This is a genomic window from Gemmatimonadales bacterium, from assembly GCA_035502185.1.
Classification (GTDB): Bacteria; Gemmatimonadota; Gemmatimonadetes; order Gemmatimonadales; family JACORV01; genus Fen-1245.
Window position 1 is genome coordinate 1 of sequence record DATJUT010000101.1, and the last position, 115,343, is coordinate 115,343.

99 protein-coding genes (1 of these 99 running past the window's edge) are annotated in these 115,343 nt (G+C 72.6%); 44 read left to right on the plus strand and 55 right to left on the minus strand.

Annotated elements, in window-relative coordinates; all coding sequences use genetic code 11:
- Together VMF70_13025 and VMF70_13030 are read right to left on the minus strand one after the other, a co-directional pair.
- Positions 1–1,321: pyruvate formate lyase family protein (locus tag VMF70_13025; GenBank protein HTT68940.1), on the minus strand; the 1,321-nt coding region annotated here is incomplete at its 3' end.
- Positions 1,321–2,217 (minus strand): glycyl-radical enzyme activating protein, encoded by an 897-nt coding sequence (locus VMF70_13030; protein ID HTT68941.1) that lies wholly within the window; start codon positions 2,215–2,217, stop codon positions 1,321–1,323. The genes VMF70_13030 and VMF70_13025, both read right to left, overlap by 1 nt.
- Positions 2,218–2,445: 228 nt before the next feature.
- On the opposite strand from VMF70_13030, the gene VMF70_13035 reads away from it, so the two are divergent.
- The 6 genes from VMF70_13035 (at position 2,446) to VMF70_13060 (ending at position 7,608) form a co-directional block, all read left to right on the plus strand.
- Positions 2,446–3,276, plus strand: coding sequence for a DMT family transporter (locus tag VMF70_13035; GenBank protein ID HTT68942.1), 831 nt, complete (start codon positions 2,446–2,448; stop codon positions 3,274–3,276).
- The gene (locus VMF70_13040) at positions 3,273–3,962 is read left to right on the plus strand and encodes an HAD family hydrolase (protein HTT68943.1); all 690 of its coding nucleotides are present in this window, start codon (positions 3,273–3,275) and stop codon (positions 3,960–3,962) included. Before VMF70_13035 ends, VMF70_13040 begins: the two co-directional genes overlap by 4 nt.
- The gene (locus tag VMF70_13045; protein HTT68944.1) at positions 3,959–4,570 is read left to right on the plus strand and encodes a class IV adenylate cyclase; all 612 of its coding nucleotides are present in this window, start codon (positions 3,959–3,961) and stop codon (positions 4,568–4,570) included. The genes VMF70_13040 and VMF70_13045 overlap by 4 nt, the downstream gene beginning before the upstream one ends.
- Before the next feature lie 52 nt (positions 4,571–4,622).
- Entirely contained in the window at positions 4,623–5,003 is a 381-nt protein-coding gene (acpS, locus tag VMF70_13050) for a holo-ACP synthase (GenBank protein HTT68945.1), read from the plus strand.
- Positions 5,004–5,060: 57 nt separating this feature from the next.
- Entirely contained in the window at positions 5,061–6,917 is a 1,857-nt protein-coding gene (locus VMF70_13055) for a cytochrome c/FTR1 family iron permease (GenBank protein ID HTT68946.1), read from the plus strand.
- Positions 6,918–7,239: 322 nt separating this feature from the next.
- Entirely contained in the window at positions 7,240–7,608 is a 369-nt protein-coding gene (locus VMF70_13060) for a hypothetical protein (protein ID HTT68947.1), read from the plus strand.
- 50 nt (positions 7,609–7,658) lie between these two features.
- Here the strand turns inward: VMF70_13060 and VMF70_13065 are convergent, their stop codons facing one another.
- The 17 genes from VMF70_13065 to VMF70_13145 form a co-directional block, all read right to left on the minus strand.
- Complete coding sequence (locus VMF70_13065; protein ID HTT68948.1) at positions 7,659–8,492, minus strand: prolipoprotein diacylglyceryl transferase; 834 nt, start codon at positions 8,490–8,492, stop codon at positions 7,659–7,661.
- Positions 8,489–9,520 (minus strand): tRNA (adenosine(37)-N6)-threonylcarbamoyltransferase complex transferase subunit TsaD, encoded by a 1,032-nt coding sequence (gene tsaD / locus VMF70_13070; protein ID HTT68949.1) that lies wholly within the window; start codon positions 9,518–9,520, stop codon positions 8,489–8,491. The genes VMF70_13065 and tsaD overlap by 4 nt, the downstream gene beginning before the upstream one ends.
- Positions 9,517–10,173, minus strand: a complete 657-nt coding sequence (locus VMF70_13075; GenBank protein HTT68950.1) for a CdaR family protein — start codon at positions 10,171–10,173, stop codon at positions 9,517–9,519. The genes tsaD and VMF70_13075 overlap by 4 nt, the downstream gene beginning before the upstream one ends.
- Before the next feature lies 1 nt (position 10,174).
- Positions 10,175–10,708 carry a TlpA disulfide reductase family protein gene (locus VMF70_13080; protein HTT68951.1) on the minus strand — a complete coding sequence of 178 codons (534 nt, stop codon included), beginning with the start codon at positions 10,706–10,708 and terminating at the stop codon, positions 10,175–10,177.
- Positions 10,705–11,391: a ribulose-phosphate 3-epimerase gene (gene rpe / locus VMF70_13085; GenBank protein ID HTT68952.1), complete on the minus strand. Its 687-nt coding sequence runs from the start codon at positions 11,389–11,391 to the stop codon at positions 10,705–10,707. Before rpe ends, VMF70_13080 begins: the two co-directional genes overlap by 4 nt.
- Positions 11,388–11,882, minus strand: coding sequence for a PASTA domain-containing protein (locus tag VMF70_13090; GenBank protein ID HTT68953.1), 495 nt, complete (start codon positions 11,880–11,882; stop codon positions 11,388–11,390). The genes rpe and VMF70_13090 overlap by 4 nt, the downstream gene beginning before the upstream one ends.
- Positions 11,883–11,983: 101 nt before the next feature.
- Positions 11,984–12,787: a thiazole synthase gene (locus tag VMF70_13095; protein ID HTT68954.1), complete on the minus strand. Its 804-nt coding sequence runs from the start codon at positions 12,785–12,787 to the stop codon at positions 11,984–11,986.
- Positions 12,788–12,808: 21 nt separating this feature from the next.
- Positions 12,809–13,639, minus strand: coding sequence for a sulfur carrier protein ThiS (gene thiS / locus VMF70_13100; protein HTT68955.1), 831 nt, complete (start codon positions 13,637–13,639; stop codon positions 12,809–12,811).
- On the minus strand, positions 13,636–14,559 hold the full coding sequence (gene fmt / locus VMF70_13105) for a methionyl-tRNA formyltransferase (GenBank protein ID HTT68956.1): 924 nt from the start codon (positions 14,557–14,559) through the stop codon (positions 13,636–13,638). The genes thiS and fmt overlap by 4 nt, the downstream gene beginning before the upstream one ends.
- A gap of 6 nt (positions 14,560–14,565) precedes the next feature.
- A complete protein-coding gene (def, locus tag VMF70_13110; GenBank protein ID HTT68957.1) occupies positions 14,566–15,105 on the minus strand; it encodes a peptide deformylase in 540 nt (179 codons plus the stop codon).
- Positions 15,102–15,437, minus strand: a complete 336-nt coding sequence (gene yajC / locus VMF70_13115; GenBank protein HTT68958.1) for a preprotein translocase subunit YajC — start codon at positions 15,435–15,437, stop codon at positions 15,102–15,104. The genes def and yajC overlap by 4 nt, the downstream gene beginning before the upstream one ends.
- Positions 15,434–16,567 carry a tRNA guanosine(34) transglycosylase Tgt gene (gene tgt / locus VMF70_13120; protein HTT68959.1) on the minus strand — a complete coding sequence of 378 codons (1,134 nt, stop codon included), beginning with the start codon at positions 16,565–16,567 and terminating at the stop codon, positions 15,434–15,436. Before tgt ends, yajC begins: the two co-directional genes overlap by 4 nt.
- 213 nt (positions 16,568–16,780) lie before the next feature.
- The gene (gene queA / locus VMF70_13125; GenBank protein HTT68960.1) at positions 16,781–17,875 is read right to left on the minus strand and encodes a tRNA preQ1(34) S-adenosylmethionine ribosyltransferase-isomerase QueA; all 1,095 of its coding nucleotides are present in this window, start codon (positions 17,873–17,875) and stop codon (positions 16,781–16,783) included.
- Complete coding sequence (ruvB, locus tag VMF70_13130; protein ID HTT68961.1) at positions 17,835–18,866, minus strand: Holliday junction branch migration DNA helicase RuvB; 1,032 nt, start codon at positions 18,864–18,866, stop codon at positions 17,835–17,837. Before ruvB ends, queA begins: the two co-directional genes overlap by 41 nt.
- Positions 18,863–19,456 carry a Holliday junction branch migration protein RuvA gene (gene ruvA, locus VMF70_13135; GenBank protein ID HTT68962.1) on the minus strand — a complete coding sequence of 198 codons (594 nt, stop codon included), beginning with the start codon at positions 19,454–19,456 and terminating at the stop codon, positions 18,863–18,865. The genes ruvB and ruvA overlap by 4 nt, the downstream gene beginning before the upstream one ends.
- Complete coding sequence (gene ruvC / locus VMF70_13140) at positions 19,453–19,947, minus strand: crossover junction endodeoxyribonuclease RuvC (GenBank protein HTT68963.1); 495 nt, start codon at positions 19,945–19,947, stop codon at positions 19,453–19,455. Before ruvC ends, ruvA begins: the two co-directional genes overlap by 4 nt.
- A gap of 2 nt (positions 19,948–19,949) precedes the next feature.
- A complete protein-coding gene (locus VMF70_13145) occupies positions 19,950–20,693 on the minus strand; it encodes a YebC/PmpR family DNA-binding transcriptional regulator (protein ID HTT68964.1) in 744 nt (247 codons plus the stop codon).
- Between the two features lie 94 nt (positions 20,694–20,787).
- On the opposite strand from VMF70_13145, the gene VMF70_13150 reads away from it, so the two are divergent.
- Positions 20,788–21,219: a hypothetical protein gene (locus VMF70_13150; protein ID HTT68965.1), complete on the plus strand. Its 432-nt coding sequence runs from the start codon at positions 20,788–20,790 to the stop codon at positions 21,217–21,219.
- On the opposite strand, the gene VMF70_13155 is transcribed toward VMF70_13150, so the two are convergent.
- On the minus strand, positions 21,216–22,085 hold the full coding sequence (locus VMF70_13155) for a DnaB-like helicase C-terminal domain-containing protein (GenBank protein HTT68966.1): 870 nt from the start codon (positions 22,083–22,085) through the stop codon (positions 21,216–21,218). The genes VMF70_13150 and VMF70_13155 overlap by 4 nt on opposite strands.
- 7 nt (positions 22,086–22,092) lie before the next feature.
- Positions 22,093–22,479 carry a hypothetical protein gene (locus VMF70_13160; protein HTT68967.1) on the minus strand — a complete coding sequence of 129 codons (387 nt, stop codon included), beginning with the start codon at positions 22,477–22,479 and terminating at the stop codon, positions 22,093–22,095.
- Between the two features lie 66 nt (positions 22,480–22,545).
- On the opposite strand from VMF70_13160, the gene VMF70_13165 reads away from it, so the two are divergent.
- From VMF70_13165 to VMF70_13180, 4 genes are read left to right on the plus strand one after another with little or no spacing between them, the layout of a single operon-like run.
- The gene (locus VMF70_13165; protein HTT68968.1) at positions 22,546–24,117 is read left to right on the plus strand and encodes a response regulator; all 1,572 of its coding nucleotides are present in this window, start codon (positions 22,546–22,548) and stop codon (positions 24,115–24,117) included.
- A 1-nt stretch (position 24,118) separates the two neighbouring features.
- Complete coding sequence (locus VMF70_13170; GenBank protein ID HTT68969.1) at positions 24,119–25,954, plus strand: ABC transporter ATP-binding protein; 1,836 nt, start codon at positions 24,119–24,121, stop codon at positions 25,952–25,954.
- Positions 25,926–27,077, plus strand: coding sequence for a glycosyltransferase family 4 protein (locus VMF70_13175; GenBank protein ID HTT68970.1), 1,152 nt, complete (start codon positions 25,926–25,928; stop codon positions 27,075–27,077). Before VMF70_13170 ends, VMF70_13175 begins: the two co-directional genes overlap by 29 nt.
- A complete protein-coding gene (locus VMF70_13180) occupies positions 27,074–27,976 on the plus strand; it encodes a lysophospholipid acyltransferase family protein (protein HTT68971.1) in 903 nt (300 codons plus the stop codon). The genes VMF70_13175 and VMF70_13180 overlap by 4 nt, the downstream gene beginning before the upstream one ends.
- Here VMF70_13180 and VMF70_13185 read toward each other — a convergent pair.
- Entirely contained in the window at positions 27,897–29,009 is a 1,113-nt protein-coding gene (locus VMF70_13185; protein ID HTT68972.1) for a patatin-like phospholipase family protein, read from the minus strand. The two genes, VMF70_13180 and VMF70_13185, sit on opposite strands and share 80 nt — an antisense overlap.
- 69 nt (positions 29,010–29,078) lie before the next feature.
- On the opposite strand from VMF70_13185, the gene VMF70_13190 reads away from it, so the two are divergent.
- Entirely contained in the window at positions 29,079–30,263 is a 1,185-nt protein-coding gene (locus VMF70_13190; GenBank protein HTT68973.1) for an aminotransferase class V-fold PLP-dependent enzyme, read from the plus strand.
- 50 nt (positions 30,264–30,313) lie between these two features.
- On the opposite strand, the gene tyrS is transcribed toward VMF70_13190, so the two are convergent.
- Positions 30,314–31,531 carry a tyrosine--tRNA ligase gene (gene tyrS, locus VMF70_13195; protein HTT68974.1) on the minus strand — a complete coding sequence of 406 codons (1,218 nt, stop codon included), beginning with the start codon at positions 31,529–31,531 and terminating at the stop codon, positions 30,314–30,316.
- A 67-nt stretch (positions 31,532–31,598) separates the two neighbouring features.
- Between tyrS and VMF70_13200 the strand changes: the two genes are divergently transcribed.
- From VMF70_13200 to VMF70_13230, 7 genes are all read left to right on the plus strand, one after another.
- Complete coding sequence (locus tag VMF70_13200; GenBank protein ID HTT68975.1) at positions 31,599–33,782, plus strand: PBP1A family penicillin-binding protein; 2,184 nt, start codon at positions 31,599–31,601, stop codon at positions 33,780–33,782.
- Positions 33,783–33,792: 10 nt separating this feature from the next.
- Positions 33,793–35,139 (plus strand): amidohydrolase family protein, encoded by a 1,347-nt coding sequence (locus VMF70_13205; protein ID HTT68976.1) that lies wholly within the window; start codon positions 33,793–33,795, stop codon positions 35,137–35,139.
- 13 nt (positions 35,140–35,152) lie between these two features.
- Entirely contained in the window at positions 35,153–35,608 is a 456-nt protein-coding gene (locus VMF70_13210) for a hypothetical protein (protein ID HTT68977.1), read from the plus strand.
- Between the two features lie 74 nt (positions 35,609–35,682).
- Positions 35,683–36,912 (plus strand): argininosuccinate synthase, encoded by a 1,230-nt coding sequence (locus tag VMF70_13215; protein ID HTT68978.1) that lies wholly within the window; start codon positions 35,683–35,685, stop codon positions 36,910–36,912.
- Complete coding sequence (locus VMF70_13220) at positions 36,909–37,754, plus strand: sugar nucleotide-binding protein (protein ID HTT68979.1); 846 nt, start codon at positions 36,909–36,911, stop codon at positions 37,752–37,754. Before VMF70_13215 ends, VMF70_13220 begins: the two co-directional genes overlap by 4 nt.
- On the plus strand, positions 37,747–39,129 hold the full coding sequence (argH, locus tag VMF70_13225) for an argininosuccinate lyase (protein ID HTT68980.1): 1,383 nt from the start codon (positions 37,747–37,749) through the stop codon (positions 39,127–39,129). Before VMF70_13220 ends, argH begins: the two co-directional genes overlap by 8 nt.
- Positions 39,130–39,329: 200 nt before the next feature.
- Complete coding sequence (locus VMF70_13230; GenBank protein ID HTT68981.1) at positions 39,330–39,881, plus strand: HNH endonuclease; 552 nt, start codon at positions 39,330–39,332, stop codon at positions 39,879–39,881.
- A gap of 91 nt (positions 39,882–39,972) precedes the next feature.
- Here VMF70_13230 and VMF70_13235 read toward each other — a convergent pair whose 3' ends face one another.
- The 3 genes from VMF70_13235 to VMF70_13245 form a co-directional block, all read right to left on the minus strand.
- Positions 39,973–40,698: a universal stress protein gene (locus tag VMF70_13235; GenBank protein ID HTT68982.1), complete on the minus strand. Its 726-nt coding sequence runs from the start codon at positions 40,696–40,698 to the stop codon at positions 39,973–39,975.
- 159 nt (positions 40,699–40,857) lie between these two features.
- Positions 40,858–42,306, minus strand: a complete 1,449-nt coding sequence (locus VMF70_13240) for a sigma-54 dependent transcriptional regulator (protein HTT68983.1) — start codon at positions 42,304–42,306, stop codon at positions 40,858–40,860.
- Entirely contained in the window at positions 42,299–43,381 is a 1,083-nt protein-coding gene (locus VMF70_13245; GenBank protein HTT68984.1) for an ATP-binding protein, read from the minus strand. The genes VMF70_13240 and VMF70_13245 overlap by 8 nt, the downstream gene beginning before the upstream one ends.
- Positions 43,382–43,740: 359 nt before the next feature.
- On the opposite strand from VMF70_13245, the gene VMF70_13250 reads away from it, so the two are divergent.
- The 5 genes from VMF70_13250 to VMF70_13270 are packed head-to-tail and all read left to right on the plus strand — an operon-like array spanning position 43,741 to position 47,821.
- The gene (locus VMF70_13250) at positions 43,741–44,073 is read left to right on the plus strand and encodes a cytochrome c (GenBank protein ID HTT68985.1); all 333 of its coding nucleotides are present in this window, start codon (positions 43,741–43,743) and stop codon (positions 44,071–44,073) included.
- A gap of 32 nt (positions 44,074–44,105) precedes the next feature.
- Positions 44,106–44,930, plus strand: a complete 825-nt coding sequence (locus tag VMF70_13255) for a multiheme c-type cytochrome (GenBank protein ID HTT68986.1) — start codon at positions 44,106–44,108, stop codon at positions 44,928–44,930.
- A complete protein-coding gene (locus tag VMF70_13260) occupies positions 44,927–45,928 on the plus strand; it encodes a DOMON domain-containing protein (protein HTT68987.1) in 1,002 nt (333 codons plus the stop codon). Before VMF70_13255 ends, VMF70_13260 begins: the two co-directional genes overlap by 4 nt.
- Positions 45,929–45,976: 48 nt before the next feature.
- Positions 45,977–46,549, plus strand: a complete 573-nt coding sequence (locus VMF70_13265; protein ID HTT68988.1) for a Rieske 2Fe-2S domain-containing protein — start codon at positions 45,977–45,979, stop codon at positions 46,547–46,549.
- Between the two features lie 15 nt (positions 46,550–46,564).
- Positions 46,565–47,821 carry a cytochrome bc complex cytochrome b subunit gene (locus VMF70_13270; GenBank protein HTT68989.1) on the plus strand — a complete coding sequence of 419 codons (1,257 nt, stop codon included), beginning with the start codon at positions 46,565–46,567 and terminating at the stop codon, positions 47,819–47,821.
- A 165-nt stretch (positions 47,822–47,986) separates the two neighbouring features.
- Here VMF70_13270 and VMF70_13275 read toward each other — a convergent pair whose 3' ends face one another.
- The 4 genes from VMF70_13275 to VMF70_13290 form a co-directional block, all read right to left on the minus strand.
- Positions 47,987–49,429: a hypothetical protein gene (locus VMF70_13275; protein HTT68990.1), complete on the minus strand. Its 1,443-nt coding sequence runs from the start codon at positions 49,427–49,429 to the stop codon at positions 47,987–47,989.
- A complete protein-coding gene (locus tag VMF70_13280; protein HTT68991.1) occupies positions 49,426–50,826 on the minus strand; it encodes a hypothetical protein in 1,401 nt (466 codons plus the stop codon). The genes VMF70_13275 and VMF70_13280 overlap by 4 nt, the downstream gene beginning before the upstream one ends.
- 2 nt (positions 50,827–50,828) lie before the next feature.
- Positions 50,829–52,487: a hypothetical protein gene (locus VMF70_13285; protein HTT68992.1), complete on the minus strand. Its 1,659-nt coding sequence runs from the start codon at positions 52,485–52,487 to the stop codon at positions 50,829–50,831.
- Positions 52,488–52,622: 135 nt separating this feature from the next.
- Positions 52,623–54,122 (minus strand): cytochrome c3 family protein, encoded by a 1,500-nt coding sequence (locus VMF70_13290; GenBank protein ID HTT68993.1) that lies wholly within the window; start codon positions 54,120–54,122, stop codon positions 52,623–52,625.
- Between the two features lie 496 nt (positions 54,123–54,618).
- On the opposite strand from VMF70_13290, the gene VMF70_13295 reads away from it, so the two are divergent.
- Entirely contained in the window at positions 54,619–55,140 is a 522-nt protein-coding gene (locus VMF70_13295; GenBank protein ID HTT68994.1) for a hypothetical protein, read from the plus strand.
- Between the two features lies 1 nt (position 55,141).
- On the opposite strand, the gene VMF70_13300 is transcribed toward VMF70_13295, so the two are convergent.
- Entirely contained in the window at positions 55,142–55,819 is a 678-nt protein-coding gene (locus VMF70_13300; protein ID HTT68995.1) for a type 1 glutamine amidotransferase, read from the minus strand.
- Between the two features lie 99 nt (positions 55,820–55,918).
- Between VMF70_13300 and VMF70_13305 the strand changes: the two genes are divergently transcribed.
- The 3 genes from VMF70_13305 to VMF70_13315 all read left to right on the plus strand — a co-directional run bounded on the left by VMF70_13305 (position 55,919) and on the right by VMF70_13315 (position 57,673).
- Positions 55,919–56,776: a serine/threonine-protein kinase gene (locus VMF70_13305; GenBank protein ID HTT68996.1), complete on the plus strand. Its 858-nt coding sequence runs from the start codon at positions 55,919–55,921 to the stop codon at positions 56,774–56,776.
- Positions 56,777–56,841: 65 nt separating this feature from the next.
- Positions 56,842–57,249 (plus strand): aspartate 1-decarboxylase, encoded by a 408-nt coding sequence (gene panD / locus VMF70_13310; GenBank protein ID HTT68997.1) that lies wholly within the window; start codon positions 56,842–56,844, stop codon positions 57,247–57,249.
- Between the two features lie 19 nt (positions 57,250–57,268).
- Positions 57,269–57,673: a CYCXC family (seleno)protein gene (locus VMF70_13315; protein HTT68998.1), complete on the plus strand. Its 405-nt coding sequence runs from the start codon at positions 57,269–57,271 to the stop codon at positions 57,671–57,673.
- Here the strand turns inward: VMF70_13315 and VMF70_13320 are convergent.
- The 4 genes from VMF70_13320 to VMF70_13335 all read right to left on the minus strand — a co-directional run bounded on the left by VMF70_13320 (position 57,670) and on the right by VMF70_13335 (position 62,889).
- Positions 57,670–58,338, minus strand: coding sequence for a hypothetical protein (locus tag VMF70_13320; GenBank protein HTT68999.1), 669 nt, complete (start codon positions 58,336–58,338; stop codon positions 57,670–57,672). The genes VMF70_13315 and VMF70_13320 overlap by 4 nt on opposite strands.
- 4 nt (positions 58,339–58,342) lie before the next feature.
- On the minus strand, positions 58,343–60,118 hold the full coding sequence (locus tag VMF70_13325) for a hypothetical protein (GenBank protein HTT69000.1): 1,776 nt from the start codon (positions 60,116–60,118) through the stop codon (positions 58,343–58,345).
- Positions 60,119–60,280: 162 nt separating this feature from the next.
- Positions 60,281–61,657, minus strand: coding sequence for a sigma-54 dependent transcriptional regulator (locus VMF70_13330; GenBank protein ID HTT69001.1), 1,377 nt, complete (start codon positions 61,655–61,657; stop codon positions 60,281–60,283).
- Positions 61,654–62,889, minus strand: a complete 1,236-nt coding sequence (locus VMF70_13335) for a HAMP domain-containing sensor histidine kinase (protein HTT69002.1) — start codon at positions 62,887–62,889, stop codon at positions 61,654–61,656. The genes VMF70_13330 and VMF70_13335 overlap by 4 nt, the downstream gene beginning before the upstream one ends.
- A 278-nt stretch (positions 62,890–63,167) precedes the next feature.
- Here VMF70_13335 and VMF70_13340 point away from each other — a divergent pair, with 278 nt between their 5' ends.
- Genes VMF70_13340 through VMF70_13350 form a run of 3 tightly spaced genes read left to right on the plus strand, consistent with a single transcriptional unit; the run spans position 63,168 to position 66,939 of the window.
- Positions 63,168–64,760: an AMP-binding protein gene (locus VMF70_13340; GenBank protein ID HTT69003.1), complete on the plus strand. Its 1,593-nt coding sequence runs from the start codon at positions 63,168–63,170 to the stop codon at positions 64,758–64,760.
- A gap of 8 nt (positions 64,761–64,768) precedes the next feature.
- Positions 64,769–66,352, plus strand: coding sequence for an NYN domain-containing protein (locus VMF70_13345; protein HTT69004.1), 1,584 nt, complete (start codon positions 64,769–64,771; stop codon positions 66,350–66,352).
- On the plus strand, positions 66,349–66,939 hold the full coding sequence (locus VMF70_13350) for a DNA-3-methyladenine glycosylase (GenBank protein ID HTT69005.1): 591 nt from the start codon (positions 66,349–66,351) through the stop codon (positions 66,937–66,939). Before VMF70_13345 ends, VMF70_13350 begins: the two co-directional genes overlap by 4 nt.
- 82 nt (positions 66,940–67,021) lie before the next feature.
- On the opposite strand, the gene VMF70_13355 is transcribed toward VMF70_13350, so the two are convergent.
- The 5 genes from VMF70_13355 to fdhF all read right to left on the minus strand — a co-directional run bounded on the left by VMF70_13355 (position 67,022) and on the right by fdhF (position 73,806).
- The gene (locus tag VMF70_13355) at positions 67,022–67,660 is read right to left on the minus strand and encodes a hypothetical protein (protein HTT69006.1); all 639 of its coding nucleotides are present in this window, start codon (positions 67,658–67,660) and stop codon (positions 67,022–67,024) included.
- Between the two features lie 131 nt (positions 67,661–67,791).
- Positions 67,792–68,997, minus strand: coding sequence for a glycine C-acetyltransferase (locus tag VMF70_13360; GenBank protein ID HTT69007.1), 1,206 nt, complete (start codon positions 68,995–68,997; stop codon positions 67,792–67,794).
- Positions 68,998–69,004: 7 nt separating this feature from the next.
- Positions 69,005–70,036, minus strand: coding sequence for an L-threonine 3-dehydrogenase (gene tdh / locus VMF70_13365; GenBank protein HTT69008.1), 1,032 nt, complete (start codon positions 70,034–70,036; stop codon positions 69,005–69,007).
- A 24-nt stretch (positions 70,037–70,060) separates the two neighbouring features.
- Positions 70,061–70,852: an SDR family oxidoreductase gene (locus VMF70_13370; protein ID HTT69009.1), complete on the minus strand. Its 792-nt coding sequence runs from the start codon at positions 70,850–70,852 to the stop codon at positions 70,061–70,063.
- Positions 70,853–70,854: 2 nt separating this feature from the next.
- Positions 70,855–73,806, minus strand: coding sequence for a formate dehydrogenase subunit alpha (fdhF, locus tag VMF70_13375; protein ID HTT69010.1), 2,952 nt, complete (start codon positions 73,804–73,806; stop codon positions 70,855–70,857).
- A 438-nt stretch (positions 73,807–74,244) separates the two neighbouring features.
- Between fdhF and VMF70_13380 the strand changes: the two genes are divergently transcribed.
- Positions 74,245–76,011, plus strand: a complete 1,767-nt coding sequence (locus tag VMF70_13380; GenBank protein ID HTT69011.1) for an FHA domain-containing protein — start codon at positions 74,245–74,247, stop codon at positions 76,009–76,011.
- 67 nt (positions 76,012–76,078) lie between these two features.
- Here VMF70_13380 and VMF70_13385 read toward each other — a convergent pair whose 3' ends face one another.
- The 3 genes from VMF70_13385 to VMF70_13395 all read right to left on the minus strand — a co-directional run bounded on the left by VMF70_13385 (position 76,079) and on the right by VMF70_13395 (position 78,114).
- Entirely contained in the window at positions 76,079–76,228 is a 150-nt protein-coding gene (locus VMF70_13385; GenBank protein HTT69012.1) for a hypothetical protein, read from the minus strand.
- A gap of 153 nt (positions 76,229–76,381) precedes the next feature.
- Positions 76,382–77,230 carry a hypothetical protein gene (locus VMF70_13390; GenBank protein HTT69013.1) on the minus strand — a complete coding sequence of 283 codons (849 nt, stop codon included), beginning with the start codon at positions 77,228–77,230 and terminating at the stop codon, positions 76,382–76,384.
- A 5-nt stretch (positions 77,231–77,235) separates the two neighbouring features.
- Positions 77,236–78,114 carry a cation diffusion facilitator family transporter gene (locus VMF70_13395; GenBank protein HTT69014.1) on the minus strand — a complete coding sequence of 293 codons (879 nt, stop codon included), beginning with the start codon at positions 78,112–78,114 and terminating at the stop codon, positions 77,236–77,238.
- Between the two features lie 94 nt (positions 78,115–78,208).
- Between VMF70_13395 and VMF70_13400 the strand changes: the two genes are divergently transcribed.
- Together VMF70_13400 and VMF70_13405 are read left to right on the plus strand one after the other, a co-directional pair.
- Positions 78,209–79,024 (plus strand): PHP domain-containing protein, encoded by an 816-nt coding sequence (locus VMF70_13400; protein ID HTT69015.1) that lies wholly within the window; start codon positions 78,209–78,211, stop codon positions 79,022–79,024.
- A gap of 33 nt (positions 79,025–79,057) precedes the next feature.
- Complete coding sequence (locus VMF70_13405; GenBank protein HTT69016.1) at positions 79,058–80,638, plus strand: alpha/beta fold hydrolase; 1,581 nt, start codon at positions 79,058–79,060, stop codon at positions 80,636–80,638.
- A gap of 43 nt (positions 80,639–80,681) precedes the next feature.
- Here the strand turns inward: VMF70_13405 and VMF70_13410 are convergent, their stop codons facing one another.
- From VMF70_13410 to rho, 5 genes are read right to left on the minus strand one after another with little or no spacing between them, the layout of a single operon-like run.
- The gene (locus tag VMF70_13410; GenBank protein ID HTT69017.1) at positions 80,682–81,851 is read right to left on the minus strand and encodes a class I SAM-dependent rRNA methyltransferase; all 1,170 of its coding nucleotides are present in this window, start codon (positions 81,849–81,851) and stop codon (positions 80,682–80,684) included.
- On the minus strand, positions 81,848–82,480 hold the full coding sequence (gene thiE, locus VMF70_13415; protein HTT69018.1) for a thiamine phosphate synthase: 633 nt from the start codon (positions 82,478–82,480) through the stop codon (positions 81,848–81,850). The genes VMF70_13410 and thiE overlap by 4 nt, the downstream gene beginning before the upstream one ends.
- Entirely contained in the window at positions 82,477–83,679 is a 1,203-nt protein-coding gene (gene mltG / locus VMF70_13420) for an endolytic transglycosylase MltG (protein ID HTT69019.1), read from the minus strand. The genes thiE and mltG overlap by 4 nt, the downstream gene beginning before the upstream one ends.
- A complete protein-coding gene (gene ruvX, locus VMF70_13425) occupies positions 83,676–84,110 on the minus strand; it encodes a Holliday junction resolvase RuvX (GenBank protein HTT69020.1) in 435 nt (144 codons plus the stop codon). Before ruvX ends, mltG begins: the two co-directional genes overlap by 4 nt.
- A gap of 59 nt (positions 84,111–84,169) precedes the next feature.
- Entirely contained in the window at positions 84,170–85,420 is a 1,251-nt protein-coding gene (rho, locus tag VMF70_13430; protein ID HTT69021.1) for a transcription termination factor Rho, read from the minus strand.
- Between the two features lie 343 nt (positions 85,421–85,763).
- Here rho and VMF70_13435 point away from each other — a divergent pair, with 343 nt between their 5' ends.
- From VMF70_13435 to VMF70_13450, 4 genes are read left to right on the plus strand one after another with little or no spacing between them, the layout of a single operon-like run.
- Positions 85,764–86,051, plus strand: a complete 288-nt coding sequence (locus tag VMF70_13435) for a hypothetical protein (GenBank protein ID HTT69022.1) — start codon at positions 85,764–85,766, stop codon at positions 86,049–86,051.
- Positions 86,052–86,059: 8 nt separating this feature from the next.
- On the plus strand, positions 86,060–86,260 hold the full coding sequence (locus VMF70_13440; protein HTT69023.1) for a histidine kinase dimerization/phospho-acceptor domain-containing protein: 201 nt from the start codon (positions 86,060–86,062) through the stop codon (positions 86,258–86,260).
- Between the two features lie 39 nt (positions 86,261–86,299).
- The gene (lon, locus tag VMF70_13445; GenBank protein HTT69024.1) at positions 86,300–88,738 is read left to right on the plus strand and encodes an endopeptidase La; all 2,439 of its coding nucleotides are present in this window, start codon (positions 86,300–86,302) and stop codon (positions 88,736–88,738) included.
- Positions 88,739–88,772: 34 nt separating this feature from the next.
- Positions 88,773–90,266, plus strand: a complete 1,494-nt coding sequence (locus VMF70_13450) for an amino acid permease (protein ID HTT69025.1) — start codon at positions 88,773–88,775, stop codon at positions 90,264–90,266.
- A 54-nt stretch (positions 90,267–90,320) separates the two neighbouring features.
- On the opposite strand, the gene VMF70_13455 is transcribed toward VMF70_13450, so the two are convergent.
- The 3 genes from VMF70_13455 to VMF70_13465 form a co-directional block, all read right to left on the minus strand.
- Positions 90,321–91,868 carry a DHA2 family efflux MFS transporter permease subunit gene (locus VMF70_13455; GenBank protein HTT69026.1) on the minus strand — a complete coding sequence of 516 codons (1,548 nt, stop codon included), beginning with the start codon at positions 91,866–91,868 and terminating at the stop codon, positions 90,321–90,323.
- 188 nt (positions 91,869–92,056) lie between these two features.
- The gene (locus tag VMF70_13460) at positions 92,057–94,501 is read right to left on the minus strand and encodes a TIM-barrel domain-containing protein (protein HTT69027.1); all 2,445 of its coding nucleotides are present in this window, start codon (positions 94,499–94,501) and stop codon (positions 92,057–92,059) included.
- A gap of 92 nt (positions 94,502–94,593) precedes the next feature.
- The gene (locus VMF70_13465) at positions 94,594–95,670 is read right to left on the minus strand and encodes a carboxypeptidase-like regulatory domain-containing protein (protein ID HTT69028.1); all 1,077 of its coding nucleotides are present in this window, start codon (positions 95,668–95,670) and stop codon (positions 94,594–94,596) included.
- Positions 95,671–96,069: 399 nt separating this feature from the next.
- On the opposite strand from VMF70_13465, the gene VMF70_13470 reads away from it, so the two are divergent.
- Entirely contained in the window at positions 96,070–97,284 is a 1,215-nt protein-coding gene (locus VMF70_13470) for a hypothetical protein (protein HTT69029.1), read from the plus strand.
- A gap of 26 nt (positions 97,285–97,310) precedes the next feature.
- Here the strand turns inward: VMF70_13470 and VMF70_13475 are convergent, their stop codons facing one another.
- A complete protein-coding gene (locus VMF70_13475; protein HTT69030.1) occupies positions 97,311–98,879 on the minus strand; it encodes a S41 family peptidase in 1,569 nt (522 codons plus the stop codon).
- Positions 98,880–99,069: 190 nt separating this feature from the next.
- Here VMF70_13475 and VMF70_13480 point away from each other — a divergent pair, with 190 nt between their 5' ends.
- On the plus strand, positions 99,070–102,066 hold the full coding sequence (locus VMF70_13480; protein ID HTT69031.1) for a hypothetical protein: 2,997 nt from the start codon (positions 99,070–99,072) through the stop codon (positions 102,064–102,066).
- Between the two features lie 60 nt (positions 102,067–102,126).
- Here the strand turns inward: VMF70_13480 and VMF70_13485 are convergent, their stop codons facing one another.
- Positions 102,127–104,397 (minus strand): TonB-dependent receptor, encoded by a 2,271-nt coding sequence (locus VMF70_13485; GenBank protein HTT69032.1) that lies wholly within the window; start codon positions 104,395–104,397, stop codon positions 102,127–102,129.
- Positions 104,398–104,633: 236 nt separating this feature from the next.
- Between VMF70_13485 and VMF70_13490 the strand changes: the two genes are divergently transcribed.
- Positions 104,634–106,547 carry a 4-alpha-glucanotransferase gene (locus VMF70_13490; GenBank protein ID HTT69033.1) on the plus strand — a complete coding sequence of 638 codons (1,914 nt, stop codon included), beginning with the start codon at positions 104,634–104,636 and terminating at the stop codon, positions 106,545–106,547.
- Between the two features lie 111 nt (positions 106,548–106,658).
- Positions 106,659–109,250, plus strand: coding sequence for a protein kinase (locus VMF70_13495; GenBank protein ID HTT69034.1), 2,592 nt, complete (start codon positions 106,659–106,661; stop codon positions 109,248–109,250).
- 72 nt (positions 109,251–109,322) lie between these two features.
- On the opposite strand, the gene VMF70_13500 is transcribed toward VMF70_13495, so the two are convergent.
- Positions 109,323–109,946, minus strand: a complete 624-nt coding sequence (locus tag VMF70_13500) for a DUF2911 domain-containing protein (protein HTT69035.1) — start codon at positions 109,944–109,946, stop codon at positions 109,323–109,325.
- A 280-nt stretch (positions 109,947–110,226) separates the two neighbouring features.
- Between VMF70_13500 and VMF70_13505 the strand changes: the two genes are divergently transcribed.
- Positions 110,227–111,789, plus strand: a complete 1,563-nt coding sequence (locus VMF70_13505) for an MFS transporter (GenBank protein HTT69036.1) — start codon at positions 110,227–110,229, stop codon at positions 111,787–111,789.
- A gap of 70 nt (positions 111,790–111,859) precedes the next feature.
- A complete protein-coding gene (locus VMF70_13510) occupies positions 111,860–113,854 on the plus strand; it encodes an alpha-amylase family glycosyl hydrolase (GenBank protein HTT69037.1) in 1,995 nt (664 codons plus the stop codon).
- A 53-nt stretch (positions 113,855–113,907) separates the two neighbouring features.
- Here the strand turns inward: VMF70_13510 and VMF70_13515 are convergent, their stop codons facing one another.
- Positions 113,908–115,343, minus strand: partial view of a BTAD domain-containing putative transcriptional regulator gene (locus tag VMF70_13515; GenBank protein ID HTT69038.1) — the 3' portion only. It continues 1,081 nt past the right edge of the window; the window shows 1,436 of its 2,517 coding nt (coding positions 1,082–2,517); the start codon falls outside the window, past its right edge; its stop codon occupies positions 113,908–113,910.

The following is a 115,343-nucleotide window of genomic DNA, read 5'->3' on the forward strand; positions in this document are numbered from 1 at the left end:
TGTAGTTCTCCTTGCCGAACGCGCCCACCTCCACGCAGCCGCTCGAGCCCCCGTTGCGCGCGTCCTCGACGCGCTTTCCCTGCCGCACCAGCTCCCGGACGATGAGATCGTGGTTGAAGACCGACGGCTGGCCGAAGCCGGTCGCGATGATGCGCGCCGCGCGCTCGAGGAACGCGTCGGGGCTCGCGGCGCACACCTGGACGGAGGCGCTCGGCTGGAGAAGGCGCATCTCCTCGACCACGTCGAGCATCAGCATCGTCAGGTCCGACACGCCGTCGCCGCCGTCGGGCCGCGTGCCGCCGAGGTTCACCTGCGCGAAGTCGGTGTAGGTCCCGCTCTCCTCCGCGGTGACGCCCACCTTGGGCGGGGCGGGCTGGTTGTTGAATTTGATCCACAGGCACTGCAGCAGCTCCTCCGCGCGCTCCCGCGTCAGGGAGCCGTCGGCGAGCCCGCGCCGGTAGAAGGGGAGCAGGTGCTGGTCGAGCCGGCCGGGGCTGAAGGCGTCCCAGGTGTTGAGCTCGATGGTGACGCCGAGGTGGACGAACCAGTACGCCTGGATCGCTTCCCAGAAATCCCGCGGGGCGTGCCCGGGCACGCGGGTGCAGACCTCGGCGATCCGCAGCAGCTCGGCCCGGCGGCCGGGCTCGCGCTCGGCGGCGGCGAGGTCGCGCGCGCGCTCCGCGTGGCGCGCGGCGAAGCGGACGACGGCTTCCGCCGCGACGAGCATCGCCTGCAGCTCGGCGCGCCGCGCGGGCACGTCGGCGCCGGACGCCGGGAGCGCCACGAGCGCGGCCCGGATGTCGGCGCCGACGTCGAGCAGCCCGCGCCGGTAGATCTTGCCGTCGAGCACCGTGTGCCCGGGCGCGCGCTGTTCCATGAATTCGGTGAACACGCCGGCCTGGTACGCGGCCTTCCACTCGGGCGTCATCGCGTCGAACAACGCCTCGCGGATCGAGCGTCCCCGCCAGAACGGGATGATCGCGTCCGCGTACTCGGCCCGCACCTCGGCGCTCACGGCGAAGGGGATCTTGTCGCGCCCGTCGAGCAGGTCGAGGTCCTCGAGGCTGTGGCAGCACAGCTCCGGGTAGGTGGGCGTGGCCTTGGGCGCCGGTCCCTTCTCGCCGACGATGAGCTCGCCGTCGCCGATCCAGATGGTCCGGTGCTCCATCAGGTGGCGGAGCAGCTTCGCGCGCTGCAGCGGGACCGGCTCGTCGCCGGCGCCGTCGCGGTAGAACGCCGTGACCAGGCGCGCGCGCTCGGAGGAGATGGCGGGAATGGCGTCGAGGCTCTGGCGCCGGAGGCGGGCAACGCGCTCGGTCATCATCGGGTACCGTCCCTGACGACGGGCAGGCCCGCCGCGGCCATGGTGGCGACGATCTCGTCCATCCGGCGGCGGGTCGGGGCGTCGGTGTGCGGCAGCCGGTACGTCCGGTCCAGCCGCTGGTACTTGCCCACGCCGACATTATGGTAGGGAAGGAGGTCCACCGCCGGAGGATGTGCCAGCGCGGCGGCGATGGCGCACAACGCGTCGATGTTCTCCGCGTCGTCCGTGATGCCCGGCACCACGGGGACGCGCAGCGTGATCCGGTGGCCGAGCCGCGAGAGCGCGCGGAGGTTGGCGAGGATGCGCGCGTTGCCCACGCCCGTGTACCGGCGATGCCGCGCGGGATCGGCCAGCTTGAGGTCGTAGAGGAACAGGTCCACGTCCGCCCGCAGGCGATCCAGCCGGCTCCACGGCGCGTGGCCACAGGTGTCGAGCGCCGTGTGCAGGCCGCGGCGCTTCGCCTCGCGCAGCAGCGCCGCGGCGAACGCCGCCTGCCGCAGCGGCTCGCCCCCCGAGAGCGTCACGCCGCCGCCGGAATCCTCGTAGAACGGGCGGTCCCGCTCCGCCGCGGCCACGACCTGATCCACGGTCATCGGGCGTCCCGCGACCTCGCGCGCCTCGGCCCAGCACGCCTGCGTGCAGGTGCCGCAGGCCTCGCACTTCGACCGGTCGGTCAGCGGCGCGCCGTCCACCCACGCGATCGCGCCGTGCGGGCACGCCGCCACGCAGGCGCCGCAGCGGATGCAGCGGTCCCCGCGCAGCACCACCTCGGGCCCGGCGGCCTGGCTCTCCGGATTGTGGCACCACCAGCACGACAGGGCGCATCCCTTGAGGAACACGGTGGTCCGGATGCCGGGCCCGTCGTGGATCGAGTAGCGTCGGATGTCGAACACGGTGCCGGTGATCAGGGGCCCTCCCGGTCGGCCGCCCGCCAGGGCGTGCAAACCACGGGCCGCGCCATCGAAAGGCCGCCGCGGACGGCGATTGGCCGGGGGTGGGGGAGCCGTTAGGTTCGATGCCTCATGGGTGCCGCTCCGTTTCCCGCCGCGCCGGCCGAAGGGGCCGCCTCCACGGCCGCCTCCCGCCGCGGTCTCACGGGAACCGACGGCCTGCTAGTCGTCATGACCCTGATCTGGGGCGTCAACTACATCGTCATCAAGGCGGCGTTCGAGGTGCTCTCGCCGCTCTCCTTCAACGCCGTCCGGTTCGTGGTCGCCGCCGTCGCGATCGCCGGGTTCGCGTGGGCGTCCGGCGCGCGGCGGCCCCCGGCGCGGCAGCTCGTGCGCCTGAGCCTGCTCGGCGTCCTGGGCAACACGCTCTATCAACTGTGCTACATCGAGGGCATGGCCCGGACCCGCGCCGGAAACGCCGCGCTCATCATGGCCGCGGTCCCGGTGCTCACCGCGGTCGCCAGCCAGCTGCTGGGGCAGGAGCGCCTCCGGTGGAAGGACGTCGCGGGGCTCGCCCTCTCGACCGCCGGCATCGGCGCCCTGGTGGTGGGCAGCGGCGCCGCCGTCGGGCTTCGGGGGACCCTGGCCGGAGACCTGCTGATGCTCCTCGCCGTGGTCTTCTGGACGGGGTACACGATCCTGGCCAAGCCGCTGGTGGACACGCTCGGGCCGACGGTGACGACGGCGTGGACGATGGGGCTCGGCGCCATTCCTCTGCTGGTGATCTGCGCGCCGTCCGCGCTGGCGCAGCGATGGGGCGCCGTGACGCCGGCGGCGTGGATCGGGACGGTCTTCTCCTCGCTCGGGGCGCTCGTCCTGGCCTACCTCATCTGGTATCGGGGCGTCGCCCGCCTCGGCGCCACGCGCACCGCCTTCTACTCCAACTTCACGCCCGTCGTCACGCTGGCCGCGGCGTGGCCGCTCCTGGGCGAGGTCCCGACCGGCTGGCAGGTGCTCGGGGCGGCGGGCATCTTCGGCTCGCTGGCGCTGGTCCGCTCGTGAAGGCCGTCCTGTTCGACCTCGACGGGACCCTGCTGTGGACCGACGGCGCGGGGCGGCGCGCCATCCACCGGGCCCTGCTCGAGGTGCTCGGCATCGCGCACCCCGCGGCGGGTTTCCGTTTCGACGGCCGCACCGACCCGGAGATCGTGCGCCTGCTGGCCGCGGCGGCGGGGCGGGACCACGGCGACGACGTGGTCGACGCGGTGCTCGGGGCCTACGTCCGGCTGCTGGAGGTGGAGCTGAGCCGGCCCGGACAGAGGACCACGATCTACCCCGGCGTGCTCGACCTCATCGCGGCCCTCGAGCGGCGGCACGACTGCGTGGTGGGGCTGCTGACCGGCAACGTGCTCGAGGGTGCACGCTTGAAGTTGCGCTCGGCGGGGATGGACATCGGCCGCTTCCGCGTGGGCGCCTACGGGTCGGACCACGGGGACCGCGCTGCGCTGCCGGCCATCGCCCAGCGCAGGGTGCGGGAAGTCCTCGGCGTGGACGTCGCCGGCGCGGACGTCGTGATCCTCGGCGACACGCCCGCCGACGTGGCCTGCGGCCGCGGGATCGGGGCGCGGGCCATCGCGGTGGCGACGGGCTCGTACACCGTGCCCGACTTGATCGCGGCAGGCGCGTACACCGCCTTCGCCGACTTCTCCGACACCGACGCCGTCGTCGGCGCGACGTTCGCGCCGTGAACGGGCGGGAGATCGAGCTCAAGGCGGTGGTGGACGACCCGGCGGCGCTCGAGCCCCGGCTCGAGGCGGGCGGCGCCCGGCGCGGGTTCCGGGGGCGGATGAGCGACCGGCGGTACGACGTGCCCTCGCGCGCGCTCGAGGCGCGCGACGAGCTGCTGCGCCTGCGCAGCTTCGGGGCGGCGGCCGGCGGCGCGCCGCGGCCCGCCGAGCTCACGTGGAAGGGGCCGACGAGCCGGGAGGGCGGCTACAAGGCGCGCGAGGAGCTGCAGTGCACGGTCGGCGACGCGGCGCCGGTCGAGGCGATCCTGGCGCGGCTGGGCTTCGCCGTCACCGACGCCATCGACCGGTGCGTGGCGTTCTACGACCTCGACGGGGCCGCGCTGCGGATCGAGTGGTATCCCCGGATGGACGTGCTGCTCGAGGTGGAGGGCTCGCCCGCCACGATCGAAGCGGCCGTGGCGGCGTGCGGCGTGCCGCGCTCGGCGTTCTCGGCCGACCGGTTGACGGACTTCGCGGCGCGCTACCGGCAGCGGACCGGCGTTGCGCCGGCGCTCAACCTGGCGGCGCTGGGCGGCGAGCCGCCGGCGTGGCCCGCGTGGGGAGGTTGACGGTGTTCACCGAGGCGCGGAGCGCGGCTGGGGGCCGCAGGATGGGACGACCATGAGCGTGCTGGGAGTCGGCATCGACCTGGTGCCGTCGTCGCGGCTGGACGAGATCCTGTCGCGGCACGGCGAGCGCGCGATGCAGCGGCTCTTCACGGCCGCCGAGCGCGCGCGGGCGTCGGAGTACGCGCACGCCTCGCTCCACCTCGCGGCCCGCGTCGCGGCCAAGGAGGCGGCGTACAAGGCGCTCTCGGGCGACGGTCGCGCCAACGGCGTCGGCTGGCAGGACATCGAGGTGCGCCGCTTCGCCGACGGCCGCCCGGGCCTGGTCTTCCACGGCGCCGCCGAGCGCCGCATGGCCGAGCTGGGCGCCACACGCTGTCACCTCTCGCTCACGCACGCGGGCGGCGTGGCCGCGGCGGTCGTCGTGCTCGAGTAGCGGCGGGTTGCCGCGGGCGCGAGGCGCCGCTACGTTGCGGCATCCTCTAGCCTGAGATTGAGTTTCATCGGTATGGGCGTGCCGGCCCTGGCCTTCGTCGTCGTCACCGCACTCTCCCGAGTCGCTTCTCTTCCGGCCGAACCGCTCTCGCCCGAGGCGCGCGACGCCGCGCGCCGCGTGGCGGCCACCGTGCATCTCGCGGCGCAGGAGTACGCGCTGGCGTGGCAGGGCGGAGCCTTCACGCAGCCCGAGGAGGCCGACGAGGCGAAGCTGTTCGTCGGCGAGGCGCTCCGCGCGGCGCGCGCGCTTCCGGCGGACCTCGCGGCGCCGGCGGTTCGCGACCTCGACGATCTGCAGCGGTTGCTGGCCGCCCGGTCGCCGGCCGACTCGGTCGCGCAGCGGGCGGCGGCGCTCGAGCGGCGGATCGACGCGGCCGTGGGTGCCGTGCTCGACGAACGCCCGGCCCGCGAGCCGTCGCTCGCCGGGGGGTCGCGCATCTACGCGACCAGGTGCGCGATGTGCCACGGCGTGGCCGGCCGGGGCGACGGCCCCGCGGGAGCCGGCCTCAAGCCGCCGCCGGCCGACCTGACGTTCCGCAGCGGCGTCGCTCCCGTCGTTCCGCTCGATTACTACCGCAGGCTGACCTACGGCGTCCCCGGCACGGCCATGGCCGCGTTCGGGCCGGTGCTCTCGCGCGAGCAGCGCTGGGACGCCATCGCCTACGTGCTGAGCCTGTCGGACACGGCCGCGCCGCACACGTCGGGCGGCGACGTCGTGACCTTCGCGACCGTGCGCGCTCTGCTCGCCGGCGCGGTGGGTCAGGGGCGCCGCGAGGACCGGGCGGCCTCGGCCTCGCGGGTGCTCGACGCGTATCTCGCCTTCGAAGGCGTCGAGGCAAAGGTGCGGATCGCCGACGCTGGCCTCGCTTCGCGCGCGGAGCGGCGTTTCGCCGCCCTGCGCGAGGCGGTGCAGGTGGGCGCGCCCGACGTCGCACCGGACTACGGCGCGCTCACCCGCACCGTGGATTCCGCCGAGTCGGTCCTTGGCGAGAGTCACACGAGCTGGGGTTTCCTCGCCGAGAGCTTCCTGCTCATTCTGCGCGAGGGCTTCGAGGCCATCCTCATCGTGGCCGCCATCATGGCGGTGGTGCTGCGCAGCGGCTCGACGCGGCAGCGGCGGTCGGTGCGCTGGGGCGTCGGCCTCGCCCTGCTCGCCAGCCTCGCCACCGCCGGATTGCTGGAGTGGCTCCTCGCGGGCGGGGCGGCGCAGCGCGAAGCGCTCGAAGGCGGCGTCATGCTGGTCGCGGCCTGCGTGCTCTTCTACGTCTCCTACTGGCTGGTGTCGAAGGTCGAAGTGGCCGTGTGGCAGCGGTTCCTGCGCGAGAAGGTCGAGGCCGCCACCGCCAGCGGCCGCAGCCTCGCCCTGGCCTCGGTCGCGTTCCTGGCCGTCTATCGGGAAGGCTTCGAGACGGTGCTTTTCTACAAGGCGCTGTACGTGAGCGGCGGCGCTGGCGGCGCCGCGCCCATCACGCTCGGCCTGGCGACCGGCGCCGTCGTGCTCGTCGCCGTCTACGTCGGCATCGAGCGGTTCGGCCTCCGGATCCCGCTGCGGCCGTTCTTCGCCGTGACGGGCGCCACGCTGTTCTTCATGGCGTTCGTGTTCGCGGGAACCGGCGTGAAGGAGATGCAGGAGGGCGGCTACGTTCCTTCGACGCTGGTGCCGGGCGCGCCACGCAGCGACTTCTTCGGCATCTACCCCACCGTGCAGTCGCTCGCCGTCCAGGGCGTGATCGCGCTGAGCCTGATCGTGGCGGTGGTCTGGTGGTTTGTGCGGCGCCGCGCGCAGCGCGTGGCGGATCAGGATGCGCCCGATCCCGCCCGCGCACCGGAAACGCCCCACCCGAAAACACGATAGCCTGCCATCTGGCAGGCTATCATGGACGCCGAGGCGACGCCCCCCTCAGGAACTCCATCGCCACCGGCTGCATCTACGCCCTTCTCTAGTGGCAATGGCCGTGCCCGGCTGGATGATTAGCCGCAAGTATCTATTTCCATTGATGTTGCGATCATGGCAACGGTCTACACGAGCACCAACTGTCAAGGAAGCAACTGTCAACTATCTTGACATATGTCAAGAACTTAAACAGTACGCTCGAGCTTCGAGACGGGCACGGCGGCCACTTGTCCGGACTTGCACCGGTCGCCATTGTAGCCGTGAGCGGATCGGGGGGCGGGTCATGGCGATCACATACGAAGTTGACGCCTCCTTGGGGGTCGTGTTCGCTCGGTGGACCGGCGTCATCACCGCCCAGGACGTCTCCACCTACATGACGGTCCTGATGAACGACGAGAAGGCGCGCGCGTGCGGGCGGTCACTCGCGGACATTCGGGAGGCCGAGTTTCGCACCGCCGGCGCGGCGTTGAGCGACCTGGTGCGGACAGCGGTCCAACCCGTCCTGACGGGTTGGACGGCGGCGATTCTGACAAGCTCACCAGCCGCGTACGGCCTCGCCCGACAGTTCCAGGCGCTCACCGAAGGCTTCATGCGTACGGCGGTCTTTACCGACGAAGCCAGCGCGCGCGAGTGGATCATACCGGCGCGATAGGCACCTCCGGCGATTCCGATTCCCATTGAGCCTGACCGACGACCACCGCGTTACTGCGGTCCCGTCACGAGCGTCGGCTGCGGACCTTCGGTCTCGGGCCGCGCGAGGCGCCACATGAGCAGCAGCCCGATCATGAGGAGCCCGGCGCTCAGCAGCTGCGCGACGGTGATGGCTCCGAGAATGCGGTCGTCCTTGGCGCGGAAGATCTCGACGGTGATGCGCTCGAGGCTGGACAGCACGAGATAGACGGCGAACAGCCAGCCCGCGGCGTGCCGGTGCTCGCGGCGGCGCCACAGCAGCCAGAAGACGACGAAGCTGAGGGCGATTTCGTAGAGCTGCGTGGGATGCACCGTCAGCACCTGGTCGGGCATGACGCCCTTGGGGAGCGCCGCGTGGAACTGCTCGCTCAGGATGCGCGCGGTCGTGGGTGGCGAGCCCTCGGGAAAGGCGACCGCCCAGGGAAGCCGCGAGGGCAGTCCGTAGTCGTCGTTGACCATGAAGCAGCCCACGCGGCCGAGCATGTAGCCGACCACGAGCGAGGGCGAGACGGCGTCGAGGCAGGAGCGGATGGGAAGCCGCTTGAGCCACATGTACGCGAAGACCGCCCCGGCGCCGCCGATCAGGCCGCCGTACCACACCAGCCCGCCACGGGAAAAGGCGGCCGCGATCCGGCCGACCGAGATGGCGAAGTAGAGCTTGGAGCCGACGAGGCCTCCCACGACGGCGATGACGACGGTGTCCCAGGCGACAGCCGGATCCAGGGATCGCCGCTGCAGCTCGCGGCCGTAGATCCAGCCGGCCACCAGGAATCCCAGCATCATCATGATGCCGTAGCCGGTGAGGGTGAAACGGCCGAGGTGAATGAGGAGCGGGTAGACGGTCATGCGCGCACCAGGCCTGGAAAGGGGAGCCGCGCGGCCGCGTCCACCGGGCGTCCGGCCTCGGCGGCGCGGAACAGCCCCACGCGGGCGATCATCGCGGCATTGTCGGTGGAGAGTCGGGGCGAGGGCACGTGCAGCGTGGCGCCCCGGGTGAGGAGCGCGGCAGCCATGGCGTCGCGCAGCGCGCGGTTGCACGCCACGCCGCCGCCGAGGACGACGCGCTGCCGCCCGCAGTGGTCCACCGCCCGCAGCGTCTTGGTCACGAGCACCTCGAGCACGGCGTCCTGGAAGCCGCGCGCGAGGTGGGGGCGGTCGGCCGCCGGGTCGGCCGAAGCCTTCACGGCGTGGATCAGCGCCGTCTTCAGTCCGCTCATCGACAGGTCGAAGTAGTCGGGCTCGCCCGGCCGCTGCCGGGCGTTGAGCATGGGCCGCGGGAAGTGGTAGCGCGACGGATCGCCGGACCGGGCCGCTCGCTCGACGGCGGGCCCGCCGGGGTAGCCGAGCTCGAGCAGGGAGCCCACCTTGTCGAACGCCTCACCCACGGCGTCGTCCCGCGTTTCGCCGAGGAGGCGGTAGTCGCCCCAGCTCGGCACGTCGAGCAGGAGCGAGTGCCCGCCGGAGACGATGAGGCCGATGAACGGTGGAACCGCGGCGGGATCGTCGAGGGCGGTCCCGAAGAGGTGCGCCTCGAGGTGGTGCACGCCCACCAGCGGCCGGCCGGCCGCGAGGCTGAGCCCCTTGGCGTAGCTCACGCCCACCAGCAGCGCGCCGATCAGCCCGGGCCCCTCGGTGACGGCGACGAGATCCACGTCGTCGAGGTCGAGGCGCGCTTCCTCGAGCGCGTGCGCGACCACGGGCCCGATCGCGACCAGGTGGGCGCGCGAGGCCAGCTCGGGCACGACGCCGTGATACACGCCGTGCACGTCCTGGGAGAGGATGACGCAGCTGGCGACCCGCGCGGCGGCCCCGCCGCCGGTGACGACCGCCGCGGAGGTCTCGTCGCACGACGTCTCGATGCCGAGGACCTTCACGTCTTCTTGGTCTTGCCGGACAGGGTGACGGAGGTGGGGAAGATGCGGAGCACCGCGTGGCCGGTGGTGTCGAGCGGCACCGTCCGTTCGAACGTGCCGGTCACGTCCTTGAGCTGCAGCGTCTGGGTGGCGATCGAGTCGAGCGCACCGAGCAGGGTGCGCGCGCCGGCGACCTGCACGGAGGCGGGCGCGACGGTCACGGGCCCGTCGAGGGTGTAGCCGGCCTCGGGCTCCACGACCGCGCGCACGGCGACGGGCACGCTGCGCTGGGCGCGGCGGTCGAGCACGACCTCGATCTCGCGGGGCAGCACCTCCTGCACGGTCACCTTGACGTTGCGCGGCAGCTCGACGTCGGCGGGCGAGATCACCAGCCGGTGGCGCGTGCCTTCGGCCGATTCGGGGATGGCGGCGCGGATCACGAGCGGCGCGGAGGCCAGCTTCAGGAACTCGCCGCGCGGTCCCGCGATGAGCGCCTGGATGGGAGGCAGCGGCTCCGCGAGCGCGGCGGTCGGGGCGATGGTGAGGTCGAGCTGGATGTCCTCGAGATGGGTGGCCGGCTCCTCCAGCGCGATCACCACCCACAGGATCACCGAGAGCGCGAGCGCCGCCAGCTTCAGCGGCCAGTGGCGGACGATCGCCTCCCGGAGCGACACCCTAGCCTTGCTGCGCCAGCAGGCGGCGAACGAGGTCCTTGTTCACGGTGGCGTCCCAGTCGGTCGCGCCGATGACCTTCTTCTCGATCCGGCCCGAGCGGTTGATGATGAAGCTCTCGGGCACCCCCGTGGTCTGGTAGATCTCCTTGATCTGCCCGGACTGGTCGTGGAGAATGCCGAAGGTGAGGCCCAGGTCCCGGGCGTACTGGCGCACCACGTCGGGGCCGCTCTCGTCGATGCTGACCGCGACGATCTTGAGTCCCTGCGGGCCCATCTCCTTCTGGAGCTGCTCGAGCGAGGGCATCTCGACCTTGCACGGCTCGCACCAGGTGGCCCAGATGTTGAGCAACACGACCTGGCCCCGGTAGTCGGCGAGCGTCACCCGGTGGTTGGTCGCCAGGTCGGTCGCCGCGAAGCTCGGCGCGGCGGAGCCCACCTCGACCGGAAAGATCTCGGGCTTGAGCTTGAGGCCCAGGACGAGCCCTGCGCCCAGCACCAGGACGACCACTCCCACCGCGATCCACTGGGCTCTCATCGCTTGACCGTCCTCCCGCTCGCGCCGGCTTCCGCCAGGCGCCGCAGCTCCCGCACCTCGGCGGCGGCGTCGGCCACGGTGAATATCGCGTTTCCCGCCACGAAGGTATCGGCTCCGGCCGCCGCGAGGTGGTGGATGGTCTCGCGGGCCACGCCGCCGTCCACCTCCAGCAGGGCGCGGCTCTCGCGCTCGGCGAGGAGCGAGCGCGCCCGGCGCACCTTGTCGATCGCGGGATCCCAGAACGCCTGCCCGCCGAAGCCCGGGTTCACCGTCATCACCAGCAGCAGGTCCAGCTCGTCGACGATCTCCTCGATCGCGCCCAGCGGGGTGGCGGGGTTCAGGGCCACGCCCGGGCGCATGCCGTGCCGGCGGATCTCCGCCAGGTGCCGCTGGAGGTGCGCGGTGGCCTCCACGTGGATCGTCAGGAACGTGGCGCCGGCCTCGGCGAACGGCGCGATGTACGCCTCGGGATGCTCGACCATCAGGTGGCAGTCGAGCGGCGCGTCGGTGAAGCGCCGCAGCGCGGCCACGATCGGCGCGCCCCAGGTCAGGTTCGGGACGAAGTGTCCGTCCATCACGTCCACGTGGATCTGGTCGGCGCCGCCGGCCAGCACCCGCTCGACCTCGTCCATCAGGTGCGCGAGGTCGGCGCTCAGGATGCTCGGCGCGATGCGTACGGTCACTTGGCTCCCTTCGCGATCTGGAGCACCACGTTGCTGCCGGCGCCCAGGCTGTCGCCGCCGGCCGGGAAGGTGCCGGCGGCGACGCCCGCGGGCAGCGGGCCCGGCACCGTGTCGACGCGACCGACCGCGAACCCGGCCGCCGCCAGGAGCCGGCGAGCCAGCTCGGGATCGAGCCCGCGCACGTCCGGCACGATGCGCCGCGGGGCTCCCTGGCTCACCGTCAGCGCGACGACGGAGCCGCGCGGGGCCGCGACGCCGGGCGACGGGTCCTGCCACGTCACCAGCCCGGCGGCGTAGGCCGGGTGGGGCACCCGGTCGGCGATCTCGAGGCGGAAGCCCTGCCGCTGGAGGGCCCGCTGAGCCTCGTCCTCCGGGGCGCCGATCACGCGCGGCACCCGGCGCTCGTTCGGCAGGAGCGGGGCCGGAAAAATCAGCACGGCCGCCACAAGATAGCCCGCGAGCGCGGTGAGGGCGACACCGCCGGCGAGCATCGCGGCGCGGCGCGCCCATCCGGGCCGGCCCCGGCCCTCCGGGGGTTGGCCGGGTGCGACCACCGGCGGCGACGCCGGGCGCCAGCGCGCGAAGAGCCCGTCTACGAGAGCATCCCCGTGCTGGGACTCGATGGAACCGCCACCTCCCGCCGCGGCATCCGGCCGGCCAGGAGCGCGGCGCGGCCGGCCTCCGTCGCCAGCCGCATCGCGTGCGCCATCGCGACGGGATCGCGCGCCTCGGCGATCGCGGTGTTCATGAGCAGGCCGTCCACGCCCTGCTCCATCGTCACGCAGGCGTCCGACGCGGTGCCCACCCCGGCGTCCACGATCACCGGCACTGCCAGGCGCGCCTTGATGGTGCGCACCGAGAACGGGTTGAGCAGCCCGAGCCCCGAACCGATCGGCGAGGCGAGGGGCATCACGGCCGCGCAGCCGGCGTCCTCGAGGCGGAGCGCGGTCACCAGGTCCTCGTTGGTGTACGCCATCACCTTGAAGCCTTCCTTGGCCAGCGTGCGCGCCGCCTCGAGCAGTCCGGCCACGTCCGGCAGCAGCGTCTTCTGGTCGCCGATCACTTCCAGCTTGATGAACTCGTTGAAGCCCGCTTCGCGGGCCAGCCGCGCGTAGCGCATCGCGTCCTCGGCCGTGAAGCACCCGGCGGTGTTGGCGAGGAGGAAGAAGCGCGTCGGGTCGAGGTGGTGGAGGATGCCGTCTTCCTTGGACCGGTCGAGGCTGATGCGGCGCACGGCCACCGTGACCACCTCGGCGCCCGACGCCTCGAGCGCGCGGATCATGGTCGCGTTGTCCTGGTACTTGCCGGTGCCGACCAGCAGCCGGGACCGGAAGCTCCGGCCGCCGACCACCAGGGGCGTGTCCTGGAACGCAGGGGCCATCACCGTCGTCGTCATCGTCGCACGCTCATCGGGCGCTCAGCCGCCGCCCACGAAGTGAACCAGCTCGACCGCGTCGCCCGCCGAGAGCCGCGCGGACTCCAGCCCGTCACGGCGGACGATGCGGCGATTGTGCTCGACCACCACCGCGCGGGGGTCGAGATCCAGCTGCGCCAGCAGTCCGCGCAGCGTTGTACCCGCCGGCACCAGCCGCGATTCCCCGTTCACCGTCACGGGGAGGGTGGCGGCCGCGGGCAGGGCCTCGAGGAACGCCCGCGCGGCGGCACCCGGCTCGCCGCTCTCCCACAGCGCCCGCACCGCGGCCACGCCCCACGCCCCGGCCTCGAGCGCCGCGCGGGCGTTCCCGGGCTCGAGGCCGCCGATCGCGAGCACCTGCAGGCCGGTCGCGGCGGCCGCGCGCACGAGCCCCGGCCCGGCGGCGGGCTCGCCCGGGTGACTGGCCGTCGCGAACAACGGTCCCGCGACGAGGAAGTCGGCCCCTTCCGCACCGGCCGCCCGCAGCTCGGCGATGTCGTGCACGGACCGGCCCACCGGCAGGCCCGGCGCGACCCGCCGCACCTCGGACACCGTGAGGCCGCCGCGGCCCAGCTGCACGGCCCGGGCGCCGGCGGCGCGCGCGACATCGGCTCGCCCGTTCACCACCAGCCAGCTGCCATGCGGCGTCAGCGCGGCGCCCACGGCGCGCGCCAGGTCGAGCAGGGCCGCGCCGCCGAGGATCCGGGTCCTCAGGTGCACGGCCAGCTCGGGGCCCGCCGCCGCAGCCAGCTCGGCCGCCCGTGCGGCCAGGCCGCCGCGGGCGACCACGCGGTCGTCGGTCACCGCGTGCAGGCGGGGGAGCTGCGGGATCACGACAGCCGGTCCCCCACCGCGATGCCGCGACCGTTCACGAACGCCCGCGCGGCCATCCGCGCGCGACCCGCCGGCTGCACCTCCGCCACCACGACGGCATCCGTCCCGCAGGCGACCCGCAGCGCGTCGCCGACCGCGAGCACGCGGCCCGGCTCGCCGCTCTCCGGCACGACGCCGGCGCCGAACAGCTTCAGGTCGCGCGACCGGCACGAGGTCCAGGCACCCGGCCGCGGATCGAAGGCGCGGATCTTCCGGGCCACCAGCTGGGCCGGGCAGGTCCAGTCCAACCGCTCCTCCTCGCGGGTGATCTTCGGCGCCAGCGTGGCCCCGGCGTGCTCCTGTGGTCGCGGCTCGAGGCCCGTCTCCTCCATCAGGGTGAGGGCCTCGATGAGCGCCTCGGCCCCCAGCTCCGCCAGACGCGCCGACAGCTCTCCGCCGGTCTCGTCCGGCGCGACCGGGGTCGCGACCTGGTGGAGGATCGGCCCCGTGTCCATCCCGGCGTCCATCTGCATGATCGTGATCCCGGTCTCGGTGCGGCCCTCCAGGATCGCGCGCTGGATGGGCGCGGCGCCGCGCAGCGCGGGCAGCAGGGAGGCGTGGACGTTCACCGAGCCGAGGCGCGGGACGTCGAGCAGCGCCTGGGGCAGGATGTGGCCGTAGGCGACCACGATGGCGAGGTCAGGCGCCAGGGCGCGGGCCGCCTCCAGGAATTCCGGCGTCGCGGGCCGCTCCGGCTGGAGCACGGGGAGATCCTCGGCCGCGGCGGCGACCTTCACCGCCGAGGGGTGCGCCGCGGAGCGGTGCCGGCCGGTGGGCTTGTCGGGCCGCGTCACCGCTGCGGCCACGTCGAAGCCCTCGCCGACGAGGGCCTTGAGCGATGGGACCGCGAATTCGGGCGTTCCGTAGAAGAGAACCCGCACGGTTGCCTACAGCTTGCTGGCGCCCTCCGGTACGACGTCCTTGAGATGGCCCTCGGCACCCTGCCGCGACTTCTTCCAGTCCGCGAGCAGGCGGCGCCGCTTCAGCGGCCCGATCCGGTCGAGGAACAGGATGCCGTCCAGGTGATCGATCTCGTGCTGGATCGCGCGGGCGAGATACCCCCGGGCCTCGATGCGCTGGCGCGTCCCAGTCTCGTCCAGCGTCTCCACCACCAGCCGCTCCGCCCGCTCGACGTCGGCGTAGATGTCGGGGATCGACAGGCACCCCTCCTCGCCGACCTGCCTGCCCGCGCTCTCGACGATGACCGGGTTGATGAGCGGAAACTCGCCCTCGTTCTCGACCGACACGACCGCCACGCGGCGGGCGACCCCGATCTGGTTGGACGCGAGCCCCACGCCCTTCGCCGCCCGCATCGTCTCGAACAGGTCGGCCACCAGGGCGCGCACGCCCTCGTCCACGCCCGCGACCTCGTGGGCGCGCTGCCGCAGCACCGGCGACCCGAGCAGGTGCAGCTGCCTGAGGCTCACGTCGTGGACGCCTCTTCCGCGGTGCGGGTGACGACCCGCGCGATCGCCTTCCGCTCGATCACCAGCTTCGCCTCGCCGCTCTTGACCGTGATCCGGTCGTCCTTGACGTGCACGACCTCGCCCACGACGCCGCCCGAGGTCACGATCTCGTCGCCACGCTTGACCTGCTTGAGCAGTTCCTCGTGCCGCTTCTGCTGCTGCCGCTGCGGGCGGATCAGGATGAAGTAGAAGATCGCGATGAAGGCCACGATCTGGAGCACGAATACCGAGATCGCGCCGCCCCCCTGCTGGCCGGACGGTGCGAGCATCGCGAACACCGGATGAACGATCACGCCTGCTCCCTGCTCCTGTAGCGGGCGAGCCACGCGCGGCTCCACCCATCGAAGGTCCCGGCCAGGATCGCGTCCCGGGCGCGCGCGGCGAGCCGGATCAGGAACCGCACGTTGTGCAGCGACAGCAGCCTCAACCCCAGCAGCTCGTCCGCGGCGAACAGGTGACGCAGATAGCCGCGCGAGAAGGTCACGCAGGTCTCGCAGTCGCACGCCGGGTCGAGCGGCGCCGGGTCCTCGCGGTGGCGCGCGTTGCGGATGTTGACCGGGCCGTCGTCGGTGAAGGCGGCGCCGTTCCGCCCCATCCGCGTCGGCGCCACGCAGTCCGCGAGGTCCATGCCCCGCGCGATCGCCGAGACGAAATCCTCGGGAAAGCCGACCCCCATAAGATAACGGGGAAGCGCGGGCGGGAGCACGGGCTCGAGCTCCTCCAGGACCCCGTCCATCAGCGGCTTGGGCTCCCCGACCGACAGGCCGCCGACGGCCACGGCCCGCCAGGAGCCGGCGTCGAGCACGCCCGCCAGCGCCGCGCGGCGGAGGTCGGCGAAGGTGCCGCCCTGGACGATCGGCACCAGCGTCTGGCGCTCCGGGGCGTCGCGCGCCAGCTCGGCGAACCGCGCCGCGGCCCGCCCCAGCCAGCGCAGCGTCCGGGCCGCGGCGTCCTCGGCCGCCTCCCGTCCGCTCGGCCCCGGAACGACGTGGTCGAAGGCCATCGCCACGTCCGCGCCGAGGGCCCACTGGATCTCGACCGCACGCTCCGGCGAGAGGTGGCGGCGTGCGCCGTCCACGTGACTCTGGAACTCCACGCCCTCCTCGGCGACCCGGCGCCGGCCCTCCAGCGAGAACACCTGGAAGCCGCCGGAGTCGGTGAGCAGGGGATGGGGCCAGCCCATGAAGCGGTGCAGCCCGCCGAGGGCGGCGACCACGGCCTCGCCGGGGCGCACGTGGAGATGGTAGGTGTTGGCCAGCACCAGGCTCGCCCCGCAGGCCTCGAGGTCGCGCGGCGACAGCGTGCGCACCGTGCCCTGGGTGCCCACGGGCATGAAGCAGGGGGTCTGGACGACGCCGTGCGGGAGGCGCCATTGCCCGGCTCGGGCCGCACCGTCGGTGGCCTGTAGATCGAATTCGAACACGCACCCTCGAGAGAATCAGTGGATAGACCGACGGCAATCAGAGCAGTTGCCGGACGGCAAGCTGACAGTGGTGACCAGACTGAAGTCGCCCAGACCCAGAACAGGCTCCCGACCGCCGTCTTCCGAGTCACTGGTCTGGCATCCGAAGAACTGCACAACTGGGAACCACTCCCACCTTGCCGTCTGGCAACTGCCCTGATCACTGCCTTTCCGTCACAGAACCAGCATCGCGTCGCCATAGCTGTAGAACCGGTATCTCTCTTTGATCGCCTCGGCGTACGCCGCCAGGACCCTCTCTCTCCCGGCGAAGGCGCAGACCAGCATCAGCAGCGTGGACCGCGGCAGATGGAAGTTCGTGAGCAGCCGGTCCACGACCGCGAACCGGTGACCCGGCCGGATGAACAGCGACGTCCAGCCCGCCGCCGGCTTCACCCCGCCCGCGCCGTCGGTGCCCGCCTCGAGCACCCGGGTGACCGTGGTGCCCACGGCCCAGACCGCGCGGCCCGCGCGGCGCGCGGCCGCGACGGCCCGCGCCGTCGCCTCGGGAAGCACGTAGGCCTCCGGGTCCAGCCGGTGGTGCTCGGCTTCGGCAACCGACACGGGCCGGAAGGTGCCGGGGCCCACGTGCAGCGTCAGCCGCGCCACGGCGGCCCCCCGCCGCTCCAGCCGCTCGAGCACCGCGGGCGTGAAGTGCAGCCCTGCCGTGGGCGCCGCCACCGAGCCCGGCTCGGTGGCGTAGACGGTCTGGTAGCGCTCCCGGTCCGCTTCCGCCGGCGCGCGCCTGATATAAGGAGGAAGGGGAACCTGCCCCCGCCGGGCGACGACCGCCGCGTCCCCCCCGGGCCCTGCCAGGCGCACGCGCCGCTGGCCGTCGGGCAGGGTGGCCAGGACCTCCACCGCGTCCTCGCCGCCAAGGGCGAGCTGGGAGCCCGCGCGGATGCGGGCGCCGGGCCGGACCAGGGCCCGCCACGCGCCGTCCGTCTCGCGGGCCACGAGCAGCACTTCGGCGGCGCCGCCGCCCGACCGGCGCGCCGGCAGCCGGGCGGGGATCACGCGCGAGTCGTTGAGGACGACCAGGTCACCGGGGGCCACCAGATCGGGGAAGTCGGCGAACCGCCGGTGGCTCACCGTGCCGCTGCGGCGCTCGAGCACGAGGAGCCGGCTGGCGTCGCGCTCCGCCAGCGGGGCCTGCGCGATCAGCTCCGGGGGCAGGCCGTAGTCGAAGGCCGCTGTTCTCAGCGTGGCCGCCGGCGGTCCACCGCGGCCCTCACGAACCGAAGAGCGAGTTCTGGCCCTCCGGCGCGGCAAAGCCGAAGTGCCGGTAGGCGGTGGGCGTCGCGACGCGGCCGCGGGGGGTGCGCTGGAGGAACCCCTGCTGGATCAGGTACGGCTCGTAGACCTCCTCCAGCGTGCCGGCGTCCTCGCCCACCGCCACCGCGAGCGTGCCCAGGCCGACGGGCCCGCCCTCGAACTTCTCGATGATGGTCTTCAGGAGCCGCGCGTCCATGTCGTCGAGGCCGAACTCGTCCACGTCGAGCCGCGCGAGCGCCTGCCGGGCGGTCTCCCGGTCCACGCGGCCCTCGGCGCGCACGGCCGCGTAGTCGCGCACCCGCCGGAGCAGGCGGTTGGCGACCCGGGGCGTGCCGCGGCTGCGCTTGGCGATCTCGTCGGCGCCGCCGCCGTCGGTCTCGACGGCGAGGATGCCGGCCGAGCGCTTCACGATCTGCGCCAGGTCCTCGGGCGGGTAGAAGTTGAGCCGCTCGACCATGCCGAACCGGGCGCGCATCGGCGGCGTCAGGAGTCCGTAGCGCGTGGTGGCGCCGATGAGGGTGAACGGCTCGAGCGCCATCGGGATGGTCTCGGCGTGCGGGCCGTCGCCCACGCGCACGTCCACCCGCCAATCCTCCATCGCGGGATAGAGGAATTCCTCGAGCGTGGGTCGCATCCGGTGGATCTCGTCGATGAACAGGATGTCGCCGCGCCTCAGCCCGGTGAGCAGGCCGACGAGGTCGCCGGGGCGCTCGAGCACCGGGCCCGAGGAGGTGCGGATGCTGACGCCCATCTCCTTGGCGAGCAGGATGGCGAGGGTGGTCTTGCCCAGGCCCGGCGGGCCGAAGAACAGCGCGTGGTCGAGCGGCTCGCCGCGGCCGCGGGCCGCGTCGATCGCGATCTGGAGATTCTCCTTCACCTTGGCCTGGCCGACGAACTCGTCGAGCCGCGAGGGCCGCAGCGAGGCCTCGGCGCTGCGCTCCTCGGGCAGCACGTCGGGGGTGGTGATCTCCGAGCGCCCGGGGGTCATCGCCGGCCGCCGGCGAGGAAGCCGAGCGCGGCCTTGAGCAGCGCCGCAGTGTCGCGCCGCCCGTCCTGCGCCAGCGCGCGGCGCACCGCGTCGTCGGCCTCGGGCGCGCTGTAGCCGAGGCGGATCAGGGCCTGGGTCGCGGCGTCGGTGGCCGAGCTGGTCGGCGCCGCCGGCTCCGCGGCGAGGTCTCCGGTCTTGTCGGCCAGCTCGAGGATGAGCCGCTCGGCGGTCTTCTTGCCGACGCCGGGCACCGCGACCAGCGTGGCGACGTCCCGCTCGCGGATGCCGCGGACCAGCCGCTCGCTCGAGTACTGGGACAGCATGGCCAGCGCCAGCCGCGGGCCGATCCCGCTCGCCTGCAGCAGGCGCTGGAACACCCGTCGCTCCTCGGCGGTGGTGAAGCCGTACAGCGACTGGCCGTCCTCGCGCACGACCAGCGACGTGTGCAGCTCGACCGGCTGGCCGAGGTTGGGCAGGTCGGCGAGCGCGCGGGTGGTGACGAAGCACTCGTAGCCCACCCCGCTGGTGGTGCGCACCACCACGCGGTCCGCCTCCTTGACGGCGAGCGTGCCGGCGAGCAGGGCGATCATCCGACCGCGGCGCGCCGGAAGGGGCGCGCCCCCCGCATGCAGTGGGTGAGGGCCACCGCCACGCCGTCGGCCGCGTCGTCGGGCGTCGGCGGCGTCCGCAGGTGCAGCCGGCGCGCCGTCATCACCTGGACCTGGACCTTGGTCGCCGTCCCGGTGCCGACCACCGTCTTCTTCACCATCGTCGGGGCGTACTCCCGCACGGGCACGGCCGCCTTGGCCGCGGCCAGGAGCGCGGCGCCGCGCGCGTGTCCCAGCACCAGGGCCGTGTGCGGGTTCTTGGCGACGAACACGCTCTCCACGGCGATGGCGCCGGGCCGGTGGCGGGCGATGATCTCGGAGACGGCGTCGAAGATCTGCGACAGGCGCTGCTCCAGCGGCGAGGAGGCGGCGGTGCGGACGACCCCGCACTCGACCAGGCGGATCACGCCGGGCGCCTCCAGCTCGACCACGCCGTACCCGGTGGCCGCGGCGCCCGGATCCAGCCCGAGCACGATCACACCTCGGCCAGCGCCTCGAGGTCGACGTCGAAGTTGGAGGAGACCCGGGCCACGTCGTCGTGCTCTTCCAGCTCCCCCATCAGCTTGACCAGCTTCTCGGCGTCGCGCCCCTCGACCCGCACCGTGGAGTGCGGAATCATCGCGATCTCGGCCGATTCCCACGCGATGCCGTGCTTCTTCAGCGACTCCTGGACGGCGTGGAAGTCGTGAGGCTGGGTGGTGACGACGAAGTGGTCCCCTTCCTTCACCACGTCGAGGGCGCCCGCCTCGAGGGCAGCCTCGATGGTCGCGTCCTCGTCGTACTTGGCGGCCGGGACGTAGAACTCCCCGCGCTTCTCGAACAGGTGGGCGACGGAGCCGGTGGTGCCGAGCTTGCCGTCGAAGCGGGTGAAGAGGTGGCGGATGTCGGCGACCGTCCGCTTGGCGTTGTCGGTCGTGACCTCGATGAAGATGGCCGCCCCGCCGGGGCCGTACCCCTCGTACGTCACTTCCTCGTACTGCACGCCCTCGAGCTGGCCGGTGCCCTTCTTGATCGCGCGCTCGATGTTGTCGGACGGCATGTTGGCGACGCGGGCGGCGTCGATGGCCGTCCGGAGCCGCGCGTTGCCCGCGGGGTCGCCGCCGCCCTGGCGAGCGGCGACGGTGATTTCCTTGATCAGCTTGGTGAATTGAGCGCCGCGCCTGGCGTCAGTTACGGCCTTCTTGCGCTTGATCTTCTTCCATACATTGTGGCCGGCCACTGGAGCCTCCGCGGATACGGCTAATGTAGTCCGCGCTCGGAGGTGCAGCAACGACGCCTTGACCGCTCCGGCGGCGGCTCCGATACTTCGCGCCATGCACGCCCGCCGGGTCGCATTCCTCGTCGTCACCGCCGCCGCCGCTGCCTGCGGCAGGCACGAAGCCAAGCCCGCCAGCGCCGCGCCCAACCCCCGGTTCCTCGCGGACGTGCCGCGGGTCCCGCGCTCGTTCCCCCGCGACAGCAGCATCACGGCGGAGGTGGAACAGCGCGCGTTCGTGGCGCCGTTCACGCTGGACTCGGTGGCGAGCTTCTATCGCGCGGTGCTGCCGGCGGCCGGGTGGCAGATCGAGGGCGGGACGAGCGACACGGGCCAGATCACGGTGTACGCCCAGCGCCGGGGACAGCCCCTGTGGGTGCTGGTCCGGCACGTCGGGCTCGGCCCGAGGATCTCCGAGTACACGCTCACCTCGGCGGCCGCCTCCGCTCCGACGGCCGGGCCGAGGGAGGCAACCGCGCCGGGCCGCTAGCGGTCCGGCTCGAGCATGTCCTCGAAGCGCATCCAGTCGCGGTAGAAATAGAGGTCCACGAAGCCGGTCGCACCGTGGCGGTTCTTGGCCACGATCAGCTCGGTCGCCCCCTCGACGCCTCGCGTCACCTGGTACATCTCCTCGCGGTACAGTCCGAGCACGACGTCGGCGTGGTACTTCACCGCGCCGAGCGCGCCGAAGTCGTCGAGCGAGGGTCGCGGGTCGCGGCGCTTGGGGTTGAGCCGCGGCAGCTGGGCGACGAGCAGCAATGCGACGTTGGCCTCGAGCGCGATCTCCTTGAGCAGGCGGACCGCGGTGGCGTCCTGCTCGGCGCGCTCCACGTCGGCGCGGGTGGGCGGGAGCAGCTGCAGGAAGTCGACGGCCGCGAAGGGCGTGTGGAGCGCGCGCAGCCGGTCGGCCACCTCCTCGAAGCTCCGGGCCGCCATGGGGCGGTACACCAGCGGCCGGTTCCGCAGCCGCACCGCGGCGGCCCCCAGGGCCGCCCGCGCCTCGTCGGAGACGGTGCCGCGGCGGATGTCGTCGAGTCGGGTCCGCGCCTCGATGGCGAGCGCGCGCTCCCACAGCCGGTCCTCGTCCATCTCGCCGGAGATCACGGCGGCGGTCTCGCCGCGCTCGGCGATCCGCAGCGCGACCGCCAGCGCGAACGACGACTTGCCGACGCCCACGTCGCCGCCCAGCACGACCAGGTCGCCCTGGCGCAGGCCGCCGCCCAGGATCCGGTCGACGCTCGGAAAGCCGGTGGCGACCGTGTCGCTGCTGGCCGCGCCGCCGAGGCGCGCGTCCACCCGGCCGACCACGTCGGTGACCGGGTTGGAGCGCCGCGGGATGTCGGGCGGGGTCTTCACGGATCCGCTACGCCTGCCGCGCGCCGGGGCGCGCGGCGCGCGCCGCGGCCTGGACGGCGTCGGCGGCGGTCCGTCCCAGGCACTCGGCGGCGGGGGAGGCCAGGGATGCGAGGACCGTGGCGGCCACGGCGGCGCGGGGCGCGCCGAGGTCGGCGATCGCCGCTACCAGCGAGCGGCGCAGCGGGGCCGGGGCGTTGAGGCTCCGGATGCGCGCGGCGAGCGCCCGCAGCCGGTCGGCGTGCCGGGCGGGCGGGGGCGCGGGCGGGGCGGCGGCCAGCGCGGCGCGCACGACGAGCCACAGGGCGAACACGCCGTCGCGCTGCGGCCCGCGCACGGTGTCGGCGAGGAGCTTGGCGAACGTGTCGTCGGTGGTCGCGAGGGCGGGATGGCTCATGGCGCGCGGGCGAGCGGGGTCGCGCGCAATGTAGCGCCACGCCCGGGGAGCGGCTAGGTTGCCCCGATGGCCTCGCGCCCCAAGAGCATCCTGTGGGTGGACGACGAGATCGAGGGCCTCGAGTCGCATCGCCGGTTCCTCGCCGACCAGGGATACGAGGTCGCAGCCGCCACCCACGGCGACGACGCACTCGAGCTGCTGCGCCGCCAGGCGTACGGCCTGGTGCTGGTGGACGAGCAGATGCCGGGGCGCCGGGGACTCGAGCTGTGCCACGCCATCCGGGAGCTCGATCCCGCGGTGCCGGTCGTGATGGTCACCAAGTCCGAGGACCCCGCGGTGCTCCGCGAGGCGATCGGGATGGCGGTGGACGACTACCTCGTCAAGCCGCTGCACCCGCGCCAGATCCTCTCCGTCGTGACCCGGTTGCTCGAGGGTGACCGGATCCGCCAGCAGCACCTGTCGCGCGAGTTCGTCACGCGGTTCCGCGAGCTGGAGGCGCGCCGCGGCACCGCGCTCGGCTGGCGGGAATGGATCGACGTGTGGCGCGAGCTGATGCAGTGGGAGCTCAAGCTCGCCGAGGCGGCGGAGCCCGGCCTGGCGCAGGCGCTGCAGGCGCTGATGGGCGGACTGCGGCGCGACTTCGCCGGCTTCATCGCGCGGAACTACCCGCGCTGGATCGCGCAGCCCGACGCGGACCGGCCCGCACTCTCGCCCGACGTCGTCGAGGAGATGGTCCTGCCGGTGCTGCGCGAGCACGGCCGGGTGCTGTTCGTCGTGGTGGACTGCCTGCGGCTGGACCAGTGGGAGGCGCTGCTGCCGCAGGTGACGCCGCTGTTCGACGTCGAGACGAGCCACTACTTCAGCATCCTGCCGAGCGCGACGCCGTATAGCCGCAACGCGATCTTCGCGGGGCTGCTCCCGCGGGACATCGCCGCCCAGCATCCCGCCTGGTGGACCGAGCACGAGGAGGACAGCCTCAATGCGCACGAGCACGACCTGCTGGCCCGGCAGCTGGAGCGGGTGACCGGCCGGCCCGTGCCGTGCCGCTACGAGAAGCTGTTCGGCACCGGCGAGGGGGAGGACGTGCAGCGACGGCTGCCCGCGATGCTCGCGCAGGACGGCGTCACGGCGATGGTGTTCAACTTCGTCGACCAGCTGACCCACGGACGCTCCGAGAACGCCATCCTGTACGAGGTGGCGCGCGACGCGGCGGCGCTGCGGGCGCTCACCTGCGCCTGGTTCGAGCGCTCGCCGCTGCGGGCGGCGCTGGTCGAGGCCGAGCGGCGGCACGTGCCGGTGGTGCTGACGACCGACCACGGCTCGATCCACTGCCTCAGCCCCGCCACGGTGTACGCCAAGCGCGACGCCACCAACAACCTCCGCTTCAAGTTCGGCGAGGACCTCCGCCCCGAGGATCCCGAGTCGGCCATCTCCGTCGAGAATCCGGTGACCTACGGCCTGCCCGCGCGAGGACTCGGGGTCCGCTGCGTCATCGCCACCGAGGACCGCTTCTTCGTCTACCCGACCAAGCTGCGCGAGTACCAGGCCCGCTATCGCGGCGCGTTCCTGCACGGCGGCGTCTCGCCGGAGGAGATGATCCTGCCCGTCGCCCTGCTCCAGCCGCGATCCGCCCGCTAGCGTGGGCCGTTACCCGGAGCTGTTCCGGTTCGTCCGGCCCTACCTGGCCGTGGTCGTCGCCGCGCTGGTGGCGACGGTCATCGGCACCCTGTTCGACGGCTTCACCTTCGCGCTCGTCATCCCGTTCCTCCGGGTCGTGTTCCACGCGTCGTCGCTCCTGCCCCCGGAGGGGGCGAACCAGGTCGAGCGGCTGCTGCACGACGTGGTGGGCCCGCTGCTCCCCAACGACAACGTCCAGGTCGCGCTGCGCAACGTCATCATCGTCATTCTGGCGGCGATGGTGGCCAAGAACCTGCTGGTGTACTTCTCCCGCGTCAGCATCGCCACGGTGCAGGAGAAGGTGGTGCGCGACATGCGCATCCGGCTGTACGCGCACCTGCAGGGGATGGGCCTCGTCTACTACCAGCAGACCCGGGGCGGTCAGCTGCTGAGCCGGATGCTGGCGGACGCCGAGGCCGTCAAGCCGATCGTCGGCAACGAGGCGCTCAACTTCGTGCAGTCGATCGCCACGCTCGCGGTGTACGTGGTGATGCTGATCGCGCTGTCGTGGCGGCTCACCATCCTGTCGCTGGTCCTGGCACCGGTGCTCATCCTGGGGCTGCGGCCGCTGGTGCGGCGGCTGCACCGCGGGTACCTCCGCACCCTCGACGACCGCGGCGACCTGACGTCGCTGATGCAGGAAACGGTGTCGGGCGTGCGGCTGGTGAAGTCGTACGCGGCCGAGCCCTACGAGCGGCGCCGGTTCTACGACGCCGCCAACCGCTACGCGCGGGGCGTGATCCGCATGCAGCGCCTGGCGACCCTCGGCGCGCCGATCAGCGAGACCTTCGGCGCCCTCGTCACGGTGGTGCTGCTGTGGGTGGGCGCGCGCATGGCCACGGGCCCGACGGCGTCGATCAGCCCCGAGAGCTTCATCATGTTCCTGTTCGTGGCGCTGCGCCTGCTGGTGCCGCTCAAGTTCCTGTCGAACTGGCCGGCCCAGTTCCAGAACGCCCTCGCGTCGGGCGAGCGGGTTCTCCAGGTGCTCGACGAGCCGGCGACCGAGGCGCAGGCGTCGGGGACCGTCGAGGTGCGCGCGTTCCGCGAGGCCATCATCTTCCGTGACGTGTCGTTCAGCTACGACGGCCAGGCACGGGTGCTCCAGGATCTCTCGCTGGTGGCGCGCCAGGGCGACGTCGTGGCGATCGTGGGCGCGAGCGGGGCCGGGAAGAGCACCCTGGTGGACCTGCTGCCGCGCTTCTACGAGCCCACCGCGGGCGGCATCAGCCTGGACGGGCGCGACCTGCGGGAGATCACGCTGCCCTCGCTCCGCAGCCTGATGGGGATCGTCAGCCAGGAGACGGTGCTGTTCAACGACACCGTGAAGGCGAACATCGCCTACGGGTCGCTCGACCGGTTCGACGCGGCCGCCATCGAGGGCGCCGCCCGGGCGGCGAACGCCCACGGGTTCATCGCCGCGCTGCCGCAGGGCTACGACACGATGCTCGGGGAGCGGGGCACCCGGCTCTCGGGGGGAGAGCGCCAGCGCATCGCGATCGCCCGCGCCCTGCTGCGTGACCCGCCGATCCTGATCCTCGACGAAGCGACGAGCGCGCTGGACTCGGAGGCCGAGCACCTGGTCCAGGAGGCCATCGACCGCCTGCTGGAGGGCCGCACGGTGTTCGTGATCGCGCATCGCCTGTCCACGGTCCAGCACGCCACGCAGATCCTGGTGCTCGACCATGGCCGGGTCGTCGAGCGCGGCCGCCACGAGGAGCTGCTCGCCGTCGGCGGGGTCTACCGCCGGCTTCACAACCTGCAGTTCGGTGGTGAATCCCGTCCGGCCCTCGTGGACTGATCGCGCCCCCGGCGTCGATCCCCGTCGGGGCGCCGCCGGGGCCGAGGCGCTCACCATCCTGCACCTGACCCATCAGGGCGACGGGGCCGGCTCGACCATCTCGATCGCGGCGCTGGCCGCCGCTCAGCGGGACGCGGGGCACCGGGTGATCGTGGGCTGCCGGCCCGAGAGCCTGCTGGCGGCGACCGCGCACGACACGGGGCTCGAGGTGGTGCCGCTGGCCTTCGAGCGTCCGGCGCGGTTGGCACTCGAGATCGCCGGCGTGGCGCGGCAGGCCGCTGCGGACGTGGTGAACTCCCACGCGGCGCGCGATCGCGCCGCCTGCCGCCTGGCGCGGCTCGCGGGCCGCCTGCCGGCCGCGTGCGTGATGACCCGGCGCCAGATGCCGCGGTCACTCCCGCTGTCCGTGATGCTCAACGGCTTCGTCGCCGACCGCACCATCGCGGTGAGCCGCGCCGTGGCGCGCGCACTGGTCCGGCGGGGCGCGCCGCCGTGGCGGGTGAGCGTGGTGCCCAACGGCGTGGACCTCGCGCGGATCGACCGTGACGTGCCCGGCGGCGCGATCGAAACCGCGCGCGTGCTGGCGGGATGGCGTCCGTGGCGGCCCACCGTCGGCGTGGTGGCGCGGCGCAAGGACCACGCGGTGCTGCTGCGGGCGCTGCCCGCGCTCGAGCGGCCGATCACCCTGACGCTGGTGGGCGTGGCGCCGGACCCGGAGATCCTGGCCCTCGCCGCGGCCGCACCGCAGCACGAGGTGCGCTGCGTGCCGTTCCGTCCCGACGTCCTCGCCTTCTACCGGCTGTTCGACGTCGTGGTCCTTCCCTCGCGCCGCGAAGGCCTGTCGCAGGCGCTGCTGGAGGCGATGGCCCTGGGGTTGCCGGTGGTGGCGTCGCGGGCCGGCGGCAACGTCGACCTCGTCAGCCACGGGGAGGACGGGTGGCTGGTGCCGTCGCGCGACAGCCTGGCCTTCGCCGGCGCCCTGTCGCGCCTGCTCGGCGACGCCGGGCTGCGCGCGCGCCTTGGCGCCCGCGCCCGCCAGACAGCCCGGGGGCGGTACGCGCTGGCGCGGACCGCCGCCGCGACCGAGGCGGCCTACCGGGTCGCGCTGGCGCAGCGGCGATGAGGCGGCGCAGCGACTTTCCGGCCTACCTGCTGATGCGCGCGGCGCTCGGGCTCGTCGGTCCGCTGCCGCGGGCCGCCGCGCTCGCGACCGGTGCCGCGCTCGGCCGGCTGGCCCGCACCCCGCTGGGTCTGAGGCGGGAGGTCGCCGACCGCAACATCGCCGCGGCCTTCCCGGCGCTGTCGGCGGCCGAGCGGGAGACCATGGCGCGCCGGATGTACGCGCACTTCGGGCGGGTGGCCATGGACTCGCTGCGGCTCACGGCCGGCGGCGCGCGCGCCGTCGTGCCCCTGATGCAGAGCTTCGAGGGCGAGGACGTGCTGCGGTCGGCGATCGCCCGCGGTCGCGGGCTCATCATGCTCACCGGCCATCTCGGCAACTGGGAGGCGGGCGCCGCCTGCGTCGCGGCCAAGGGGTTGCCGTTCGCCGCGGTGGTCAAGCCGCCGTCGAATCCCTGGGTGGCCGCGTACGTCGAGCGGTCGCGGCGCCGCGCCGGGGTCGAGCCGATCCCGATGCCCGAGGCGCGATCCGCGGTCCTGGGGGCGCTCGCGGCGGGGAAGGTGGTCGGCCTGGTCGCCGACCAGGGCGCGATGCGCAGCCCGGTCTGGGTCCCGTTCTTCGGCAAGCCCACGCAGACGCCGGTGGGCCCCGGCCTGTTCGCGGCCAGGAGCGGCGCGCCGGTGATGTTCGGAAGCACGACGGCGGTGCCGGGCGGCGGCTACCGCACCGTGGTCGAGATGCTCGACGAGCGTCCGGGGGGAGACGTGGAGGAGATGGTGGTCCGGATCGCGACGATGTTCCGCCGGCGACTCGAGGCGGCCGTCAGGCTCGCGCCCGAGCAGTACCTGTGGACCCACCGCCTGTGGGACCGCCAGCCGCCTCCCGCATCGGGTGGGCCGTGATGGCGTAGGTCGGGCAGTGGCAGACGACGCCGCCGCTGATGGGCGACCACTCCTGCGGGGCCGACGGGCCGACGGCCTTCCCGCTCGCGTCCATGCGGAAGGTCCCCGGAGGTCCGAGCGCCACGCACGCCCCGCACCCGATGCAGCGCTCGCGATCGACCGCGACCTCCACCAGCCGCCTGGGGAAGATGCCGCCCGTGGCGCGGCGCACCGCCTCGGCCTGGTCGAGGGCGGCGGCGGTGGCGCGATGCCCCTCGTCGATCAGCTCGCGGTTGTGGGCGAACGAGAACATCGGGACGTGCTCGACCCGCGGCTGCACGAGCAGCATCGGGGGGCTGGTCCAGTGGGCCAGCCGCAGCTCCAGCATGTGGTGGAAGACGATCTCGGAGCCGCGGGCCACCACCGAGGCGAAGCCGGACTCCTGCACCTCGGCGCGCAGCACGCCCGAGGAGCCCACGTCCACCGCGACGATGCCCTCCACGTCCTGCGCGGCCGCGACCGCGACCGGCAGGTTGTCCACCAGCGCGCCGTCCACCAGGAAACGGTCGTGGATCTCGCGGGGCGGGAAGAAGCCGGGCAGTGCGCACGAGGCGAACACCGCGTCCGCCACGGAGACGTCGCGGAGGCCGGGCAGCCCCCAGTACAGCGCCGTGCCGCTGTTCACGTCCACCGAGGCGACGATCAGGCGCCGGGGCAGCTCGTCGAACGTCGCGTCGCCGAGGATGCCGCGCACCAGGTCCTCGAGCGGCTCGCCCTTGTAGATGCCGGGCGCCCGGAGGCGCCGCGCCGCCATCTCGCTGCGCGCGATGGCGAACACGTCGCGGCGCTGCATGCTGAGGGCGACCGCCTCGAGCTCGGCGACGGTGAAGTCGGAGGCCCACGCCGCGCCGACCAGCGCCCCGATGCTGTTGCCGACCACCACGTCGGGCGTCCACTCCCGCTCGGCGAGCGCCCGGAGCACGCCGACGTGGGCGAGTCCCTTGGTCCCGCCGCCGCCCAGGACGAGCGCGAAGCGCCAGCCGGCCGCCGTCATCGCCGCTTGCCGCGTCCGCTCATGAGGGGTTAACGTAGCCGCCGCACCCATGCCAGCGCCACTTTCGCGATGACCGACATCGCGCCCGCGCCTCGGCTCGGCGAGCTCGTGCGCGAGCTCCGGAACCGCGAGTTCCCGTGGACCGCCGAGACCATCTACCTGGCGGCCGCCTCGGTCGGTCCGCTGCCCGAGCGCGCGCGGCTCGCGATCGAGGCGTTCAACGCCAAGCGCACCGCGCCCCACCTGCTGCCGGACCGCGAGCTGAACGCGGTGGCCGCCGCGGCCCGCAGCGCGGCCGCGCAGCTGGTGCACGCCGAGCCCGAGGAGATCGCGCTCGTCCCGAACACGTCCACGGGCCTCCAGGCCGCGGCCGGCGCGCTTCCGCTCGGCGCCGGCGACGTCGTGCTGGTGAGCGATCGCGAGTTCCCGGCGAACGTGTATCCCTGGCTGGCCCGGCGCCGGAACGGCGTGATCGTGGAGCGGGTGCCCGTGACGCCGGAGGGATTCCCCGACGAGGACCGGCTGGTCGAGCGCGTGGCGGACCCGCGCGTCAAGGTGCTCGCGGTCTCCGCCGTGCAGTTCTCCAACGGGTACCGGGCCGACCTGGCCCGCCTGGGCGCCGCCTGCCGGGCGGGCGGAGCCTGGCTGGTGGTGGATGCCATCCAGGCGCTCGGCGCCGTGCCGGTGGACGTGCGCGCGGTACCGGTGGACCTGATGGCCTGCGGTGGGCAGAAGTGGCTGCTGGGGCCCTGGGGCTCGGGGTTCTGCTACGTGCGCCGCGACCTGGTGGGCCGGTTGGTGCCGCCGATGTCCGGATGGATGTCCTATCGGGGCATGGAGGACTATTCCAACCTGCTGAGCTACGACGAGCGCCTGGTGGACGACGCGCGGCGGTTCGAGGCGGCGGGACCCGCGACCCAGGACCAGCTGGGCCTGACGGCCTCCATCGGGCTGCTGCTCGAGCTGGGCGTGGAGGCGATCGCGGTCTATCTCCGCTGGCTGGGGGAGCCGGTGCTGGCATGGGCGGCCAGCCGCGGCGTCCGGATCAGCTCGCCGACCGACCCGCGCCACCGCTCCCAGATCGTGTGCCTGGCGCCTCCCGACGCCCGGGAGGCGCACCGCCGCCTGCGGCAGGCCGGGGTCGTCTCGTCGCTGCGCGAGGGCGCGATCCGGCTGGCCCCGCACTGCTACAACACGATCGAGGAGATGGAGAAGGTGGTGGAGGTGCTGGAGGGGATGATGCGGGAGCGATGAAGCGTGAGAGGTGAGGGGTGAGACGTGAGAGGTTCAGGTGAGCGGTGAGATCACTTCTCACCGTCACCGATCACCACGTCCGCGAACTTCAGCTTGCCGTACTTGACCACGTACGACCCCGCCTCCAGCACCCGGTTCGCGTCCTCGACCTTCGCGCCGTCGAGCTGTACGCCGCCCTGGGCCGCCATCCGGCGGGCCTCGCCGAGGGAAGCCGCGAAGCCGATGTCCTTGAGCACCTGGGCCAGCGATGCCGGACCGTGTGCGAAGTGCGGCCGCTCGGCCGGCGCCTGCTTGGCCTTGAACAGCCGGTCGAAGTGCGCCGCCGCCTGCACGGCCGCTGCGGCGCCGTGGAACTGCGTCACGACGTCGGCCGCGAGCCACCGCTTGGCGGCATACGGCTCCGCGCGGCAGCGCGCCAGCGCCGCGGCCAGATCGCCCGTCGAGCCCGCGGTGGAGACCAGGGTCGTCCACTCCTCGAGCAGCGTGTCCGGAATGGACATCGTCTTGCCGTACTGGCTCTCCGGCGGCTCGGTGATGCCGACGTAGTTGTCGTACGACTGGGACATCTTCCGCTCGCCGTCGGTGCCGCGCAGCAGCGGCATCACCAGGCACACCTGCGGCTCCAGGCCCAGGCGCTCCATTAGCGTGCGGCCGACCAGCAGGTTGAACTTCTGGTCGGTGCCGCCGAGCTCGACGTCGGCCTTGAGGGCCACGGAGTCGTAGCCCTGCAGCAGCGGATAGAGGAACTCCGCGAGCGTGATCGGAGCCTCGGCCGCGTAGCGCTTGGCGAAGTCGTCGCGCTCGAGCAGCCGCGCGACGGTGTAGTGGCCGGCCATCCGGGTCAGCGCGTCCCGGAGCGACATCGCGCCGTGCCATTCGCTGTTGCGACGCAGCGTCGTGCCGCGCGCATCGAGCATCTTGAGCGCCTGCTCGCGGTAGGTGGCGGCGTTCGCCTCGACCTCCGCCGCCGTGAGCGGCGGGCGGGTCTCGCTCCGACCGCTGGGGTCGCCGACCATCGCGGTGAAGTCACCCACCAGGAAGGTGACGCTGTGGCCGAGCTCCTGGAACGTGCGCAGCTTCCGGAGCGAGACCACGTAACCGAGATGCAGGTGGGGCCGGGTCGGGTCGAAGCCCTGCTTGACGTTCAGCGGGACGCCGGTCTTCGCGGAGCGCTCCAGCTTGCGCGCGAGGTCGTCCTCGGGGATGATCTCCACCGCGCCGCGGCGGATCGCGTCCATCTGCTCGTTCACGGGCGGAAAGACGGGCATGCGCTATCGTAGCCGCGGCACCCGCCCGCTGGCAAGCGCACCGCCGTCCCGGTAACTTCCGCAGCCCATGCTGGATACACGTTTCGGCAACCACCTCCGGCGGTGGTTCGCACCGGACCGGGCGCGCCGGACGGTCACCTACCTGCTGCTCGTCGTCGGCTTCCTGCTCGGGCTCGCCTACGGAAGTTGGACCCGCGTGTGCGCGGGCCGGGCGTGCCCCTCGATCGCCATCCTGGACGTGTACCGCCCGCAGATGGCGTCGAAGGTCTACGCGATGGACGACCGGCTGATCACCGAGCTCGGCTACGAGCGGCGGACCGTGATCCCCCTGCAGGAGATGCCCCCGTACCTGCGCGAGGCGTTCATCGCGGTCGAGGACAAGCACTTCTACCAGCACCACGGCATCGACTACTCGCGGATCCTCGGCGCGCTGAAGGCCGACATCCTGTCGCGCTCGTTCTCGCAGGGCTTCTCGACGATCACGATGCAGCTGGCGCGCAACGTCTTCCAGGACCGTCTCACGCGCGAGAAGACGCTGGTGCGCAAGCTCCGGGAGGTGCGCGTCGCGCTGGAGCTGGAGCGGACGTACTCCAAGGACCGCATCCTCGAGCTGTACCTGAACCAGATCAACCTGTACGGCGCCTACGGCGTGGAGTCGGCGGCCCAGCGCTATTTCGGCAAGTCGGCCCGCGACCTGAACGTGTCCGAGGCGGCGATCCTCGCCGCGCTGCCCAAGGGACCGGGGTTCTACAACCCGCGCCGCCACCCCGCACGCGCGATCCAGCGCCGCAACCTGGTGCTCGACCTGATGCGGGAGCAGGGCTACCTCACCCCCGCGCAGGCGGAGGAGGCCAAGGCCTACCCCCTCGCCCTGTCCGCGCGCGCGGACTACGGCGACGTCGCGCCCTACTTCGTCGAGTGGATCCGCGAGCAGCTCGACGCGCAGTTCGGGCGCGACCTGTACGAGAAGGGCTACCGCATCTACACCACCCTCGACCTCGACATGCAGCAGGCCGCCGAGCGGACGCTCGAGGGACAGCTCGAGGCGATCGAGGGGGGCGCCTACGGCCGGTTCCCCCACAAGACCTACGCGCAGTACCTCGAGAGCGACGCCGCCACCGCCGGCGCTGAGGAGCAGACCTCGACGCCCTACCTGCAGGGCGCGATGGTCGCGATGGACACGTCGGGCGCGGTGCGGGCGATGGTGGGCGGTCGCGACTTCGACGACTCGAAGTTCAACCGCGCCACCCAGGCGGAGCGGCAGCCCGGCTCGACCTTCAAGCTGTTCGTGTACTCGGCGGCGATCCGCTCGGGCCACTCGCCGGAGGAGCTGCTCCCCGACTCCGCCATCTCGCTGCCGATGTCGGACGGCACCATCTGGGAGCCGCACAATTTCGAGGAAGAGGACTTCAAGGGCCTCATCACGCTGCGGCGCGCCCTGGCGCTGTCCATCAACCTGGTCGCGATCCGCCTGGGCATGGAGCTCGGGGTGGACGCGGTGGTGGACGAGGCGCGCCGCTACGGCATCACCACGCAGGTCCCGGCGGTGCCGTCGATGTTCATCGGCTCGGCCAGCGTGATCCCGCTCGAGATGGTGTCGGCCTACACGGCGCCGGCCACCCTCGGCGTGCGGGCCGCGCCGTTCGCGGTGACCCGGGTCGAGGACGCGGACGGTAAGGTGCTGTGGCAGCAGCAGCCGCGCCGCGAGCGGGTGATGTCCACCGACGAGGCGTACGTCCTCAACGACATGCTGCGCGACGTGCTCCGCTACGGCACCGGGGCCGGCGCGGTGAGGCGGTCGGGAATCGACCTCCCGGTCGCCGGCAAGAGCGGCACGACCAACGACTACACCGACGTGTGGTTCATCGGCTACACCCACGAGCTGGTGGCCGGCTTCTGGATGGGGTTCGACAACCCGCAGACCATCAAGAGCAACGCGCAGGGCGGCCTGCTGGTCGCGCCCGCGTGGGCGAACTTCATGAAGGAGGTCTACGAGCGCCGGCCTCCCGCGGCGGACTGGGTGCGGCCCACGGGCATGGTGCAGCGCGAGATCGACGTGACCACCGGGAAGCTGGCGACGCCCTATTGCCCGCCGGCCGTGCGCCGCTGGGAGGTGTTCGCGCCCGACGCCGTGCCCACCGAGTTCTGCCCGCTCCACACCGGCCCCGGAGCCGCCCCGGCGGCGGCGGCGCCGCCGCCCGCCGATGGCGGCGTCAAGCCCCCGAAGCGTCCGGCGCACACCGGCGGCTGAGGTGCCGCCGATGCTGCGCGTGAGCGCGCGCTGGGTGGTGCCGGTGAGCGGCCCGCCCGTCGCGGACGGCGCCGTCCTGGTCGGCGCCGACGGCCGGATCGCGGCGGTGGGTCCGGACGCGGCGGTGCCGCGGCCGGACGGCGCGGCGCACCTGGCCCTCGGCGACGCGGCCCTCCTCCCCGGACTGGTGAACGCCCACAGCCACCTCGAGCTCACCGCGCTGCGGGGCCTGGTGCGCGGTCTCCCGTTTCCCGCCTGGCTGCAGACCGTGCGCGCCCTCAAGCGCGCGGTGGACGAGGAAGGTCTCCGCGCCTCGGCGCGCTGGGGCGTGCTCGAGGGCTTCGCCGCGGGCATCACCACGACGGGCGACACCGGCTCGGGGCGGCAGGTCGCGCCCGCCCTCGCCGAGCTGGGCGGCCGCGGCGTCGCCTACCACGAGGTGTACGGGCCGGACCCCGCGCAGTGCACGGAGGTGGTGGCGGACCTGGAAGGCGCGCTGGACGGCCTGGCGGCGTGCGAGTCGGACCGGGTGACCGTGGGCCTCGCCCCGCACGCGCCGTACACGGTCTCCGAGCCGCTGCTCGCTGCGATCGTGGCGGTGGCGACCGCCCGGCGCCTCAAGACCGCGATGCACGTCGCGGAGTCGGGCGAGGAACGGGCGCTGGTGGAGGAGGGACGCGGGCCGTTCGCCGACGACCTGCGCTCGCGCGGGATCCGGGTGCAGGCCCGCGGCTGCTCGACGGTGAGCTGGCTCGAGCGCGTCGGCCTGCTGGCCTGCCGGCCGCTGTTGATCCACTGCGTCACGGCGGGCTCGGACGACTTCCGGATCGCGCGCCGCTGGGGCGCGACCGCGGTGCACTGCCCGTGGTCCAACGCGGTGCTCGGCCACGGCCGGGCCGACCTGGCGGCGATGCGCGAGGCGGGTCTCGCCGTCGGCCTCGGCACCGACTCGGTGGCGGCCGGAGGACGGCTCGACCTGTTCGCCGAGGCGCGGTTCGCCGCGCTCGGCGCGGAGCTGTCGCCGCGGGAGATGTTGCGCCTGGTGACGGCCGACGGCGCGGCCGCGCTGGGGCTGGAGGGCGTGGGCACGCTGGAGCGCGGCGCTTGGGCCGACCTGGCGGCCGTGGGGCTCGCGGCGCCGGCGTTCGCGGCGGCCCGCGACCCCGAGGAGGCGGTGGCGTGGGGCGCCACCGCGGCCGACGTGGTCTTCGCGGCGGTCGCGGGCCGGGTGGTCTACGACCACGGCCGCTGGCCCGGTGTGGCGCTCGCGGCGGAGCGCGATGGCTACGCGCGCGCGGCGGCGGCCGCGGCCGTGTCGCGTCCACCCGTCCCGGGCGGTATGTTGGCCCGGTCCTGACGGCGAGGAGCGGATGAAAGCCCAGCGGCACGCGGTCATCCTGCGCCTGGTGCGCGAGCACTCCATCCGGAGCCAGGAGCGGCTGCGTGCACTGCTGACGCATGCCGGGTTCGACGTGACGCAGGCCACGCTCTCCCGCGACATCCACGAGCTGGGGCTGGTGAAGCAGCAGGATGCCGCCGGCACGCCGTGCTACGCCGCGCCGCCCGACGAGACCGTCCCCGCCCCCACCCTCGCCGGCTTCCTGCCCACGCTGCTGCTCCGCGCCGACGGGGTCGGCCCCCTGCTGGTGATCCGCACCCCGACCGGGGGCGCGGGCGCGCTGGCCGCGGCGCTCGACCGCGAGGCCTGGCCCGAGGTGCTCGGCACCCTGGCCGGCGACGACACCGTCCTGATCGTGACCCGCAGCCCCGCGGCCCGGCGCAAGCTGGCGCGGCGGCTCGCCGCCTACACCGCGCCCAGGCATTGAACCGGCCGCCGCGCGCCTGTATGTTTATGCGTCGTTCTGCATAAACAGCCATTTCCCCAGCGAGGGTCGCGGTCATGGCACAGCGCGTGGTGCTGGCGTACTCCGGCGGTCTCGACACGTCCGCCATCGTCCCCTGGTTGCGCGAGCGGTACGGCGCCACCGTCGTCTGCGTGGCGGTGGACGTCGGGCAGGGGGCGGGCGAGCTGCAGGGCATCGAGGAGAAGGCGCGCCGCTCCGGCGCCGAGTCGTGCGTGGTCGAGGACGTGCGCGACCGGTTCGTGCGGGAGTTCATCTGGCCCACCCTCAAGGCCGGGGCGATCTACGCCCGGACCTACCTGCTGGGGACGTCGATGGCGCGGCCGCTGATCGCGGAGCGGCAGGTGGCCGCCGCCCGGCGGCTGGGCGGCACGGCCCTCGCGCACGGCTGCACCGGCAAGGGCAACGACCAGGTGCGCTTCGAGCTGACCTACGCCGCGTTCGCGCCCGATCTTCCGGTCATCGCCCCGTGGCGGGAATGGCAGTTCCGGGGCCGCGAGGACCTGCTGGCCTACCTGAAGGAGAAGCACGTCCCCACGACGGCGAGCGCGGAGAAGCCGTTCAGCCGGGACCGCAACCTGTGGCACATCTCGCACGAGGGCGGCGCGCTCGAGGATCCGTGGACCGAGCCGCCGGCCGACATGTTCGTGCTCACCCGCTCGCCGCAGGACGCGCCCGACATTCCGGCGGTGGTGACCGTCGGCTTCGAGGCGGGCGAGCCGGTGTCGCTGGACGGCGAGCCGATGGCCCCGGTCGCGCTGCTCGAGACGCTGAACGCGCTCGCCGCCGAGCACGGCGTCGGCCGCGCCGACGTGGTGGAGGACCGGCTGGTGGGGATGAAGTCGCGCGGGGTGTACGAGACCCCCGGTGGGACGGTGCTGTTCCAGGCGCACCGCGAGTTGGAGCAGCTGGTGCTGGACCGCCGCAGCCTGGCGCTGGCCGACGATCTCGGGCGGCGGTATGCTGATCTGGTGTACGACGGCCGCTGGTGGACGCCCGAGCGCGAGGCGCTCGACGCCGTGGTGGGCTCGCTGCAGCGGTACGTCACGGGGAGCGTGCGCATGAAGCTGTACAAGGGCGGCCTGCAGGTCGTCGGCCGCTCCTCGCCGATGTCGCTCTACCACGAGGGCCTGGCGACCTTCGGCGCGGACGACGTCTACCGGCAGAGCGACGCCGAGGGGTTCATCCGGCTGTACGGCCTGGCGGTCCGGACCGCGGCCGAGCGCGGGCGGCGGCTGGGTGCGCGTCACGCGGAGGCCGCCGACTGAGCCCGAGGCCCGTTCGCGCGCTCGTCGTCGGCGCGTCGGGCTTCCTGGGCTCGCGCCTCCTGGCGCTTGCCCCCCGCGACGTGGAGCTGGCCGGCACCGGTGGACGCCGGCCGGTGCGGCCCGGCAACTGGAAGGAGCTGCACCTCGACCTCGCCGCGCCCTCGGCCGCGCGGGCCCTCGTGGAGCAGGAACGCCCCTCCACCGTCTTCTTCTGCGCCTACGACAAGAGCAACCCCGCCGTCACCGTGGACGCGGCCGTCGCCACCGCCCGGGCCGCGCTCGCCGGCGGCGCGCGGTACGTCCTGTTCTCGACCGACATGGTGTTCGACGGCCGGACCGGCGGCTACTCCGAGCAGAGCGTGGCCACGCCGATCGAGTCCTACGGCGCGATGAAGGCGGAAGCCGAGGCGCTGGTGCGCGCCGAGCATCCGAACGCGCTGGTGATCCGCACGTCGCTGCTCGTCGGCGAGAGCGGGATCATGCTGCGCCCCGCCTACGAGTGCGAGAGCCTGATGCGGGGCCGCCCCGTGAGCCTGTACCGCGACGAGTGGCGCTGCCCCACGCACGTGGACGACGTCGCCCGCGCCGCGTGGGAGCTGGCCGCCATGGAGGTGGCCGGCGTCTATCACGTGGCGGGCCCGGAGCGCCTGTCGCGCCTGGAGCTGGGCCGCGTCGTATGCGACCTGTTTCACTTCGATCCCGCGCTGATCCGCGAGGCCGACCGGCCGCCGTCGCGACCGCGGGACACCTCGCTCGACTGCCGCCGCGCGATGACGCTGCTCGGCTGGGCCCCACGGTCCCTGTCCGAGCTGGCCCGCGTCCCCGTCGCCGCCCGTGCCTGATTCGTCCCACGTCATGTGGGGCGGTCGCTTCGCGGGAGCGATGGATCCGCGGCTCGACCGCCTCAACCGCAGCCTGCCCGTGGACCGCCGGCTGTGGCGCGAGGACCTGGCCACCAACCGGGCGTGGGTGTGCGCGCTCGAGCGCTGCGGCGTGCTCGGCGCGGCCGACCGGGAGACGCTGCTGGGCGGCCTGGCGAAGGTCGAGGCGGCGCTCGCCGGCGGCGCCGCCGACGCCGCGCCGGACGAGGACATCCACTCGCTGATCGAGCGGCTGCTCGGCGAGGCCGTGGGCCCCCTGGCGGGGAAGCTGCACACGGGCCGCTCCCGCAACGACCAGATGGCCACGGACCTCCGGCTGTGGACGGTGGGCGCCCTCGCGCGCCTGGACGCCGCCCTGGCCGGGCTCGGCCGCGCGCTGATCGGGCAGGCGGAGCGCGGCATCGACGTGCTGATGCCGGCCTACACGCATACCCAGCGCGCGCAGCCGGTGCGGCTGGCGCACTGGGCGTTGTCGCACGTGTGGCCGCTGGCGCGCGACCGCGGCCGCATCCGGGAGGCGGGGCGGCGCACCGCGGTGCTCCCGCTCGGGTCCGGCGCCATCGCGGGGTCCGGCTTCGCCGTGGACCGGCACCGGCTCGCGGCGGACCTGGGCTTCGCCGAGGTGAGCGCGAACTCGATGGACGCGGTCGGAGACCGGGACTTCGCGGTGGAGACGGTGTTCGCGGCGACGCTGTCCGGCACGCACCTGTCGCGGCTCGCCGAGGACCTGGTGCTGTTCTCGTCGGCCGAATTCGGCTTCGTGCGGCTCGCCGAAGCGTTCACGACCGGCAGCAGCCTGATGCCGCAGAAGCGGAATCCCGATTCGCTCGAGCTGGTGCGGGGGGCCGCCGGCCAGCTCCTGGGCCGGCTGGTCGGCCTCCTGGCCACGCTGAAGGCGATGCCGACCGGCTACCAGAAGGACCTCCAGGAGAACAACGCCGGGCTGTTCGACGCCCTTGACCTGGCGGAGCAGGCGGCCGGGCTGCTGGCCGGGGTGGTCGAGACCATGGTGCCGGACGCCGCGCGGATGGCGGCGGCGCTGGAGCCGGCGGTGCTCGCGACGGACCTGGCCGACCTCCTGGTGCAGTCGGGCATGGCGTTCCGCGAGGCGCACGCGCTGGTGGGCGCCCTGGTGCGCCGGGCCGAGGAGCTCGGCGTTCCGCTCGACCGCGTGGGAGCGGCCGAGGCGGCGCGCCTGGGCCCGGCGCTGCCGGCAGCGCTCGCCGCGTTGGGCGGGCCGGAAGCGGCGGTGGAGCGGCGCGCGCTTCCCGGAGGCACCGGCCGGAGCGCCGTGGCCGCCCAGCTCGCCGCCGCCCGGGAGGCTTTTCCCGCCTAGCGGCGCCGCCCCGGCGCGGCCCGGGCGCTTGCCGCCGGGCCGCCGGCGCGCTAGAATCAAGCACGGGTGCCGGGTAGGGCACCCTTGGGACGTGGCGAAGACATCCGTAGCACCCACAGACATCCCGTCCCGTTCGCCGTGAGCGAGGCGGGTTTTCTTGTGTCCGTGGGTGTGCGGCTGAGCCTCGGAGGGTGTTCCGGGTGCGATGCCTCGCGTTGAATGCGTCGTTCGAGCCGCTCACCATGGTTCCGGTGCGGCGGGCGTTGAGACTCGTCATCGACGGCAAGGCTGAGATCGTCGAGTCCGACGCCGGCCGCCTGGCGCGCTCGGCGCATCTCGCCATTCCGCGGCCGGCGGTGATCCGGCTCGTCAAGTTCGTCCACGTGCCCCGGCGGTTCCGCCGGCAGGTGACCAACACCTTCCTGTTCGCCCGCGACGGCTATCGCTGCCAGTTCTGCGCGCGGACCACGGCGCAGCTGCGGCCGCGCGAATGCCTCACCCGCGACCACCTGGTGCCCCTCTCCCGCGGTGGCACCAACGCCTGGGCGAACGTCGTGACGGCCTGCTCGAGCTGCAACGCCCGCAAGGGCAGCCACCTGCCCGAGGAGCTGGGCATGCACCCGCTCCGGCCGCCGGTCGAACCGCACTTCGTGCATCTCGCGTGGGCGGTGCGCCGCCTCACGCCGACGCAGGCCAAGTACATCCGCCTCTTCTACGGGGCCGAAGTCCTCGCGGAGCTGGCCGTCCTGTAGCCTCGCCGCCTCGCCGCCGACCGATCCCGAAAACGAAGGTGCCCGACTCGGAAGTCGGGCACCGCACGGCTGGCCGCAGTCAATTGCTGACTTAGCCCTTGCGTGCGGCGCCCGATGCTTCCGACGGTGGGGTGATGACGGTGCTCGGGCCCTTCTCGGGATGGACCGACAGGGACGGGGCCGGGAATGCGAGCACCGGGCAGGAACATGCAGCGATCACGCGCTCGAACGCGTGACCGGACAATTCGGGACCGGCGACGAGCAGCGACGCGTCCGACGGAACGGACTCGTCGGGGCCGAACGCCGCGACGCGCAGCGGCACGGGGATGAGCGCCCGCGCCAGTGACTCGAGCGCGGCGCTGCTGCGGCCCTTCGAGAGCAGAACCGGCTGCTCGAACAGGCGTCGCGCCGCGGGGTCGAACGGCCCCGGGAGCACGAGCAGCGGCACGTGCGACTCCTCGAGCAGCAGCCGCAGGGTCGAGCCGATGGTGCGCTCGTTCGAGGCCAGGGAGCAGCGCACGCCGACGACCAGCACCTGGCAGGTCCGGAGCTCGGCGAGCGACGTGAGCCAGCGCACCCGGTCGCCGCGCTTGAGGGCGATGTCCGCTTCCACCTCGCGCGCCGACAGCTGAACCGCGAGGCGGTCGAGCCTCGGACGGAGAGCGTCCAGCTCCTTCACGCAGTCCTCGCCGACCGCTTCGATGGCGTGGAACAGCGTGGCCCGGCGCACGCCGGCGCTCACCAGGTCGGGCAGCCATCCGGCCACGCGATCCGCGAAGGGCGCGGCGTCCACGGCGATCAGCAGCGACTCGATCACGCCTCCCAGCGTTGCGCATCGCGTACCACGGGAGCCAATCGCCGCCGGATTCGTAACTCGTTGACGCACAGGTCGTTACGACGAGGCCCCGGCGATCCTCCGCCGGGGCCTCGGAAACCCATGAGACAACTTTACCGCGCCGGACGGGCGCAGGCGTATCTAGCCCGTCTCAATCCTCGTCGGCTCGGGCTCGTCCCCCAAGTCGTCCGGCTCCCCCTCCTCGGGCTCGCCGCGGTAGCGCTTCAGCTTCCGGTACAGGGTGCGACGGTCGATGCCCAGGACCTCGGCGGCGCGCCCCTGGTGCCCGTTCACCTCCTCGAGCACGGCGAGGATGTACTCGCGCTCGAGGTGGTCGAGATTCCAGCGCTCCGTCCGCGCCGTCTTCAGGGTGTCGTGCTCGCGCCTGCGGTACAGGCCCTCCGCGGGGTCGAAGGGGATGGTCTTCGCGCCCGCGTGCATGATCACCGACCGCTCGATGAAGTTCTCGAGCTCCCGCACGTTGCCGGGCCACTCGTACTCCATCAGCCGCTGCATCGTGGTGGGCGGGATCGTGGGGGGCGTGACGCCGTGCTCGGTGGCGGCGCGGCGGAGAAAGTACGCCGCCAGCAGCGGGATGTCGTCGCGCCGCTCGGCCAGGGACGGCACCCGGATCGGGAAGACGCTGAGCCGGTAGTACAGGTCCTCGCGGAACCGGGTCGCGCGCACCTCTTCGCCCAGGTCGAGGTTGGTCGCGGCGATGAGCCGGATGTCGATCGGCACCGGCTCCCGTCCGCCGACCCGCATGATGCTCCGCTCCTGCAGCGCCCGGAGCAGCTTGACCTGGATGTTCGCGGACACGGTGCCGATCTCGTCGAGGAACAGCGTGCCGCCGCTCGATTCCTCCATCAGGCCGCGCTTGTTCGCGATCGCGCCGGTGAAGGCACCCTTCATGTGCCCGAACAGCTCCGATTCCAGCAGCGTCTCGGGGATGGCCGAGCAGTTGACGGCGACGAACGGGCGCTCGGCCCGGCCGCTCATGAAGTGGATGGAGCGGGCCACCAGCTCCTTGCCGGTGCCCGTGTCGCCCGTGATGAGCACGGTGGCCCGGCTCGGCGCGACCCGCGCGATCAGGTCGCGGACCCGCTCGATCGCCGAGCTGCGGCCCACCATCTCGACGCCGGGGCCCTCCTCCTTCACGTGGCGGCGCAGCCTGGCCACCTCGCGCCGCAGCTCCGTCTCCTCGTGCGCCCGCCGGAGCGTGAGCAGCAGCTCCTCGGTGCGGAACGGCTTGCTCACGTAGTCGAAGGCGCCGCGCTTCATCGCTTCGACCGCCGTGTCCACGGAGCCGAAGGCCGTCATCACGATGAACGGCACGTCGGTCTGGAGGGTCGGGCCGACGGACAGCACGTCCATCCCCTGCACGCCGGGGAGGTTCAGGTCGAGCAACACCGCGTCGAACAGCTGCTTGTCGAGCTCGGCCAGCGCGGCCTCCCCCGTGGGGGCTCCCACCACGTCGTACCCCGCCTCCCCGATGATCTTGGTGAGGAGGCCGAGAACCACCGCGTCGTCCTCGACCACGAGGACGCGCCGCCGCGCCGGTGCCTGCTCGACGACCTCCGGCTCAGTCATGCGTCACCGCTGCGGGAATCCGGATGGTGAAGGTCGCCCCTTGGCCGACCTGGGAGGCGACGTCGATCGTCCCCCGGTGCGCCTTGACGATCTGCGCCGCCAGCGCGAGGCCGAGGCCCGTGCCGCCGGAGCGCGAGAAGAAGGGCGTGAAGATGTGCGGCAGGTCCGCCTCGGCGATGCCGGGGCCGTTGTCGGCGACGAGGATCTCGACGGTGTCGCCGCCGTCCGCGAGGGTCGAGACCCGGAGCGTGCCCCCCGACTCGGCCATGGCCCGCTGCGCGTTGAGGAACAGGTTGATCAGCACCTGCTGGAGCTGGGCCTCGTCCGCGTGGATCGCGCGGAGGTCCTTCGCCAGGTCCAGCTCCAGCCGGATGCGGTGCCGGCCGAGCTGCGGCTGCACCAGGCTGGTGGCCTGCTCCACCACCTCGTTGACGCTCGTCGGCATGAACACCAGGCCCGCGGGCTTGGCGAGGTTCACCAGCCGGCGCGCCAGCTTGGCGATGCGGTCGGTCTGCGACAGCAGCACCTGCATCTCCTCGCCGCCGCCGCAGAAGTTGCAGCGGGACTGGAGCATGTGGTCCACCGCGACCGAGATGGCCGTCAGCGGCGCCCCGATCTCGTGCGCGACGCCCGCGGCGACCTGGCCCGCCGTCGCCAGCCGCTCCGCCGTCAGCAGCTGCCGCTCGATGCGCTTGCGATCGGAGATGTCGCGCAGAATCGCCGAATAGCCGATCAGGTTGCCGGAATCGTCGTGGACGGCCGTGCGGGTGATGCTCACCTCGATGATGCGGCCGTCCTTCGTCTTGCGCCGGGTCTCGTAGTCGCGGATCGATCCGTGGGCGATCGTGGTCCGGCGCATCCAGTCGATTTCCCCGCGCGCCAGCTCCTCCTCCGGCAGCAGCACCGCGAACGGCTGGCCCGCCAGCTCCTGGGCCGTCCAGCCGAACATCCTCTCCGCCCCCCGGTTGGCCGAGAGGATGAGGTCGTCCGGGCTGACACAGACGATGGCATCCGCGGCCATGTCCACGATGGCGGCGATGAGAGCGGGATCCGGCTGGGTCGCGGTGTGAGTCATCCTGTCCCGAAAGCTGGTCAGTTTGCGGCAGTCTCGCAATAATGGTGTCTCAGAAGCTCCCGTTTGAGACTCGCGCCCGGGGCAGCTGTCGCGCTCAGGACTCAGCCACCAGCGCTCGGGAATCGTCCTCACTCGGCTGGAGCTGACGAGGCACTTCCGCGTCCAGGGGGCGTCCAGGGGATGGAAGGGAATGGGCGCTTCGCCGAGCGGCATGGAAGGTGCCCTTCTCGAACGATCGTTCAGGTGCTACTTTGGCTTGGCGTCGTCCCGACGCCATTTCACTGCCTGGCCATGACCACGCCACGCATCGGCGCCGGGATGGGCAGGCCGGACGTGAACCGCTGCAGCCGGAGGTGCTCATGGTGGGCAGGATCCTGGTTCTATCCGCGGTAGTGGGGTTGGCGGCCGCCGGGTCGCTGGCGGCGCAGCAGCCCGCCGACGGCGCGGGGACGTACGCGAAGATGTGCGCATCGTGCCACGGGCCGCAGGGCACGCCGAGCGCCGCGATGGCGCGCGCCATGGCGGGGTTGCCGGACTTCGCCGCCGCGGCGATGGCATCGGTGCCTGACAGCACGCTGCGAGGCGTCATCATGAACGGCAAGGGCCGGATGATGGCGGCGTACAAGAGCCGGCTGACGCCGGAGCAGATCACGGCGGTGCTGGCCTACCTTCGCACGCTCGCCAAGCACTAGCGGCCGCGCCCGCGGCCGGTGGCGGAGGGACCATGACCGTGGAACGCCTGGCGTTCGCGCTGGCGCTGTGCGTTTCCGCCGGCGTGGGGGTGGGGTTCGCCCAGCAGCCGAGCGGTGCGGGCGGTCCCACCGATCGCCGTGCGGCGAATCAGTGCGTCGCGTGTCACGGCGGTCTGAGCGACGCCACGGGTGCCGGGCACGGGTTCGCGGCGTGGCGGCAGTCGCCGCACGCGGCGGCCGGGGTGGGATGCGAGGCGTGCCACGGTGGGGATCCGACGGCGCGCGACCGGCTGGCGGCGCACCGCGGGGTGGTCGTGTCCACCGACCCGGAGAGTCGGCTGTACTTCGTGCGCGTCCCCGACACCTGCGGCCGCTGCCACGCCTCCGAGGTCGGCTACTTCCGCACCAGCCTCCACTACGCGCGGCTCCGTGCCGACGGGCGTGGCCCGAACTGCGTGACCTGCCACGGTGCCATGGCCACCTCGGTGCTCACGCCGGAGCGCCTGCTCGGGACCTGCTCGGCCTGCCACATGGCGGGCGGCCTGGCGCCGCCGGACAAGGCGCGGGAGGCGGCACAGGTGCTCGCCCTGGCGCGGGTCGAGAACGTCCTGTTCGACGTCGTGGCGGCGCAGGCGGCGGCGCAGCGCGCGGCGCGGGGGGCGAGCCGGGCGCGCATCATGCTCGATGAAGCGGAGCGCCATCTGACGGCGGCGGCTGAGATCTGGCACAGCTTCCGGCTCGACTCGGCCTCGGCGCGGCTTGGCGACGCCCGCGAGAACCTGGTGGCGGCCTGGGTCGCTCTCGGCCACGCGGCACCGCTCGAGGCCCGGCAGGGCCGCGCCGGCGGCGAGCGGTGAAGGAGCCGGACCGGGTTCCCAGGCTGGCACTGGCCGGCGGTCTGACGCTGGCCGTGTTGCTGGCCTTCACGCTGCACCTGCCGCAGCGGCTGCTGTCGGTCGCGGGGCGTGGCGCGGCGCACCGCCTCGACGGCCGGGCCGCCCCCGGGGAGTACCGATTCCGGTGGTCCGACGACGCCAGCAAGCTGGTCTTCCAGTGGAGCATCGTCGGCGACCGCCTGATCGGCGCGGTGACGTCCCCCGACACCGGCTGGGTGGCGGTCGGATTCGGGGGCGAAGGGCCGCTGATGTACGGCGCGGACATCGTGATCGGCTTCGTGGACGCGCACGGCGCGCACCTGGAGGATCACTTCGCGAACACGCCTACGAGCCACGTCGCGGACGTCACGCTGGGCGGTCGGGACGACATCCTGGGCGGCGCCGGTCTCAAGACCGCTTCGGGAACGACGATCGAGTTCGAGCGGCCGCTGGCGGCACGCGACAGCACCGACCGCCCGATCGTCGCGGGCCAGATGAAGGTCATCGTGGCCTCCTCCGAGTCGCCGGACCCGATGGCGTATCACGTCGAGGGCCACAAGGCGGTCGCGCTGCTCGACCTGTTCAACGGGCCGCCCGCGGTTGCGGGGGCCGGCGCGCCGCTGCCGGACCACCTCACCGACGTCCAGATCACGCTCGCGGCGTGGATGGCGATCCTGCTCATCATCGGGCTGCACGGGGTGGCGTCGACGTATGCGGAGGGACGGGCCCATCCGTCCGGTGGCGGGGCGGACGAGCGGACGGCGGTGGCGGTCACGCTGATGGTGGTGCTGTTGCTGGTGGAGCTGGCGGCCCTTGGGTCCTTCGCCGTGGGCGTCGTGGTGGCGTGGCCGGTGTGGTTCCTCGGCGCGTCACTGGCGGTCGGCATGCTCGCCCTGGCCGGGATCGTGGTGCTGTACAGCCGGGCGTTCGTGCACTGGGAGACGAGGCGCGCGGAGCGCGACGACGGGATCCCGTGGTGAGGGCGCGCCGGCGCGGGGCAGCGTCGCCGGGCGCGGAGGGGGAGGCGCGTGGATCGTAGGCGCTTTGCCGAGCGGTCGCTGGTGGCCGCCATCGTGGCGGCGGTCGCCTCGGTGATTCCGGGCGTCCTGACGCTGCGCGGGCGCTCGCACTCGGCGGCGACCAAGGGCATCGAGGCCGGGGACCGTCTGGTGTTCGCGCTCGGGCAGAACGCGGGCCAGGCCATCACGGACGGGAGCTTCAGCCAGAACGAGGCCGTGCTCGCGTACCCCGACGGGAAGTCCGACAACCACGAGAATCTGGTGCTGGTGTGCAAGCTGGACCCCGCGGCGCTCAAGCCGCCGCTGGACCTCGCCGGCGCCGCGCACGGGGTCGTCGCGTACAGCGCGATCTGCACGCACCTCGGCTGCACGGTGCGGTTCTCCGAGGAACCGATGGACCAGGCGCCGTTCCCGCACATCCACTGCCCGTGCCACGGCGCGATGTTCGATCCGCAGCGCGGAGGCATCGTCCTCGGCGGGCCGCCGCCGCGCCCGCTGCCCCAGCTCCCGATCAGGCTGAACGACAAGGGCGAGGTGCTGGTGGCCGGTCCGTTCGTCGCGCCCGTCGGCGTGAAGGCCTAGGGAGCGGCGCGCCCCGTGACCATCCCCCGCTGGTTCGAGGAGCGCCTCGCGCTCGAGCGGTTCAAGGCGAAGTACCTGGGCAAGCCGTTCCCGGTCCACTCCACCTTCTTCCTCGGCGAGATTGCGCTGTTCTGCTTCGTGGTGCTGGTCGGCACCGGCTTGTACCTGGCTCTGTTCTACGAGCCGTCGGCGGCGCTGGTGGCGGCCGACGGGGGCCGGCTCCCGGCCGCGTACGCGAGCACGCTGGCCATCGACGCCCAGCCGTTCTCCGCCCTGATGCGGCGGATCCACCACTGGGCGGCGCACCTGATGATCGCCGCCATGCTGCTGCACCTCGTGCGCGTCTACTTCACCGCCGCGTACAAGCGGCCCCGCGAGGCGAACTGGGTGCTGGGGCTGGGGCTGCTCGGCATGACCGTCGCGGCGTCGTTCGCCGGCTACCTGCTGCCGTACGACCAGTTCTCGGTCACGGCGACGGCGATCGGATACGGCATTGCGCGGTCGGTGCCGTGGATCGGGCCGACGCTGGCCGACTACGTGTTCGCCGGCCGGTTCCCGTCGCCGGAGACGGTGCCGCGGTTCTTCGCCTACCATGTGGTGCTGGCGCCGCTCGCCCTGAGCGCGCTGGTGGGGCTGCACCTCCTCATCGTGCTGAAGCAGAAGCACACCGAGCTCGGCGCCGCCGGCCGCCCCGATCCCGTCGAGGGGAAGTGGATCCGGGGCATTCCGCTGTGGCCCGAGCAGACCGCGCTGATGGGCGTGCTGTTCCTCGTGATCGTCGCCGTCGCGGCGGCGCTGGCGGCGTTCCTGCCCGTGCACCCCTCCGCGTTCTTCGGGCCGCCGCAGCCGGCGACGCCCGACGTCAAGCCGGACTGGTACCTGCTGTGGATCTACGGTGCGCTGCGGCTGATCCCTGGCACGCTGAGCTTCCGCATCCTGGGGGCGACGATCGGGCCGGAGGCGATCGGCGCCATGCTGGTGCCCGGGATCATCGGCCTGATCGTCGTCCTCGTGCCGTGGATCGACCGCACGCCGTCGTCGCTCTACTACGCCGAGGCGCCGACGGCGGGCCCGCGCCGCCTCGCGCTGGGGCTGGCGGTGGTGGTGTTGTTGCTGGCGCTCTCGCTCGCCGGTTTCGGGACGGAGCTGGGCCTCGGGGTGCCGGTGCTGTGGGGCATCACCGTGGCGGCGCCCGTCGCGACGGCGGTCGGCGCGAGCGCCCTGGCGCGGCGGCGGGCGGAAAAGGCAATGCAGGGAGCAGGGGTGCGGTAAGCAGGGCAGTTGCCAGACGGCAAGTTGCCAGTGGTTCCAAGCGGCAAGTCAGAAGGGGTCAGCCCAGATGCCAGTACTGACAACTGGGCTGGCCCCTCATGACTTGCGTCTGGCAACCACTGGCAACTTGCCGTCTGGCAACTGCCCCGCACCCTGCGCCTCCGTCTACTGGGCCGGTATCCCGGTCGTATGGCAGATCAGGCACATCGCCCGGTTCTTGCTCGCGACCGACGGGTTGAAGCCGGCGCCGTGCGGGTCGATGTGCTGGCCGCTCGTGGCCGAGTGGCAGCGGAGGCAGAAGTCCTGCGCGTGGCAGCTGGCGCAGGTCTCGATCGCGCGGCGCGCGACGCCGCCGTGCCCGAACAGCCACCCCGGCTGCTTGTCGTGATAGCCCGCGCTGACGGGCGTGGTGGCGCTGGAGCGCCCGAGCGCCTGGTGGCAGTCGTGGCAGAACACCTGGGTCTGGTGGCAGGCCGCACACTCGGCCTCCGCCGCATAGGCCTGGGTCGCGTGCCGCAGCACGAAGTTCGGGCCGTGGAACGCGGGCGCCTTCGCCGCGGCATGGCAGGTCGTGCAGTACGACGGCCGGTGGCAGGTCGCGCAGCTGGCCGTTCCGCCCGCGGCCATCTCCCGGTGGTGCAGCAGCTGGTCGGGCAGGTGGTCGGCCGGCTTGAGACCGGCCAGGTTGACGCCGAAGGCGCCGCCCGCCGCGCGGCGGGGCAGGGCGGCGATCGCCGGCACGCGCTCCTGCACGCGGTGGCAGCCGATGCACGACTCCTGGGCGTGGCAGTTGGCGCATTCGACGACGCCGGCGCGCGCGACGACGCCGTGGCGTCGCGTCCAGTCGCTGGCTTCGTGCGACGGCGGCCGCGGGTAGGCGAACGTGAGCGTCCGCACCAGCTCGGCCTCCCGGTCGTCGGCCGGGAGGTCGCGGATCGCCTGCACCGCACGCGCATTGACGTGGCAGGCGGCGCAGAACTGCTGCGCGTGGCACACCGCGCAGGTCGGGCCCGCCGCCGCGGTCTGGTGGTGCAGGATCCAGCTCGAGTCGTGCGACGGCGGCTTGGGAAAGGCGCGGATCGTCTCGACGCTCAGCGCCGCGGCGTCGTGCAGCGTGGCGTGGCACGGCTGGCACGACTCCTGGGCGAGGTGGCTCGGCGCGCCCTGGCCGTGGCAGGAAACGCACCGCGCCGGGTTCGCGCGGCCGACCTCCATGTACGGCAGGGAGTCGGCGCTGGCGTGGCACTTCTGGCAGTTGGCGCCCCCGCTGTCCATCGCCTCGAACATCGCGACGTGGGGGACGTGGTCGAACGTCAGGTTGGTGGCCCGTCGCTGGGGCGGCGTCCAGCTCACCGGGCGTGCGAGGTCGCCGTTGTGGCAGCCGGCGCACAGCTGCGGCGACGGCCAGACGTCGGCGGTGTCGCCGGTCGCGATGCCCGCGTGGCACGCGGCGCAGGTGGTGAACAGCCGGGCGTGGCGGGCGTGCGGGAACGTGTCGGTGGCGAAGCGGGCGGCGGCCGCGGGCCGCGGCCGGACGCTGCGGGGAGCCCACGCGCCGGCCAGCAGCGCCGACAACGCGAGCAGGGCGGAGGCGGCGCGCGCGATCACTGGTAGCTCCCGACGCGATCGGCGTCGGCCCCGATGGTCCAGTCGAAGGTGACCGAGGCGCGGGTCTGGTTCCAGTCGAGCCCGGTTGAGCCCGTCTGACGCCGCTGGAAGTAGCGCATCAGGTCCACCTTGAGCCCGACGCGACGGTCCAGTGCCGTCCCGAAGTCCGCGCCGAGCCCGTAGACGGTGCCCCCGGCGACCCGGAACATGTCGGTCTGCTGGAACGCGGTGGTCTGGACGCCGGCGTGCCATCCGCCGCCGGGAGACCAGGCGGCCCGGAGGTCCCCTCCGCTCTGGTCGCCGCCGAAGCCCAGCTCGAGGTGGTAGTCCCCGTCGATCGTGTAGGCGCCCCGCCGCACGTGCACGCCGGCCGTGGCCTCCTTCTGGTCGTTGCCGACGTCCACCAGGAACGGCGAGCCGCTGCTCAGCGGCTGCCAGCGCCGGTAGGTGAAGGCGCCGGACAGCGACACGTCGCGCGCGGCCGCCACGTTGACGGTCGCCGACACGCCGTAGTGCGACTCGGGCGAGAACACGCCCCAGATGGTCGAGAGATCCAGCGTCGGCCGGTACTGGAACGCCTCGAGCTGGACCGAGTTGCCGTTCCCGAGCAGCACCGTCGCGCTGATGCGCGCCTTGCCCCATTGCTGCCGCGCCACGTCGGCGTCGGCCGATCCCGCCAGCACCACCCGGGAGCCCACCCCCAGGCGGCCGTCGAACGCTGCGCGCTCGGACACCAGCCCGCTGCGGTCGGACAGCAGCTCGCGCTGGTAGATGGCCGAGAAGCTCGAGCGCGGCGAGGGCGCCGCCCACAGCGACGCACCGAGCAGGATGGTGCCGTGATCTTGCTGCAGCGGGTCGAGCGAGGTGATGGCCGAGCTGTTGGGCGCGTCGAGCGACGCGCGCGCCAGGCCGCGACCTCCGTAGCCCTCGATCCGCAGCGCCGCGAGGGGCCTCCAGCTGGCCGTCAGGCCGTCGAAGGCGTACCACCCGAGCCCGGACGCGCGCTGCTGCCGGCCGCCGCGCAACAGGTAGTGCGGCCGCTCCAGCTCGAGGTAGGCGTACATGGTCTGGAAGTGCTCGTCGGACTCGGGCCAGATCAGGCCGGAGCCGAGAGCGGCGCGGCCCCGCACGAGCGCGTACGCCCGCAGGCCCTCGATGCCCAGACCCCACGCCGAGACCTCGAGGTCCTGGGTGAACGGCGCCGCGTAGGTGGCCGGCAGCGACACGAAGGCGCCCGTATCGTTGTTGGCCGCCGAATCGAACGCGATCGGCCGCAGTTGCACGTACTGGGTCGTGGTCGTGCCGTGTACGCGGATGTCCTGGCCGCGGAGCGCGGGGGCGCGGGCCGCGGCGAGCGCGAGCAGGACGGGGGCGATCCGTAGGAGCGGGTAGCGCATCGTCAGCTCCGGGCCGTGACCTTGTGGCATTGTTCGCACGCCTGTCCCGGGACGTGACGTGCCTGCGACGTGTGGCACGCCAGGCACATCTCGCGGGTGGCCGGCAGGTTGGCCGCACGGGCGCCGTGACAGGCGGCGCTCGCGCAGTTGGGGTGGTCGGCGGCCTTGTGGTCGGCGAGGGCGTTGGCGCCGGCGTGGCACGCCACGCAGTTCGCCGCGGGCCGGTGGTGGGCGACGTGGCACGACGCGCAATCGGCGCCATCCGGGGCGCGGGAGACCGGATCGGTATGACACTGCACGCAGGCGATGCCGCCGTGGCGCTGGTGCTCGAACGGCAGCCGCCGGGTCACCGTCCCGCGCTTGGCCGCGATCTCGAAGGTCCGCAGCGGCTGCAGCACCGCCCGGCCCAGCGCCGCCACGTCGTGGCACGTCGCGCACTGCACGCGCTCCGGGCCGCTGTGATGGCACCGCTGGCAGTCCGCGGCCGAGTGGACCAGCAGCTCCCCGTGGCGCACGCGGCTCGAATGACAGCTCGAACACGCCTGCCCGCGGTGGTCGCCGTGCGAAAAGCGCGGCACGGGGCCCGCACTCACCGCGGGTTGCTGCGCTCCCCGGAGCTGCGCCTCCGGCTCCCACACCGTCCCGGTCGAGGCGAAGTCCGCGACCGCGGTGGGCACGTCCAGCCTGCTGCGGGGCGCCCAGCTCACCCGTCGCCCGCGGGTCGGTGCCTCACGGGGGATGTTCGCGTGGCACCTCGTGCAGTTCTCTCCCTCCACCCGCCAGCTGTGCGGCTGATGGCAGGTCGTGCAGCGGTCGGGGTGCGGCACGCCCACGTGGAAGCTGACCCGCTGCCAGCCGGCATGGCAGCCGGCGCTGGTGCAGCTCACGTCCTGCGGCTTGGTCTGGGTGTGCGGGTTGTGGCAGTCGCCGCAGACGCCGTTGTGCGGGTCGCGCCCGACGTCCATCCGCTGCAACCGCTGCTGCATCGCGTGGCACGACAGGCACTGGGCCGCCGCGGGCGTCAGCGGCTTGCCGAGCGAGTCCACCGCGAAGGTGCGCGCCTCCGCGAGGAAGTTGTGGCACGTGGTGCAGTGCAGCTCGCTCAGCTCCCCCATCTTCCCCAGGTGGATCGCGTTGTGGTCGTGGCAGCCCGACCGGCCGCAGGTCTGGTCCACCGAGGCGAACTCGTGCAGGGAGACCCCGTGGCACTCCACGCATCGCATGCCCTTGAGCCTCGGGTCCTTCGACTCGAGGTGGATGCGGTGCCCGGCCGTGGCGGCGATGATCTTCCACTTGGTGGAGTCGCCGGTGACGTGGCACCTGGCGCAGACCTCGTTGGGCACGCGCGCGTGGCGGCCGATGCTGGTCGGGTTTGCGACGGCGGTCAGCCACAGCTGATGCAGCTGCTCCGGAATCCTGCCCTCGTGGCAATTGTGACACTCGAGCTTCGCATGAGCGCTCCGGCTGAAGCGCTGGAACGGATCGACCATCAGGTGGCACGACGTGCAGAACCGGTTGTCGTGCTGCATGTAGTGCCACTGGCGGTAGCCGGCAACCGACGTTCCGGCCACCACCAGCGTGACGCCGGCCGCAAGACCGATCCGCCACGCCGGCGTCAGCCGCCGCCACGCCTTCAGGACCCACTCGTAGTATCGCGTCATCCCTGCCCGGGCACTCTCCCGAAGTTCCCGCACGGCAAGCGGGCCGGCCCCTGGTGCTGGACCGACCCGCTAAGCTTCGCTGGGCATCGAACGCCGTGCAATCCGGCGCCGGTCCCTGTCCTCCGGCGCCCCGGTTCAGCGCTGGGCGATCCTCACGCCGAGCCGGGCCGCCTCGGCGGCGATCCGGGCTTGGGCGGCCGGCGGCGCGGTCAGCGCGTACTGCGCCTGCACCGCCTGGATGGTGGCGATCAGGAGCGCCCGCAGGTACGGCGCGTTGTGGGCGCCGTGCGAGCGGTCGGCGGTGATCAGCTGCACGTTGAACCGCCCGCCCTCCGCCACCGTGTACGGCAGGGTGTTGTTGACCGTGGCGCTCCGGGTCTTGAACTCCGTGGCCGGCACCTTGGTCAGCAGCCCGGTGTCGACCGAGTCGATCTTGCCGTTGCCGTTGACGTCCGTCCAGATGATCCCGGCCAGATACTGCAGCTCGGTCGACGTCGCCTGGAACACCGTGCGCGCCGCGGCCTCGGACGAGTGGCATCCGCTGGTCGCGCACGCGGCGAAGCTGCGCACGGAGACGTCGCACGAGTTGGTGGAGTCGATGCCGGCGGTGTCCACGCACGGGATCGCGTAGAAGCTGTGGCCCGTGTAGTGCCAGGCCAGCTGGCCCTTGGAGTCGTTCACGTCGAGCGTCGCCAGATGGCAGGTCGCGCACAGCTGGGGATTCGCGGTGGAATTCGAGTGCGTCGTGACGCTGGTCGAGTCCCACACGAAGCCGGCCGGCCGCCACCCGGCCGTGCCCAGGAACGTCGGACCCTGCGGCGAATGCGGGCCGCTGGCCGACGTCAGGTCGGGCACCGAGCGCCGGTGGTGGCACTGGATGCACAGGTTCATCGTGTCCGCGGTCGTGATGGACGCCCGCAGTTCGTGCGTGTTGGCGCTGCCGTGCGGATTGTGGCAGCTGGTGCAGCCGATCGGGTAGGCCGTCGTGCTCCCCGCCTCGAGGTACACGTCACTGCCACCGAACCGCTGCATCACGGTCTTGCCCTCGTGACACTGGATGCAGGTCCCGCTGGTGTTCGAAATGGCCGGCGCCTCGATGATCCCGTGCGCGCCGCGCGACCAGTCCTCGTAGAACGGGTTGTGCGGCGGGCCGCTGTGGCACTCACCGCAACCGACGCCCCTGGTCGAGTCGTACGAAACGAACGAGGGAATCGGCTGGGTCTCGTCCGGGGTGGCGACGTGCAGCTGCCCCGGCCCGTGACAGGCCTCGCACTGCACGTCCTGGTAGTACTTCTGCGCGGTCGCCGAGGCGCTCGGGAAGCCCGCCGTGTCGGCACCGAGGTTCGTCGCGCCGCTGGTGGTATGGCACTTGTTGCAGCTGCTGTTCGCGTGCCCGCTCGCCTGCAGGTCCTTCCAGGCGTTGGCGTGCCCGGTCTGGATCCAGCTCGCCTGCTTCAGGACGTGGCAGTTGCCGCACGTCGTCTGCTTCGTGTCCGGGTTGCTGTACCCGACGAAGGCGGCATCCTTGGCGTTGACCCCGGACGGCGAGGTGGTGTTGTCCTTCACGCACCCGGCTGCCGCAAGGGCGAACGCCGTACCCAGCACCAGATGTCCGACGCGGATCGCGTGTCTCATAGGCGGTTCCTCGCGCTTCCCAGACGTGTTCGCTGCTCAGCCCCAAGAGTCCAGCGCCCGTATGTGCTGTGCCGGGAGCTAGGTAGTCGTACGGACGTATGGGCATCGGCCATGCCAGGTGGTGGAGCACCGTAACCAATTGAAATAGAACGTGTTATGATGCAGTTCTTCAGTTGAAACCAGGTAAGCGAATCTCTTGTGTCCGAATTCACAAACTCGCGGTGGACAGATTGCGACAAGGGTTGGCTGGGGTACCGATGCGTGTCCGCCCGGGCCCGAGCGGTCAATGCCGACTGGGCGCGGATGAAAGGCAGGGGGCCGGGGTAGAAGCTGCGCGGGAGCAGGCTCCGAGGCTGGTGGTACGGCCGGGCAGGACTGGAAGGACGGCCACCGAGCTGGAACCTCGTCAGCCGCAGAAGCCCGGCTCCCCGACCCTGCCGGGCCGAGCTGGCCCGCGCTGCGGTTCCGACCTCACTTCCTCCGACGGAGCAAACCGATGAGAGCGACGGCGTGGCTGATCTTCCTTGCCGCGGCAGCGACACCGCTGGCGGCGCAGCAGCATCCGGCTCCCCACCCCATGGCGTCGGGCGGGATGATGCGCGATGACATGATGCGAGGCATGGACTCGATGATGGCGCCGGTGATGCGCGTGATGGCGTACGCGCCCGAGCACCTGTTGAAGCAGAAGACCGCGCTGCACCTGACGGCCGACGAGGTGACGCTGCTCACCAGCCTGGGCGACTCGGCGAAGGCGGCGCACGACGCCGCGGCGGGCCAGGCGCGGATGCACCTCGGGGAGATGGAGCAGGTGATGCACACGGCGGCCCCCGACACGGCCGCGGTCAAGGCGCACTTCGACGCCGCGCACCGCCTCATGGGGGACGCGATGTGGGCGATGCTGCGCGCGGCGGCGCAGGCGCGGGCGCTGCTGACCGACGCGCAGCGGAGCCAGGTGGACGCGATGGCGAAGGCGCCGATGCGGCACGGCATGGCCCATCACGACTCGGCGGGCCACTAGCCTAGCGCAGCACCTCGCTGAAGAAGCGGTGGAGGATGCCGCGGCCGGTCCGTTCGACGGCCGCGCGCCGTTTCTCGTCGATCGCGAACGCGCGCGGGCGCGCCGCCGCCCAGTCGCGCGCCAGACCGGCGTCGAGCTCGACGTGGAACTGCAGCGCGTAGGTCCGGGTGCCGACGCGGAACGCCTGGTGGGGATAGGCGGCGCTGGTGGCGAGGTGCGCGGCGTCCGGCGGCAGGTCGAAGGTGTCGCCGTGCCAGTGGAAGGCCTGGAACGCGGGCCCCGACGGCCCGAGCACCGGGTCGCGCTTGCCCTCCGGGGTGAGCCGGACCTCCCCGACGCCGATCTCGGGCGCCGCGCCCGGGTACACCCGCGCGCCGAGCGCGGCCGCGACGAGCTGCGCGCCGAGACACACGCCGAGGACGGGCAGGCCCCGTGCGCAGGCTTCGGCGAGCAGGCGCTGCTCGTCGGCCAGGTGCGGGTGGGCCTGGTCCTGGTAGACGCCCATGGGACCGCCGAGCACCACGACGCCGTCCAGGTCCCGCGCCGACGGCAGGCGCTCTCCGAGGTCGAGCCGCCGGACGTCCAGCGACACGTCGTGCACGGGGGCCACGGCCGCGATGAGACCCGGGCCCTCGGCGGCCACGTGCTGGATGACGGTGAAGCGGCGCGCCGGGCTCACGCCAGGCAAGCTCGGCCGCGCCGGGGGAATGTCAAGCCGCCCACCTTGCGGCCCGGCTCGGCCCCCGCAAGGTTAGCGTCGGGAAGTCCGGGAGTGCCCGTGCCTCGCGACCTGCTGCCCGTGGTGCAAAGCGCGCTGGGCGATCGTTACGCGGTGGAGCGCGAGATCGCCCGCGGCGGCGCCGCGCGCATCTTCCTGGCGCGCGATCGGTCCGGCACGCCGGTCGCCCTGAAGGTCCTGCACCCCGAGCTGGCGGTCTCGCTGACGGCCGAGCGCTTCCTCCGGGAGATCAGCCTGCTCTCGCGCATCGAGCACCCGCGCATCTGCCGGCTCCTGGACTACGGCGAGCGGGATTGGCTGGTGTACTTCGTCATGTCCTACGTCGAGGGCCCGACCCTCCGGCAGTACCTCGAGCGGGTGCGGCGGGCCCCGATCGAGGACACGCTCCGCGGCACCTCGGACGTGCTCGAGGCGCTCGCGTACGCGCACGGCCTCGGCGTGGTGCACCGCGACGTCAAGCCCGAGAACATCAAGCTGTCGCCGGCCGGCGCGGTGCTGATGGACTTCGGGATCGCCAAGGCGGTGGCCGCGTCGGCCGTGGGCAGCGCCCGGCTCACCCGCTCCGGGTTCACGGTCGGCACGTCGGCGTACATGAGTCCCGAGCAGGTCGCGGGGCAGCAGACGATCGATCATCGCAGCGACCTGTATTCGGTGGGGTGCGTGATCTACGAGTGCCTGACCGGCGCGCCCCCCTTCGAGCACTCCGACGACCGTCTGGTGCTCGGGATGCACATGCGCAGTGCGATCCCCGACGCCCGCAAGCGCCGCGCCGACACCCCGCCCAAGCTCGCGAAGCTCGTCACCCGGGCGCTGGCGAAGAACCCCGGGGACCGGTGGCAGACGGCGGCCGAGATGGCGGCCGCGCTGCGCGAGTGCGCCGGCCAGCCGCCCGCCTGAGCGGCGCTTCCACGCGGCAGGTCCGGGTCGTTAGCTTGCGGGCGTTCCCGCCCGCGAGGACCGAGTTGCTGCTGACGCTCTGCAAGGCGAAGCTGCACCGCGCCACCGTGACCGAAGCCAACCTCCACTACGTCGGCAGCATCACGATCGACGTGGCGCTTATGGAGGCGGCCGGCATCGTGCCGTTCGAGCGGGTACAGGTGGTGGACGTGGCGAACGGCGCGCGGTTCGAGACGTACGTGGTCGAGGGAGGCCGCCGTTCCGGGACCGTGTGCCTGAACGGCGCGGCCGCCCGCCTGGTGCACGTGGGCGACCCCGTGATCATCATCGCGTACGCGCAGATGACGCCCGAGGAGGCGCGGGCGCATCGGCCGACCATCGTGCTGCTGAAGCCCGACAACACGGTGCTGGAGACGCTGCGGCCCGAGCGCGGCTCCGAGCTGGCGGAGCGGTCGGACGCACTGGACGCCTGAGGGCGGAGTGGGAGGTCGGATGGCGAACAGCAAGCTGCCGTGGCTCGTGGCCGGCGTCGCGGTCGTCGCGACGGCGGCGATCCTGGTGGCGACCCGGGGCGCGGGCGGAGGGCATCATCCGACGCCGCGCCCGGGCATCACCGGCGCGAGGGTGCTGCCGGCCTCGACGTTCGGCGAGGACGAGCGCCTGGTGCGGGCCTACGAGGCGGCGCGGGCGATGCCCGAGCTGTTCGACGGCCTGTACTGCTACTGCCACTGCAAGGAAGACATGGGCCACGTCTCGCTGCTGACGTGCTACGAGTCCGAGCACGCGGCGTCGTGCGACATCTGCCTGGGCGAGGCGGCGATCGCGGTTCAGATGCACGCGGCCGGCGCGTCGCTGGAGGAGATCCGGCGCGCGATCGACGCGCGCTACAAGACCTAGCGGCCCGCGGTGAAGGTCGGGGTCCGCGCCTCCAGGCGGCGGTGCGGCAGCCCCGACAGGCGGATCAGGAGGCGGCGCGCCCCGACGGCCAGCGCGCCCCCCAGCCCGCCGCGGCTGGAGATGGCCGGCCCGACGTCGCCCCGCAGCCACCGCTCGACCTCGTCGAGATCCGATTGCGACAGCGACGTGATGTCGAGGGTCGCGAGGTAGTAGTAGCGGGTCTGGGGCCCCGCGGCCGGGGGCACCATCTCGACGGTGAACGCCTTCGCCATGGCCCGGCTCACCACATCCATGGCCGTGAAATGCGCCACGTCGCCGCCGGTGCGGATCAGGTCGAACTCCCCGGACAGCGGATCGAGGCGGACGACCGCGTCCCACTCGACTTCGCCCTGCAGGTGGTCGAGCAGCGGCGCCTGTCTCCACAGCTCCAGACGGAAGTGGAACCGGACCGAGAACCCGTTCCGCAGGGCCCCATCGAAGACGCCGTCTTCGAGGAGGCGCTCGGCGCGGACGACCGGGGGCAGCAGTTGCGCCTCCGAGTCGCGCGACAGCGTGATGGTGAGGTGCGGCGGGACGGGGGGGGCGCGCTCGCGGACTTCCTGGGCGCGGACCGCGGTGCCGGCGCTCACGATCAGCGCGAGCAGGAGCCCCGCGGCCCGGTTCACCCTCCTAGAAGCGCCGGCCCATCCGCACGGTGAAGGTCACCGCGCGGTTGGCTTGGTCGAGCGGCTTGGCCAGGTAGAAGCCGAGCGGGCCGAAGTCCAGCCCGAGGCCGATGTCGGTCCGGAGCGAGCTCAGCGAAGGCAGCTTGTCGGCGGGAATCTGGTCCGGCCCCACGTTCCCGTCGCGGGCGACCGACCACGCCCGGCCCGCGTCGGCGAACACCACGAGGTCGGGTCCGCTGACGTGGAAGGGCTCGTAGTGCTCGTCGCGGGCGTCGCCCCAGTCGCTCGCCCACTTCGGCCCGAAGTCGAAGCCGAGGTGGGTCCGGAACTCCGCCTGGGCCACGATCGCCCGGTCGCACAGCGCCGGGTCGCCCAGTACGCCGGTGCCGCCGCACGAGAACTGGCGCCAGCCGTAGCCCGGCAGCGGATCGGGGTAGCCCAGCGACAGACGCCGCTGGAGCGGCAACGGCTCGCCGCCCAGCCAGCCGCCCCCGGCCAGGCGCAGGTCGAGCCGGCCGGTCGGCGAGAGGCGCAGGTAGCGGCGCGCGTCGAACGCCATCCGCTCGAAGCCCAGGTTGCCGTCGGCGAGGGCCGGATCGACGCACGGGACGGTGATGCAGGCCCGCGGGCCCAGGCTCCCGGTGACGTCGCCGCCGTGGCTCAGCTCGTACTCGCCGGTGACGAACCAGCCGGCGCTCGGCGAGCCCGCGTCGTTGCGGGTGTCGAGGCGGAACGACGTGATCAGCGAGCGGTACTTGCCGTCGGTGACGGCGGGATTGACGCGCCAGGGCTCGTCGCTCCGGAACAGCGTCCAGGGCGTCCGCGCCTCGAGCGACGACTCGCGCTCGTCGCGCCCTTCGGCCGTGACCGACAGCTGTGGCGAGAGCCGCAGCGTCGCGTACAGGCTCCCGCCGTGGCGCCGGTAGTAGTCGCGGTAGTCGCGGTGGAACAGGAAGGACGCCCAGCCGACCTCGAAGTCCTTGAGCGGCCAGGCCTCGACCGGCGCGACCGCGTCGAAGCCCCGTACGCCCAGGCCCAGGTTGCGGGCCGCGCCGCCCAGCACGAACTCCGCCCGCGCGTTGTACCCGATGTCGTCGCCGTCGAGGGAAATGTCGCTGGTGCGGACGATCGCTGTCGCGTCGGCCTGGAACCGCACGCGGTCGGCGACCCGCAGGTCGGCGCGCGGGCCGAACAGGATGGGCAACCCCTCGATGCGGTTGTACGTCCCCGCGAGCGCCAGGAGGATCCCGGTGTTGTTGGCCTGGTCCTGGCCCCAGTCGTACTGCTGGATCCAGCGCGGCGGCTGGAACGCCCGCTCCGGCGCGTACACCAGTTGGTCGCCCTGCCGGTGGTAGCGCAGGGGGTCGCGGTACCAGCGGACCTCGCCCTGGATGCTCGCCTGGTCCGCGCCCTGGACGACGCCGCCGACCACCAGCACCGTGCCGCCGACCGTGGCGCCCGGCTCGAAGATCACGTCGCCGTTCACCACCACCAGCGCGCCGCTGATGCGGCCGCCGACCACCACCGGTCCGCCGAGGACCGCGAGGTCGCCGTCGATGCCCCGCGCCGCGGGGATGCGCGTCGAGCCGGTGAGGCGGATCGTGCTGTCGGCGTTGAACAGCCCGATGACTTCCTCGGCGACGTCGCGCGGCAGCTCCCGCGGCGAGAGTCGCGCGGCCGCCCCGGGCTGCGCCGGCCGGATCCTGATGGTGCTGTCCTGGCCACGCGCCGGTGCCGCCGCCACGAGGGCCAGCAGTGCTGCCAGTGCCGCCTTGCTCATGCCACGCTCCTGCAGGAGTGCCGCGCCGCATCAAGGCACGGCCCATGCCGCAGTCCGGCCCACCTCAAGTCAAATGAATCCCACCACTTGGCGTCCCGCAACCGGCTGCCCGCTCGTGCGGCTGTCTCCTCGCGGTCCACCGGCCCGTGTCGTTCCGACACGTCAGGACGATGGCTCGATGCCGAGCCGCTTCATCCTTCTATAGAGGTTGGCCCGGTCGGTCGAGAGGGTGCGCGCGGCCTCGGCCACGCTGCCGCCCGCGGCCGAGAGCGCCCGCGTGATGAGGACGCGCTCGAACCGGTCGAGCTCGTCGCTCAGGGGCAGCGTCATGGCGGCCGGATGCGGGAGCGGCTCCTCCCGGCCGTCGCCGGCGGGCAGCGCGGCTGCGACGTCGGCCTCGCCGATCGTGCTGCGCGAGGAGAGGATGATCAACCGCTCGACGATGTTGGCCAGCTCGCGCACGTTGCCCGGCCACGGATGCCGCACCAGCCGGTCCATCGCGTCGGCGGTCACGGTGACGGCGGGCCGGCCGATGCGCCGGGTCACCAGGCCGGCGAAGTGCGCCACCAGCTCGGGGATGTCGCCGGGCCGCTCGCGCAGCGGGGCGATGACGATCGGAAAGACGTTGAGCCGGTACAGCAGGTCCTCGCGGAAGGGGCCGTCCCGGGTGGCGCGCTCCAGGTCCTTGTTGGTGGCCGACACCACCCGCACGTCGACCGGGATCGGCCGGTCGCCGCCGACCCGCTCGACCTCTCCGCCCTCGAGCGCGCGGAGCAGCTTGGCCTGCGCCTCGGGCGAGAGGTCGCCCACCTCGTCGAGGAACAGGGTGCCGCCGTCCGCCTGCTCGAAGCGGCCGAGGCGCCGCTCGGTCGCCCCGGTGAACGAGCCGCGCTCGTGGCCGAACATCTCCGATTCCACCAGCTCGCGCGGGATGGCGGCGCAGTTCACGCGGACGAACGGCGCGTCGGCGCGGGCGCTCGCCGCGTGGATGGCGCCGGCCACCAGCTCCTTGCCGGTGCCCGATTCGCCGGAGACCAGCACCCGGGCCTCGGTGGGGGCGACGCGGGCGATGAGCGAGCGGAGCTCGGTCATCTGCGGACTCGAGCCCACCAGCGTGGCCGTCGGGCCGAGGGCCTCGCGCAGCGCCATGGCTTCGGCGCGGGCGCGGGCCAGCTCGAGGGCCGAGTGGAGCGTCAGCAGCACCGCCTCGGGGGCGAGCGGCTTCTCCAGGAAGTGGTAGGCGCCGAGCTTGGTGGCGCGCACGGCGTCGGCGAGCCCCGCGCGTCCGCTCATCATGATCACGGGGACGCCCGGCACCTCGGCGCCGAGGCGCTCGAGCGTCTCCAGGCCGTCGGGGCCGCCGGGCATGGAAAGGTCGAGGAACACGGCGTCGGGGCGCCGGCGCTGCGCGGCGGCGACCGCATCCGTGCCCGAGGCGGCCTCGGCGGTGCGGTAGCCGTCCGAGGCGAGGACCGCGCACAGCATCCGCCGGAGGTTCGCCTCGTCGTCCACCACGAGCACCACGGGGTGCCGGGTCACGCGCGCGCCACCGGCAGCGTGACGGTGAACGTGGTGCCGCGGCCGGGCTCGCTCGTGACGCCGATCGAGCCGCCGTGATCGTGGATCGTCTGCCGCACCAGCGCGAGCCCCAGGCCGGTGCCCTTCGCCTTGGTGGTGAAGTAGGGCTCGAAGATCCGTTCCAGCCGCTCCGCGGGGATCCCGACGCCGTTGTCGCGCACGGCGATCTCGACGGCCGGGGCCGCACCGTTGGGCGCCGCGCGCAGCGCGACCGTGATCTCGCCGCCTCGCGGCGGCGCCTTCCCGGGCCCGGCGGGCGCGGCATCGCGGCAGGCGTCGCAGGCGTTGAGGACGAGGTTGTGCAGCGCGCGGCGCAGCGGCTCGTAGTGGGCGCTCACCAGTGGCAGGTCCGGCGCGCTCTCCACCCGGACGGCGATCTCGGGGGGCACGGTCCCCTTCACCAGGGTCTCCACCAGCTCGACGAGGTCCACGGGCGCCGGCGGGCCCTCCGGGAGCCGGCCCAGCGTGGCGAAGTCGCGCGCCATCTGCTCGATGCGCTCGCTCTCGCCCTCCACGATCTCGAGCAGCTCCCGCTGGTCCGGTCGCGCGTCCTGGGCGAGGCGCGAGGTGGCGAAGCGGAGCGGCGTCAGCGGGTTCTTCAGCTCGTGGGCCACCTGGCGCGCCAGGTCGCGGAAGGCCCGGAGCTGGGCCGCCTCCACCTCGCGCGCCCGGGCGGCGGCGAGGTCCGTCGCCATCGCGCGGAAGGCATTGCGCAGCACGTCGAATTCGGGAGCGCCCTTGGCCGGGGGGGCGACCGGGAGCGGCTCGCCGCGCGTCAGGCGTCCCGTCCAGGCGATCAGCTCGTCGATGGGGCGGGACAGCTGCCGCGACAGGTGGCCGGCGAGACGGACGGTGCCGAGCGCCACCAGGGCGGCGAGGGCGGCGGCGAAGCCGGCGAGCGCGCGCGCGAACGTGTCCCGAACGGTCTGGCTCCGCCGCGCGAGGGTCAGCGAGTTGCTCAGGTCGTCGGCATGGTGGCGCAGAGCGGCGCGGGCGGCAGGCGTGAGCGGCTGGCGGGCCAGCGCGCGCTGGGCCTCGAGCCAGGTGCTCGCGGCGCGGTCCCAGGCGGCGACGCCGCCGACCGGCGCCGCGATCCGCGGCGCCAGCAGCGAGACGGCCACGCCGACCCCGGCGGGGATCGCCGCGACCGCGACGAGCCACGCGAAGAGGCTGCGACGGAAGGCGAGGGCCACGCGCCAAAGGTGGGGCTGCGCACCGTCAGTCTCAAGAGTGGAGTAAATGACGGTGGGCAGAACAGTTGCGAGACGCCGAGTTGCGAGTGGTCGTGAGTGGGCAGCTGGGAGGGGCGAGACCAGTTGTCAGGTACTGCCCACTGGCCTGCAGTCCGTTCACTCAGGACTCGTAACCACCCGCAACCCGGCGTCTCGCAACTGTACTCGCTCTCACCACTTACGTCTCTCTCCGGGAACAGAAACTGGCCCGCGCGTCGTGGCATGGGTATCATTGAAAGTTGGGCTTGATTGGGGGCACGCTTCTGGGTTCGGCACATCTCGCGGACGTATTCGATGCCGCCGCGGCGCGCGCTCCCGAGCGGCTGCTGGCGGTAGCCGGGGAGCGGCGCTACAGCTACGCGCAGCTCGGCCGGGAGGCGGAATCCCTCGCCGCGGCGTTGGCGGACCTCGGCATCGAGGCCGGTGACACCATCGCGGTCTGCCTGCCCAACCGGCCGGAGTGGCTGGCGACGGCGGTGGCCGCAGCACGGCTGGGCGCCGTCCTGGTTCCCGTCAATCCCGGCCTCGGACACCACGAGCTCACCTACCAGCTGCGCCATGCCGAGGCGTCGGTGGTGGTGACCGCCGAGAGCTACGGCGACCGGGACTTCGTCGAGCTGTTCGACGAGCTGGTCGGCGACCTCCCCGACGTGCAGTACCTCGTGGCCGTCGGCAGCGGCGACTACTGGTACGACGACCGGGTGTTCCCCTATCGGGACCTCGTGTCGAGGGGCGGGCGGCTCGCCGCGCCGTCGGGGGCGCGGGACGCGGACGGGCTGTTCGCCATCCTCTACACGTCGGGCACCATGGGGAAGCCCAAGGGGGTACGCCTGACGCACCGGAACGTGGTCGGCACGGCGGCCGCGGTGAACGAGGTGCTCGCACTCACGGGCGAGGACGTGGTGCTGGCGGCGGTGCCGTTCTTCACGATCTTCGGCACCAGCGTCGCCGCCGGGGCCGTCGCGGCGGGTGCGGGCCTGGTGCTCGACGAGCGGTTCGACCCGGCCGCGGCGGTCGCGCTGATGGCGCGGGAGCGGGTGACTGTGTGTCACGGCGTGCCCACGATGTTCCACCTCCTGGTGCGGGAGCGCGGCTTCGCGCGCTCCGCCCTGCCGCTGCTGAGGACCGGCATCGTGGCGGGGAGCCCGGTGCCTCCCGACCTGCTGGCGGCGGTCCGGCGCACCTGCGACGTGGAGGTCGCTTACGGCCTGACCGAGACCGGGCCGACGGTGACGATCACGCGGCCGGGCGATGCCCCGGTGCATCGGGCCGAGACTGTGGGGCGGGCGCTGCCCGGGGTCGAGCTCAAGATCGTGGACGTGGGCACCGGGGAGCTGCACGGCGAGGAGGCGGTGGGAGAGCTCGCCGTGCGGGGCCCGAACGTGATGACGGGCTACCACCGGATGCCGGGCGAGACGCGACGGTCGTTCACGCCGGAGGGGTTCTTCCTCACCGGCGACCTGGCGATGCTGGAAGCGGACGGGTACGTGCGGATCGTCGGCCGCCGCAAGGAGATGATCATCCGCGGTGGCTACAACATCTACCCGCGCGAAGTGGAAGACGTGTTGCGGGCGCATCCGGGCGTCGCGGAGGTCTGCGTGGTGGGCATTCCCCACGAGGTCCTCGGCGAGGCGGTGTGCGCCTGTGTCGTACCGACCGAGGGCGCCATCCTGCGGGGCGAGGACATCACCGAGTTCGCCCGGCGGCAGATGGCCGACTACAAGGTGCCCGACCTGGTGCGGTTCTTCGACGTGCTCCCGCTGACGGCGAGCGGGAAGGTGAAGCGTCGGGAGCTGGCCCAGGTGGTGGCACTCGAACACACAGCCTCCTGAAGGAGTCCATGACCTTTCCGCCACCGCGCCAGGCGAGCAAGCAGCCGCCGGCGCATGCGCCGAACGCCGCACTGATGATCGACTTCGACAACGTGACGATGGGCATCCGCTCCGACCTCCAGGTCGAGCTGCGCAAGCTCATGAACTCGGACATCATCCGGGGGAAGGTGGCGGTCCAGCGTGCCTACGCCGACTGGCGCCGCTACCCGCAGTACATCGTCCCGCTGTCGGAAGCGTCCATCGACCTCATCTTCGCGCCGGCCTTCGGCTCCAACAAGAAGAACGCCACCGACATCCGGCTGGCCATCGACGCCGTGGAGCTGGTCTTCACGCGGCCCGAGATCGGGACCATCATCCTCCTCTCGGGCGACTCCGACTTCTCCTCGCTGGTGATCAAGCTGAAGGAGTACGGCAAGTACGTGATCGGGGTGGGGATCCGCGAGTCGGCCTCCGACCTGCTGATCCAGAACTGCGACGAGTACTACTCGTACAACGAGCTCGCGGGCCTGGCGCGCGAAGGCGAGAGCGAGGGCAAGCGGCGCGACCCGTGGGAGCTGGTGGTGGACGCCGTGCTCGAGATGAAGAAGCGCAGCGACGTGATGCGCTCGGACCGGCTGAAGCAGGTGATGCAGGAGCTGGACCCGTCGTTCGACGAGAAGAACGTGGGGATGAGCCGGTTCTCGAAGTTCGTGGACGAGGCCAAGCGCCGCGGCCTGCTCACCGCCACCAAGCTCGAGAACGGGCAGTACGAGATCGACCTGGGCGCGTCGGCGCCGGGCGGCGAGCGGGCGCTGCCCCCGATCCCCGGGGGAGCCGACGAGCGCCGCGGGCAGGAGCGCGCCGAGCACGAGCGGGCGGCGGGCGGCGGGCGTTCGCGGCGCGGCCGTCGCGGCGGCAGGGGAGCCGCGGCCGAGCCGGCACCCGAGGCGCCGGCGGGGGCCGCGGCCGGTACGCCGCTCTCCCTCGCGGAGGCGTTCGAGCTGTTGAAGCGGGCGCTGCGCGAGGTCGGAGCGTTCGCGCCGACCACGGTGAACGAGGACATCGTGCGCGAGCGGATGACGGCGATGCACGGTGGTGGCCAGGATCCGCTGTTTCATCGCCCCCGGTTCGGGCGTCTGCTGCGGCAGGCGCACGACGCGGAGATCGTGGACCTGTCGAAGGACGAGCGCGGCTTCGAGGTCGCCTTGCGGGCGGAGGCGGCGTCGGCGCCGGCCGAAGAGGCGGCGCCTCAGGTGCCGGCCGGCCGCGGCGGGCGACGCGGCCGTGGGAGGGGGCGCGGTGCGCCCGCGGCGGCCGAGCCGCCGGCGGAGAGTGCCGCGCCGCCGGCGACCACCGCTCCGGCGCCGCCGGCCGCGTCCGCTCCGGCCGGGCACACGCGCGGGATCCGGTATCGCCGCGGGTCGGTGCGGGCACCGGCGCCGGCCGCCGGCGTGCCGCTGGTGGGCGTGGTGGAGATCGAGGCGGCCGAGCCGGCCGAGCCGGCGGAGTCGAAGACCCGGGCACGCCGCCGGCTCCGGGGCGGCGCCGGTCGCCGACCGAGCGGGCGGAGCCGGACCAGGAAGAAGCCCGAGGAGCCCTCCTCGGAGTCGTGAGCGCGCGGCCCCTCCCGCCGACGTTCTACGCGCGGGACACCGCGACCGTCGCGCGGGCGCTGCTGGGGCAGCTGCTGGTCTCCTCGGTCGGAGGCCGGCGCTGCCTCGCGCGCATCGTGGAGACCGAGGCCTACGTCGGGCCCCACGATCCGGCGTGCCACGCCGCCGGCTGGCGGCGGACGCCGCGCAACGAGGTGCTGTACGGGTCGCCGGGCCTGGCCTACGTCTACTTCACCTACGGCATGCACTGGTGCGTGAACGTCGTGACCGAGCGGGAGGGCTACCCGGCGGCGGTCCTGCTGCGTGCCGTCGAGCCGCTGCGCGGCCTGGCCGCCATGCGGCTGCGCCGCGGCCCCGTGCCCGACCTGGCGCTCGCCTCGGGGCCGGCGCGGCTCACCCAGGCGCTCGGCATCGACCGCAGCCTGAACGGCCACCGCCTCTCGGCGCGGCCGCTGTGGATCGCCGCCGGCCCGCCGGTGCCGCCGCGCCGAGTGGCCGCGGGTCCGCGCGTCGGCATCCGCGTGGCGACGGACTGGAAGCTCCGCTTCTGGATCCGCGACAACCCGTTCGTGAGTCCTGCCCGGTAGCCGCAGCCGCTCGGCATCACGGCCCGGAAACACGAGCGGCCAGCCGGTCACCGGCTGGCCGCTCGCTGCCCGGAGCGCCGGCTCAGTGCTGGAAGGCCGAGGTCCCCGACTCGCGCGAGCCGAGGAAGGCGTACCGGACGCCGGCCTCGAACGACGCCGAGCCATTGGGCAGCATGAAGCCGCGGCCCTGCGGGCTGAACTGCGCCTGGCCGAACACCGCCAGCTTGCCGACCCGGATCTGGACGCCGCCCATCGCCAGCGCGAAGCCCCCGGACGAGTTCTGATCCACGAACTGGTTCTGGACGGTGGTGGGCGTGGTGCTGTTGACCGCCGCGTTGCTGAGCGTCTCGATCACGAAGCCGCCGCCGACGTAGGGCTGCACCGGGCCGTTCCACGGCAGCACGAGAATGGCCACCTGGATGCGCTGCATCGCGTCGAACACGACCGGCACGGTGGTGCCGGTGGAGGTGGTGAAGGTGTCGCCGTCCTTGGTGAACGAGGTGGAATACGCCACGTACAGGGCGGTGCGCCGCGCCGTGATGAGCCACTCCCCGCCGACCTGCGGGTGGTTGACCTTGCCGGACGGCAGCGAGTAGTTGATCAAGCCGCCCTTGGCCCCCCAGTACCACTGGTATTGCCAGTCCTGGATCTGCGCCGCGAGGGGCGCAACCGAGGCGAGCATCAGCAGGGCGGCGATCGCCAGCGAGCGGTGTCGCGTCATGGCTTCCTCTGTGACGGGTCGGCGGACCAAGGGCTCAAGATAGGAAACCGGGGGGAAAAAGGCGAGAGCCGGAGCCGTCCGGCGCCTCGTTCCACCCCCCGTCGGCGCGGCGGACGCGCCGCCGGGCGGCGCTACCGGACGACGCCCAGCTGCCGGCCGACCTTCTTGAACGCCGCCAGCGCCTGTTCCAGGTGCTCCCGCGTATGGGCCGCGGACACCTGGCAGCGCACCCGCGCCTGGCCCTGGGGCACGACCGGGTAGCCGAACCCGGTGACGAACACGCCCTCCTCCAGCAGCGCGTCGCTCATCCGGATGGCGAGCGCCGTCTCGCCGAGAATCACCGGGATGATCGGCGTCTCGCCTTCGAGCGGCTGGAAACCCGCCTCGCGCAGCGCCCCGCGGAACCAGCGCGCATTCTCGTGCAGGCGCGTCACCAGCTCCGGATGCGCGCGCAGCACGCGCACCGCGGCCAGCGCGCTGGCCGCGACCGTGGGCGGCAGCGCGTTGGAGAACAGCTGCGGCCGTGAGCGCTGGGTGAGGTAGTCGCACAGCGCCGCCGAGGAGGCGGTGAACCCTCCGGCCGCTCCCCCCAGCGCCTTGCCGAGCGTGCTGGTGATCACGTCCACCTGCCCCGGCAGGCCGGCCGCCTCCGCCGTGCCGCGTCCCGTCGCCCCCAGCACCCCGGTCGCGTGCGAGTCGTCCACGGCCACCACCGCGTCGTAGCGGCGCGCCAGCTCGCAGATGTCGGCGAGCTTCGCCACGTCGCCTTCCATCGAGAACACGCCGTCGGTGAAGATCAGCCGGGTGCGCGCGCCCCTGGCCGCCTCGAGCTTCTCCCGGAGATCCGCCATGTCCGAGTGCCGGTAGACCAGCGACTGGCACTTGGTGATCTGGCGGGCGAGACGCACCGAATCAATGATGGAGGCGTGGTTGAGCTGGTCGGAGATGACCGCGTCGTTCTCGCCGAGGATGGTGGCGCAGAGGCCTTCGTTCGCGTTCCAGCACGACACGTAGCTGAGCGCGGCCTCGAGGCCCACCAGATCGGCCAGCGCCGCCTCCAGCTCGCGGTGGACGGTGAAGGTCCCGCAGATGAACCGCACCGACCCGGTGCCGGCGCCGTAGCGATCGAGCCCCGCCTTGCCCGCGGCGACCACCTCGGGATGGTTGCACAGCCCGAGGTAGTTGTTGGACGAGAGGATCACGACGTCGCCGCGTCCCTCCATCACCGTGCGCGCGCCCTGCGGCGCGTCGAGGTGGTTGAGGCGCTTGTAGACCCCGGTGCGCTTGAACTCGTCGAGCTCCGCCTGGAGGCGGGCGGTGAAGGCGGATCCGGTCATGGGCTCCTTATCCGATGTCGAGGATCACCTTGCCGGCGTCGCCACTGCGGATGGCGGCGATCGCCTCGTCGATCTTTTCGAGCGGGAAGCGATGGGTGATGGTCGGACGGGGATCGAATTGCCCCGAGCGCAGGAAGCGCTGCATGAGATGCCAGGTCTCGTACATCTTGCGGCCGATGACGCCGTAGATGGTGATCCCCTTGAACACGATCTCGTTGGCGAAGTCGATCGGCACGTCGCCGTCCGGGATGCCGAGCAGGTGCACCCGCCCGCCGTAGCGCACCACCTTGAAGCCGGTGTGCAGCGCGCTCGGCGCGCCCGACATCTCGCACACCAGGTCGGCGCCGTCGCCCTTCGACAGCTCGAGCACCGCGGCCTCCACGTCGTCGGTCTTCGGGTTCAGCACCCGGGTCGCGCCCATCTTCCGCGCCAGCTCGAGCCGCTTCGGATTCACGTCCACCGCGATCACGGCGGCGGCGCCGGCGGCCTTCGCGATGCCGACCGCGAAGCAGCCGATCGGGCCGCAGCCCAGGATCAGCACGACGCTGCCCGACACCTCGGTGCTCAGCACGGTGTGGAACGCGTTCCCCATCGGGTCCATGATGCCGCCGATTTCGGTGGGGATGCCGTCCAGGAGCATCACGTTGCTCGAAGGCATGACGATGTACTCGGCGAAGCACCCGTTGCGGTCCACGCCGATGATCGAGGTGCGCTTGCACACGTGGCCGTTGCCGGTCCGGCACTGCAGGCAGTGGCCGCAGATGATGTGGCCTTCCGCCGTGACCAGCTGGCCCTTCTTGAAATCGTCGTGCACGTCGCTGCCGACCTCGACGATCTCGCCCGCGAACTCGTGCCCGACCGTGAACGGCGGCTTGCAGCGGCCCTGGGCCCACGGATTCCAGTCGTAGATGTGGAGGTCGGTGCCGCAGACACCGGCGTGGTGCACGCGGATCAGGATGTCCGACGGTCCGCAGGTCGGCTTCGGGACATCGCGAACGACGAGACCCGGCCCGGCGGCCGCCTTGACGATCGCTTTCATGACTCCTCGGAACGCAGAAGGAGGTTAGACAATACTGCGGAGGTAGCCACCGTCCACGGCAAGAACTGCGCCGGTAATATAGGACGCGCGCTCCGAAGCGAGAAACGCGACGGCGGATGCGAGCTCGTCCGGGTCGCCCATCCGACCCACGGGGATGGCGGCGACCTGCCGGCTCAGGATCGCTTCGGGGGTGGAGCCTTCGCGCCGGGCCCGGTCGGCCGCGAGATCGGTGACCCGATCGGTGCGGAACCAGCCGGGAAGGACGGTCGTGACCAGAATGCCGTGGCCCGCCACCTCGTCGGCGAGGGACTTGGCGAAGCCGAACACGGCGGCCCGAGCCGTGGTGGACAGGATGAGGTTCGGCATCGGCTGGCGGGCGGCGAACGACGTCATGCAGACGATCCGGCCCCAGTGTCGCTGCGCCATCAGCGGCACGGCGGCGCGGCACAGGTGCACCGTGGACATGAGGTTGAGGTCGAGCGCGCGTTGCCAGGCGTCGGGCGGGGCCTCGGCGAAGGTCGTGGCCGGCGGGCCACCCGCGTTGCACACCAGGACGTCGAGCCGGCCGAACCGCGCGGCGACGGCGCGGACCAGGGTCTCCGCGGCCCGGGGGTCGCTCACGTCGGCGGCGAACGCGACCGCCTCCCCGCCCGTGTCTGCCCGGATGCCCGCGGCCGCGCCCTCGGCCTTCGCGGCGTCGCGGCCGTTCACGGCGACCCGCGTGCCCTCGGCCGCCAGCCGCTGCGCGACCGCGCGTCCCAGGCCCGCCGACGAGCCGCACACCAGGGCCGCCCGGTCCCTGAGGCCGAGGTCCACCGCTAGTCCCGCGGCTCGACCCGCACGGCGGTCACCTTGAACTCCGGGATCTTGGCATAGGGGTCGAGCACGGTGTTGGTGAGCAGGTTGGCGGCCGCCTCGCGGAAGTGGAACGGCACGAACACCTGCCGGGGCCGCACCCGGTCCGAGAGGCGCGCGGCGATCACCATCGAGCTGCGCCGCGAGGTCACGCGCACTTCCTGGCCGTCGCGGACGCCGAGGGCGGCGGCGTCGGCCGGATTCAGCTCGATGGTCGGCACCGGCTCGCGCGAGTCGAGCCCCTTGGAGCGGCGCGTCATCGTCCCGGTGTGCCAGTGGTAGAGCTGCCGCCCGGTATTCATGACGAACGGGTACTCGTCGTCCGGCAGCTCGGCGGGCGGCAGGTATTCCACGGCGACCATCGTCCCGCGCCCGTCGGCGGTGGGGAACCGGTCGCCGAACAGATAGTCGGTGCCCGGACTCGCGGCGTCGGGGACCGGGTACTGGAGGCCGGCCATGTCGAGGCGTCCATAGGTCACGCCGGCCCACGACGGCGTGACCGACGCGATCTCCCGCATCACGCTCTCGGCGTCCCGGAACGGCGTCCGGAACCCCACCCGCTCCGACAGCTCGAGCAGGATGTCGAGATCGGCGCGGGCCCGACCGGGCGGCGTGCACGCCCTGCGCACCCGCTGGATGCGGCGCTCGGTGTTGACGAAGGTCCCCTCCTTCTCGGCGAACGAGGTGCCGGGCAGCACCACGTCGGCGAAGCGGGCCGTCTCGGTGAGGAACAGGTCCTGGACGGCCAGGAACTCGAGCCCGAGGAACCAGTCCTCCGCGTGGGCGACGTTGGGGTCGGAGATGACGGGGTTCTCCCCGAAGATGTACATGCCCGCCACCGGCGACTCGGCGCCGACGATCTCCGTGACCTTGAGGCCCGGCGTGAGGGACAGCGCCTCGTCCCCGACGCCCCAGGCGGCGGCGAACCGGTGGCGGACCGCGGGGTCGTTGACCGGCTGGTAGTCGGTGTACGACATCGGGATCCCGCCGACGTCGGACGCGCCCTGCACGTTGTTCTGGCCGCGGATCGGGATCATCGCGGCGCCCCACCGCCCGATCATCCCGGTGGCGAGGATGAGGTTGAGGAGGGCGGTGACGATGTCGGTCCCGGTCGAGTGCTGGGTGAGGCCCATCGCCCACAGGGTCGAGGTCCGCGGCCCCCGCGCGTACGCCTCGGCCGCCCGCGCGATGTCCGCGGCCTTCACCCCGGTGATGGCCTCCGCCCGCTCCAGCGTGTAGGGCTGCACCGCGGCCGAGACCGCCTCGAAGCCGTGGGTGCGCCGGCCGATGAAGTCCCGGTCGTGGAGCCCGCTCGCCACGATGTGGCGCAGCATCGCGTTGAAGAGCACCACGTCGGTGCCCGGCAGGAGCTGCAGGTGGATGTCCGCCCGGCGCGCCAGCTCGATCCCGCGGGGCTCGGCCACGATGAGCGTGGCGCCGCGCCGCTGGGCGCGCTTCAGGGCGGCGCCGAAGACGGGGTGCGCCTCGGTCACGTTGGCGCCGGCGACGAAGATGACGTCGGCCTCGTGCTCCACCTCGCGCATCGAGCCCGAGGCGGCGGACGTGCTGAGCGCGCGCTGCATCGCCGCCACCGACGACGAGTGGCACAGCCGGGTGCAGTGGTCCACGTTGTTGGTGCCGAACCGGCCGCGGAAGATCCGCTGCAGGACGTAGTTCTCCTCGTTGGTGCACTTGGCCGAGCAGAAGACGGCCAGCGCCTCGGGGCCGCGCTCGCGGTGGAGCCGCACCAGCTCCTGGGCGGCCAGCTCCAGGGCCTCGTCCCAGGTCGCCTCGCGGAACGGCTCGTACCAGTCGGCCGGGGTCGCCACCCGGTCGCGCACGTCCTCCGCGCCCCGCGGGGCGCGGGCGATCTCGCCGAGCGACTTGCCGACCGAGCGCACCGGCGGCCGGGCCTTGGCGCGAGCACCCTCGGCCTCGATCGTGAGCCACGGGCCCCGGCGGCGCACGCCCGACGCGGCGCCCTCCCACACCCACCGGTCCCCGCGCTTCGTCCAGCCGCGGCGGATCAGCGGCGCGGTGAGGCGGTCGCGGTGCTGGGGGAAGTCGTAGCCGAACCGGCCCTTCACGCAGGTGGAGCCGAGGTTGGGGGTGTCCTCCTCGATCCACGGGCTGGTGACCCGGACCACCTGCTCGTCGGCCACGTGGAGGTCCACCTGGCACCCGACGCCACAGTAGGGGCAGACCGACCGGACGACCCGGTCCGGCTCCGCGATCTGGCGGGCCGTGAACTTCTCGGCCGGCAGCACCTCGTGGATCGCCCCGGTGGGGCAGACCCGCACGCACTCGCCGCACCAGGTGCAGGCCGCGTGGTCGGGATCGCCGTCGCCGCCCACGACGATCTCGGCGTGCTCGCCGCGCTGCGCCACGTCCAGCACGCCCACCACCTGGATGTCGGCGCACGCCCGGACGCAGCGCGTGCACAGGATGCAGGTGCTCATGTCGTGCCGGATCATCGGGTCGCCGGGGCGCTCGTCGCCGTGCCGGAGGCCGAGGGCGTGCTCGCGCTGTGGCCGCGGGCGCACGCCGTAGCGGCGGACCAGCCGCTCGAACTCGTTCGGGTGCTCGCCGTCGCCGATCAGGCGGTCGGTGGGGTAGCGCTGGAGCAGGAGGTCGAGCACGCTGCGGCGGTTGGCGACGGCGGCCGGCGTCTCCGTGCCGACCACCATGCCGCTCTGGGCGGCGGTGGCGCACGCGGCGACGAGCTTGGGCGCGCCTTCGACGCTCACCAGGCAGATCCGGCACGAGCCGACGACCGGCAGCGTCGGGTACCAGCACAGCGTCGGGATCTCGATGCCGAGGGACCGCGCGGCCTCGAGGATCGTCGTGTCTTCGGCCACGTGCACCGGCCGGCCATCCACCGTCAGCGTGATCATCGACGCGCTTGGAAGGGTCACGGGCATTGTACACCGGAGGAGGGGAACCGGCAAAATCGTCGCTCCAACCTATTGCGCGTCCGAAGGACTCTTATATATTGGCGCTTAAGGGTTTGCGCACTGATGGAGAAACCTGTTTGGAATTAGCCCCAAAATCTCTCGACATCGCAATGTCGATCGCGCGTCTGGCGCCGGTCGCGGCGTCCCTTGTCGGCTCGCGCGATGTCTCCTCCGACCTCCGCTCTTCCACCACCTACAGCGCTGATCATGGTGTCTGACCGTCGGCCACTTCGGGCCGCCGGAATGTTTCACCATTTCGAGGAGGCTGTATGGCGATGAAGAAGAAGAAGGCCGCCAAGAAGACGGCGAAGAAGTCCAAGAAGAAGAAGTAGTTTCTGCTTGGATGCACAGGGGCCGGCGATTTTGCCGGCCCCGCGCATTTCCGTATATTGCGCCGCCGTGATCCTCCACCACGAGCAGCGCAACCGCGACCTGGCGGTGGACGGCCCCTCCGCGCGACTCGGCCGCGACCCGACCCTGGAGCTCAGCTTCGATCCCGACGACGACGTCGTCAGCGCGGTCCACGCCCGCGTGTGGCGCGACGCGGACGGGTCGTGGTGGCTGGAAGACCTGGGCAGCACCAACGGCACCTGGCTCAACGGCCGGCGGATGGCCGCGGCCGAACCGCTGCGCTCCGGGGACCGGTTCACGCTCGGGCAGCGCGGGCCGGCGCTGCGCGCGACCGTGCCGGGCGAGCCCGTGCGCACCCGGGTCGAGCGCGCGGCGGACGCGGCGCCGCCCGTTCTCAAGCTGCGCCGGGTCGCGGGCGGGGAAGACCTCGTGGCCCTGGGCGCCGAGATCCTGCTCGGCCGCGCCGCCACCTGCACCATCCCGCTCCGGACCGTGGCCGACACGGTGGTCTCGAAGCGGCACGCGACGGTCGCGTTCGACGAGGCCGGGGCCGCGACGGTCACCGACCTCCACAGCCGCAACGGGACCTACGTCAACGGGCAGCGGGTCCGCGGGCCGGCGATGCTGAAGCTGGGCGACCGCATCATGCTCGGCTGGCACGGCCCGCTGTTCGAGGTGCGCGTCCTCGGCACCACCACCCTCCCGGAGGGGCAGGGCGCCGAATACCGGCCGCAGCTGCAGCCGGCCAAGACGCTGGGGGGCATCGTCCAGGCGGCCCGCGGCGAGGCCGGGACGGCGCACAGCGCGCGGGCGGCGGTGTTCGCCCGCTCGCTCGCCCGGCAGCTGGCCCGGGAATCGTCGGCCGCGCTCAAGGTGGCGACCGCCGTCGTCGTCGCCGCGCTGGTGCTTGCGGTGCTGCTGGTCTACCGCTCGGCGTCGCGGGAGCGCGCCGAGGCGGATGAGCGGCTCGCCAGCGCCGAGCGGGCGTTCGCCGCCCAGCTGCAGGCGGCGAGCGAGTCGCAGCTGCGCGCCGACTCGGTCATCATGCGGCTCCGGCACGATCTCCAGGTCGCCCGGAGCTCGAGCGTCCCGCGCGCCGTCGTCGAGAGCCTTGAGGCCCAGCTGAGCGGCGCGGAGCAGCGCGCCGGCGGCGCGCTCGGCCCGACCACCGTGGCGGACTTCTCGCGGGTCTCGGAGGAGAACCAGGCCGCGGTGGGCATGGTGATCGCCCGCTATCCGTTCGACTCGGTGATGGGCAGCGGCTTCGTGATCACGCCCTCGGGCTACCTGCTGACCAACGGACACGTGGTGCGGGACTCGAGCCGGGGTCGGCCGCGGGCCATCGAGGTCGTGATGGCGGACACCCGGACGCCGCTCCTGGCGGACGTCGTCGCCACCAGCGACGTGCCCGATCAGGACATCGCCGTGGTGAAGATCAGGGGGTACCACGGGGCGGTGGTCCGCGCCGTCGATTGGGCGGGTCGCGGCGTGCGCCAGGGCGCGGCCGCGGCGCTGATCGGCTTCCCGCGCGGCACGCAACTGGCCTTCGATCCCAACGGTTTCGTCCGGACCACGATGTTCGCGGGCGTCATCGCCAAGGCCACCAGCGAGTGGATCCAGTTCGCCGGCTCCACCGACGCCGGCTCGTCCGGCAGTCCGGTGTTCGACGCCGCGGGCGCCGTCATCGGCATCCACTACGGCGCCTTCGCGGCGCCCGGCGGCGAGAGTGGCTCGCTCCCGCTCGGCTTCGCCATCCCCATCGGGCGGGCACGACGCTGGCTGCCCCCCGAAGCCAAGGCGGAGCTGGGCCTGTGATCCGACCGGAAACGAAACGGGGCCCGGCAACCGCCGGACCCCGGATGGTCGGTGGAGCGCGAGCGGACTAGTTCCGCTCCCGCCACTCCTCCACGTCGTTCGCCTCTTCTTCGTCGGCCCAGAACCACATCAGGATGCGCGGTGCGCGGTGCACGTCCGCCCCGTCCCGGATCACGATGCCCACCGGCTCCGTCGCCGCCAAGATCGCTGTCGCCATTCGACGCCCGCCTCACGATAGGAACGACCACCGCGCGGACCAAGCCCGCCCGCTGTTGCTAAGGCATTCCTCGTGCCTGACGCTCGAGTTACGGAAGTCGTTATCGGCGAAGGAATTACGCGTAAAGCCAGCAAGCGAATGTCGGATTGTGTGTCAGTCTGACACTGAGTCCATCGTTTCACTCTGACTCGGATTGAGGCCCGGGTGGGAGGCCAGGAAGCCGACGTTGCGCGGGCGGCGCGCACTCGGCGCCGGTGGCTGCGCGCGCGCGATGGTCCAGTCGGCGTACAGGGAGCGGAGGGCGTCACTCGAGACCGGCGGGGCCTTGGCCCCGGCGCCGACGGCGGGCATCACCGCGTGGTGGGCCCCCGGGGCGGTGACGGCCTTGAGCCGGCGGATGAGGTCCGCGCGGTCGCCGGCCGCGAGCGCGGCGAGCGCCGTCGTTTCGATCACGCACCCCTCGATCGCGCCGTCCGGCGTCCACGACTCGAGCGGCGCGACGAGACACTCGATGCGGCTGCCGAGCTGCTCGGCCATGGCGCGGTTCTCGAGCCCCTCGATGCCGGCGAGGTCGGGGTCCGCGACCAGGACGGTCGCGCCGCGCGCGGCGAGGAACAAGGCGCAGGCGCCGTCGGCCGCGCCGACCACCACGACCCGGTCCCGGTCCCCGATGCGCTCGGCCAGCGCGACGACCGGGTCGTGCGGGGCGAGCCCCCAGTGCGAGGGCTCCACCTGTGCGGCCCGCAGGGCCAGGTGGCGCTCGCGCCAGCGGCGGTAGGACGGCAGCCTGAGGCGCCGGCGGATGATGGTATCCACCTGCTCCTGGAGCAGAACCTCGGTGAGCTGGTACTGCTCGGTGCGGGTCAGCTCCTGCACCGCCTCGTCGCCGATGCCGAGGATGGACGCCCGCGGCAGGCCGTCCTTGTACTCCTCGATGCGCTGCTCAATGAACTCCTCGTACTCCGAGCGGAGGCTGCGCGGTGCGCGGGCGGCTCGTTCCACGGCGCTCAGGCCGGCTCGATGTGCACGACGACGCGGTCGAGCTTGAGGTCGTCCTTGAGCTGGTGCTCGACCGCGTCGGCGATGTCGTGCGCGTCGTCCACGGACAGGCGGCCCGAGACCCGGATGGTGAGCTCGGCCAGGGCGACCCCGGCGGCCAGGCGCGAGCGGATGTCGTACGCGGAGCGGACTCCCTCCACGCCCTCGGCGGAGCGGCGCACCGCCTCGGGCGCCTGGGCGGCCTGGTCCACGAGCACCGGGACGCCGCGGCGCAGGATCTGGTAGGCGACGCGCCCGATCATGAGCACGACCACGAGCGTCACGATCGGGTCCACGTGGCGGATGCCGGCGCGCGACAGCACGCTGCCGGCGATCACGCCGGTCGTGATCATCACGTCCACCCGGGTGTGGGCGGCGTCGGCCAGCAGCAGGTCGCTCGAGAACTCGTGCCCCTTGCGGGCCTCGAGCCAGGCGACCCAGAGGTTCACCACCAGCGTGCCGGCCAGCAATCCGAGGTCAATCCCGGTCAGAACCGGTGGCGGCGCCTGGGACACGAGCCGGGCGAGCGCGCTCTTGAGCAGCTCGAACGACGCGATCGCGAGAAAGATGACGATGCTCAGGGCGCCGAGCACCTCGAACTTGCCGTGCCCGTACGGGTGGTTGGCGTCCGCCTCGGCACCGGCATACCGCATCAGCACCACGAACACCATGTTGTTGAGGGCGTCCACCGAGGAGTGGATGGCGTCGCTGATGACGGAGAGGGAGCCGGCCCGGATGCCGATGGTGGCCTTGACCCCCACGACCACCAGATTGGCGGCGAGAAGGCCGAAGAACACGCGCTGGATGGAAGCCGTGCGGTCGCGCCCGGGGGCGCCGGCCACTGCCATGCGGGCAAGCTGAGGATCGCCTTCCCCGCTGTCAACTCCCTTGTTGGCGTTTCCGGTGCTCCGTAGGTTGCGTTTCACGGAGGCAGCGGCCGAGATGCACCTGGATCTCCACGTTCATTCGACCTGTTCCGACGGGACGCTCGCGCCGGCCGCGGTGGTCGGCGCGGCGCAGCGGGCGGGACTCGGGATGATCGCGCTGGCCGACCACGACACCGACGCCGGGGTCGGGCCGGCGCGGGCCGCGGCGGCGGGCTCCGGCGTGGCGGTCCTGGCGGCGATCGAGATCACCTGCCTGAGGGACGGGCGGGAGCTGCACCTGTTGGGGTACGGCTTCCGCCCCGGGGACCCGGGCATCGCCGCGCTCTCCGCGCGGGCGGCCGGGGCTCGGCGCGAGCGCATCGCCGCGCTGGTCGAGCGTCTCGCGGCGCTCGGGGTGCGGATGGCCGTCGCCGACGTCACGACCGGGCCCGAGTGCGTCTCCGTCGGCCGCCTCCACCTGGCGCGCGCGCTGGTGCGCCGCGGCCACGCCGGGTCCATCTCCGACGCGTTCGCGCGGTTCATCGGGGACGGCGCTCCCGGCTGGGTGCCGAGCCGTGGCCCGGACGTCGCCGCCGCCATCGGCACGGTCGTCGCCGCCGGCGGGTGCCCGGTGTGGGCGCATCCCGCGCTCGAGGATGCGCGACACTTCCCCGCGCTCGCCGAGCGCGGGCTCGCCGGCGTCGAGGCGCTGCGGCCGGCGCTGGACCCGCACGGCTCGGTGCAGCTCGAGCAGGCGGCGCGCGCCGCCGGCCTCGTGGTGACGGGCGGCTCCGACTGGCACGGCACGACGCGGCCGGCGCTGGGCAGCTGGTTCGTGACTGAGAAGCACGTGGGCGCGTTTCTCGAGCGTCTCGGGATCAGCCCGCCGTGACCTGAGCGGACCGCATACCAAAAGGATGGCATCGTGCGCATCGCCGAATGGTTGGTCGCGACCGTCGCCGTGACGGCCCTCCCTCTCGACCTGCTCGCGCAGACGGGCGCCTACCGGACCACGGCGAACGGGCAGGAGATCGCCGCCGAGGCGTACCGCTGGAGCGGCAGGATCCTGGACGCGACGGTGGACGTGCCCGTGGCGGGGCACCGGATCGTGACGCGGACCGTGTACGACGCCGCGTTCGAGCCGCTGTCCTACGACCTCCGGGTCTACGCTCTCGCCACCGGCGCCGAGCAGCAGGTCGTGCACGTGACCTTCGGCGATTCGGTCCGCTGGTCGGCCGAGGGGCACGCGGCCGGGGGCTCGCGGGCGCTCGACCGCCCGCGCGCGGTGATGCAGAACCTGCTGTGGAGCCACATGGCGGCGATGGCCCGCCGGCTGCCGGCGGGAGACGCGACGCTGACGCTGCACACCTTCCTAGTGGACAACGCGATGGCCATCGAGGTCACCCTGGCGCGGCGTTCGGGCCGCGTGACGGCCACGTCGCTGGCCGGCGGCCGGGAGACGGAGGTGGAGCTCGCGCTGACCGCGGACGGCGACATCGACACCGCGGCGGTCCCGAGCCAGGCCCTGGTGATCCGCCGGGTGAGCGCGGACAGTGTCTCGGCCTCGCACCCGCTGGTGGTGCACGCGCCCACCCCGCCGCCCGCCGGGGTGGCGGAGGAGCCGTACGCCTGGAGCGACGGACCGCAGCCGCTCGCCGGCACGCTGGCGCGGCCGGCGCAGGCGCCGGGCCGGATCCCCGTCGCGCTGATCATCGCCGGCTCCGGACCGACCGACCGCGACGGGAATTCGCAGCTCGGCTTCCACATGGACGTGTACAAGAAGCTCGCGTGGGCGCTGGCCCAGCAGGGCATCGCGAGCGTGCGCTACGACAAGCGCGGCATCGGGGCTTCGCCGTTCACCGGTGATCGCTCGATGGTGGCCTTCGACGACTTCACCGACGACGCGGTGGCGGGCGCCCGGGCGCTGGCGGCAGACCCCCGCTTCTCCAGGGTGGTGCTGATCGGGCACAGCGAGGGTGCGCTGCTGGCCGAGCGCGCGGCCAACGCCGGCGCGCCGGTGGCGGGCGTGGTGATGCTCGCGGGGATGGGCCGGCGCTTCACCGTGGTGCTGCACGAGCAGATGGCGCAGCAGCTCGACGGCGCCCGGCTCGCGGCTTACGACAGCCTGATGGCGCTGTTCCTGGGCTCCGGCCCGATGCCGGAGGTGCCGGCCGACCTCCGCAGCCTGCTGCATCCGTCGGTCCGCCGGTTCATCCAGACCGAAAGCGCGGTGGATCCGGCCGCTGAAGCCCGGCGGCTCCCGGTGCCGCTGCTGGTGGTGCAGGGCGCCACGGACATCCAGGTCAGCGTGCGGGACGCGGAGGCGCTGCGGGCGGCGCAGCCGGCAGCCGAGGTGCACATCCTGCCCGAGGCCAACCACCTGTTCGTGCACATCGCCACGCGCGACCGCGCGGCGCAGCTCGTCACCTACAACGACCCGTCGCTGCCGCTGGTGCCGGAGCTGGTGCCGCTGGTGGCGGCGTTCGTGGAGCGGGTGGCGCGCTAGCGGGCGCGGCGCCGCGGCGGCGGCGCGGTTCCCGGACCGGGACCTAGTCCGCGGCGCGCAGCAGGGCGGCCTTGAGGTAACCCGTCTCGGGGATCGTCACGATCTCGGGGTGGTCGGCCGCGGCGCCGCGGATCTCGAGCAGCTGCAGGCGGCGGCCGCTGTCGGCAGCGGCGTCGGCGAGCATCGCGAAGAAATCGCCGCGGTGCACGTGGTGCGAGCACGAGGCGGTGAACAGCAGCCCGCCGGGTGCGAGCAGTTGCATCGCCCGGAGGTTCACTTCCTTGTAGCCGGAGAGGGCGCGGGGCAGCGAGCGACGGTCGCGGGCGAAGGCCGGTGGGTCGAGCACCACGACGTCGAAGCGCTCGCCGGCTGCCGCGGTCTCCTTCAGCCAGTCGAACGCGTTCGCCTCGACGGTGCGCACCGACGCGAGCCCGTTCAGCGCGGCGTTGCGGGCGATCCGGCCCACCGCATCGGCCGAGATCTCGACGGCGACGACTTCCCGCGCGCCGCCCGCCGCCAGGTGGAGCGCGAACCCGCCGTGGTACGCGAAGGCGTCGAGGCATCGTCCGCGGGCCAGCGAGCCCACGAGCCGCCGGTTGTCGCGCTGGTCGAGGAACGCCCCCGTCTTCTGGCCGGTCCACGGCGCGGCGAGAAAGCGGACGCCGGGCGCCTCGGTGATCTCGATCTCCTGGGGCACCTCCCCGAAGGCGAGCGTGGTCTCCCTGGGCAGCCGCTCGCGCTCCCGCACGGCGGCGTCGTTCCGCAGCAGCAGGCCGCTCGGCGCGAGCACCTCGCGGATGGCGGCGATCACGTCGTCCCGCACGGCGTCGAGGCCCGCCGAGAGGAGCTGCGCCACCGCGCAGTCGCCGTAGCGGTCCACGATCAACGACGGGAGCCCGTCGCCCTCGGCGTGCACCACCCGGAACGCACCGTCGCCGGTGTCCCCGCGGCGCTCCGCCGCCGCGGCGATCATCGCCGCCCACCAGGAGCCGGCCACGGTGGTGCCTTCGGGGGCGAGCCAGCGGGCGCGAATCTCCGAGGCCGGCGAGAACAGCGCGGTGCCGAGGCCCTTGCCGCGCTCGTCCACGAGTCTGGCGAGCCCGGGCTCCGCGGAGTCGGCCTCGCGAACGTCGGAGCGGAAGATCCAGGGGTGGCCGGCCCGCAGGCGCCCCACGCCGCGGGGAGCGACGACCAGCGTCGTGTGGGAAGTCATCGGCCGAGGGCGGCCCGCAGGTCGCGCGCAGCGCGCGCCGGGTCCGGGGCGTCGAGGACGGCCCTGATCACTGCGACGCCGCCGGCTCCGGCGGCCACCAGCGCCGGCACCAGCGCCGCGGTGACGCCGCCGATCGCGACCGCCGGGACGCCGGGCGCGGCGGCGTGGATCCGGCGGAACCCATCCACCCCGATGGACGCACCGGCGTCCGCCTTGCTGGCGGTCGGGGCGACCGCGCCGATGCCCAGGTAGTGGGCGCCGGCGGCCGCCGCGCGCACCGCCTCCTCCGGGGTGCCGGCCGAGCCGCCGAGCCAGAAGCCGGCGGGCGCCAGGGCGAGCGCCGCGTCGATCGGGAGGTCGTCCTGTCCCAGGTGGCAGCCGGCCGCGCCGGTGGCGAGGGCGACGTCGAGCCGGTCGTTCACCACGACCGGCAGGGGGGCGGCTCGCATCACCCGGTGGACCAGGTCTGCGAGGTCGCGGGCCGGGGCGTCCTTCGCTCGCACCTGGAGCATCGTCGCGCCGCCCTCGGCGGCACGTGCGCCGATCGCCGCGAGGTCGCGGCCCTTGCCGACCCCGACGTCGAGGATCACGACCAGGCGCAGCGCGTCCGCCAGCGGCGGCGCGCTCACGGGAGGGGCGGGTGCGTCGCGGCGCTGTCCAATCTGGCCGGCCCGCCGGCGACGGGCGGCGGCAGCCGGCGCAGCTGCTGGGCGGCGCGGATCGCCGCGATGCTGTCGTGCCGCGCGACCCTCAGGCTCTCCGCTCTCGCGGCGATGGCGGCGGCGCGCAGCTGGCGGGCGACGCGCACCGAATCGGCGTGTTGTGCGGCGGTCGCGCTGAACATGTGGGTCCCGTCGGGACGCGCCACGAAGAACAGGAAGTCGTGCTTGGCGGGCCACAGCACCGCGAGGATGCTGGCGCGACCGGGCGAGTCGATCGGCCCGGGCGGCAGTCCCGTGTGGAGGTAGGTGTTGTACGGGGACCGCACCTGGAGATCCCGGAGCAACACCCGGTTGACGTGGCGGCCGAGCGCGTAGATGACCGTGGGGTCGGCCTCCAGCTTCATCGGGTGCCTGCGCGTGAGCCGGTTGTAGTAGACGCCGGCGATCAGCTGGCGCTCGAAGTGGCGCCGCGCCTCCGCCTCGACGATGCTTGCGAGCGTGACGACCTGGTGCCGGGTGAGTCCCAGCTGCCGGGCACGAGCGTCCCAGGCGGTGTCCCACTGCGACGCGAACTGCTGCACCATCTGGGCGACCAGCTGCTCGGCCGAGGCGCCGAACACCACCCGGTACGTCTCCGGGAAGAGGTAGCCCTCCAGGGTGGGATCGTTCGGCGGGATGCCGAGCGAGGCCCGCAGCGCGGGATCCCGCGTGGCCGCCAGGAAGGCGGCGGTGTCCATCCCGAGCCGCTGCGCCGCCGCCTCGGCCATCTCGCGGATGGTGTAGCCCTCGGGCACGGTGAACAGGTCGTCGTCGGTGCGGCCCGTGATCATGGCGCCGAGAATGGTGCGCGTCCGCTCGCCGACGGGGAAGTCGTAGCGTCCGGGCCGCAGGTGGCGGTCGAGGCCGCGGTACTGGCCCACGAACAGCGCGAGCAGGCGGGCCTGGAGCAGGAAGCGGCCCGGCGAGGCGATGATGCGGTGGGCGGCGAGCGATTCGGCCACCGTTCTCAGGGAGGCCCGCTTGGGCACGATGATGCGGTCGTGCGGGGCGTTGGCCGCGGGCCCGCAGGCGGCCAGCAGCAGGCACAGCGCGAGGCGCGAGGCCGCGCCGGGGCCGCGGCGGCCGGCCCGCCCGGGGACGTGGCCGGGAGCCGGCGGGGTCCTCACGCGTCCGTCGCGGGCATCCGGGTGTGCCGCTGCGCGTCGAGGAAGTGCTGGAGGATGGCCACCGCGGCCATCTGGTCGATCCGCTCGCGCGAATCCCGGTCCTTGACGCCCGCCGCGCGGGCCGAGCGCAGGGCCGCGGCGGTCGAGAGCCGCTCGTCCCAGTAGGTCACGGGCACGCCGGAGCGGCGCGTCACGGCCTCGCCCACCTCGCGCGCCGCGCGTGCGGCGTCGCCCTCGGCGCCGTCCGGGTCGAGCGGCAGGCCCACCACCACCAGCGTGACCTGGTGGCGCCGGGCGAGGTCGACGATGTCGGCGACGGGAGCGCGGTGGTTGGCGCGGCGGGTCAGGGTGACGAGGGGTTGGGCGATGAGCCGGGTCGGATCGGAGAGGGCGAGGCCGAAACGCCTGCGGCCCCAGTCCACGGCCAGCACGCGTCCGCCCCCCGGATCCCCGTCTCCCGCCGGCCGCGACTCTCCGGGCGACACCGGGGCTACCCCTGGGCCATCGTCGCGAAGAATTCCTTGTTGTTCTTGGTCCGCTTCATCCGCTCGATCAGGAACTCGATGGCCTCGACCGGCGGCATGTCGGCCAGGAACTTCCGCAGCAGGTACATCCGGTTCAGCTCGTCGGGCGGCAGCAGCAGCTCTTCCTTCCGGGTGGCGCTCTTCTGCACGTCGATCGCGGGCCAGATCCGCCGCTCGCTGATCTTGCGGTCCAGCACCAGCTCCATGTTGCCGGTGCCCTTGAACTCCTCGAAGATCACCTCGTCCATCCGGCTGCCGGTCTCGATCAGCGCGGTGCCGACGATGGTGAGCGACCCGCCGCCCTCGATGTTGCGTGCGGCCCCGAAGAACCGCTTGGGCTTGTGCAGGGCGTTGGCGTCCACGCCGCCGGAGAGGATCTTGCCCGAGTGCGGGACCACCACGTTGTGGGCCCGTGCCAGGCGCGTGATCGAGTCCAGCAGGATCACCACGTCCTTGCCGGACTCCACCAGCCGCTTGGCCTTCTCCAGCACCATGTCCGAGACCTGCACGTGCCGGTCGGCCGGCTCGTCGAAGGTCGAGGAGATCACCTCGGCCTTCACGTTCTCCTCCATGTCCGTCACTTCCTCGGGCCGCTCGTCGATCAGCAGCACGATGAGGACGCACTCGGGATGATTCTCGGTGATGGAGTTCGCCAGCTTCTGCAGCAGGATCGTCTTGCCGGCCTTGGGCGGCGAGCTGATCAGCGCCCGCTGACCCTTGCCGATCGGCGCCAGCATGTCGATCACCCGCATCGAGAGGTCGTTGTCCTTGCGCTCGAGGCGCAGCCGCTCGTCGGGGTAGCGCGGGCGCAGGTTGTCGAACGCGATGCGGTGCTTGGCCTTCTCCGGCTCGTCGCCGTTGACCGTCTCGACCTTGAGCAGGGCGAGGTAGCGCTCGCCCTCCTTGGGCGGCCGGACCTGGCCGAGGATCGTGTCGCCGGTGCGGAGGTCGAAGCGCTTGATCTGGCTGGGGGAGACGTAGATGTCGTCGGGGCCGTACAGGTAGTTCCAGTCCTGGCTGCGGAGGAACCCGTAGCCCTCCGGGAGGATCTCCAGCACCCCCTCGCCGCGCAGGACCGTGTCGGAGTCGAGCAGGTTCTGCTCGATCCGGAAGATCAGGTCCTGCTTCCTGAGGCCCGAGTAGTTGGTGATGTTCAGCTCTTCCGCCATCGCGTGCAGCTCCGCGACGGACTTCTTCTTGAGTTCGGCGATGTCCACGGGATGGAGACTCCGGGTGTGGTGCGGGAGGCGGAGGGCTCAGCCCTCTGCCCGGTGAACCCTCACAGTGTGGAAGCGCGAGGCCGGCAGCGCGGCCAGCCCAGAAAGCAGTGCGGTAGTGGGGTTGGTTTGCGAGCAACTGATTATAGAGCAGCGAGATAGGGTGGTCAAGAGCGGCGCGCGCCGGACGCGCGCGCTCGTCGGGCGGCCGGGGCCGGCGGGCCGGCGATCTCCGGTTCCGGAATATTGCGTGGGTCTCGTAACTCGTTATATTGCTTCAAACTCGGACCTTCCGGCGGTTCAGGTCCGGGTTCGGACGCCCCCTCACGCTTCGGAGCCTCCGATGCCGCTGCCACAGCCGCGCCCCAGCGCCCCCGATCCCACCGAGCCGGTGTTGCACGACCTGGCCCCCATCCGCTACGAGGGGGTCGCCATCGGCGTCCAGCTCGGCGTGCGCAGGAGCGAAGACGGCATCTGGCGCGGCCGGCTGCACTTCTTCGAGAGCGGCGCGATCGACGAGCGGGTCACCGCCGAGATCTTCTGCGCCACTTCGGAGCAGGACCTGTGGCAGGCGGTGCGCGACCTCCGGGAGCACCACCTTCGCGACCTCTACCGCTCGCTGGCGACGTAGCGCCCGCGATGCCGGCCCCGGAATCCGACGTCATCCGCAAGCTGCGGCACGATCTCTCGAACCCGCTGGCCGCGATCCTCGCCGAGGCGCAGCTGCTGCTGTTGAACGAGGCCACGCTCGACGCCGAGACGGTCGAGGGTCTCCGCGAGATCGAGAGCCTGGCGCGGCGGATGCGGGAGATGCTCGCCGCGACCCGGACGGCGGACTAGCCACGCCGAACCTGCCCGCGCCCCCGGCGCATCCGCGCGATGACTGACGATCTGCTGACCACCACCCGGGACGACCTCAGGGCGTGGGACGTGCCGCGCCACGCGCCGCTGGTGGCGCTGCGGTCGACCCACGTCTTCCCGCTGGGCGTGGCCGCGGTGCAGGTCACCAGCGGCACCAACGTCGCGGCCATCCGCTCGCTGTCGCGCGCGCAGAGCGTGGTGGTGATCGTGCGCGGCGACGCGGCCGGCGCCGCGCCGGCGGCGTTCGTCGGGAAGATCGGCGTGGCCGCCGGGGTGCTGGACCGGATGAACCTCGCCGACGAGGCGGTGCAGGTCACCTTCCAGGGCAAGCGCCGGGTGCGCATCGCGGGGGTCTCGACCGACGGGCCGTGGCCGGTGGCGGAGGTCGTCCCGGTGCCGCCGCTGGAGGAGTCGCGGCCGGAGCTGGACCAGCGCATCGGCGCGGTGCTGCGGCTGGCCGAGACGCTGGCGGCGCTGGACCCGGCGGTGAACGCGGACCTGGTCGAGAACCTGCGGGCCAACGTGGAGGACGCGAGCCACTTCGCGGACCTCGTGGCGCAGCAGCTGCCCTTCTCGCTGGTGCAGCGCGACCGGATCGTGGCGGAGCCCGCGGCGGCGGTGCGCCTCGACCTGCTGGCGGACTTCCTGGCCGCGGCGGTCGAGCGCGCCGAGGTGCAGCGGGAGGTGGACCGGCTGACGACCCTGCAGGTGGAGCGCGGGCGGCGCGAGTACCTGCTGCGGCAGCAGCTCGAGGCGATCCGCGCGGAGCTGGGGGAGGACGACGCCCTCCGCGAGGCCCGGGAGCTCAAGGCGCGGCTCGAGGGGCTGAAGATGCCGGAGACCGCCCGCGCCGAGGCGATGCGCGAGGTCGACCGGCTCGGCCGGCTCACGCCCGCGTCGGCCGAGTACCAGGTGTCGCGCACCTACGTGGACTGGATCCTCGCCCTGCCGTGGGGGGTCGAGGTGGAGGAGCGGCACCCCGACCCGTCGGCGGTGCGCGCCGTCCTGGATCTCGGGCACCTCGCCCTCGAGGAGGCGAAGCAGCGCATCGTCGAGTACCTCGCGGTGCGCCGGCTCGCGCCCGAGGCGCGGCCGCCGATCCTGTGCTTCGTCGGGCCGCCCGGCGTGGGGAAGACGTCGCTGGGGCGCGCGATCGCCGACGCGATGGGGCGGCCGTTCGGGCGGATGAGCCTGGGGGGCGTCGACGACGAGGCGGTGATTCGCGGCCACCGGCGCACCTACGTGGGCGCGATGCCCGGCAAGATCGTGCAGGAGGTGAGCCGCGCCGGGGCCATGAACCCCGTGCTGATGATCGACGAGATCGACAAGCTCGGCGCCGACCGGCCCGGGCACGGGAGCCCGTCGGCGGCGCTGCTCGAGGTGCTCGACCCCGAACAGAACGTCGCCTTCGTGGACCACTACCTCAACGTCCCGTTCGACCTGTCGCACGTGCTGTTCATCGCGACCGCCAACGCCGAGCCGCAGATCCCGGAGCCGCTGCTGGACCGGATGGAGGTCATCGAGATTCCGGGCTACACGCCGGAGGAGAAGGTGGCGATCGCCCGCAAGTTCCTGCTGCCCGAGCTGCTGCCCGAGCACGGGCTGGGCCAGGCGGAGATCGCGATCGACGACGACTGCCTCACGCTGCTGGTGCTCGGGTACGCCCGCGAGGCGGGGGTGCGGGGCCTCAAGCGCGACCTCGCCGCGCTGCTCCGGCACGTCGCGACCCGCAAGGCGGCGGGCGCGGCGGGGCCGTGGACGGTGGACGCCAAGCTGATCGACGAGGTGCTCGGCCAGCCGTGGTACGTGGACGAGCGCGCGCAGGCGGTGCCCGCGGTCGGCGTCGCGAACGGCCTCGCCTGGACGGCCACCGGCGGCGATCTCCTGCCGGTCGAAGCGATCGCCATGCCCGGCACCGGCCAGTTCCAAGTCACGGGCCAGCTCGGCTCGGTGATGATGGAGTCGGTGCAGGCGGCGCTGTCGTGGGTCCGCAGCCGGGCGGACGATCTCGGGGTCCCGCGCCGCCGGTTCAACGAAAAGGACGTGCACGTCCACTTCCCGGAGGGCGCCATCCCGAAGGACGGGCCGTCGGCCGGTGTCACCATCGCGGTGGTGCTGGCGAGCCTGTTCACCGGGCGCGCGGTGCGCTCCGACCTCGCGATGACCGGCGAGATCACGCTGACCGGCCGCGTCCTCGCCATCGGCGGGCTGCGGGAGAAGCTCGGCGCGGCGGTGCGCGGGCGCATCCGGACGGCGATCATCCCGGCGGCGAACCAGCCCGACCTCCGGGACGTGCCGGAGAGCATCCAGCGCGGCCTCAAGATCCACCTGGTGGAGACGACAGACGAGGTGCTGGCGCTGGCACTGCTGCCCAAGGCGCGCGCGGCGCGGGCCCCGGCCCGGGCGCGGGAACCGGCGGCCCGCGCGGCGTTGACGGGGCGGCGCCCGCGACGCTAGCATTGCCGTTCCTCCGATCCGCGAGACGCACCCCGTGACGCAGCCCGGCAACGCCACCACCACGCTCGTGCGCGGCATCAGCCCCACCGCGGCCGTCGCCCTGGTCGTCGGGTCGATGATCGGCTCCGGCATCTTCATCGTGTCGGCCGACATCGCGCGCCGCGTCGGGACGCCCGGCCTGCTGCTCACGGTGTGGGCGGTGACCGCCGTGGCCACCGTGATGGGCGCGCTCACCCAGGGCGAGCTGGCCGCGATGTACCCGCGGGCGGGCGGCCAGTACGTGTACCTGCGCGAGGGCCTGTCGCCGCTGTGGGGCTTCCTGTACGGGTGGACGTTGTTCCTGGTGATCCAGACCGGCACGATCGCCGCCGTCGCGGTCGCGTTCGCGCGGTTCCTCGGCGTGCTGGTGCCCGCCGTGACACCCGACATCTGGCTCTCGCTGGGCCACATTCCGGCGCCGGGCGACGCCCTGTTCGCCCTGTTCGGGCACCCGACCGCGCACCCCGAGGCGATCGAGATCGGCGTCTCGTGGCAACGGCTGATCGGGATCGTCGTGGTGCTGTTCCTCACCTGGGTGAACGTCCAGGGCGTCCGCACCGCGGCGTGGATCCAGACCGTGTTCACCGCGACCAAGGTGCTGGCGCTGGCGGGACTCGTCGTCCTGGGCCTCACCATCGGCCGGAACGCCGGGGCCATCGCGGCCAACTTCGGCGCCGGGCACTTCTGGGGCGCCGCGCCCTTCTCCCTCGCGCTGCTGCCGGTGCTCGGGGCGGCGATGGTCGGCTCGCTGTTCTCGTCCGACGCGTGGAACAACGTGGCATTCGCGGCCGCGGAGGTGCAGAACCCGCGCCGCAACCTGCCGCTCGCGCTCGCCGCGGGGACGCTCATCGTCGGCGCGCTGTACGTGCTGGCCAACGTCGCCTACCTGAACGTGCTTCCGCTCGGCGCCATCCAGGGGGCGCCGCAGGACCGGGTCGGCACGGTCGCGGCCCAGGTCATCTTCGGGCAGGCCGGCGTCGCGATCATGGCCATCGCCATCATGATCTCGACCTTCGGCTGCAAGAACGGGCTGATCCTGTCGGGCGCGCGGGTGTATTTCGCCATGAGCCACGACGGGCTGTTCTTCCGGCGCGCGGGCAACGTGGACCCGGTGCACCGCACGCCGCGGGCCGCGCTGTGGGCCCAGGGCGCGTGGACCGGCCTCCTGTGCCTGTCGGGGACGTACTCGGACCTGCTCAACTACGTGATCTTCGCGGTGGTGCTGTTCTACTTCCTCACCGTCATCGCGATGTTCCGCCTGCGGCGGATCCGCGCCGACACGCCGCGACCCTACCGGGTGCTGGGCTACCCGTGGATGCCGGCGCTGTACATGGCGCTGATGGGCGCGGTGATGGTGGACCTGCTGTTCGAGAGCCCGCTGTACACGTGGCCCGGCCTGATCATCGTGGTGATCGGGATCCCGGTGTACTTCGCGTGGCGCCGCGTCGGCGTGGCCTCGGCCATCGTGGAGGCGCCCGACACCACGTAGCGCCGCCTTCCCGCGGCGGGGCGCCCGCCACGGGCACCCGCCGCGGGCCGGCGGCTACTCACCCGCGATCTCCACCTTCGCGTCGCGGTGCCCGCGCACCATCAGGACGAGCGGGAAGGACGCCAGGAACAGGGCGGCCACGAGCAGCAGGACGTGGTTGTAGGCGAGCACGGTCGCCTGCCGCGTCACGTCGAGATCCAGGATCCGCAGCGCCTCGCGGCCGGCGGTCGCCGCGTCGGACCCGCGCCGCATCATCCCCCCGGTCAGCGCGCGCAGCCAGGCCTGGGTGGCCGGGCCGTAGATGGTGACGTGCTCGGCCAGCCGGTCGTGGTAGACCGCCGCGCCGCGGGTCAGCTCGGTGGCGGTGAGCGCGATGCCGACGCTCCCCAGCACCTGCCGCACCACGTTGTAGAGGCCTGCGGCCGCGGTCATCTTGGTCTTCGGGATCGTCGCGAGCGCCGCGGTGCTCAGCGCCACGAACAGCAGGCTGAACCCCACGCCCTGCCACATCTGCGGCAGGAGGATGTCCCACGCGCCCGTCTCCCCGGTGAGGTGGGCCAGGTCCCAGAACGAGAAGGCGCTGATCGCCAGCCCGGTGCCCACCAGGACGCGCGGTCCGAGACGGTTGTAGAGCAGGCCGACGACGGGCATCAGGACCGCCATCGCGAGGCCGCGCGGCATCATGGCGATCCCGGACTTCTCCGCCGGGAAGCCGAGCAGCTGTTGGAGGAACAGGGGCAGCAGGAACAGCGCGCCGTACAGCCCCATCCCCAGCACGCCCCCCAGCGCGGTCGCGGAGGCGAACGGGACGTTCCGGAACAGGCCGAGCTCCACCGCCGGACGTTCGCAGCGGAGCTCGCGCCACACGAACAGCGCGAGGCCCACCACCGCGATCACCGCCAGCCACACGATGAAGGCCGATTCGAACCAGTTCTCGTCCTGGCCCTTCTCGAGCATCAGCTGCAGGGCGCCGAGGCCGGCGGTCATGAGCGCCAGGCCCGGGAGGTCGATCCGGCCCCGGGAGCGCACCAGGTAGGGCGGGTCCTCGACGAACCGCTGCACCAGCAGGACGGCCACGACGCCGATCGGGACGTTGATGTAGAACACCCACGGCCAGGACCACTGGTCGGTGATCCAGCCGCCGAGGGTGGGGCCGAAGGCCGGCGCCAGCACGATGCCGAACCCGTAGAGCCCCATCGCCGTGCCCTGCTCCTCGGGCGGGAAGGTCTCGCGCAGAATGGCCTGCGAGACCGTGATGAGCACCCCGCTGCCGAGCCCCTGCAGGGCCCGGAAGAACACCATCACCGGCATCGAGCGGGCGATGCCGCACGCCATCGACGCGGCGGTGAAGGCGACGATCGACACGAGGTAGAAGTTCTTGCGCCCGTAGCGCTGCGACAGCAGGGCGCAGATCGGCATGATGATGACCTGGGCGAGGATGTAGCCGGTGACGACCCAGGTGATCTCCTCGATGGTCGCGCCGAGGGTACCGCTCATCTCGGGCAGCGCGACGTTGATGATGCTCGAGTCGAGCACGGCCATGATCGTGCCGATCATGACCGTGCCTGCGACGAGCCACTTGTTGACGGGCGGTCTTGACATCGGTGAGAGAAAAGTAATCAGCAACGGCAGACTTCAGGGTAGTTGCCAGACGGTAAGGACTGAAGTGGTTGCCCGTTGCCAGACCCAAGAGGGCAGACCAGTTGCAGGTACTGCCAACTGGGCTGGCCTCCGCTCACTCGTAGCTGGTAACCACTTCCTCCTTGCCGTCTGGCAACTGACCTGAGCTCTCAGCGGTCTATTCTGATCTCCTTGGACGTGGCGGGCACGTCGAGCGTCGCAAGCTTGCGCCCCGCGTCCCACGCGGCCTGCGCGGCGCGGCCGTCCACGGTCACGCTCTTCGGCGCCGCGGCGAGCCCGTGCACCACCACCTCGAAGCTGGACGCCGCGCCGGCGTAGCTGCCCGTCTGCGCGATCGCGAGGCGCAGCGTCGGGCCGTCGGCGGTGGTCTGGAACCGGCTGAGCCGGAAGGCGCCCTGCCGGTAGGCGAAGCCCTCGCCGGCGTCCTCGTACAGCTCGCTGGTCCCGGAGCCCCCGTCCCACACGTGCAGCTCCAGCGTGTCCATGTGCCGCTCACCCACGTACTGCTCGACCGCCTGCATCGGGATCACGGCGCCCGCCTGGACGAACAGCGGCACGCTCTTGACGAAGTTGGAGTCGTCGCGCGCCCACGGGTCGACGCGCGGGGCGCTGACCGCGTAGGCGTGCCCGCCGTCGTACACCGAGTCGAAGGGGTAGCGGAACCAGCGGCCCGCGGGCAGGTAGACCGGGCGCGTATCCTGGCCCTCGCGGGTGACGGGGGCCACCAGCAGGTGGTCGCCGAAGGTGAACTCGTCGTTGATGCCGTAGACGGCGGTGTCGCCCTGGAACTCCCACACCAGCGGGCGCGCCACCGGACGGCCGTCCCGGCCGTGCTGGTAGAACGCCGTGTAGAGCTGCGGCAGCAGGCGGTAACGCAGCCGGATCATCTCGCGGTTGGCCGCGGTGTGCACCGGGCCGAACGCCCACGGCTCGCGGGCCGGCGCCGAGAACTCGTTGTGCGTGCGGTAGAACGGGAAGAAGGTCGCCGCCTCGAGGAAGCGCGAGAACAGCTCGGCGGACGGTGAGCCCGCGAAGCCGCCGATGTCGGCGCCGGCGAACGGCACGCCGCTGATGCCGAGGCCGAGCGTCATGCCGACGGCGAGCTGCAGATGCTCCCAGTCGGCGGAGTTGTCACCGGTCCAGATGCTGGTGTAGCGCTGCAGGCCGGAGAAGCCCGCGCGCGTGACGATGAACGGCCGGTGATCGGGCTGGAGGCGGCGCCAGCCTTCGTACGTGGCCCGGGCCTCGAGCAACCCGTAGAGGTTGTGGTACTCGAGGTGGCTGCCCTCGTGCTCGCCCTTGCCGAACAGCGTGACGTCGGGCAGCGTGCCGCCGAAGAAGTTGGCCGGCTCGTTCATGTCGTTCCAGATGCCCGCGATGCCGGCCGACCACAGCCGGTTGTCCATCTCCCCCCACCAGGTACGCGTGGCCTGCCGGCTGAAGTCGGGGAAGATGGTCTTGCCGGGCCACACGTCGCCCACGTACGGGGAGCCGTCGGGCCAGGTCACGTAGTCGCCCGAGGCCAGCAGCTGCCGGTACACGTCGTAGGCGCTGTCCACCTTCACGCCGACGTCCACGATCGTCGTGACCTTCATCCCCTCGCGCCGCAGGTCCGCCAGCATGCGCCGCGGGTCGGGAAAGCGCTGCGGGCTCCAGGTGAACAGGCGGTACCCGTCCATGTAGTCGATGTCGAGGTACAGCACGTCGCACGGGATGCCGCGGCTGCGGAACTCGTGCGTGATCCGGTACAGCTCGCTGTCGGGGACGTAGCCCCAGCGGCTCTGCTGGAAACCGAGCGCCCACTCCGGCGGGAGGGGGGTGCGGCCGGTGAGCCGCGTATACTCGGCGAGCACCGACTCGACCGCGGGCCCGGGGAACACGTAGAAGCGCAGCTCGCCACCGTCAGCGGTGAAGCCGACGTGGCTGCGCAGCCTGGCGCCGAAGTCGAACTCGCTCTTGTACGAATCGTCGTAGAACACGCCGTATGCGCGGCCCGCGTTCACCGCGATATAGAAGGGAATGGAGGAGTAGATCGGGGTCGTCTGGCCGGCGTGATAGCCCGCGTCGGTGTTCCACATCGTGAGGATCTGTCCGGTGCGGTCGAGCGGGAACGGCTCCTCGCCGATGCCGAAGTAGTGGCCGCCGGAGGGGCGGGCGACGATGTGCGTGACGCGCCCACCCTGGTGTCCGGCGCCGAGCGACTCGGAAAACAGCTCGTGGCCGGCGGTGTCGGCGATGGAGAGGCGCAGGGGATGCTTGCGGAGCGTGGCCACGAGCACCGCGCCGCGGACCGTGAGCGCCTCGGCCGTCTCGCGGATCGCGGGGTCGGCGAGCACGATGCTGTCGGGCAGCGTCGCCCAGGAGGCGGCCGTGTCGAAGGCGCCGGTGAACGAGTAGCGGATGCGGAACCCGACGTCCGCCACCTGCTCGATCCGCACCGCGCCGTTCTCGGCGCGCGCCACCACGCCGCCCTTCACGCGCTCCATCGCGCGGTAGTTGCCGAGGAACACGTAGCGCCCGTCCTGGGCCCGCGCGACGGTTGCGACGGCGAGCGTGAGGGCGAGCGCGAGGGTAACCGCCGTGCGTCCGTTCATCTCGAGACCTCCCGGGTCGCACACAATTGTGCGCGGAGGCCTCTGGTCACGCAATCCACTCGTCGCCGGCGCGCGCGGCCGGGCCGGGCCGGCTACGGCCCCGGCGGCCGGGTCCCCGGCAGCGGGCGCTCGAAGTGGACGTCGAGCAGCTCCTGGGTCTCCGTGTAGCGGACGATGGGCGTGCGGACGTCGAAGCGCGGCTCCGGCACCAGCACGCCCTCCACCCGCCGTGGGATGAGGACGTTGGGATACAGCTCGGCGAAGGTGATGGTCGAGCTCGCGGACTGCAGCCCCGACAGTGCGCGCGCGACGCGGGTGAGCCGGACGGTGGCGATGCGCAGCTGGTACGTGAGCGCGTCGAGGTAGACCTCGCCCTCGATGTCCGGCGTGCGCAGGGCCTCGGTGGGGACGTAGTCGAACCGGACGTAGCGCCCGCCGTCGCGGTCCACCGTGCCCGCGTAGTAGAAACAGTGGACGGCCTGGAACGCGCTGTCGCCGAAATCGGAGAGGGTCGGCAGCACGATGCGCGGCATCAGGCTGTCGTTCGGGCCGGCACCCGTCTTCACCACGTAGCCGGGCCGATACCGCACCCGATTGCGGCTGACGAGCTGCACCACGTCGGCGGACGCAGACGCGACGCGGCCCATCTGGTCGTAGTCGGCGAACTTGCGCGACATCCGGTAGCGGAACGGGTACGAATCGGCCAGGAACGCGTACCGTTCCGCGTTCTCCCGGATCTGCTGCAGCAGCGCCAGCAGCTGCGGCGCGGCCGCGGAGTCGGGCGGCCCCGGTGCCGTGCACGCGCGCGAGGTCGTGACGGTGATGGTCGCCAGCTCCACCACCAGCGGCTTCATCGCGATCGAGAGCGCCAGGGGAACGCCGGCGACCTTGACGACCGTCGAGTCGAACGGGTGGAAGCCGATCTGCCGCACCAGAAGCCGGTAGCCGCCCGGAGGGACGCCGGTGAAGCGGAACGCCCCGCTGTCGTCGGTAAACTGCCGGCCGCGCTCGGGCTCGAGCGACACCACCGCGAAGGGAACGCCCGCGCCGCCGGAAAGCACGGACCCTCGCACCACGTCGGAACGCTGCTGGGCGAGAGCGTCCCGGGCTGCTCCGACGGCGAGCAGCACCACGAGACCCCGAAACGCCGACCGCTCGACCAATCCCATGCGATCCTCGCGGCTTGCGGAGGTGGCCGCCGGCGGGATCGAGCCGGCCGCCACCACTAGCTATGAGCGCCCCGCGCCAACGCCGCAAGACGCCGGAGCGGAACCGTCCTCCCGGGAGGTCGCGCGTCCCGGCACCGCCGGCGCCGCGGCCCCGGCGAGCGGTCGCGACGCGGGGCTCTTCCGGGCTCTGGTCGGCCACGTGCCGCGGCAAACGGCAACGGGGGCCGACAGTGGAAGGTCTGGCACTCGCGACCCCGGGTGCGCGGCGGCAATTCCGATTCCACGATTCCGAGATCCGCACCGGCGCAAGTGACGCCCGCCTAACGCCTGTCCGCCAGCTATTCGGGGCCCGCGGAGAGCGTCGTCAGGTCGTCCCGGTCCCACGGAGAGCGTCGCCCTATGCGTATCCTGCCAGTCGCCTTCTGTCTCCTCGTCGCGTCCGCGACGCCGCTCGCCGCCCAGGGCAACGGTCCCGGGAAAATGCCACGCCGTCCAGCCCTGCCGTCCGGCAGCGACACGTGCGACGCCTACGCGTACTACCAACTCGGGATGGCGCGCGTGCACGACGACCCCGAAACCGCGGCGGCGGCGTTCTACTGGACGCACCGGCTCTCTCCGGACGCCGCGGTGGCCTACTACGCCGAGCGGATCGCGCTGCTGCTGGCGGATCGGTACGTACTCAGCGGCTACATCGAGGACGACCGCCGGACGCTGCAGTCGGCGGACGTGCGGCGCATCGACTCGCTCGAGGTCAGGGCGCTGACGCTGGACCCCTTCTTTCCGCAGCAGCTGGACGAGCTCCTCATCGTGACCTACTTCACGAACCGGATCCACGACGACTATCGCCAGCACGGCGAGGAGGTCAGCGACCTCGATGTCGAGTTCTACGTGCGGAGTGCGCTGAGGACCCTCGGGCCGGCGACCAGCGCCTGGCTCGCGTTCGGGCGGGGCGAATACCGCCAGGCGGCGGACTACTGGGCCGGCGAGGAGCGCCATCACCGGAAGGACTCCGACCTGCGGGCCTGGCGCGCGCGGGCCCTGTTCCTGCTGGGACAACCGGACAGCGCCCGCGTCGAGCTGGATTCGGCTCTCGCGGTCGCCCGCCGCTCCGACGCGGAGAAGATGAAGTACGTGTACGACTCCAAGGTGCTCTGGGAGTACGAGATCGGGCGGATCGACGAGCTGCAGGGCCGGGACTCGGCGGCGCGGGAGGCGTACCAGCAGGCGCTGGTCGAGGACCTCTCGTTCTATCCGGCCCACTCCCGCCTGGCCTACATCGCGATGCGCACCGTGGACACCGCGACGGCGGTGACCGAGCTGCAGCGGGCGATCGAGCTGAAGCCGGACGACTACACCGCGCGACTGCTCCTCGGGACGGTGCTCGCGGCGCGACACGAGACCGGGCCGGCGACGGAGCAGCTGCGGCGCGCGGCGGAGGCCGAGCCGTGGGTTCCGCAGCCGCATCTGGTGCTGGGTGACGCGCTCCGCCTCGCGGGCGACCACGACGGCGCGGTGACGGAATACCAGCGCTTCGTGGCGCTGGCCGCCCGAAGCCATCGCGACCTCGCCGCGGTGCGCCAGCGGCTCGCCGAGCTGGGCGCCCCGACGCCGTAGCGGCCCGCGGCGAGGGAGGGTCTCCGCTACTTCGGCGTGGCCCCCGGCTGGGGCCGCCGCAGGACCGCGACGGCGGCCGCGATTTCCGGGTCGCTGGCGACGAGCAGCTCCTCCGAGGCGTCCGGGCCCCACCTCACCTCGGCCGCCCGCGCCGCCATGTAACGCGCGATGCGCGCGCTCTGCGCGGAGTCGAGCTGCGCAGCGACGCCCAGCCGCCGGCGCACCCGGTCGAGGAGCGGGGGCAGCAGGCGGGCGGGCCACTGCGACGGATCGCCCGTCCAGGCGGCCCGGGCTGCCGCATCGGGCCGGAGGCTCTGCGCCACGCTGTCCGACACCGCGTCGTCGAAGCCGCTATCGGAGGCCGCCACGAACCAGCCCGGCAGGGAGGGCGGCGCCGGCAGGGCCGAGTCGGGCGCGATGCCGCCGCCCCCCCGCACGATCCGGCCCGAGTCGGTGCGGAGCGCCTCGGCCGTGTCGCCCGCGCTGCCGCCCTGGCCGGCGAGCGCTTCGTACTGCGCGACACTCAGGCCCTGATAGCGGCGCTGGATCACCCGGCCGCTCGGCGATGTGACGTAGGCGATCGTGAGCCACGCCTCGTCCTGGGCGGGCTGGATGAGGAACGGCCGCTGCACCAGAGCCTTGCCGAAGCTCCGGCGCCCCAGGATGACCGCCCGATCGTGATCCTGGAGCGAGCCGGCCACCGCCTCGGAGGCGGACGCCGAATGCTCGTCGATCAGCACCACCAGGCGGGCATCGCGATACCGCCCGTTTCCCCGCACCAGGAACTCCCCGTTCGCCTCGGGATGCCGTCCCCGGGTGCGGAACGCCACCTGCCCGTCGGACAGGAAGATGGAGAGGACGTCCTGAGCGGCCACGAGCGCGCCGCCCGGATTCCCGCGCAGGTCGAGAATGACCCGGCGCGGACTCGCGCCCGTCGCGACGCGGTCGAGCGCGTCGCGCAGATCGGCACCGGCCTCCCGGTGGAATTCCGCGAGGCGGACGTAGCCGATCCCGTCGCCGAGGGTGCGCTCGCGAGTGACGCTTCTGGGCTTGATGTCCTGGTTGCGCAGCGTGAGCGAGACCGTGTCGGGCTCCAGGCGCGGCCCGCGCTCGAGGCGGAGCCGGACCCGGGTGCCCCGCTCGCCCACCAACCGCGACTGCACGACGTGCGCCTCGAGGCCGGCCACCGAGCTGTCGTTCACGGCCACGATCCGGTCTCCCGGCGCCACGTGGGCCCGCTCGGCCGCGCTTCCGGGAACCACCGCGGCCACCGTGATGACGCCCTCCACGGACTCGACGATGATACCCGTGGCGGCGAGCTGGCCGGCACGCCAGGCGTCGAGCCGCTCGGCCTGATCGTGCGCCAGGTAGTAGCTGTGCGGATCGAGCGAGGCCAGCATTCCCTCGATGGCACCGCGGACGAGATGCTGCGTCGTGACGGAGTCCACGTAGTTGACGCGGATCTGGTTGAGCAGGTCCGAGAAGGTCTGCAACAGCTGGTAGGTCGAGGCCTGAGCGCGGAGCGGCCGGGGCGCCGCCGCCACCAGGGCCGCGAGCAGCGCCGCGCGCGCGGCCGTGCGTCGAAGAGTGCCCATGGCCGCTATGGTAGGCGTCCAAGCGCGGCGGCGCAAATCGCCTGCAGGAGCGCCCGCGGCCCACCGGCGCGACGCGCCGCTCCGGTGCCTTCGCCGTCCTCTCCCGGCGGCCCGATTGACTTTCCACCGCTCGCCCGAAGAGCTTCAGACTTCCACCATTTGCCGTTTCGCGACGTTCCGGGAGCCTTCCGTGGCGAAGCCGCTCGCGCGCACCACCCCATTCGAGATCGGTCCCTCCGGGTCTTCCCGCAGCCTCGACGCCGCCGGCGGGGACGGCGGCGTCGCCAGGCGCGACTTCCTGGCACGGCTCGGGCAGGCGGCGTGGGGTGCCGTGGCGCTGTCCCCGTGGCTGCGCCGCGCCCTGACCGCGGGGCCGGAGCGGGTTCCCCGGGCGGCCGGGGTGGGCGCGGCGACCGCAGCCCCGGCGGCGGAGGAGCTGCCGCCAGCCTTCCTCTCCGGCCTCCGGTGGCGAATGCTGGGCCCGTTCCGTGGCGGGCGCGTGGACGCCGTGGCCGGCGTGCCCGGCCGGCCGAACGAGTTCTACTTCGGCCACGTCAACGGCGGCGTGTGGAAGACGATCGACGGCGGCCGGGTGTGGAAGCCCGTCTTCGACGGTCAGCCGGTGGCCTCGGTCGGGGCGATGGCGGTGGCGCCGTCGGCGCCCGAGGTGATCTACGTCGGCACCGGCGAGTCCACGCTGCGTGACTCGGCCGGCTACGGCGACGGCGTCTACAAGTCAACCGACGGAGGCCGCTCCTGGACGCACTGCGGCCTCGAAGGCACCCAGCACGTCGGCAAGATCGCGGTGGATCCGCGCAATCCGGACGTCGTGTTCGTCGCCGCCATCGGCTCGCTGTACGCGCCCAACGCCGAGCGCGGGCTCTACCGCTCCCGGGACGGCGGGCGCAGTTGGCAGAAGGTGCTCTCGGAGGACGAGAACGTCGGCGCCGTCGAAGTGGTGATCGACCCGTCCAATCCGCGCGTCGTGTACGCCGGGCTCTGGAACACGCGGCGCCCGCCCTGGTTCGTGTACGCGCCGACCAACGGCCCGGGCGGCGGGATCTACAAGTCGACCGACGGCGGCACCACGTGGAAGCGGCTCACGGCGGGGCTGCCGAAGGCTGGCATCGGCCGGACCGGCATCGCCGTCGCGCCGAGCAACCCGCGGCGCGTGTACGCGGTGGTCGACTGCCTTGAGCCGGAGCGCACCGCGCCTGCCGGCGAGGGGCCGGCCGCCGGGCCGGCGGCGGGCGCGGCGCCCGCGCCGGGCGCGGCCCCTCAGGGCGCTGCGCCGCCGCCTCCGGCACAGGGCGGCTTCTTCCGGTCGGACGACGGCGGTGCGACGTGGACGCGGCTGTCGTCGGACCAGATGCTGTGGGGGCGCGGCTGGTACTTCGAGAAGATCGCCGTGGATCCGAGGAACCCCGACGTCGTCTACGTCCCGAACGTCAACGTGAACCGCAGCATGGACGGCGGGCACACCTGGGTCGTGCTCCGCGGCTCGCCGGGCGGCGACGACTACCACCAGGTCTGGATCTCGCCCGACGATCCCGAGACGCTGATCGTCGGGAGCGACCAGGGTGCGGTCATCACCCGGAACGCGCGCGCCGCCGATCCGCGGGACGTGACCTGGACGTCGTGGCTCAACCAGCCCACGGCGCAGATCTACCACGTGTCCGTGGACTACCGGTTTCCGTACTGGGTCACGGGTGCGCAGCAGGACAGCGGCACGGTGGCCGTGCGCTCGCGCGGCAAGTTCGGAGAGATCGCCGAGCGCGACTGGGAGCCGATGGGGGCGGCCGGCGAGAGCGGCTACACCGCCGGCGATCCGCTGCACCCGGGGATCGTCTACGGCGGGATGGGAACGCGGTGGGATCTCGAGACCAACGGCGCGGTGCCGGGCACCACGCCGCCGCAGAGCCCCGAGCCGGCGCGCGGCGACTGGACCCAGCCGCTGGTGCTTTCGCCCGCGGACCCGCACGCGCTGTACTACGCGAACCAGTTCCTGTTCAAGACGGCCGACGGGGCGCGGACCTGGAGGCGCATCAGCCCGGACCTCACGCGCCCGGATCCCGGCGCGCCGGCGAATCTCGATGCCGCGGCGACGAACGACACCGGCGGCAACGGCCGGCGCGGCGTGGTCTACACCATCGCGCCGTCGCCGGCGCTGGTGCCGCTGGTCTGGGTGGGGACGGACGACGGCTTGATCCAGCTCACGCTGGACGATGGCGCGACCTGGCGCGACGTCACGCCCCCGGCGCTCACGCCGTGGAGCCGCGTGACGATGGTGGAGGCGTCGCACGTGGACTTCAACACCGCGTACGCCAGCGTGGACCGGCACCAGCTGGGCGACTTCGCGCCATACCTGTACCGGACACGCGACCTCGGCCGGACCTGGGAGCGGATCGACACGGACCTCCCCGCCGGCGTGTACGTCCACACCGTCAAGGAGGACCCGGCGCGGCGCGGGCTGCTGTTCGCCGGCACCGAGCGCGGGGCGTTCGTCTCGCTCGACGACGGGGATCACTGGCAGCCGCTGCAGCTCAACCTGCCGGTCACGTCGGTGCGCGACTTCGCGATCTACGGCAACGACCTGATCGCGGCCACGCATGGCCGCGGGTTCTGGGTCGTGGACGACATCAGCCCGCTCCGGCAGGTGAGCGGCACGGCGCTCGCGGCCGATGCGTACCTGTTCAAGCCGGCCGACGCGGTCAACGTGCTGCAGGGCGGCGACGACGGCACGCCGCTTCAGAAGGACGAGCCGCAGGCGGCCAACCCCCCGAGCGGGGCGGCGATCGACTACTGGCTGCGGGCGGCGGCGACCGGGCCGGTGACCCTCGACATCCTGGATGCCGGCGGGACGCTGGTGAAGAGCTACTCGAGTGAGGCGCCGGCGGCGCCGGCCCCAGGCCGCGCGGCGGCGCAGGGGGAGGGGACGGGGGCGGCGGGCCTCGCTCGCGTGTCGCCGCTGTGGCAGAGCGCGGGCGAGCCGTTCTCGGCGTCGGCAGGGCTGCACCGCGTGGTGTGGAATCCCGTGCTCGAGGTGCGAGGTGCCCAGGGCGGCGGCGGACCCCGCCGCCAGGTGCGGCTCCTCACCGGCACGTTCACGGCGAAGCTCACGGTGAACGGGCAGACGTACGCGCAGACGTTCACGGTTCAGCCGGACCCGAGATCGGGGACGAGGTAGGCGGGGCGGGGGGGGGAGACGGCAGGGGCGCGCGGCCCGGCGTGAGCCGGGCGCGCCGGATCAGTACAGCAGCTGGTAGTTGAGGCGGAAGCCGCGCCCGGGCTGCGGGACGAAGTCCTTGATCACCGACAGGTTGTCGCGATACACGCGGTCGAAGACGTTGTCGCAGTGGAGGCTGATCTCGGATACCAGGCCGCGGTGCACCAGCCGCAGGCCGGCCCCGAGGTTGACGACGCCGTAGCCCGCCGTTGGCGTATCGCCGTCGCCGAGCCTGGTCTGGCGCGCGGCCCCGCGCCACTCGACCATCCCCATCCAGGTGCTGCTCTGGTACGTCGCGCGCAACAGGCCCCTCAGGGGCGGCGTGAACGGCAGAGGCACGTCGTTCTGCGTGTCCTGCGCGTTGACGTAGTCGGAGCCGGCATGCAGGGCCAGGTGCGACGCGAGCTGCGCGGTCACGGTCGCCTCGAACCCGGCCAGCCGTGCGCGCGTGGCGGCGAACTGGCGCACCGGGAACCCCTGGATCGTGTCGCCGCGCAGGAACCCGTAGATGTAGTGGTCGATGGCGTTCAGATACGGTGACACCTCGAAGACGATGGGCCCCAGCTCGCCCTTGAGCGAGGCGTCGAGCCCCAGGCCCGTCTCGGGGCCCAGGCTCGCCGTGCCGATCGAGTAGGTCCCGCTCGCCGCGTCGAGCCCGTTGGCGAACAGCTCCTGCACCGTGGGCGCGCGGAACGAGCGCGCCACGCCGAGCGAGACCGTCAGCTGCGAGCCGAGCCGGCGGATGGCGCCGAGCGAGGCCGTCACGGCGTTCGACAGCCGCGACTCGTCCAGGGTCCGAAACACCGAGTCGGTGGACTGCGGGTAGGGGCGGGTCTGGATCCGGTTGTAGTCGAACCTGAGACCCGCCTGGAGCCGCGTCGCCGGCGTGGCCTGGTACTCCTCGTACGCGAACGCGGCCAGGCCGGTCGTGACCGAGTTGGGTCCCAGCGGCTGGTCGCCCTCGATCGTCAGGTTCTGGACGTCGGTCCAGAGCCCGAGCGTGCCGCTCAGGGCGCCGGGCCGCTGCTGGAGCTGCAGCGTCGCGTTGAGCTCGCGCTTGTGGAAGTGATTGGCCTGCGGATCCGACACGCCGGTGGAATCCTCGGCGGTCGGGTACTCGGAGTGGTTGTAGTCGTTGTAGCTCGCGTCGAGCCTGAGCCGGTCCACCACAACGCCGCCCGCGTTGATCAGGCTCCGCAGCTCCAGGGTGTTGCGCCGCTGGGCGATGCGCGACGTGGTGGGCGGGACGTTGATCCAGTCGGGGTTCGGCGGCACGCCGGGGATGCCGTAGTTCATCTCATAGTGGTTGCCGCCGACGCCGATCATCCCGAAGTCGCCCTGATACGACCAGCCGACGCCGACCTCGCCGCTGTGGTCGAAGGACTGGGGGATCCGGTCGAGGGCGAACGTCGCCCCGGTCCCGGGATCGGTGTAGCTGCCCGAGGGAATGCGGATGTCGGAGGACCGCAGCCCCCCGGCCGAGAGCCGGAACGCGGCGTGGGAGCCGCTGACGACCGTGTTCACGTACCCCGACATCTCGTTGCTCACGCTGTTGCCTTCCAGCGCGACCGTGCCCGATACCGGATGATCCGCGAGCGTGGGCACGAAGTTGGTGATCACGTTCACCAGCCCGCCGAGGGTGTTGGGCCCGTACAGGATCGTCGCCGGGCCCCGCACCACGTCGACCTGCGCGATGCCCATGGCGTCGACGGGCGTGGCATGCGCCGGATCGTAGGTCGCGATGTCGCCCATCCTGAGCCCGTTCTCCAGGACCAGCACCTCGTTGTCACCCAGCCCGCGGATGATCGGCCGGGCCGGCGCGGAGCCGTTGCCGCGCACGCTCACCCCGGGCAGATCGGAGATCTTCTCGGCGAAGCTCGTGCCCGGGCTGTTGTCGAACGCGAGGCGCGACGTGGACACGACCGGCTGGTACAGCTCGTCGGTCGGGCGAGCCGTGGGGGACGCGGTGACGGTGATCTCGCGGAGCGGCACGGCGGACTCCCGGAGATCGAACGCGACGGTCGCCGTGGCCGCCTCCACCTGCACCGTGTCCGTGGCCGACGCGAAGCCGGTGGCGCTCACGAAGATCCGGTACGTGCCCCGGGGCACGTTCGCGAACCGGAAGGTGCCTTGGCCGCCCGTGCGCTCGACCCGGTCGAGCTCGAGGAGCCGCACGGCGGCACCCACGACCGGGGTGCCCCGGCTGGCCACGCTGCCGGCGACGCTCTGGGCGCGGAGGACCGCGGCGCCGGGCGCCAGCGCGGCGAGCGCGGTCAGGAGAACACGGGCCATCGTCGGAGCGCGATTGGGCACGAGGACTCTCCGCATCGGGTGCTGGCCGGCCGCGGGCCGGTATTCCCGGTTACGGCCGACGGACCGGAAGTGTTGCGCCGGGCAGCCGCGCCAGGCAAGGACGCGACTCGCTGGCTTGACTCCCGCCCCGGTGCGGGCAACGCTTATCCCGTTCCGGTCTCCTCCACGGCCCCTACGCGGAACCCGGTCACTGCCCTCGTGCGCACCTGCACCCCATGGATGAGCTGAAGGCCCTCCGCGCCCTCGCCACGGCGCTGGGCGTCCACGTCCGCTACACGGATGGCCTTGGCAGGCGGATCGTCGTGGCGCCCGAGACGCTGATGCGCGTATGCGCCGCGTTGGGGGCCCCGGTCGCGAGGCCGGGCGATGCGCCCGACGCGTTGCGGGCGCGGAAGGACGCCGCGAAAAGCGGGCTCCTGCCGCCAGTCGTGGTCGCCTGGGGCGGCGCGCTGCCGCCGCTCGCCCTGCGGGTCGCCGGCCCCGTGCGCGCGGAGCTGCGCCTGGAAGGCGGCGACGTCGTCCCGCTCAGGCTCTCCGGCGGCAGGCTCCGGGCGGCCCGTCGGCTCCCCTTCGGCTACCACCGGCTCACGGCCGAGGCCGGGCGCCGCAGCGCGGCCTGCACGGTCATCGCCGCGCCCGAGCGGGCGTGGCACCGGCCGGGATCGCACCGGAGCTGGGGCGTGGGCACCCACCTCGCCGCGCTTCGCTCGGCGCGCAGCCGCTCGCTCGGGGACCTCCAGGACCTGGAATCGCTGTGCCGCTGGGTGAGGGACCGCGGGGGCGATCTCGTCACCGTGCTGCCGCTCAGTCCCACGTTCAACACCGAGCCGGCGGAGCCAAGCCCCTACTCGGGCGTGAGCCGCCTGTTCTGGTCGGAGCTGATCCTCGATCTCGGGGAGGGCCACCGGCCGACCGCCGCCCCGGCCACGCTGGACGTAGCGCGGGCCGACGCCGAGGTGCGCGCGGCGCTGGTGGCGCGGGCGGTGCCGATCCCCTCGCCCGTCGACCCCGAGCTGCTGCGCTACGCGCGCTTCCGCGGCGCGCAGGCCCGGTTGGGCAGGAACTGGCGGGACTGGCCGGCCGCGGCACGGGCGGGGACGCCGCAGCCCGGGCACGTGGATGCCGGCGAAGAGCGGTTCCACCTGGTGGCCCAGACACTGGTGCGCCGGCAGCTCCACGACCTCCGCGGCCGGCTGGAAAAGGACGGGATGCGCCTGGGGCTCGACCTCGCGGTGGGCGTGCACCCGGACGGGTACGATCCCTGGTCCCGGCAGACGCTGTTCGGCGACGGGATGTCGGTGGGCGCCCCTCCCGACCTGGGCTTCCCGAGCGGGCAGGACTGGGGCTTCGCGCCGGTGCTTCCGGAGGCGTCCCGCCGCGAGGGGCACCAGTACCTGGCGGCCTCCATCGCCCACCAGGCGGAGCTGGCCGGCGTGTTGCGGGTGGACCACATCATGGCCTGGACGCGCCTCTACTGGATCCCGCACGGCTTCGGATTGCACGAGGGTACCTACGTCTCGTACCCTGCCGATGAGCTGTTCGCCATCCTCACCCTCGAGTCGCACCGCGGCCGCTGCGAGGTCGTCGGTGAGAACCTCGGCAACGTGCCCCGCGAGATCGACGAGGCGCTGCCGCGCCGTCGCATCTGGGGCATGTACCTGGCGCAGTTCCAGGCGTCGAAGGACCCTCGCATCGCGCCGCCCGGTGCCAGGGACATGGCCCTGGTCGGCACGCACGACACGCCCACCTTCGCGGGGTGGCTCCTGGGCGCGGACATTGCCGAGCGAATCCGATACGGCCTCCTCGCGCAGTCCGCGGAGGCCGGCGTCCGCGAGGAGCGGGCGCGGGCCACCGAGCGGCTCGCCCAGCGTCTGCACGGCCGGTTGGACCAGCCCCGGGCCCTGCTGACCCGCCTGCTGGAGTGGCTCGGCCGCTCGCGGAGCCCGCTGGTCGTGCCGTGGCTCGAGGACTTCTGGCTCGAGGAGCGCGGCGTGAACCTCCCCGGCACCCCGTCGTCGGTGCGCCCGAACTGGCAGGGCCCGATGCGGCTGCTGCTCGACGAGATCGTCGCCGACCCCCAGATCGACGCGCTGGCCCGCCGACTCGAGGGTGCGCGACACCACGAGTGAACCTCGGCGGAAGGCCGCGACCGGCGCCGGACGTGCCGCGCGCCGACCGTCCGGTTCCGTTCTGCCGCGCTGCTGGCCGGTCGCCCCGCGGGCGTCCTATATTCACGGGCGATGGCTGAGGTCCTGGAGCGCCTGGAGGTCGCGCTCGCGAACCGCTACGCGATCGAGCGGGAACTCGGGCACGGCGGCATGGCGGTCGTCTACCTCGCCGAGGACCTGAAGCACCACCGGCACGTCGCCCTGAAAGTCCTGCTGCCGGACCTGGCCGCCTCTCTCGGCAGCCAGCGCTTCCTCCGCGAGATCGCCATCGCGGCCACGCTGGCGCACCCCAACATCCTTCCGCTGTACGACTCGGGCGAAGCCGACGGGCTGCTCTACTACGCCATGCCGTTCGTGGAAGGGGAGTCGCTCCGTGACCGCCTGGCCCGGGACAAGCAGCTCCCGATCGCCGACGCGATCCGGATCACCCAGGAAGTGGCGGACGCCCTCGGCTACGCACACGCGCACGACCTGATTCATCGCGACATCAAGCCGGAGAACATCCTGTTCGAGGCCGGCCACGCCGTGGTGAGCGACTTCGGCATCGCGCGTGCCGTGAGCGCCGCCGGGTCGGCCACGCTGACGGAGACGGGGTTGGCGATCGGCACCCCGGCGTACATGAGCCCCGAGCAGGCGAGCGGCTCGAGAGAGGTGGACGGCAGGAGCGACCTCTATTCGCTCGGCTGCGTCCTCTACGAGATGCTCAGCGGCGAGACGCCGTACACGGGCCCGACGCCGCTGGCGATCCTCGCCAAGAAGCTGAGCGAGCCGCTGCCACGGATCTCGGTGGTCCGGCAGACGGTGCCGCCGTCCCTCGAGGCGGTGCTGGCGAAGGTGCTGGCGAACCTGCCGGCCGACCGGTTCTCGTCGGCCTCCGAGTTCGCCGCTGCGCTGTCGGGGAAGGGATTCACCCCGGCGGCGAGGTCCCGCGCCGGCGCACGGGCGCGCCTGGTGGCGGCCGCGGCGGGGGCGGCGGTCCTGCTCGCCGCCGGGGCCTTCGCCCTGCTGTCGCGGAGCGTCGGCTGGCAACGCCGAAGCGCGGCGGAGAACGCGATCTACACCCAGCTCACCAGCGACCCGGGCGAGGAGCTGTACCCGAGCCTGTCGCCGGACGGGAAGTGGCTCGTGTACGCCGGCGAGGCGACCGGGAACCGCGACATCTATCTCCTCAGCGTGGGCGGCCAGAACGCGATCGACTTGACCGCGGACTCCCCCGTGAACGACGACCAGCCGGCCTTCTCCCCGGACGGCGAGCACATCGCCTTCCGCTCGGAGCGCGAGGGCGGCGGCATCTTCGTCATGGGGCGAACGGGCGAGGACGTCAAACGGGTGACCCACGCCGGGTACCGGCCCACGTGGTCCCCGGACGGCACCGAGATCGCCTACGCCACCGAGAACGTCGAGATGAACCCGGAGGATGCCGAAGGGGAGAGCCAGATATGGGTCGCCGACGTGAGGACGGGCGCGTCGCGACGGCTTGCCACCGGCGACGGGGTGTTGCCGAGCTGGTCGCCGCACGGTTACCGGATCGCGTTCACGAAGCGGGGCGGCCACCCGTTCCTCGTGGGCCTGTGGACCATCGCGCCCGGTGGCGGCAAGCCGCTGGCGGTGAGCCGGGACTCGGCGACCAGCTGGAACCCGGCATGGTCTCCGGACGGGCGGTACCTCTATTTCGCCAGCAATCGCGGCGGCAGCATGAACCTGTGGCGGGTCCGGATCGACGAGAAGTCCGGGGAGACGCTGTCCGACCCGGAGCCGATCACGACCCCGGCCACGAGACTGGCGCAGATCAGCCTTGCCGCCTCCGGGCGCCGGATCGCGTACAGCTCGGTGCTCCTCACGGCGAACGTTCAGACGCTGAGGCTCGAGCCGACGTCGGGCAGCGTCATCGGCGATCCTGGCTGGGTCACCTCGGGCTCGCAGCGCTGGTCGGACCCGGATCCCTCGCCCGACGGGCAGTGGGTGGCCTTCTATGCCATCGGGCAAGGCCACATCTACGTGGCGCGTCCGGACGGCACGGGGCGCCGCCAGGTCAACGGCGACTCGGCCAACGATCGCATGCCACGGTGGTCGCCGGACGGGAATCGGATCGCGTTCTTCTCGAACCGGGGGCCGAGACTTCAGCTCTGGAGCATTCGATCCGACGGCAGTGAGCTGCGGCAGCTGACGAATGCGGACTCGGGCCTCTCCTATCCCGTCTGGTCCCCGGACGGTGCGCACATGGCGGGATCGATGCAGGCGCGAAGCTACGTCTTCGATCCCAACCGCCCGTGGACCGCCCAGGTGCCCGTGGTGCTGCCGGCGCCGGAGACGTCGCCGACGCCCTGGTACGTGAACGACTGGTCGCCGGACGGGCGGTGGATCTGCGGCGCTTACGGAGGCCACGACCAGGGCATCCTGACCTACGAGGTCCGCACCCACCGCTTCGAGCGTTTGACGGACCACGGCGAGTGGCCGGTATGGCTGCCGGACAGCCGGCACGTGCTGTTCGTGTCCGGCGGGAAGGCGTTCTACGTCGTGGACCGCGCCACGAAGCAGGTCCGGAAGGTCTTCACCGTCTCCAGCGACGTGATCGGGCCGCCGCGGCTGACCCGCGATGGGCGGCACGCCTACTACACCCGGCGGGTGACGGAGGCCGACATCTGGCTGACGACGCTGCGGTGAGGAGCGCTGCGCCGGATCGCCGGCTCCGCCGTCCCCGCACGTTCTCGTTCGTCTCCGGTGGTGCTTCCCCGATCAGTCCACTCGCCAGGTGGTACTCAGCTCCGTGGTGCCCCACTTGATCTTGAGGGCGCCTCGCAGGTTGGCGTAGCCCGTCGCGGGCTGCGCCGACTCCGGGACGAGGTAGACGCTCAGGGTCTCCTCCGGCTCCGCCAGCGTCCGTTGCGCGAGCGGCACCCGGCCCATGTCCCGCGTCGAATCACGATCGAGCCCCCACTGTCCCGTGCCGCGATTGACGATCAGCTGCCACCCCGCGCGCGTGTAGAGCACGAACAGGGAGTAGTCCCCTTTCGGGACCCGCAGGTCGCCGAGCCTGAGGTCCGCGTCGGTGTGCAGGGTCGTGGCCATGTTCGCCCCGAACCGCCACACGGTGTCCATCGGGACGAGCCCGCCCTCCACCCGCCGGCCGCGGGCATGGGGCTGCCCGTAGGAGATGGCGATCCGCGACGGGCCCGAGAGGCCGGCGTCCTCCTGGTACCACTGCCCGCCGATGTTGCGAGCGTTGATGTGCACCTCGACCGACGCGTAGCTGCTGGCCGCCATGCGCGGCGGGGGGGCCTGCGGGGCCTGCGCGGCGACCTGCCGGGCGCCGCCAAGCACCGCCACGACCACTGCGAGCTTCACGGGAATGTGGCGCATACGTTTCTCCTCGCGATCGCGTCCCGGACAGAGAGCGTGCCCTGCGGGCAGTGATATAGCCCGCGCTCGGCGGGATCACCAGATTCCCCGGCCTCGTCCGCGGCAGGCGCCGCCGGCCACGAGACGCGCCCCCAGCCGCCTTGACTCCTGCCAGCCCGCGGGCAACGCTTCACCGGTTCGGTGCCTCGCGCCCGAGGGCCGCCCGTGCCCGGGGTCGCCCGAGCCCCTCATGGCGCCCGGACGAGCGCATGAGGCATCCACCCTCGCCCACAGGTCCGTCATGGGCTCACCAGCCGCTCCCGCGCCCAGCGCGCTCCACCCCAAGCCGCGGCTCACGTTCTGGGAAATCTGGAACATGAGCTTCGGCTTCCTGGGCATCCAGTTCGGCTTCGCGCTGCAGAACGCGAATGTCAGCCGGATCTTCGAGACCTTGGGCGCCAAGGTCGAGAGCATCCCGATCCTGTGGATTGCCGCCCCGGTCACCGGGCTGGTGGTGCAGCCCATCATCGGCTACTTCAGCGACCGGACCTGGAACCGCCTCGGCCGGCGGCGGCCGTACTTCCTCGGTGGGGCGATCGCGGCTTCGCTGGCGCTGCTGGTGATGCCGAACTCCCCGGTGCTGTGGGTGGCGGCAGGGATGCTGTGGATCATGGACGCGTCCATCAACATCTCGATGGAGCCGTTCCGGGCGTTCGTGGGAGACAACCTCCCGTCCACGCAGCGCACCACCGGCTTCGCGATGCAGAGCTTCTTCATCGGCACCGGCGCGGTGGTGGCCTCGATGCTGCCCTGGCTCTTGACCAAGGGGTTCGGGGTGAGCAACACGGCGTCCGCGGGCATGATTCCCGCGTCGGTGCGCCTGTCGTTCTATCTCGGCGCCGCCGTCTTCTTCAGCGCCGTGCTGTGGACGGTGCTCCGGTCGAAGGAGTACTCGCCCGAAGCGATGGCGTCGTTCGAGGAGAACCGGGCGCGCGAGGGTCGGGTCGCGGAGCGGCGCACCGCGGAGGCGTACGCGATCAACGGCAGCCGCCAGGTCCGCATCGGCCTGATCCTGCTCGTCGTCGGAGCGGCGTTCAGTGCGTGGCTGGCGAGCGCGCGGATCTACGAGGTGATGATCCTGTCGGCCGGCGTCGGCGCGGTCGGGCTCCTGCTGATGGCCAGCGGATGGCTGCAGCGCGGTGGGAGGTACGACAACGGCTTCGTCACGATCCTGAACGACTTCCAGGACATGCCGGGCACGATGAAGCAGCTGGCGTGGGTCCAGTTCTTCTCGTGGTTCGCGCTGTTCGCGATGTGGATCTACACGACGGCGGGCGTCACCAGCCACGTCTACCACACCACCGACACGACCTCGGCGCTGTTCAACGAGGGCGCCAACTGGGTCGGCGTCGGCTTCGCGGCCTACAACGGCGTGGCCGCAGTCGTGGCCTTCGCCATTCCCGTTCTCGCGAACCGCACCAGCCGCAAGGTCGCGCACGCGGTCTGCCTCGTGTGTGGTGCGCTGGGGCTGCTCTCGATCTGGGTCATCACCGACCCCGGCTGGCTGCTGGCTTCGTTCGTCGGCGTCGGGATCGCGTGGGCGAGCATCCTGTCGATGCCGTACGCCATCCTCACCGGCTCGTTGCCGCCGTCGAAGATGGGGTACTACATGGGCGTGTTCAACTTCTTCATCGTGATCCCGCAAATCACGGCGGCCGCGGTCCTCGGGTTCTTCGTGAAGCATTTCTTCGGCGGCGAGGCCATCTACGCCCTGCTGGTGGGTGGTGCGTCACTGGTGCTCGCCGCGGCGCTCACGCTGCGGGTGCGGGACGAGGACGACGTGGCGCGGACCGCCGCGCCGTGACGCGCGGGCCGGCCGGGCGGTCCATCGGATGGGTGACGCACGGGGCGTTTCGCGAAAGGACGGTGGGGGCATGAAGATCTCGATCCGTGCCGCGACGCTGGCTGCGCTGAGCGCCGGCGTGCTGACCGCGTGCATCCACCGCGCCCCCGGAGCGGCACCCCGGCTCGGGGCGGTGGCCTCGGAGCAGGCCAGGCATCCGGCGGAGTTCTGGAACAACGCCACCGTGTACTTCCTGCTCACCGACCGGTTCCAGGACGGCGACAGCGGCAACGACCACGCCCTGGGCCGCGCGCAGGACGGAGCCGTCCTGCGCAGCTTCGCGGGCGGTGACTTCAAGGGCGTGCTCGACAAGATCGAGGCCGGGTACTTCGACAGTCTCGGGGTGAACGCCATCTGGCTGACCCCGTTCGTCGAGCAGATCCACGGGGGCGTGGACGAAGGCTGGGGCAAGACCTACGCCTACCACGGCTACTGGGCGCACGACTGGACGGCGGTGGATCCGGCGTTCGGGACCCGGGACGACCTGCACGCGCTGGTCGACGCGGCGCACCGGCACCACATCCGGGTGCTGATGGATGCGGTCATCAACCACTCCGGGCCGGTCACGGCCGTGGATTCCTCGTGGCCCGGCGACTGGGTGCGGACGAGCCCCCAGTGCACCTACCGGAGCTACGTCACCACCGTCGACTGCACGCTGTCGGAGTTGCCGGACGTGCGCACCGACCGGAACGACGCGGTGGACCTGCCGTCCTGGCTGGTGGAGAAGTGGCGGCGGGAGGGCCGCCTGGACCAGGAGCGGGCCTCGCTGGACGCCTTCTTCCAGCGCACCGGCTATCCGCGGGCGCCCCGCTACTACCTCATCAAGTGGCTCACCGACTGGGTGCGCGAATTCGGGTTCGACGGGTACCGGATGGACACTGCCAAGCACTTCGAGGCCGGGGTGAGCGCCGAGCTGAAGAAGGAGGCCGACCTCGCCTTCGCGGACTGGAAGCGGGCCCATCCCGCGCTGGCACTGGACAGCCTGCCGTTCTACATGGTGGGCGAGGTGTACGGCTGGGACCCGGGCCAGGGGCGGCAGTACAGCTACGGGGACAGCAGCGTGGACTTCTTCGCCAACGGCTACGACGCGCTGATCAACTTCGCCTTCAAGCGGGAAGCCGCCGGGTCGCTCGATTCGCTCTACACGCGGTACTCCACCGAGCTCCACGCGGGTGGTCCGCTGGCCGGGGTGTCGCTCCTCAACTACGTCAGCTCGCACGACGACATGTCACCGTACGATCCGGACCGCAAGGACCCGTTCGGCGCCGCCACCCGGCTGCTCCTGGCGCCGGGCGCCGCGCAGATCTACTACGGGGACGAGCTGGCCCGGCCACTCAGGGTGGCGGGCGCGCAGGGCGACGCCAATCTCCGCTCCCTCATGAACTGGGGGAACCTGCGGTTCAGCGACTCCACGCAGCGGATCCTGGCGCACTGGCGGAAACTGGGCCGGTTCCGGCTGGCCCACCCGGCCGTGGGCGCCGGCGTGCACCGCACGCTCCAGGCCAGCCCGTTCATCTTCAACCGCATCCTGGTGACCGACAACATCGACGACCGCGTGCTAGTGGCGATGGACCAGCCCAAGGGCCGGAAGGAGGTCCCCGTCTTCGGGACGTTTCCCGACGGCACGGAACTGACCGACGGGTACTCGGGGGTGACGGACACGGTGAGGAACGGGGTGGCCACGCTCACGACGCCGTACGATCTGGTGCTCCTGGGCCAGGGTGGCGAGGAGGAGAGCGGCCCGATCGTCGTGAACGTGACCAACGACTACGCGCTGCAGGTGGAGGCGTACGCCGTCGCGAACGGCGTGTCCTACCGCATGGGGACGGTGGCTCCGGGGATCGTCAGCCAGTTCGTGCTCCGCCCGGCCATGCTCGCGGGGGGAGGCATGGTGGAGTTCGTCGCCCAACCGGTCGACTTTGGGCGGCTGGTGCGGACCGGGGCGATCCTGCTGCATCCGGGGGAAGTGGTGGATTTCTTCATCACATCGCATCTGGTGGCCAGCTACGCCACGGTCCGGCAATAGGCACTGACGCTCCGTCGCGGCCCGGCACGGACGCCGTCGGGCCCGAGGGGGCGTTACAGGGCTTCCGGGTCGGCGTACCTCGCGAGCAGCGCCTGGAAGCGCGGATCGCCACGGATCGGGTCGTAGTCCGGGCTCAGGCGCAGCTCGCCCACGCTGAGCAGGCTCGGCTCGGCGAGCAACCGCGCGATCTCCACCAGCGCCGCATCCGCATCGCCGATGCGCACCAGGATGCGCACGCGCTGCTGCGCCGGCGACGATTTCCAGGGGTCCCCGCGGTAGACGCTCGAGCGCTCGAGCCAGCGCGCCTCCTGCCTGGCGTCCGCTCGACGTCCGAGCCAGGCCACGGCCAAGCCGCGCGCCGCGTGGATGCCCCAGTCGTCGGGGTGCCTACGCTCCGCCGCATCGAGGAGCGCCGCCGCCGACTCGAACCCGGCCCGTGCGCCGGTGGTGTCGCCACTCAGGAACAGCGCCTGGGCAACCTCTAGCGCCCGGGAAGCTCTGGCGGCGGCGCTCGCGCCGGCCTCCGGCGGCCGGGCGCGCAGCGCGGCGAGGGCGGAGTCGGGACGCCGCTCCCACATGAGCAGCTCCAGACGCTGGACCGCGATTGGCTCACCGCCGCCGCCCGGGTCGCCGTCCGGCGGCAGATCCCGGAGCACGGCGCGGAGCGTATCCAACTCGGCCTTCCACAGGGCGTAGCTCCAGCCCATCGAGAGTCGCGGCTCGACCAGTTCGGGCGCCAAGGCCAGCGCGTGGCGATAGGCCACGACGGCTTCCGGGTAGCGATGCAGGTAGTGGAAGACGTTGCCGAGGCTGACGAAGACATCCGGGTCGCGCGGGTCGAGGGCCCGCGCACGCTCGTACGCCACCAGCACGCTGTCCCACGCTCCCAGGTGCCGTTGCACCCTCCCGATCCACTTCCACAGCTCCGCGTCGTTCGGCGCCGCCCGCAGGCCGCGACCGAACTCGTCCAGGGCCCCGCGGAAATCGTCACGCGCGAGGAAACGCGTCAGGCCCACCGCGAGATGCGCCTGCGGCAGGTCCGGCGAGAGGCGCAGCGCCAGGTCGGCTTCCCGTCGCGCCTGGTCCAGTCGGGTGGCGGTCTGGTCGTACCGCAGTTCGTACATCCCCCAATGGACGTATGACAAAGCAGCATGCGCCGGGGCGAAGGCCGGGTCGAGGGCCAGCGCCCGCTCGTAGAGCTGCTCAGCGAACGCGATGTTCTGGCGAGTGAGGCCAGGCCTCCGGGCATACTCGACCCCTTGTAGGTAGTACTGGTACGCCTCGGAGTTCTCCGTGGGGGCGGTCGCGATCGCCCCGGCCTCCGCGTGCGTCAGGGTGGCGCCGACCGCGCGGACGATGCGCCGGGCGATGTCGCTCTGCACCGCGAAGGCGTCGTCCAGTATCGAATCGTACCGCTCCGCCCACAGCTCGACGTCGCCGACCGGGTCGAGCAGCTGTACGATGACCCGCAGCCGCCTGCCGTCGACCT

Bases quoted from the DNA above. Each gene is read 5' to 3' on its own strand.
- VMF70_13255 (HTT68986.1), top strand. From the start codon at position 44,106: ATGACCGTGGAACGCCTGGCGTTCGCGCTGGCGCTGTGCGTTTCCGCC.
- VMF70_13470 (HTT69029.1), top strand. From the start codon at position 96,070: ATGCGTATCCTGCCAGTCGCCTTCTGTCTCCTCGTCGCGTCCGCGACG.
- VMF70_13210 (HTT68977.1), top strand. From the start codon at position 35,153: ATGAAAGCCCAGCGGCACGCGGTCATCCTGCGCCTGGTGCGCGAGCAC.
- VMF70_13080 (HTT68951.1), bottom strand. From the start codon at position 10,708: ATGAGAGCCCAGTGGATCGCGGTGGGAGTGGTCGTCCTGGTGCTGGGC.
- VMF70_13465 (HTT69028.1), bottom strand. From the start codon at position 95,670: ATGGGATTGGTCGAGCGGTCGGCGTTTCGGGGTCTCGTGGTGCTGCTC.
- lon (HTT69024.1), top strand. From the start codon at position 86,300: ATGACTGACGATCTGCTGACCACCACCCGGGACGACCTCAGGGCGTGG.
- VMF70_13200 (HTT68975.1), top strand. From the start codon at position 31,599: ATGCTGGATACACGTTTCGGCAACCACCTCCGGCGGTGGTTCGCACCG.
- tyrS (HTT68974.1), bottom strand. From the start codon at position 31,531: ATGCCCGTCTTTCCGCCCGTGAACGAGCAGATGGACGCGATCCGCCGC.
- VMF70_13295 (HTT68994.1), top strand. From the start codon at position 54,619: ATGAGAGCGACGGCGTGGCTGATCTTCCTTGCCGCGGCAGCGACACCG.
- VMF70_13280 (HTT68991.1), bottom strand. From the start codon at position 50,826: ATGCGCTACCCGCTCCTACGGATCGCCCCCGTCCTGCTCGCGCTCGCC.
- VMF70_13455 (HTT69026.1), bottom strand. From the start codon at position 91,868: ATGTCAAGACCGCCCGTCAACAAGTGGCTCGTCGCAGGCACGGTCATG.
- VMF70_13510 (HTT69037.1), top strand. From the start codon at position 111,860: ATGAAGATCTCGATCCGTGCCGCGACGCTGGCTGCGCTGAGCGCCGGC.
- ruvA (HTT68962.1), bottom strand. From the start codon at position 19,456: ATGATCGCCCTGCTCGCCGGCACGCTCGCCGTCAAGGAGGCGGACCGC.
- VMF70_13150 (HTT68965.1), top strand. From the start codon at position 20,788: ATGCACGCCCGCCGGGTCGCATTCCTCGTCGTCACCGCCGCCGCCGCT.
- VMF70_13160 (HTT68967.1), bottom strand. From the start codon at position 22,479: ATGAGCCATCCCGCCCTCGCGACCACCGACGACACGTTCGCCAAGCTC.
- VMF70_13185 (HTT68972.1), bottom strand. From the start codon at position 29,009: ATGACGGCGGCCGGCTGGCGCTTCGCGCTCGTCCTGGGCGGCGGCGGG.
- VMF70_13475 (HTT69030.1), bottom strand. From the start codon at position 98,879: ATGGGCACTCTTCGACGCACGGCCGCGCGCGCGGCGCTGCTCGCGGCC.
- VMF70_13485 (HTT69032.1), bottom strand. From the start codon at position 104,397: ATGGCCCGTGTTCTCCTGACCGCGCTCGCCGCGCTGGCGCCCGGCGCC.
- VMF70_13250 (HTT68985.1), top strand. From the start codon at position 43,741: ATGGTGGGCAGGATCCTGGTTCTATCCGCGGTAGTGGGGTTGGCGGCC.
- VMF70_13190 (HTT68973.1), top strand. From the start codon at position 29,079: ATGACCGACATCGCGCCCGCGCCTCGGCTCGGCGAGCTCGTGCGCGAG.
- VMF70_13165 (HTT68968.1), top strand. From the start codon at position 22,546: ATGGCCTCGCGCCCCAAGAGCATCCTGTGGGTGGACGACGAGATCGAG.
- acpS (HTT68945.1), top strand. From the start codon at position 4,623: ATGAGCGTGCTGGGAGTCGGCATCGACCTGGTGCCGTCGTCGCGGCTG.
- VMF70_13215 (HTT68978.1), top strand. From the start codon at position 35,683: ATGGCACAGCGCGTGGTGCTGGCGTACTCCGGCGGTCTCGACACGTCC.
- VMF70_13315 (HTT68998.1), top strand. From the start codon at position 57,269: ATGGCGAACAGCAAGCTGCCGTGGCTCGTGGCCGGCGTCGCGGTCGTC.
- VMF70_13180 (HTT68971.1), top strand. From the start codon at position 27,074: ATGAGGCGGCGCAGCGACTTTCCGGCCTACCTGCTGATGCGCGCGGCG.
- VMF70_13035 (HTT68942.1), top strand. From the start codon at position 2,446: ATGACCCTGATCTGGGGCGTCAACTACATCGTCATCAAGGCGGCGTTC.
- VMF70_13395 (HTT69014.1), bottom strand. From the start codon at position 78,114: ATGGCAGTGGCCGGCGCCCCCGGGCGCGACCGCACGGCTTCCATCCAG.
- VMF70_13245 (HTT68984.1), bottom strand. From the start codon at position 43,381: ATGACTCACACCGCGACCCAGCCGGATCCCGCTCTCATCGCCGCCATC.
- ruvB (HTT68961.1), bottom strand. From the start codon at position 18,866: ATGACCCCCGGGCGCTCGGAGATCACCACCCCCGACGTGCTGCCCGAG.
- VMF70_13290 (HTT68993.1), bottom strand. From the start codon at position 54,122: ATGAGACACGCGATCCGCGTCGGACATCTGGTGCTGGGTACGGCGTTC.
- VMF70_13500 (HTT69035.1), bottom strand. From the start codon at position 109,946: ATGCGCCACATTCCCGTGAAGCTCGCAGTGGTCGTGGCGGTGCTTGGC.
- VMF70_13460 (HTT69027.1), bottom strand. From the start codon at position 94,501: ATGAACGGACGCACGGCGGTTACCCTCGCGCTCGCCCTCACGCTCGCC.
- VMF70_13410 (HTT69017.1), bottom strand. From the start codon at position 81,851: ATGACTTCCCACACGACGCTGGTCGTCGCTCCCCGCGGCGTGGGGCGC.
- VMF70_13285 (HTT68992.1), bottom strand. From the start codon at position 52,487: ATGACGCGATACTACGAGTGGGTCCTGAAGGCGTGGCGGCGGCTGACG.
- VMF70_13505 (HTT69036.1), top strand. From the start codon at position 110,227: ATGGGCTCACCAGCCGCTCCCGCGCCCAGCGCGCTCCACCCCAAGCCG.
- VMF70_13095 (HTT68954.1), bottom strand. From the start codon at position 12,787: ATGACGACGACGGTGATGGCCCCTGCGTTCCAGGACACGCCCCTGGTG.
- VMF70_13060 (HTT68947.1), top strand. From the start codon at position 7,240: ATGGCGATCACATACGAAGTTGACGCCTCCTTGGGGGTCGTGTTCGCT.
- VMF70_13495 (HTT69034.1), top strand. From the start codon at position 106,659: ATGGCTGAGGTCCTGGAGCGCCTGGAGGTCGCGCTCGCGAACCGCTAC.
- VMF70_13435 (HTT69022.1), top strand. From the start codon at position 85,764: ATGCCGCTGCCACAGCCGCGCCCCAGCGCCCCCGATCCCACCGAGCCG.
- tdh (HTT69008.1), bottom strand. From the start codon at position 70,036: ATGAAAGCGATCGTCAAGGCGGCCGCCGGGCCGGGTCTCGTCGTTCGC.
- VMF70_13325 (HTT69000.1), bottom strand. From the start codon at position 60,118: ATGAGCAAGGCGGCACTGGCAGCACTGCTGGCCCTCGTGGCGGCGGCA.
- VMF70_13090 (HTT68953.1), bottom strand. From the start codon at position 11,882: ATGCTCGCCGGCGGTGTCGCCCTCACCGCGCTCGCGGGCTATCTTGTG.
- VMF70_13385 (HTT69012.1), bottom strand. From the start codon at position 76,228: ATGGCGACAGCGATCTTGGCGGCGACGGAGCCGGTGGGCATCGTGATC.
- VMF70_13345 (HTT69004.1), top strand. From the start codon at position 64,769: ATGACCTTTCCGCCACCGCGCCAGGCGAGCAAGCAGCCGCCGGCGCAT.
- VMF70_13355 (HTT69006.1), bottom strand. From the start codon at position 67,660: ATGACGCGACACCGCTCGCTGGCGATCGCCGCCCTGCTGATGCTCGCC.
- VMF70_13205 (HTT68976.1), top strand. From the start codon at position 33,793: ATGCTGCGCGTGAGCGCGCGCTGGGTGGTGCCGGTGAGCGGCCCGCCC.
- VMF70_13240 (HTT68983.1), bottom strand. From the start codon at position 42,306: ATGACTGAGCCGGAGGTCGTCGAGCAGGCACCGGCGCGGCGGCGCGTC.
- VMF70_13490 (HTT69033.1), top strand. From the start codon at position 104,634: ATGGATGAGCTGAAGGCCCTCCGCGCCCTCGCCACGGCGCTGGGCGTC.
- VMF70_13400 (HTT69015.1), top strand. From the start codon at position 78,209: ATGCACCTGGATCTCCACGTTCATTCGACCTGTTCCGACGGGACGCTC.
- VMF70_13065 (HTT68948.1), bottom strand. From the start codon at position 8,492: ATGACCGTCTACCCGCTCCTCATTCACCTCGGCCGTTTCACCCTCACC.
- VMF70_13440 (HTT69023.1), top strand. From the start codon at position 86,060: ATGCCGGCCCCGGAATCCGACGTCATCCGCAAGCTGCGGCACGATCTC.
- VMF70_13360 (HTT69007.1), bottom strand. From the start codon at position 68,997: ATGACCGGATCCGCCTTCACCGCCCGCCTCCAGGCGGAGCTCGACGAG.